The sequence below is a fragment of the Rhizobium sp. 01T444 genome (assembly GCF_056398305.1).
The window spans coordinates 1-87,081 of the sequence record NZ_JBFTPD010000031.1 but is presented as its reverse complement, the minus strand read 5'-3'; the positions used below and the strand labels follow the sequence as shown (position 1 = coordinate 87,081).

Here is an 87,081-nt window from a genome sequence, read left to right as displayed (position 1 = left end):
GGATTGGCCTCACCTTGCCGATCTTTCCGCGGCTGCTTCAGGATGTCGGCGATACCGATAATCTCGGCTGGCGATTCGGGGCCTTCCTGGCACTCTATGCGTTGATGCAGTTCATCTTCTCGCCGGTGCTCGGTTCGTTGTCGGACCGCTTCGGCCGCMAGCCGGTGCTGATGCTGTCGCTTGCCGGTGCGGCGATCGACTATGTTTTCATGGCTCTTGCGCCGTCGCTCTGGCTGCTCTTCATCGGTCGGGCGATCGCTGGTATCACCGGCGCCAGCAATGCAGTGGCCGCCGCCTGTGTGACCGACATTACCGAAGATGCCGAGCGCACGCGCCGCTTCGGCCAGCTCAGCGCCTGCTTCGGCATCGGCTTCATTGCCGGGCCGGCGATCGGCGGCGTGCTCGGCGAATTTTCCGTCCGGCTGCCCTTCATCGCCGCTGCCGTCCTCAATGCGGCTAACCTGCTGATGGCGCTGTTCCTGCTGCCTGAGACGCGCAAGATCGGCGCGGAGGCCGAGAGCCAAGAGTTTTCACCACTCGCGCATTTCCGCTGGCTACTAGGCTACCGTCTGCTTTTGCCGCTTGCGGGCGCCTATTTCGTCCTGGCACTCGTCGGCGAAGTCGGCGGCACGATCTGGGTTCTCTATGGGCAGGACAAGTTTTCCTGGTCGCCGATGATGGTCGGAATCTCGCTTGCGGCCTTCGGCTTCTTCCATGCCGTCGTGCAGGCCTTCATTGCCGGGCCGATCAGCGAGCGATGGGGCGAGCATCGGACGCTCCTGATCGGCATCATCGCCGACAGCGCGGCCTATATCATCATCGCGCTTTTGACGGAGGGGTGGATGGCCTTCCTGCTGATGCCACTTTTCTGCCTCGGCGGAATCGGTGCGCCCGCCCTGCAGTCTCTGGTGACGGGGCGCGTCGATAACGCTCATCAGGGGCGTGCACAGGGGATGCTCGCGAGCATGACGAGCCTTGCCTCGGTCATCGGGCCGCTGGCGATCAGCACCATCTACTTCGCCTCGCGCGATGTCTTTCCGGGGCTTGTCTGGGTGCTTGGCGCGGCTTTCTATGCGCTCTGCCTGCCGATCGCCTTCACGCGCCGGCCGAAGGATGCAACGGCCTGAAAGTGAAGGGCGGCGAGATGATCATCCCGCCGCCTGTTCCGATTACTTGACGCTGTTATTGGGCGACGCCGATCGAAGCCAGGTATTCGGCCGAAGCGATGATCTTCGACTTGTCCTTGATTTCGATGATTAGGCGCGGATTGCTTTCGACCTTAGCAAGTGCTGCGAAAACCGCACGCCAGTTGACGGTGCCTTCGCCAAGCGCCCAGTGGCGGTCGGCATAACCATCGGCATCCTGCAGATGGATGTGGCCGAGGCGGTTGCCGGCGGCATGGACGTAATAATCGACCGGCGGAGCGCCGGTATAGCCATGGGCATAGTGCGCATGTCCGGTATCGATGGAGACGGAGACAGCCGGCGAGTTGAAGCTTTCAGCCAAGGCTACGCGGATATGCGGATCCTTGTCTTCGATATTCTCGATGACGAGGGTGCAGCCGATTTCCTCGGCGCGCTTCACCGCTTCGCGCATCGTCTGATGGCAGTATTCAACGATCTTTTCGCGTTCGCCCTCGTTGTTGTCGAGGTTGTTGTAGCTCCAGGTCGTGTAGGGGCTATGGATGACCATATGCGTGCCGCCGATCGCAGCGCAGACATCGAGGCCCTGCAGCATACGGCGGGAGACGACGGCGCGGATATCCGGATCCTGCGAGGCGATGATGAAGCCCCAGAACGGGCCATGGATGCCGACGCGGCCCTTGTAGCCGTCGAGCAGCTTCCTGGCGCGATCGGCACGCGGCGTCCAGTCACCGTTCAGCACCTCGGCGTTGACGAAGCTCTGCAGCTCGAGATCGCGGGACTTTTCGAAGAGCCAGTCACGATGGGTTTCGAGTTCGTCGATCGTCATGGCTGCGCCGACGACGGGAAGTGAAGACATGGGGTTGCTCCGCTGATGGTATGCCTGATTGGCGGGGAAGGATCGGCGCGTTCTATGCGCCTCTTCTGTGTCGCCGATATTACAGCCGGTATCATGGAAACAGCGGCTGCCAACCTGTCGCACTTGCGAAGCGGAGAAGCCATACCAATATGATCGTCGTCGGTTTCAGGGCCCGAGAGCGCGCAAAAGCCATCTCCGCTCACCCTCCCCTGATTTTGTGGCGGTTGCCAAAACGGCCGCAAAGGTCTATCGGACCGCCCCGCAAGAGCAAGAAAGAGACATCATGTCCAACTCATTTGTGAAAACAGATGCCCGGACGGAGGCAAAAAGCTTCTTCGTGCTGGGCGACAAGGTCGAGCGACGGGCTCGCCTCACAGGCAACTGGCTCAACATCTTCGACGTGACCGTTGAGCCCGGCGGCAAGACGCCGCGCCACGCCCATGCAAGCCCGGAAGTCTTCCGGATCATCGAGGGCACGCTGACGATCTGGCGACTTACCGATACCGGGCCGGAAGAGATCGAGGCGAGCGAAGGCGACATCGTCACCATCGCGCCTTTCATGGTGCACGGCTATTCCAACAATGGAACCGTCCCCGCGGTCTTTTCTGCCATCGTCGATCGCGACATGGCCGAATTCATCGAGACCGAGGGTGTTACCGAACAGCCGCAAGGCAGCCCGTCACAGGAAACGGTGGCGCGTATGCGGGCAGCGGCAAATGCCCATGGAATCACGATCCTGGCGGCGTAAGCGCCGTCAGTTTCTTCTGATGCCACGCAACGGCTAGCGAAGAGATCGTCATTGCCCAGTGACTGAACGACGACGCCAACAAATGTTTCATCGAGTTCTTCTACATCGACGGCAATAAGTGGAAGCCCATCAGCAAGACTGCGATCGGCGACACTGAAGTCTGTTAAAAACTGATATAGGAAAACCTTTGTTGAACCCGCTGAATCATGTCGAGGACCGGATATTTTCAAGCGTTGGCGCTGCGATCCTGGCTGCCTGAACCGGTCGGCCCGTATCGACAAAGTTCGCATCTGCTGCGTCGAGGACGTGGCCTGACTTCAGGAGAAAGACGATGGCATGGTCAGCCAGCCAGTATGTGAAATTCGAGGATGAACGCACCCGCCCGGCGCGCGACCTGCTGGCGCAGGTGCCCCTGACGGAGCTGCGCCACGCGGTCGATCTCGGCTGCGGTCCGGGCAATTCGACCGAACTGATCATCGAGCGCTATGGTGCGCAAAATGTATCGGGTCTCGACAGCGACCCGAACATGCTGGAGGCGGCCCGCAAGCGCCTGCCGGGCACGGCTTTCGTAGAGGCCAACCTTTCGACCTGGCAACCCTCGGAGCCGGCGGACCTGCTTTTTGCCAATGCCGTGTTCCAATGGCTGCCCAACCATCTCGACATCTTCGACAGGCTGATGGACGGGCTGGCGCCGGGCGGAGTGCTCGCCGTGCAGATGCCCGACAATCTCGGCGAGCCGAGCCATCTGATGATGGAGGAAACGGCGCATGCCGGCCCGTGGAAGACGGCTTTCGAGAAGAAGAGCGTGCGCCGCAATGTGCTTCCGCCGCCTTTGACCTATTACAGCCGGCTGATCGCCAAATCCTCCCGCGTCGACATCTGGCATACGATCTACAATCATCCGATGGACAATGCAGCCGCGATCGTCGAGTGGGTCAAGGGAACTGGCCTTCGCCCCTATCTCGACCATGCCGGCGAAGAGCATCGCGAGGCGTTTCTGGCCGACTATCTCGAACGTATCGACAGGGTCTATCCGAAGGCCGCCGACGGCAAGGTGCTGCTCAAGTTCCCGCGCTTGTTCATGGTGGCGGTGAAGGCCTGACCGGAAATTCTGAGTTCTATGACGCCGGCAGCAGTCCGCTTGATCGCTGCCGGCGAAACTTTGTCAGCCATCCGCAAGCCACACGCAAAGTTTGAAGTGTAGCGGTTCGCCCTGGGATTTCTCAATCCAGACGTGCTTTAGCGACGCCGCCAGCGTCGATCGCTATCCTTTAAACGCCTTTGCGCCACCAGTGCGAGGCCCGACAAAGAGATTTTCAGATGGTTTCTTCCGTTTCCACCATGAGGCTTATGACGGCGCAGATAGCGTTGCAGACGATCAAGGGCGGCTCCTCGGAGAGCAGCTCCAGCAGCACGACCGATCACGACTATTCCAGCCTTCCCTCGCAGACGCGCTCGGCGCTATCGGTCATGCTCGACAAGATCAATGCCGGCAAGGCAGGATCGACTGATACCTCCGGCAACACCACCGCCAGCACCGATATCACCACCGCCTCCTTCATGGCGCTGCTGCGCCAGAACATGACGGCTGCGGCAGACGCCAAGGGCGCCGGCAGCCAGGAAGCTGCCATGCTTGCCGCTTTCAAGAAAGGCCAGCTGACGGTTACCGATCCGACCAAGGGCGTTTCGATCAAGGCCTGGGACGTGACCGACCCCAAGGAAGCCGATGTCGACCAAAAGAAGGGCACGGCGATCAAGACGGACGACTGGAACGACTTCCTGCGCGACCATCTGCAGCGCGATTCGCACGGGCGCCTGGTCAGAAGCGAAAACGGCAGCTTCATCGAAAAGGGCACCGGCAACGAAGTCTATTTCGGCCAGGTCGGCACGCAGAATTACTACATCACCTGGCCGGTGAAGACCGACACGAAGCCGGCCACCGATACGACAACGGACAAGTCCGCCTCCAAGGCGTAAGTTATCCATCATCTTAAAACGGCCATTGCGGAAAGACCTTCAGCAATGGCCATATCGTTTCAGGCGCCGACAAGCTCGACCAGCGACAGTACCRCAGTCGCGAGAATGACGAGGCCAAGCAGATGTTGAGCGCTCGCTCGCTCGATGGCTCCAGCTTCACCTTGCCCAAAACAACGCCCAGCCACAGCCAGAAAATATCGACCACGATCATGACGAGGACGCAGAGCGCCCATTTGGCCTGCATGTCCAGCGCGCCATCCTGCGAAAGCCGGTAAGCGGCAAAGAGCGAGGCGAACGCGATATAGGCCTTGGGATTGGTGAGGCCTAGAACGACACCGCCGGCGATGGTTGGCGAGGCTTGCCGCCGTGCGGCGGAGAGATCTGCACCGACAGGCGCCGATGCGATCTTCCAGGACAGCCAGACGAGGTAGACGGTGGCAGCGACTGTCATCACCATCATCGCCAGCGGGATTGCCTCGATCAACGACAGAAGGCCGGCTGCCGCCGCGGCGGCTGCAATTGCCAAGCCGATCTGCAGCCCGACATGAAAACGCAGGCCGGTCGCCATACCATGGAGGCGGCCGATTGCCAGGAGCGCAGCGATGGCGGGACCGGGCGAACCGAGAAGGGCAAGAGCCGCCATGAGGAAGAAGCTGGCGCTGACAAGATCGATCATGGATCACCCAATGACATAACGATATCTTTATGTCTTTATGTATTTCTAGCACTGTGTCAAACGCTTGTTATTCTTGGGCTGCAAGGTGCTTGCGGCAGAACCGGAGCGCTTTATATTCGGCCGGGAGAATTAAGCTGGAGATGACACGCATGGACGCTCACCCCACCCCGCCCGTCACTCTCGTCATCTTCGGCGCCACCGGCGATCTGACACGGCGATTGCTGGTTCCGGCCATCATCAATCTCACCCGCAGCCATCTCGTCGGCGGGGACCTGAACATCCTCGGCGTCGGCATCGAGCCTGGTGACGATGAATTCCTGCGCCAGCGGCTGGACGCTTTCCTCACCCATCTCGATGGCGAGGAAGCAACTGGCAAGGACAAAGCCTGGGAGAGCCTGCGATCGCGCATCTCCTATCTGCAGGGCGATTTCACCAAGGATGATATCTTCCTCGAAATCGGCAAGCGCCTCGGCACGACCTGCAATGCAGCCTTCTATCTCGCAGTGCCGCCAAGCTTCTTCGGGCCGATCGTCGAGAAACTTGCGGATCTCGGACTGATGGACGAAAGCGGCGGTTGCTTCCGTCGTATTGCGATCGAGAAGCCCTTCGGCACCGATCTCGCCTCAGCCCGCGCTTTGAATGCGCGCATCCTCGCCCGCGTGGAGGAAAGCCAAGTCTACCGGCTCGACCATTTCCTCGGCAAGGAAACGGTGCAGAACCTGATGACGGCGCGTTTCGCCAACATGATGATCGAGTCGCTGTGGAACAATCGCTATATCGACCACGTGCAGATCACCGCCTCGGAGATCGTCGATGTCGGTACGCGCGGGAAGTTCTACGACGCGACCGGCGCGTTGCGCGACATGATCCCCAACCATCTCTTCCAGCTTCTGGCAATGATCGCCATGGAGCCGCCGAACAGTTTCGACGCCGAGGCGATCCGTAACGAGAAGAGCAAGGTGCTGAAGGCTCTGCGCATCTACACGCCGGAGGAAGCAAAGGCGAATGGCGTACGCGGGGCTTATACCGCCGGTCCGCTCAACGGTACCGACTTGCCCGCTTATCGCGATACGAAGGATATTTCGCCCGCCAGCAAGACAGAGACCTATGTGGCGCTGAAGCTCTATGCCGATACCTGGCGCTGGGCTGGCGTGCCCTTCTATCTGCGCACCGGCAAGGCGATGACGGCACGCGACACGGAAATCGTCATCACCTTCCAGCCCGTTCCTTTCGCGCAGTTTCGCGAAACGGAGGTCAACCGCCGTCTGCCGCCGAACAGGCTCGTCATCCAGGTGCAGCCCGATGAGGGCATGAGCATGGAGATTTCCATCAAGTCGCCGGGACAATCCGTCGACACCGTGCCGGTTTCGCTGGATTTCCGCTATGCCGACAAATTCGATATCGGCAAGACGACAGGTTATGAATCGCTACTCTACGACCTCTTCATCGGCGACCAGACGCTATTTCAGCGCGCCGACGGCATCGAGGCCGGCTGGGCGGCGGTACAGCCCTTCCTGGATGAGTGGGCGAAAGATCAGAGCGTGCCGGACCCTTACGCACCCGGCAGCATGGGACCGGCCTGCGCCGACGAGCTTATCCAGCGAGACGGGCGTGAGTGGCATGAGCTTGGCGTGATCCTGCACAAGAACGGCAAATAGCCGTTCCTGCACTGGAATTTAACTTACCGTCGGCGGCAGGCGGTAGCCAGCGTGCCGTCACGCTCGGCCGTGCGATAGGCGCTCGTACCAAGCCGCGGACAAGCCGTCCGGTCGGACGGAATGACGACGGTGATATTGTCGCTCTCGACGGGATCGAGCGGAATCGAAAAAGCATTACTTGATTCCGCGTCCGGCACCGTGCCGGGCGGCATGCCGCCGAAGCGTCCGGAATAGTCCATATCACCGAGGGCCTGGGAGAAGGCCGGAGCGGCGAACCCGAGGAGAATGATCGAGGCTGCTGCAATGACCGTACGCATGACCATATTCCTTCTTATCTGGCCGATATGAAACGGGATTTGGGTATCCATCGTTCCAGCCGATCCGGCCGTCGGTGAAAAATCCGGCACCTCTTAATCTAGGAAAGGTCAGTGCGAATTTCCATCCGACGGATGGATTGATCAGGCCCTTAAAGCGTGTCGCGATCTTTCAGATTCGCTTGCCACGCTTTAGGCTCTTGTTTTCGCATGGCGTTGCAGCAAAACCGCTGCACACTTTTGCGCGACATGCTTTTAAAAGGCGATCGATGCGTTGACGAAGAATGTGCGCGGCTGGCCCACGAACTTGCCGCCATTATTGTCCGTCGAGCGGGTGAAATACTCCTTGTCGAACAGGTTCTTCACGCCGAAGGCAAATTGCGGGGCATTCTTCTTGTCTTCCGGCTGATAGGCGACGCGCAGGTTGACGGTGCCGTAGCCTGGAATATCGCCGAGGCGGCCTGTCGCATCCTCTTCCGTCACATAGGTCGCGCCGGCATCGGCAGATCCCGGCGAATGCTGCTTTGACTGGGCCTGCAGGTCGGCATTGAAGATCCAGTCGTTGTAGCGGTAGCGCGCCCCGAGCGAGGCGACCTGACGCGAATAGAACGGCAGGTCGCGGCCTTCGAAGGCGCCGGCTTCATAGGTCGCCTCGGTGTAGGTGTAGCTTGCCGACAGCGACAGGCCGTCGAGTGCGGGCACGACATCGCCGATATCGTAGTTGATGGCGGATTCGATGCCGCGGTGGCGCGTGGCGCCGAGATCGGTCCAGATGCCCTCGCCGACGATGGTGCGGCCGAGATAGAGTTCCTTGTCGAAGTCGATATTGAAGGCAGTCAGCTCAGCGTTCCAGTTATCGCCCTCATAATGCAGGCCGATTTCGTAGGTCGTCGCCTTCTCGGGATGCAGGCCATCCGTGGTGGATGCGAGTTGGCTGTATTGCTGCGGGCCGAAGGAGACGCCGACATTGCCGAAGACGGTCAACTCATTGGTGAGCCGGTAGGAAGCCGACAATGTCGGCAGGGCTTCGTTCGCCTCGACCGAGGGAGAGAGCGAGCTGGTGACCGCACCACTGGTGCCGAAATTCACGACATCGTTGTGCGTGCTGATCATCTCGTAGCGAATGCCCGGTGTGATGGTCCAGTCGCCGATCTCGATCTTGTCGTCGATGTAGAAAGCATGGGCAATCGTGCCGCCATCGCTCGTCTGGTAGGTGGGCGAGCTACGCGTGGTCGGATCGATGCCCGAGGCTCTGCTGTAGAAAGCCGTGCGGGACGCGACTTCCGAGCTTTCTTCCCAGAGATACCGATAGCCGACGGTCACCTCCTGGGTAATGCCGCCGAGCTCGATCAGGCGGGAATAGCGCGGCTCGATGCCGAAATAGCTGTAGCTGCGCGGAGCAGACGTCAGGCGATAGAGGCCGGCGCTGGCGCCTGTGCCCTGCTGCTCCACATGGCTGCCGCGGAAGGAATCCACGTAGTAGGTCAGCACTTCGAAATTGTTGTCGCCATCGTCATGCTGGTAGCGCAGCGAGATATCATTGCGGCGACCGCTGAAATCGTCGTAGCGGCGTGTCGACTGGTAGGGATCGGCTTCATATTCGGCGCTCGTCAGGCCGCCGGGCATCTTGCCCTCGCCCTCATAGTGATGGAACTGGATGCCGAGCTTGTCCGTATCCGAAAACTCGTAAGCGCCCTTGGCAATGATATCGTCGATATCGGTGCGGTCGTTGGCGTCACGATAGCCTTCGCCGTGGATTCCGGAATAGAGGATGGCCGCACCAAGGCCGTCAACATTGGTACCGCCGATCAGGAAATTCGGCGTCGCCTTGACGTGGCCGTTGTTGCCGGCGATCTCCGCGCCCGAGGAGAAGCGAGCGGTGAAATCCTCCGGGATCGGACGGGTGACGAAGTTGATAATGCCGCCGACATTCTGCGGTCCGTAGCGTACGGAGCCGGCGCCGCGCACGACGTCGATCGTTTCGACATTTCCGAGCGTCAGCGGAAAGAGCGAAAGCTGCGGCTGGCCATAGGGCGCATAAGCCAGCGGGATGCCGTCCATCAATACGGTGGAGCGTGGCGACAGGCGCGAGGTCAGACCGCGCACGCCGAGATTCAGCGACACATCGCTGCCGCCGGTACCATTGGCTTCCTGCACCTGGACGCCGGGGATCTGGTTCAACGCATCGCGGATATCCTGCGCGCCGCGCTCTTCGAACTGTTCGCGATCGAGGATCGTGCGGGCGCCCGGATGTTTCAGCACCTTCTCCTCGTTCGGCTCTTCCAGCCAGTTGCCGGTGATCTTGATCGTTTCGAGCTGAGTGACGGTGCCGTTGGCTGCTTCCTGTGCGAGTGCCGATGTGGCGGATGCCAGAAGGGCGACGGTGAGAGCGAGCTGCTTTCCTTGGAGTTTGGGGGCAATCATGGGAGTTTTCCGTGGGCGTTCGAGAAATTCGGGCAACAGGGGACCTTGCCGAAAATGCCTAGGCATTCCGGTGCAAGAGACTGTTTTTGTTGAATGATTATGTGGTGGTGTCAGCCGTTACGCCGGTATCGGCGTCTGGACACAGTCTTATGGGAGAAGGGACGGACTTCAGCCGTCTTGCTGCGATGAAACAGGCGCGTCATGCAATAACCCCGACAGTCAACGCCGCTGCTGCACGGCGTCATGTCGTGTTGACTACAATATTGTAGTTCGCATTTCAATAAACATAACTTAATTTCTCATGTTTATTTTCATGCGGATGAAATTGCAAAGATATTGCCGTGGAGGTCAGTCGTTGCGCAGCGCCTGGTCGCGCAGGTCGGCGAGACGCTTCTTGGCATCCGTCGCCTGCTGCTGGTTACGGACCGCTACACCATAGGCGAGGAGATCGGCCACAACGATGGCGCCGATGCTCCAGCTTGCCAGCTTCGAGGGCGAACCGATGCAGGTCAAAATGGCCGAGACCTTATCGACATAATTGGCGCGCAGCTGCACACCGCAAACCAGAATGACCTTGCAACCGATATCCCGGAGCTGGCGAACAATGAGCTTGAATTCCGCCGTTTCGCGCACAGCATGGAACATGACGATGACATCGGCGGGACGCAGATCGATCAGCTCATTGGCAAGCGTAAAACCCGAGGCGCCGGAACAGCGGGTGCGCACGCCGGCGCGACTAAGCGCAATCGAACAATGGCGCGCCTCGACCTCGGCTGTGCCCATGCCGATGCACCAGACGGTATCGGCCTCTTCGACGAGCGAGATGGCGGCGGCGAGCATTGCGCCATCCATCTGCTCCTCGGTGGAGGTCAGCACCTCACGGGCGGTCGCAAACATCTGCGTCGCAACCTTTTCCAGATCATCGCCGGTGGCGCGGAAACGCTGTTCCAGACGCTCGCTGGTGGAAATGGTGCGCGCCATGACGCGGCCCGATACCCGCTTCAGCTCCGGCAGGCCGGAAAAGCCGAGGCGCTTGGCCGTCCGGATAACGGTCGCATCGCTGGTGCCGGTTTCGGCGGCGATCTCCTCGGCGCTGCGGAAAATCAGCACATCGATCGGCATCTTCACCAGATGCTCTGCTACTGCCAGTTCCGACCGGCTGAGCTTGGTTCTGTGCTCTTCGAAATGCTCTCTGAGCACCGATGACGATCGATCGCTTCCGTTCATCCGCCCTTCCCTAGATGATATTCAGAAGGCCGAATAACCGACTTTGGTGCATAGCGAAACAAGAAACCGATCAGGCGTTTTTCAACCTGCAATACTCAGGCTCAGGCTCCCGCCCATGAACGGCCGGTCGCCATCGCCTTTCTGGCCATGACCCACACTCCAGCGGGCGGGCCAGACAAGGCGTTGAAGCCCTGTCGAGGCGATCGCTTCGAAGGAGGACCATGCCCTGCTACCCTCCGTGCGCCAGAGCACGCCGCCTGGGCCCATGCAGGCATGGAGAAGGATGTGGATATCGAATTCCTTGCCCGGCGGCAGGTCCGGACCGAAGAAATAATAGGGGCTGCGACCAGGATCGCGACCGAGGATGAGCGTCAACTGCTGCTGCTTGCCGCGCAGGCCAAGCCACAGAAGCGCCAACCCTTCATCGCTGAAAGCCGAGAAGATGGTCTGCTGGGACGCGCAGGCGTCCGAAGCCATCCGACCGCTCAGACGGAGTTCGACGATCCGGTCCGTGTCCATCGGACCCGACCAGAGAGCGTCACTCACGCCATGGGCGGCAAGGTCGTGCCATTGATCCTCGCGTGCAAGAACGGGCGGCCATTGCAGGCGCTCGCGCTCAATGCCTTCGGTATCGAGGACCTGATAGCGCAGGCCGTCCTCATCGAGGGCTGCCTGGATGCAATGGAGATATTCGACACCCTCGGGCATTCTGTGCGCGGTTCCCGCCCCCGCCGTGCATATCTGCAGCACGCCGCGATGGGCCTGCACATCGAAAGCCAGGATATGGCTGCAGCAATAGGCGAAGACATCGGCCTCCACGAGAATATCCCAGAAGCGCTCGGCATATTCGCGGCCTATCTCACGCTGATAGGCGCCCGCATAGCCATTGACCGGGTGATGGCCGAGCACCAGCTTGTAGCGGGCATCGGCATGGGCCTTCAGGGTCGCCTCCAGCCACTCGGTCTCGACATGGCCTTCGCCGCCGAGACCTGTCCAGAGCGTATGGACAAAGACCATGAGCAGATCGCCCCGGCGCACCCAATAGGCCAGCCCTTCCTGCCCCGCCGGCCCGTTTGCCGGAAGGCCAAGCGTGTCGCGGAACACCGCCTCGCTCATCTCGTCATAGGTCGTGTGATTGCCGGTCGTGTGCCACATTGGAATGTTCGTTCGGTCGAGCCAGGCCATCTCGACATCGAACCAGTGCCGCCACTGGGCGCGCAGCGATGCTTCATCCGCCGTCAGGCCGATGATCTCGTCACCCGGAAAGAGGACGAACTGCGGCTGGGGCTCAAGCCGGCGCAGGACAGCGTTCACGGATGCGAAGGTACGCTCGTGCAGGGCGCCGGCAACGCCCGAGCAGGAATCGCCGTAGAGCACGAATTGATGGCCGCCTGACTTGGGCAGCAATGCTTTGATCGGGGACTTATCGGGCATGGAACACACACAAAGAAAAGAGAAAATGCTTAAAAAACAAAGCCCCCGGACAGTGCCGGGGGCTTGTGGAAATGATGGGTCGCCTTAGACGAACTGGCTGAGGCCGGGTACAGAGGCGACGACCTGATCGACCACCTCTTCGCCGGCATGTTCCTTGGCGATGGCGATGGTTTCCTTGGCGAGCGAGGTGATTTCGCTCATGCCGAGGCCTTCGCTCATCAGCTGCTGGCCGAGGCCCATGATGCCACCACCACCGAGTGCACTCATGAGGCCGCCGAGCAGACCGCCGCCGCTGCTGGATCCTTCGCCGTTGAACTGGGCGACGAGTTCGGTGGCGCCGGGGATCTTTTCGATCATCTCGGCGACCGGGCCGTCGGCTGCTTCGCGCTGCAGGAAGCCGAGCATCATGCCGAGCGCCTTTTCAGCCAAATCAGGCGCAATGCCCACACGATTGGCGATTTCAGTCACAATCTCATTCATCGTCTGCCTCCTGTTTTTGACGTTGACGTCAACGTAATCGAATCGAGGCGGCAACTCAAGCGGCGCTTTGTGAGGCGCCTCTTTCCTGCTTTCCCTTTTAACGCAGACAGTTGTCCGTCTCCCGTCGGCTGCTTATAACAGAGAAACGATATTTGCATGACTGTGCGGAAAGAGCATCCCGCATATTCGAGAATTGAGCGGCGGCATCGACCGAGGGAGACATTCTACATGCTCGAGGACGGCAAGATTTTCATCGGCGCAAGCCGCAATCCTGACGACAGCATCAACAAGGGCGAATATCTCGACCTCAAATTCGGCAACCGCCATGGACTCGTGACCGGCGCGACCGGTACCGGCAAGACGGTGACCCTGCAGGTGCTGGCCGAGGGCTTTGCGAGAGCCGGCGTGCCAGTTTTCGCCGCCGACATCAAGGGCGACCTCTCGGGCATCGCCGCCAAGGGCGAAGCAAAAGACTTCCTCACCAAGCGCGCCGAACAGATCGGCTTTACCGATTACGAATTCGAGCAGTTCCCGGTCATCTTCTGGGATCTCTTCGGTGAGAAGGGCCACCGGGTGCGCACGACCATCGCCGAGATGGGACCGCTGCTGCTGGCACGGCTGATGGATGCTTCCGAGCCGCAGGAAGGCGTCATCAACATCGCCTTCAAGATCGCCGACAAGGCCGGCCTGCCACTGCTCGACCTCAAGGATTTTACCTCGCTGCTCAACTATATGGGCGAAAACGCCACCGAGCTTTCCAGCCAGTTCGGCCTCATCTCCAAGGCCTCGGTCGGCTCCATCCAGCGCGCGCTACTGGTGCTGGAACAGCAGGGCGCGGAACATTTCTTCGGCGAGCCGGCACTGAAGATTACCGACATCATGCGCACGTCGAACAATGGCTACGGGCAGATTTCCGTGCTTGCCGCCGACAAACTGATGATGAACCCGCGCCTTTACGCCACCTTCCTGCTGTGGCTGCTCTCCGAGCTCTTCGAGGAGCTGCCCGAAGTCGGCGATCCCGACAAGCCGAAGCTCGTCTTCTTCTTCGATGAGGCTCATCTGCTCTTCAACGACGCGCCGAAGGTGTTGACCGAGCGCGTCGAGCAAGTGGTGCGCCTCATCCGCTCCAAGGGCGTCGGCGTCTATTTCGTGACGCAGAACCCGCTCGACGTGCCGGAAACGGTACTCGCCCAGCTCGGTAACCGGTTGCAGCATGCATTGCGCGCCTATTCGCCACGCGAGCAGAAGGCGGTGAAGACGGCGGCCGATACCTTCCGTCCCAACCCCGCCTTCGATTGCGCCACCGTCATCACCACTCTCGGCACCGGCGAGGCGCTGGTTTCGACGCTGGAAGCCAAGGGCGCGCCATCGATCGTCGAGCGAACGCTGATCCGCCCGCCATCCGGCCGCGTCGGACCGGTGAGCGATGTCGAGCGCCAGCAAATCATGGACCGCAGCCCGGTTCTCGGCGTCTATGACGAGGACGTGGACCGCGAATCTGCTTTCGAGATGCTGGCGGCGCGCGCCAAGAAGGCTGCCGATTCCGACGCTGCCAAGCGGGCGCAGGAAGAGGCGCCGGCGCCACAGGAGGGCAGCACCACGTCAGGCTGGACCCTACCTGGCTTTGGCGGCGGCGATGACGACAAGGCGCAGCCTCGCGGCCGCTCCGGTTATCAGCGCGAAACGGTGGTGGAAGCGGCGATGAAGAGCGTGGCGCGCACGGTGGCGACGCAGGTCGGCCGGGCGCTGGTACGCGGCATATTGGGAAGCTTGAAGCGGTAAGTCTAAGCGGAGCGCGATCTTTCAGATTCGCGCCACGCTGACCTTTGTCTTTGCGCATGTCGTTATCGCAAAACCGCTCCGCACTCTTGCGAGACATGCTTTAGTCACCGCTTACGGACAAATTCCGTGCGCAGGACGAGACCTTTGATCGTATCGTGACGGCAGTCGATTTCTTCGGGATTGTCCGTCAGACGGATCGAGCGGATGACCGTGCCCTGTTTCAGGGTCTGGTTGGCGCCCTTTACCTTCAGGTCCTTGATAAGCGTGACGGAATCGCCGTCCTTCAACACGTTTCCGGAGGCGTCGCGAACCTCGGACGCAGCCTGTGCGGCTGCAGCCATCTCGGAGGCAGGGCGCCATTCGCCTGTCGCCTCGTCATAAACATATTCGTCGTCACCGCCTGCCATCACTTCGCCCTCGATCAGGAATTTCCTCAGTCCATCGACGGCCGCTTATAACGATCGCACGGTGCTGTGCAACTAGAGTGGCAAACAGGCAGGCAGGCGAAATGTGTCCGGCCACGATCAGGGCGTTCCAGCCTTTGCGATAACCGCTGACCTGCGCGCCATCCTCCCTGTGGTCAGGCCGCAGATCGACCAGGTTCGGCGCGTCGGCGGCGCATCAGGAAGAGTGCCAGGGCCGAAAGGCAGATCGAGATTTCCAGCAGGAATGTCCAGTGAAGCAGGAAGCTCATGATCCAGCTGGCATGGGTTGCGGGAACTCGAACCAGCTCGAATTCATGAAAGGAAAAAGGTGCCAACCAAAAGAGCGGTGCCGCGATCGTGTCCATGACCATATGCAGCATGGCGGCGGCGAAGAAGACGCAACCTGCAGCGAGCCAGGCCGAACGAAACCATTTGAGGAGCGGCAGGATCAGGATCGCCGAGACCAGCCAGAAGAGCGGCCAATGCGTTACATAGGCATGGTGATGAACCCGGCCGCCGGAGGCGTAGAAATAGATCATGTCAAAATCCGGCATGACGCTGCCGATCAGCGCTGCCGCCATGACCGCAATGGACGAAGCCCTGCGTCGCGCGGCAGTTCCGAGAATATAGCCTGCCGGCAGATGAGCGATGAGCATGCCGTGCCTCCCTGTGACATCCGACATCGCTAAGAAGCGATTGTGTCGGGATCAAAGCGGCCGCGACATGAAGACTTCGGTGTGGCTGATTTCAGCCGGCACGCTGTGAAAAGGCGGGCAATGGGTAAAGCCGAAGGCTTCGTAGAGGGAAAGCGCGCTCTTCAGATAGGCGGCGGTATTGACGAGCATGGTGGGGCGGCCGCTCTTTTTTGCTTCCTCGAACACCCGCCGCATCAGCACATTGGCGATGCCCCGACCGCGAAAGGCGGGATCCACATAGAGTTTATGGATCTCCATCGCAGCAGTCTCAAATGGTGCGAGCGCGATGCAGCCTGCCGGTGCTCCCTCCCATCTGGCCAGGAACATCATCGCTTCGTCGGAGCTATATTTCCGGGCGAGGCTTTCATGATTTTCGCTGTGGAAGAGCGTCATGACGATCTCGGCGGGGATACCATGATCACGCCCGAGTTCCACATCCAGGGCGCCGAGTGCTTCGCAGAAGCCGGCGGCGATGACGAAATCCTCTGTGCTGCCTGCCCTTGCGATGGAAATCATCCCGCGTCCCCCGATCCCGGATGATGAAGGCCTTTCATACCATCTGAGCGTGTTTACTGCCATCATGATCCCTTGTTTCCAACCGCGAGCAATGGTATTTCCCTCTTGCAACCGAGAAAGAAGGAGGGCTGCGCGTGAATATGTATTTCCGGCATCATCGCCAGCGTGGCCCAGTCAACGCCCTGCAGATGCGTTTGCAGGGCTGACCAGAGACCGTTTCTCGCAAATCTCTTCCTGGTCTGCCCCTAGTGGCACTGCTGCACCTGAATGCCCGTCGTTCAAGCTGCAAGCATTTCATAATCCGCCAAGCATAACGCGCTTTCCGTTGATGGCTGGACGCCCCGGATATGCGCGATCGCTTGGCAAGACCAGGATACGATCATGACCCTCATCAATATCCGCAATCTCGGCATCGTGCTGTCCGCGCCGCTGTTTTCGAAGCTCAATCTCGTCGTCAACGCCGGCGACCGGATCGGCCTCGTGGCGGCGAACGGACGCGGCAAATCCACCCTGCTCAACCTCATGACGGGCAAGCTGGAACCGACCGAAGGCGAAATCACCAGGGCGCGCGGGCTCACCATCGGCCATATGGAGCAGAATGTGCCGCCGGCACTTCTCGATGCCAGTTTCCGTGATGCCGTGCTTCTCGCCCTTCCTCCTGACCAGGCAGACGGCGAAAGCTGGCGTGCGGATGTCGTGCTGGAATCGCTCGAAGTGCCCGAGGAGTTGCGCGAGCGGCCGCTCCGACAGCTCAGCGGCGGCTGGCAGCGGCTGGCACTGATTGCCCGCACCTCAGTGAATGAACCCGACGTGCTGCTGCTCGACGAACCGACCAACCATCTCGACCTCGAAAAGATCGCGCAGGTGGAAAGCTGGCTGAACGCACTGCCGCGCGATACGCCTGTGATCATCTCAAGCCACGACCGCGCCTTCCTCGATGCGACGACCAACCGGACGCTCTTCCTGCGGCCGGAGCAATCGCCGGTCATCTCCCTGCCCTATAGCCGGGCGAGAGCGGTACTCGACGAGGCGGATGCCTCCGATGCGCGGCGCTACGAGAAGGATATGAAGACGGTCGAACAGTTGCGCAAGCAGGCGGCAAAACTCAACAATATCGGCATCAATTCCGGCAGCGACCTGCTGGTCGTCAAAACGAAGCAGTTGAAGCAACGCGCCGAAAAGCTGGAGGAAACCGCAAAGCCTGCCCATCTGGAGCGTTCGGCAGGCGCGATCCGCCTCGCCAATCGCGGCACGCATGCCAAGGTTCTGGTGACGCTCGAGGATGCCGAGGTCACGACGCCTGACGGCACGCTGCTCTTCCGCACGGGAAAGCAGTTCATCTGCCAGGGCGACCGCATCGTGCTACTCGGCCTCAATGGCGCCGGCAAGTCGCGGCTCGTCTCCATGCTGCGCGCGGCGGTCGCCGAGCCGGAAACAGCAAAGGCCGGCATCAAGGCCACGCCCTCGCTCGTGCTCGGCTATGGCGACCAGCTGCTTGCCGATCTCAGCGATGCCGACACACCGCTGCAGACGATCATCCGCCGCTTCGATGTCGGCGACCAGCGGGCGCGCTCGCTGCTTGCCGGCGCCGGCATGACGATCGAGATGCAGGGCAAGCCGGTGAAGCTGCTCTCCGGCGGCCAGAAGGCGCGGCTCGGGATGCTGGTGCTGCGGCTGACGCAGCCGAATTTCTACCTGCTGGACGAACCCACCAACCATCTCGACATCGAGGGGCAGGAGGCGCTGGAAAGCGAGCTGATGGCACATGAGGCGAGCTGCCTGCTCGTCTCCCACGACCGCAGCTTCGTGCGGGCCGTCGGCAACCGCTTCTGGCTGATCGAGCGGAAGAAACTGGTGGAAGTGGAAAGCCCGGAAGGGTTCTTTGCGAGTGTGGGGTAGAAAAACAAAGGGGCGCAAACGACGGTGTTTGCGACCCTTGTCATCGGTGCTACCGCACACCCGCCGAGAGGCAGAAGAACGCTCCCTGCGGGTCTATCGCCTGACAGATCCAGGCCCCTGGGACTTCCACGGGTCCGTGGACCACCTTGCCGCCGCCGGCGTTGATGCGGTCAATGGCGGCATTGAGCGCCGGCACTGTGAAATAGTAGGACCAGAAGGACATGCCGACCTCAGGCGGGCGGGTCATCATGCCGCCGGTCTGTTTTCCGTGCTCGGCGAAGATGTGGTAGACGCCCATCGGACCCATGTCGAAGTCCTGATCCTTCGTCCAGCCGAAGAGCTTGGAATAGAAGTCGAAGGCCTTGGCGCCATCATTGGCGTAGAGTTCGCGCCAGCCGACATGGCCGGGCGTGTCGAAGGGCAGTTCCGGTGGCGGATTTTCCATCGGCAGTGGCGTCATGATGCAGAGCACCGCTCCGTCAGGATCGGCTACCACGGCAAAGCGGCCTATGCCTGGAATATCCGCCGGCTGGCGACGGATAGTGCCACCGTTCGCAGCAAAGTCGCGTGCCGACTGATCGACATTGTCGACGGCGACATAACCGGTCCAGTTCGGCGGAATGCCCCGCCCTTCCAGCTCTGCGGGAAAGGGCATCATGCCGGCGACCCTGACGCCGTTTGCCTCGAAGATGGTGTATTCCGGCTGGTCCGCCGCCGGCATTTTGCTCGACGTCCAGCCGACGACCGAGCCATAGAATCTCGCCGCCGCTTCGGGGTCCGGCGTCATCAGTTCGCACCATATGAACTTGCCATGCGTATTGGACATCGTGTTCTCCTCGGTCCACGCTTGAGTTCTATCTCTTTGTTTTCATGCAATTCCGGACGCAAAACTGCTCTCGCACTTTTGTTGGAATTGCTCTTGATGTGCCCCGGCGAYTTCAGCCCTTGCGGGTATATTTGACTTCCATGAACTGCTTCCAGGTGCCGTCAGCTTCCTTGACRCTCGATGTGAAGGTTCTGACGCTGTCATCGAGAAAGGCGATCTGCTCGCGATAGTCGGCAAGGCCACCGCCTTCGAAAGCCGGCCCCCTGGTGTAGAGCGACAGCACATTACCCGAGGGTTCGATCTCACCCTCATAGATCCACATGTAGTCCATCATCGAGCCGATCCAGCTGCCGACATATTTGCCTTTGCTTGGGTCGTAGCCGAGGGTCAGGATCGTCGTCGCCTGCTTGCCGTCGCTCATTTCACCGGCGCCTTCGGCAACGAACCAGATGCCTTGCAGGGAGCGCACGGTCTCATCCCAAGGCTTGTCGCCGGTCATGTCCGAAGCGGCGACGGTCCAGTGACCGACCATTCTCTCCAGGAAAGCATGCTCCTTCAGCACTTCTGCAGTCTTCATCGTCCTTCTCCTCCGGATGATGGATGGCTGGGTCTAGTGGCAGCTGGATGAGGCTTGGGGGGCTTCCTCATATTCATCGTGACGCTTCACGAAATCCATGGTCGAATCTTCGTTGCGGCCCTTGGGCGCGTGATCCAGGATCATCAGCGTACCGAGGATTTCCTCCGCGCCTCGGGCATAGCTTGAATAGGTATGGAACACTTCGCCCTTCTCATTCCGGTAAAAGGCCGAAAGTCCAGGCAGTTCGTCATTGGCGTCAGAGGGCGCTATCGGAGAGAAATTATAAAAGACCTTGTCTTTGGCAAGGTCCTCAGGCGTGAAAGATACGTGATAATCGAAGTTGAAATCGCTGCCGAAGGACGAGACCCACGRGAATTTCCAGCCCATGCGCTGCTTGTAGGCGTCGATCTTGGCAAGCGGTGTGCGGGCGACGGCGACAAGTGTGACGTCGTGGTGATTCAAGTGCGGCAGCGTGCCGTCGAGATGATCGGCGAGGAACGAGCAGCCGGGGCAACCGGCCTCCCATTCGGGGCCGAACATGAAGTGATAGACCATAAGCTGGCTGCGGCCATCGAAAAGGTCGGCGAGCGATTTCGGCCCCTGAGGCGTTTCGAACGTGTAGTTCTTGTCTACTTTCACCCAAGGCAAAGCCATGCGCTCGGCATTCACCTTGTCTCTGAGATGGGTCGCCTCTTTCTCTCTCAAGAGCAAAGCTCGGCGGGCTTCAAGCCATTCCTCGCGGGAAACGGCGGGATTTTGGGTAACCTTGTTCAGCATGATCTACGCCCTCCTCCGGCGCGGCCGGCATTTTCCGGCAGATAGTCTCCTCTTCTTGACTAAATACATTGATATCAATAGAAATAGATCATGTCAAACTCGATCGCGATTCCTTTTTCTACGACGCTTCTGGTGCGGGACACGTGCCTGTGCCTGCATGTGCAGCGCGCCGCCCGTGCGCTCGCAAGGCTGTTCGACGATGCCCTGCGGCCCGTCGGCCTCACCAACGGCCAGTTCTCCCTGCTGATGTCCCTGAACAGGCCGGAGCCGCCGCCTATGGGACCGGTCGCACGCCTGCTCGCCATGGACCAGACGACGCTAACGGCGGCGCTGAAGCCGCTACAGCGCAAGGGTTTGGTCGATGTTGTGCCGGACCCGAGAGACCGGCGCGCCCGCCTGCTCCGCTTAACGGATGACGGGCGGGCAGTCCTGCAACAGGCGCTGCCGATCTGGGAAAGCACGCATGCGGCACTCGAGACGAAATTGCCTGAGGGCAACGGCGATCACCTGAGACGCGACCTGCAATACCTAACGTGACCCTGCAGAGTCCGCATGGGTGGTCGCGAAATTAGCCACAAAAAGCCTATTGACTTAGAGTGCACTCGAAGCCGTAGCTTCCTTGGCGTCGTGACGAAAACAGGTGTTTCATGAAGATCAGTGACCTCGCGAAACGGTCCGGTTTGTCGGCTCATACGCTGCGTTATTACGAGCGTATCGGCCTGCTTCCCTATGCCGATCGCGACCGATCCGGACAACGCGACTACGACGCTTCCATCCTTTCCTGGATCGAGTTTGTCGGCCGTCTGAAGACGACCGGCATGCCGATCCGCGACATGCTCCATTATGCGAAGCTTGCCGATAACGGGAAAGCCACTTTCAGTGAGCGTCGAGAGATGCTTAGGGAGCATCGTGAGCGTGTCCGGGCCCATGTGGCCGATCTCGAAACCTGCCTTCGCGTCCTCGACGGCAAAATCGCCTCCTATGAAGAGGCGGAAGAAAGGATGAGAGATGATAGACTCAACAATGCGGACACGCCGGCTCGGGCAAGGACTTGAGGTCGGATCGATCGGCCTCGGCTGCATGGGCATGAGCTGGGCCTATGGCGCGACCGCCGCCGACAGGGGCGAGGCGATCGCCACGATCCACCATGCGCTTGATCGTGGCGTAACCCTGCTCGATACGGCCGATAGCTATGGCCCGCACACCAACGAAGAACTCGTGGCGGAGGCGATCAAGGGCCGGCGTGATCAAGTCGTACTGGCAACCAAGTTCGGCATCGTGCGCGCAGCTGGGGCGATACCAGGCGTCAGCGCCCAGACAGCAAACGGGCGGCCCGAATATGCAAAGGCATCCTGCGAAGGGTCTCTACGGCGGCTCGGCGTCGACCATATCGATCTCTACTATCTCCACCGTGTCGATCCCGATACGCCGATTGAAGAGACCGTGGGCGCGATGAAGGAACTCGTCGAAGCCGGCAAGGTCAGACATATCGGTCTGTCGGAAGCCCGCGCTGACACAATCCGCCGGGCACATGCCGTGCATCCCATTACCGCCGTTCAAAGCGAATATTCGCCCTGGTCACGCGATCCGGAAGGCGGCGTGTTGCAGACGCTTCGTGAACTCGGGATTGGGCTCGTGGCCTATTCGCCGCTCGGACGCGGCTTCCTGTCCGGCGCGATCAAGTCCGTCGATGAACTCACGCCCGATGACTACAGGCGGACCTCGCCGTGGTTCATGGGTGAAAATTTCAAGCGCAATCTCGAGCTCGTCGCCCTGTTCGAAGAGATTGCGCGCCGCAAGGGCGCAACACCGGCGCAACTGGCTCTCGCCTGGGTGATGGTTCAGGGCGAAAATATCGTGCCCATTCCCGGCACCCGCCGCCGCGCGCGACTGGACGAGAATCTTGGAGCGGCTGGCGTTGATCTTACACCACAGGATCTCGAGGAAATCGCCAGGGCCCTGCCCCGCGCCGTCGGAGATCGCTACGGCGAAATCGGCATGCGGGCGCTCAACGGATAAACATCCGGAAGTCGAAGTCTTCTCCCCAACCTGTGGGGAGAAGACATAGCGTTGTCGCGACGATCAGCGCGACAGATCAAGCGCTGCCGTCAGGTTGCCCATCGGCGCCTCGCTGTTCAGCGCCAACGCCTTATCGCGGGCGAGCAGGCCCGGCAGCACCGGCAGGTCGTAACGGGCGGTGATCAGGCGCAGGATCGAAGTCGTATCATACTGGGTGTGATCGACCATGCCGCCCTTGGCGTAGGGCGAGATGATGAAGGCCGGTATGCGGTTGCCCGGGCCCCAGCGGTCGGCCTTCGGCGGAGCGACGTGATCCCAGAAACCGCCGTTTTCGTCATAGGTGACGATGACCAGCATGTGCTCCCATTGCGGGCTCTTTTCGAGATGCGAGACCAGATCGGCGAGGTGCTGGTCGCCGCTCGAAACATCGGCGTAACCGCCATGTTCGTTGAGGTTGCCCTGCGGCTTGTAGAAGGAAACGGCCGGCAGCTTGCCGTCGTCGATATCCTTGATAAAGGCTTCGCCGCCTAGGCCGCCGTCCTTCAGGTGCTCGGCGCGGGCGGCCGTGCCCGGCGCATAGTTGGCGAAGTAGTTGAAGGGCTGGTGGTGGAACTGGAAGTTGGGCACCGGCGTGGCATTCTTGCCATCGAGTGCTGCCTGCCAAGCGCCGCTATACCATGCCCAGGTGACGCCCTTCAGCGACAGCAGGTCGCCGATGGTAATCTCGTGCTGCGGTGGCAGGGTGTTCGGCTGCGAGGGATCGGCATAGGCTGCATCGCCGTCCTTGGCCGGGGCGTTGGCGCTCGGCTGATAAGGCGGCTGCATGGTGTTGACCGCGTAGAAATCCGGTGTGAGGTTGCCGTCGGAGACGAATTTCGGAGCACCTTCGAGGGCGGATTTCGGTCCGTTGTCGGCAACGGTCAGCGAAATGCCGTCGGCATCGACCTTGGCGATCGTCGGCTTGGCCGGGCTCTTGTCGGCATCCGTATAATAGGGCGCGCAGGCGCAGATCAGCTGGAAGTGGTTGAAGAAAGAGCCGCCGAAACCGCCCTGGAAGAAATTGTCGGCAAGGACGTATTTCTTGGCGACCTGCCACATGGGCAGGATCGAGCCGTCATAATGGCCCATGACGAGGCCACCGGAATCGGCCCAGGCGACGAACTTATCGTTCTTGCCGCCGTCGATCTGCATCTGCTCCTGATAAAAACGATGCCAGAGGTCGCGGGTGATGACGTTTGTCGTCTGGGCAAAACCCTTGGGATCGTCGATCGAGAAGACGGCGTTGGCGAGGTGAGCGGACTGGGCCTCGGTGATGGCGGGCGTGACACCCTTGGCGGTCAGGCCGCCCCAGGAAGGCGGCAGTTCGGCGAGCGGCGCGCCGTCGCGATCAAGCTGCAGTGCCTGGCTTTCGCTTGCATTGGCAAGGCCGTTGGCGCCCGGAAAGCTGCCATAGAGGTTATCGAAACTGCGGTTTTCAGCGTAGATGACGACGATATTCTGGATCTTGTCCATACCGGCGGGTGCTGCATAGGCGGCCGCGGCTGATACCAGCGGCAGCATGGCCGAGCCGGCCAGCGAAAGATTGCGGAGGAGATTCAGTCTGGTCATGGCGGGATACCTCATGGCTAAGGGGGCGTGGCTAGAGGGGCGCCGGGCGGACGTGGAATGGCCAAGCGCAGGCGAGACGCTATTCCCGCCATCTATCAACTTTGTGACATCGGACGGGTTGCGGCTGCGGCCGGTACGCGCGCGTCATCAATCTGTTGCAGTCAGGTTCGATCATGAGGGTCCACAATGTTAACCCATTGGAATCCCTGACATGGCGACGAAGATTATCTGGCTCCTCCGGTCTGGCTTGGCGCTCGGTTTGGCAGCGACAGCGCTCGATTTTGCCATTCTGCCCCTGCGGCAAAGCAGCGCGGCCGTTGCCGGCGGTGTGCATCCCGGCCCCATGTCACGGGCGCAAGCCTATGTCCGCGCCGAAGCGCTGACGGAACTCGGCCGCAAGATGTTCTCCGACACGTCGCTTTCCGCCTCCGGCGTGCAGGCCTGCGCCTCCTGCCACGATCCGCATCACGGCTTCGCCCCGTCTTCCGCGACGCCGATCGAAATGGGCGGGCCGGATATGGACCAGCCGGGACTGCGCGCCGTGCCAACCTTGCGCTACCTGCAGGCGATACCCTCGTTCACAGAGCATTTCTACGATTCCGAAGACGAAGGCGACGAGAGCGTCGACAACGGGCCAACAGGTGGCCTGACCTGGGACGGGCGCGTGGACCACGGTTACGATCAGGCGAAGATCCCCCTGCTTTCGCCTTTCGAAATGGGCAACAAGGATGAGGCCCAGGTCGTCGCCTCGCTCGGCAAGGCGGTCTATGCGGAGGATTTCCGGGAGATTTTCGGCCAGGACATATTCGGTAATGCCAAGGATGCTTTCCAGGGTGCGGTCGAGGCTCTCAGCACCTTCGAGCAGAGCGGCGCGGATTTCTACCCCTACACCAGCCGCTATGACGCCTTCCTTGCCGGCAAGGGGACACTGACTGCGCAGGAGATGCATGGGCGTGAACTCTTCGAGGATCCGGCCAAGGGAAACTGTTCGAGCTGTCATTTGAGCGAGCCCGCCAACGACGGCGAGCCGCCGCAATTTTCCGACTTCGGCTTCCTCGGGCTGGCGGTGCCGCGCAACATGGCGATCCCCGCCAACAGCGACCCTGATTATCACGATCTCGGCCTCTGCGGCCCTCAGCGTGCCGACTTCAGGAACCGGCCGGACTATTGCGGCTTGTTCCGCACGCCGACGTTGCGCAATGTGGCGCTGAAGAAGAGCTTCTTCCACAATGGCTACTTCCATTCGCTGCGTCACGTCGTCTCCTTCTACGCTACGCGCGACAGCGATCCCGGCCGCTGGTATCCGAAGAATGCCGATGGCACGATCCGCAAATATGACGATGTTCCGCAGGTCTATTGGGACAATCTCAATCAGGACCCGCCCTTCGGCCGCAAGCCCGGCGACCCGCCGGCGCTGACGGAATCGGAAATCGACGACATCGTCGCCTTCTTGGGCACGCTGACAGATGCGGACCAACTGCCCGGCCCGACGCAGCAGGCGGCGCATTAATTCAAAAGAAAAGGCCGGAGCAATGCCCCGGCCTTTATTCATTGGTGCTGCAAGTAATCAGGCAACCGTGACCGGAACTTCGGTCGAGGTACGCATGGCGTGGCTGTAAGGGCAGACGATGTGGGCCGCCGCAGCGAGCTTTTCAGCGGTTTCGCGGTCGACGCCCGGGATGTTGACGGTCAGGGCTACTTCGATACCGAAGCCGCCGCCATCCTCACGCGGGCCGATGCCGACGGTTGCGGAGACAGTGGTTTCCTCGGGAATCTTGACCTTTTCCTTGCCGGCCACAAATTTCAAAGCACCGAGGAAGCAGGCCGAATAACCGGCCGCAAAGAGCTGTTCGGGATTGGTGCCCGTTGCGCCGTCGCCGCCGAGTTCCTTCGGCACGGTTAGCGTGACGTCGAGAACACCGTTTTCGGAAACGGCTCGGCCTGCGCGGCCACCGGTGGCGGAAGCTTTGGTCGTATAGAGAATAGGCATAACAATCTCCTTTGGTTGGCCCCGTTCGTTCGGGTTGAGTTTTTAATAACGCCCAATTAAATTGTACGCAAGTGAATTTTGCAAATTGCATTCGGAATTTGAAAAGAGGACAATGAAGACCTCTAGGGATGGCAGAGATGAAAGCGAGACCTGCGAAAGTGATGGAAATACCGGAAGAGGAAAAGCGGCTGGAGAAGCAGCTCTGTTTCGCAGTCTACGCGACAGCGCATGCCTTTACCCGCGCCTATAAGCCCATCCTCGACAAGGTGGGCCTCACCTATCCGCAATATCTCGTCATGCTAGTGCTATGGGAAAAGGCCGAACTGCCAGTCAAGACGATCGGCGAGCAGCTCGATCTCGATTCCGGCACGCTCTCCCCTCTCCTCAAACGGCTGGAACAGAACGGCCTCATCAAGCGCACCCGCGATTCCCGCGACGAGCGGCAGGTTATCGTGTCGCTGACGCCGAAGGGTCAGGCGATGAGGGGCGAGGTCAATACGATCATGTCTTCGATCGGCGAGGCGATCGGCTGCACGCTGGAGGAAATGGCGGTCATGCGCGACATGCTGACCCGGCTCAGGGGAAATCTCAACGCAAGCATATAAGCCGGGACTTGATCATCAGCTGAAAGACGATGCCCGCGCCACCCCGGCGCGGGCAATTTGCATTATTCTGCTGCCTGATAGGCTTGAGGGCGAAGCGTGGAGGTCTTCGGGCCGACAGCGGCAAGCAGGGTGATCAGGATCGCCAGCAGCGCCACGAAGACGATACCGCCGACATAGGGATCCCAGCCGAAGTGCGGGGCTGCGGCGAAGATCGCGGAGGCCGCCGCAAGCACAATGCCGCCGCCGATCTGGAAGGAGGCAAAGAGCAGGCCGGAGGCAAGGCCGGACTTGTCCTCTTCGACATCAGACAATGCGGCAACCTGGATCGCCGGATAGGTCATGGCATAACCGACGCCGAGCGGGATCTGGTTCAAGGCAACCAGGATAATCGGATCGATATGGCCGACCAGCGCTACCCAGAGGATGTAGCTTGTCGCTTGCAGGGCGACGCCGACAGCCATCAGGCCAGTCGTGCCGCGGTTCTGCGCCACAGTGGCAAAACGCGGCGCCAGGAACATGACGCAGACGCCGCCGAAGGCGAAGCAGAAGCCGGTGGCAAAGGCCGACCAGCCGATGACATCCTGATAGTAAAGCGTCGCGATGAACTGGAAGCCGACATAGGCGCCCTGGAACAAAGCGGCGATGGCATTGGCATGGCTGAGTTTTGCCCTGCGGAAGATATGCAGCGGCACCATGGGATCGGCATGGCGCGATTCGACGATCAGGAAGAGTGCGATCAGCACCACGGAGGCAACGAGCGAACCCCAGGTGAAGAAGTCATTCCAGCCGGCTGCGGCAGCATTGGTGATGCCGAAGACGAAGAGCAGCAGGCCGGGGGTGATCGTCAAGGCGCCCGCCCAGTCGAAATGCTTGCGTCCCTCGCCGCGCCGCGCATCCGGAGGCAGGACAAAGGGAGCGATCGCCAGCGTGAGGATTGCGACCGGAGCGCCCATGACGAGCGTTGCCCGCCAGCTCACGAGGGTGGCGGCACCGCCGAGCACCATGCCGAGCACGAAGCCGGTGGCGCCCGTGGAGGCGAAGACGCCGAGCGCCTTGGCCCGCTTCTCGCCCTCGCCGAAGACGGAGAGCAGCAGGGCAAGTGCTGCCGGGGCGGTAAAGGCTGCGGCGATGCCCTTCACAAGGCGGGCAGCGATCAGCGTCGGCCCGCTATCCACGAAGCCGCCGGCAATGCTGGCGGCCGCGAAGATGCCGAGCGACCAGAGGAAAACGCGGCGGTGGCCGAAGAGGTCGGCGACACGGCCACCGAGCAGCAGGAATCCGCCATAACCCAGCACATAGGCGCTGACGGCCCATTGAAGCGAGGTTGCCGGCATACCAAGTTCGGTCTGGATGGCAGGCAGGGCGACCCCGATGGTGGACACATCCATGGCGTCAAGGAAATTCGCAGCGCAGAGCAGCAGCAACGCCAGGCCGGCTCCGCGTGGAGATGGGGAATTGGTCATCGATCTCAGTTCCTTCTTTGCTGCCGCTCTTGCCGGGAGGCTGGCCGGCGGCAGGGAACGAGAAAATGTACAGCTTCCAACCCTATTGCAAATTGATAGTACCCATGTCAGGTATTACTGATAATGATGAATGACGCTATCCTTCGCAAAATCGACCTGAACCTCCTGCTCGCCTTCTCGGTGTTGATGCAGGAGCGCAACGTCAGCCGCGCTGCCGAAAGGCTGCTGCTCGGCCAGCCCGGACTTTCGGCCGCTCTCAAGCGGCTGCGCGAGGCGCTTGATGATGAGCTGTTCGTGCGCGTCGGCCGCGGCCTGCAGCCGACGGCGCGGGCGCTCGCCATCGCTCCAGCAATCGAGGATGCGCTCTCCGGCATCGAACGGGCCATCCGCCCGCCCACAGGCTTCGATCCATCAACCTGGCAGGGCGAATTTCGCGTCGGCATGTGCGACAACCTGGAAACCGCCTTCTTCGGCCCTCTGGTCGCGCGGCTGCGCCAGCTTGCGCCGGGCGCACGGCTCGTCGGGGTTGCTGCCGACAAGCGCGATGCGGCGCAGATGCTCGATGACGGCGCGTATGAATTCAGCATCTCCGTTCATGGCGAACCGGCCTCCTGGCATATCCGCATGCCGTTGTTCGAGCAGTGCTCGATCGCCATCTACGATCCGCAGCAGTTGAAGCTGAAGCCGCCGATCAGCGTCGAGGATTTCATCGCCGCGCCGCATATCGCCATCTCCTTTTTCGGCAGCGCGACGACGGCGGTCGATGCCGCGCTCGACAAGGTGGGCCTGAGCCGCAACGTGGTGGCGACCGTTCCCCGCTATTCGGCCGTGCCGCCGGCGCTGAGAGCCATGCCGTCGATCGCCGTCGTGCCGGAATCGCTGGGGCGCTGCATGGCGCAGCTTCATAATCTCGAGGTGTCGATGCCGCCGATCGAGCTGCCGGCCGATCCGGTGTCGATGCTGTATCGGCGGGTGGACAGGGCGGACGAGCGGGCGTCGTGGTTTCGGCGATTGTTTGTCGAGGTGGCGGATAAGGCACTGCTTGCTTCGGGGTGCAGAGCTGGGATTTGCGCTGAGGCGGCGTAACTATCAAGTCAAAAGAAAACCGCCCGTGTTGGGCGGTTTTTTGTTTTGGGCGAGGCACCCTCCGGCCCTGCGCTTGCGCTTTGGGCGTTCGTCACTGCAATCGATTCACTGGATCGATTGCTCGGGCTTCGCCCGACCGTTCCTCACTGCCAAACAACGATCGGGGTTTTGTTGGGAACGCGATCGTAGAGGTCAATGATGTCCTGGTTGAGCAGGCGCACGCAGCCCGACGAGACCGCCTTGCCGATGGAGCGCCATTCCGGGTTGCCGTGCAGGCGGTAGAGCGTATCTTCGTTATTCGAGAAGATGTAGAGCGCACGCGCACCGAGCGGGTTCAGGAGGCCGGGCTCCATGCCGCCGCGGTCGATCGAGTATTTCGCAAGCTCCGGCTGGCGGGCAACCATCTCATTCGGCGGCTTCCAACGCGGCCATTTCTGCTTCCACTGGATCACGCCATTACCCGACCAGGCGAAGCCTTCGCGGCCGATGCCGACACCGTAGCGCATAGCCATGCCGCCGGGCTGGACGAGATAGAGGAAGCGCGAGGGCGTATCGACGACGATGGTGCCGGGCGGCTGGCCCGTCGGATCCACGACCTGCTGGCGATAGTAGCGCGGATCGATCTGCTGATAGGGAACGGCGGGGATGAGGAAACCGCCGTCTTCGATTGGGCCGTACATGACGGCAAGTTCTGCTTCGCCGGGCACGCTCGTCGTCTGGAACGCGCGGAAGGGCGAACGGTAGCTGATCGACATGCCGCCATTATCGACCGTATTCGAAGTGGAGGCGCAGCCTGCCAGCGCGGAAGCCGCTGTCAAAGCCGAAAAGGAAAGAAAGCTACGACGGGAGAGGGGTTTATCGAGGCTCATGACGCGGGACTGATTTCCTTCGTGATACGGGGCTTGCCATAAACGCAGCTCGCCCCTGATTCGTCCAATGCCGAAATCGACAAGGAAAAAATCTATCGGCTTATACTAAATAAACCATAGCATCACGCAGACGTGTCCAGCTCCAGGCAGACGATCTCGCCTGCCCTGTTGCAGCCCTACATCACAACGATCTCGGACTTGGCCGGTACGCGGTCGTAGAGATCGACCACATCCTGATTGAGCATGCGCACGCAGCCGGAGGAAACCGCCTTGCCGATCGACTGCCAGTCGGGCGTGCCGTGAATGCGATAAAGCGTGTCCTGGCCGTTCTTGAAAATATACATGGCGCGGGCGCCGAGGGGATTTGCGAGACCCGGATTCATGCCGCCATTTTCCGCAGAGAAGGGACGAACTTCCGGCTGGCGGGAGACCATTTCGACCGGCGGCGTCCAGCGCGGCCACTTCTGCTTCCACTGAATGACGCCACGGCCCTTCCAGGCGAAGCCCTCGCGGCCGAGGCCAACACCGTAGCGCATGGCCCTGCCATTGCCTTCGACGAAATAGAGGAAACGGTCCTTGGTATCGACGACGATCGTGCCGGGGCGCTCGTTGGTCTGGTAATCGACCTCCTGGCGCAGATATTCCGGATGGATGCGAGTGGCGGGGATGGCAGGCAGCGTGAAATCGCCGTCCTTCAACTGGCCATACATGCCCATGTCGAGGTTCAGCGGGTTGCTGACTGGCAGACCGTAAGTCTGGTGGAACTGCGTCTTGTAGAGTTCGCGCGTCTGCGGCACCGGCTGATCGGGGATCGGCTTGACGCGGCGCGGATCGACGCCTGGGGGCTCGTAGAAGACCGGCGAGATTTCCTGCACGAAGCGCGCAGGGGAATCGGCTGCGACATCGGGAACGAGAATGTTGCAGCCGCTGAGCGTCATTGCGGCAGCCGCGAGCCCGGCAAAGGGGAAAGCCCGGCGCAGAAAATTCATGAAACCACCCTCATCAGCGATAACAGAGATAGCATTATCTGCTCGCAAGATGGCATTCGCGGCTGACGCGAGGCTGGTGGCCGAAGCTAAAATCAGCTGAAAAAGACTGATGATGCAGGTCCTTGCCGGACCCGCATCGGGCGGTTATCAGGCCGCCACACCGTGGAAGAATTGGATGCTCTGTTCGATCTCGGCCGGCAGCGCCGAGGTATGGTTGCCGGCGACCGTATCGGCTTCAATATGCGTGCCTGCCGCACGGGCGCGCGAGACAAGCAGATCGGCGCGATCGTTGAAGTGAGACTCTTCCGTGCCGTGCAGCACGCGCACCGGGCATTTGAAGCTGTGCGCGTAGCAAAGTGCCGTGCGTACCTCGAATTCATGCGTGTTGGAATCGTCGAAACGGATGTCTTCAGGATAACGGTTGAAGAAACGGAAGGCATCCGCGTTACCTGAAATCGGCACGGCCGCCCGAAAATGATGCGTACTCATCGCCGTCAGCATGGTCAGCGTGCCGCCGACGCTATGGCCGGCGATGAAGAGGCGCTCGGGATCGACGCCCGGCAGATGGCGCAGGCGCTCGGTCGCGGCGAGCACGTCGTCCACCTCGTCATAGAAGCCTGAGAAATTGCCCATCTGGCCGTTTTCGCCGCGCATGGACGGCATCATCACCACATAACCGGCATCGATGTAGGGCTTCATGAGCTGCCAGTGGCCCATGCCCATGGCATTGCCGCCATGAAGGAAGAGGATGCCCGGCTTTGGCTTGCTCTCGCGCTTGTATTTGGACACCCAGGCCGTCAGCTCCAGCTCGCCGCCATAGCCGGAGCGGTAAAAGATCCGGTCGGCATCGGCGGGCGCCGTCAGCGGCTCGTAATTGTCCGGCGCCGGCCCCTTCTGCAGCAGCTTGGTGCGGAAGTGATGGCGGACACTGGCATAGTCATGCTTGGCGAGCCTCGGAACATCGGGAACATCGAAGGCATTCGCAAGGCGAGGCAGCAAAAGAGAGCCGGCTATGCCTGCAAGCAGGCCGCGGCGTTGACGGAAAAAGGCATTTCGTTCTTGCGAGCTCATACGCGGCACCCATCATTTCCCCGGCTCAAAAAATCTGCACCGGAAGAGCGTTGCCGCCAATACACATGCTGTTGAAAACGGGGGGCCTGCGTCATTTTTGCGCAGGCAGATATCGTCAACCCGCCTTGGCGTCGATCATAGCAATGAGCGTGCGCAGGCGATCGGCCTCGTAGGAGGGCTTGTCGGGGCGCAATCTCGCAATGCGAGGGAAGCGCATGGCGACGCCCGACTTGTGGCGAGTGGAGCGATTGATTCCCTCGAAGGCGACCTCCACCACGAAGCCGAACTCCTTGTCCGCCCGCACTGCCCTGACCGGCCCGAAGCGCTCGGTCGTGTTGTTACGCACGAACTTGTCCAGCACTTCGAGCTCAGCATCGGTGAAGCCGAAATAGGCCTTGCCGACGGGGACGAGCTGTTCGCCATCCTCGTCATCCGCCCAGACTCCGAAGGTGAAATCCGAATAATAGCTGGAGCGCTTGCCGTGGCCGCGCTGGGCGTACATCAGCACCGCATCGACATTGTAGGGATTGCGCTTCCACTTGAACCAGGGCCCCTTCATGCGGCCGGCCTGATAGATGCTGTCGCGGCGCTTGATCATCACGCCTTCGATAACGGGATCGGGCGGGGCGGCGCGCAGATCGTCCAACTGCTCCCAGGTGGAGAAAGGCACCAGAGGCGAGAGGTCGAAACGGTCATGCGGAGCGCGGTCAATGATTTCCGAGAGCCGATCGCGACGCTCGACATAGTTCTTGCCGCGCACGTCCTGCTCGCCGTCGAAAAGCATGTCGTAAGCGCGGATGAAAGCCGGATATTCCTCCAGCATCCTTGCCGTCACCGTCTTGCGGTTCAGGCGCTGCTGCAGGTCGGAGAAGGTGCGGGTCGGATTATTCGAACGCGCCGTGCCGCCGACCAGAAGCTCGCCATCGATGACGCCGGAAAAGCTGATCGCTTCAAGAATATCAGGAAAGGCGCCGGAGATATCATCGCCGGACCGGGAATAGATCCTGCGCGTCTCGCCGGAGCGGGACAGTTGCACGCGGATGCCGTCCCATTTCCATTCGGCGGCATAATCGGCGGGGTCGAGACTATCAAGATCACCCTCCTCCACCGGATTGGCAAGCATGACGGAATGGAAGATGGCAGGCGTTGCAAGCACCGGCTTTTCCTCGCCGCCCTCCAGCCATTTGAAGAGCGATTCATAAGGCGGATGCAGGCCGTGCCACAGGGTCTCGATCTCGGTGACGTCCTTGCCGCCGAGATCGGCGAGCGCCTGCTTGGCAAGGCGCGCAGACACGCCGATACGCAGCGCCCCGGTCGCGAGCTTTATGAAGGCGAAACGGCCGGAAGAATCCAAGCGGTCGAGCAGGTCGCGCACGAAGCTGCGCACCTCGGTGCGGCCGAGCGAATTCATCCTGACGACGACTTCGCCGAGACGCGGCTGGGCGAGTGCGGAGCGGTTGATATCGCGCTCATTGTCCCAGACCAGCGAGATGGTTTCGGCGAGGTCGCCGACATAGTCGTAGGAATAGCGGAACAGCACCTCGTCCATGCGCTCCAGCACCAGCTCGCGCAGCATGGCGGGCTTGACGTTGCGCACCTCCAGCGTGCCGGCAATGGCGGCAAGGCCGTAGCCGCGGTCGGGATCCGGTGTGTCGCGGAAATAGTCGGTCAGGAGCTTCAGTTTGCCGTTGCGGCTGGGGGTGAGAACCAGGCGGTCCAGGAGGTCGGCGAAGGCTTTCATGCTTCAATCCCCCTCATCCTCATAGCCCACCAGATGGAGCGGCTTGGCCTTGATGCCCTGCAGCTCGCACCAGCGCACCAGCGCCTCCTCGCGGCCGTGGGTAACCCAGACCTCCTGCGGGGCGAGCTCGGTGATCGTCTCGGTCAGTTCCGGCCAGTCGCAATGATCGGAAATGACGAGCGGCAGTTCGACGCCAAGCTGCTTGGCGCGCTGGCGCACCATCATCCAGCCGGAGGCGAAGGACGGCAGCGGATCGTTGAAGCGGCGGGCCCAGCGGTCGGCAAAAGCGGAGGACGGGCCGATGACGACGGCGCCCTTGAAGATGGACTTGTCGCGGCTTTCGATGGTGGCCGGTAACAGTTCGCCAAGATCGATGCCCTGGCTGATATAATAATCGCAGAGCCGTTCCATGGCACCGTGGATATAGATCGGCTCGCCGTAGCCGGTATCGCGCAGCAGGCGGATGACGCGCTGCGCCTTGCCGAGCGCATAGGCGCCGACCAGGTGCGTGCGCTCGGGGAACTGGCGCAGCGAGGCGAGAAGCTTGCCGGTCTCGTCGATCGGATCGGGATGGTGGAAGACCGGCAGGCCGAAGGTCGCCTCGGTGATGAAGACATCGCAGGTCACCGGCACATAGGCTTCGCAGGTCGGGTCGGGGCGGCGCTTATAATCGCCCGATACGACGATGCGCGTGCCATTCTTCTCGATGGCGATCTGAGCCGAACCGAGCACATGGCCGGCGGGATGGAAGCTCACCTTCACCCCGTTGACGACGAGTTCCTCCCCGAAAGCGACCGGCTGTTCGCTGGCTGAGAAGCCGTCGCCGTAGCGGATGCGCATGATGTCGAGCGTCTGGCGGGTGGCGAGCACATTCACATGGCCTGGACGCGCATGATCTGAATGGCCGTGGGTGATGAGTGCCCGCTCCACCGGCCGCACCGGATCGACATAGAAGCCGCCTTCCGGGCAATAGAGCCCTTCGGGGGCGGGATAGAGCAGCGCGTCTGGTCTCATGACAGCAAAGATAGTGGGAAATGTGTTTTGCGCCAGAGGGATACACAGCGCCAAATTTAGTAGTGAAGGCGGGCTATGCGGGCCTCCGTCCATTGCATCCACCCACAAGCCTCGTTAGCTTCGCCCGCGCTGCAGCAGGGAAGCAAATGAGAGGCGTATGAGGACTATTTTCGGATATGCATTGGCAGCGCTGGGGCTGATGCTGCCTGCCGCGGCCTCGGCGACCGGCTGGCAGCCGAGCGAGGAAGTGAAGGCTTACGCAATTACCGGCCGCACCGGTATGGAACTTTACCGATCCATCGGCGAACGCGGGCCGCAGGCTGGGCCGGGTCGGGTTATCGCACATACGACTTTCAAGCTGACCTGGACGCGCAAATATGAACAGCAGGGCAGTGCCTGCACGCTGACTTTCGCAAAACCGAAGCTCACCATCATCTACACGCTGCCGAAAGCGCCAATCGACCTTCCGGCGGCGACCAAGGCAAGCTGGGACAGCTTCATCGCCGGCGTGCGCACCCATGAGCGCTGGCATGGCGAGACGATCATCGAGATGGTCAAGGAGATCGAGACGCTGAGCAATGGCTTCTCAGTGCCCGATGACCCCGGCTGCAAAAAGATCAGGCCTGAACTGACGGTACGGCTCGGGGAGCTCTCCAACAAGCAGCGCCAGCGCGGCCGGGATTTCGACCGCGTGGAAATGAGCGAGGGCGGCAACATCCAGCAGCTCATCCTGAAGCTGGTGAACGGTCCCTGACAGGTTCAGAGCGCGGCGAGGAAAGCGTCGACGCGGCTCCAGGTGGCCTCCGCCGCCTTTGCATCGTAGTCAGGCAGCGACTGATCGGTATAGAGATGACCGACGCCGGGATAGAGGAAGACCTCCGGGCTGATATTGGCTCTCGCAGCATGCGCACGCCACGCCGACATCTCGTCCGCCGGCGCGAACTCGTCGGGCTCTGCCAGATGGACCTGAAGGGGAATGCCTTCGCGCGCATTGGCCGGAATTTCTGCGATACCGTGCAGCAAGAGAATGCCGGCTGCTTGCGGTCGGCCCGGCCAGAGGCTTGCGGCAATGCCTGCGCCCATGGAGAAGCCGCCGAGAACGGCCGATGCCGGTAAGTCGGCGACCGCCTTTTCGGCGCGCCTGCAAAGTTCGGCCCAGCCAATCCCATTGCGGATGGCGAACCCTTCCTCAAGCGTCTGCCCTACCCTGCCTCCGTAGAGATCGGGCGTTACGACCTGATGGCCCGCTGCGCGCAGACGCTCCGCGGCACTCCGTTCAAGAGACCGAAATCCATAGACCGAATGAAAAAGTGCAATCGCCGCCATCGCTGCCTCCGTGTTTTGCGGGGTCAACATAGGGTTTCTGCAACGTGAAGGCGAGCCTTAACCCACAAAAGCCCCAAATGAGCCAAAGAACCACCGGAATCGCTTTCTAGCCATTTGCCGAGGCACGACCGGAGGGGATGATGGGACGGAAGCTCACATATGCAGGCGTGGCGGTTCTCGCCTTTGCCGCCGCAATTTATCTCAACAATACCAGCTTTTTAGCCGAACATCGGAAGGGCAAACCTCTGCTTCTGGCGCATCGCGGCATCGCCCAGCGTTTCGACGAGACGGATCTGAAGAACGATACCTGCACGGCCACGCGCATGCTGCCGCCGAAGCATGATTTTCTGGAGAACACGATTCGCTCCATGCGGGCGGGATTCGATGCCGGTGCCGACGTGGTGGAGGTCGACGTGCATCCGACAACCGACGGGCAGTTCGCCGTCTTCCACGACTGGACGCTCGATTGCCGCACGGATGGACATGGCGTCACGCGCCAACACTCGATGGCCGAGATGAAGACACTCGACATCGGTTATGGCTATACCGCCGACGGTGGCAAGAGTTTCCCTTTCCGCGGCAAAGGCATCGGCCTGATGCCGACCCTTGACGAAGTTCTCTCCACCTTCCCGGACAAACATCTGCTCATCAATGTCAAAAGCCGTGACCCCTCCGAGGGCGAGAAGCTCGCGGTCGTGCTGAATGGCCTGCCGGTTGAGAGGCGCGCGAAGATCATCGTCTATGGCGGCGACGAGCCGGTCGACCGGATCCGGCAGCTGGCGCCGGATATCCGCACGGCTTCACGCGCCAGCCTGATGGGCTGCCTCACCGGCTATATCGGCTACGGTTGGACGGGCCTTCTGCCTGATGATTGCAAGAATGTGATGATGCTGGTTCCGATCAATTATGCGCCGTGGCTGTGGGGCTGGCCGGACAGGTTCCTCAAGCGCATGCAGGACGCAAATACGCAGGTCTTCGTCATCGGCCCCTATCACGGCGGCGGCTTCTCGACCGGTATCGACAATGCCGAACGCTTCGCACAACTGCCCGCCAATTATTCAGGCGGCATATGGACGAACGAGATCGAGACGATCGCCGATCTGGTGAAGTGATCAGGCGCCTCGCGCCAGCAGCATGACGACGATCTCTTCCGGCGCGACAGGCCTCGAGAAGCGATAGCCCTGCGCCTCCTCGCATCTGGCATGGCGCAGGAATTCCAGCTGCGCATCGGTTTCCACCCCTTCGGCAAGCACCGAGAGCTTCAAAGTCTGGGCGAGCGAAATGACGGCGGACGCAATGGCGACGGCGGTCTTATCCGCAGGCAATGCCTCGACCAATGAGCGGTCCATCTTCAACCGGTCGAAGGGAAAGGTTTTCAGCGCTGCAAGCGAGGAATAGCCGGAGCCGAAATCATCGATGGACAGGCGGACGCCGAGCGCACGCAGCGACAGCATGATGGCGAGCGCACGGGCGGCATCATGCATGATGACGCTTTCGGTCACCTCCAGCTCCAGCCAGCGCGCATCGAGCCTATGGCTATCGATCGCTTCGGCGACGTGGGAGGCGAAATCCGGATCGGCAAACTGCTTGGGCGAGACATTGACGGCAATGGTCAGTGGCGTCAGCCCCATGTCCTGCCAGGCACGGGCCTGGCGACAGGCCTCATTCAGCACCCAGAGGCCGAGTGGCACGATGAGACCGGTTTCTTCCGCAAGCGGAATGAAATTGACAGGCGGTATCACGCCCTTCGTCGGGTGGTTCCAGCGCACCAGGGCCTCCAGGCCGGTGATGCGACCGGTAGCGACATCCACCTGCGGCTGGTAGAGCAGGAAAAGCTGATTGGCGATGATCGCCTGGCGCAGTTCCTCCTGTTCGCTGAGCGGCAGGTCGACGGAACTGCTGACGACGCCGTCGTGATATTGCAGCGTGTTCCGGCCGAGCTGCTTGGCACCGTACATGGCTCGGTCGGCATTGGCGAGCAACTCTTCAGGCGTCGCACCATCCCACGGGAAGGCTGCAATGCCGATGCTCGAGGTGACGGCGATCTCAGTGACCCCGGAGCGCACTGGCTTGGAAATCGCCTTCTGCAGGTCGCGCAGGCGCCGCATGATGCCGGCATCGTGGCCGGACTGGTGGACGAGCACGACCAGGAATTCGTCGCCGCCGAGCCGCACGACCATATCAGAGGCGCGCACGCAGTTCGCCATGCGGGCAGCGGTCTCCTTGAGCACCTCGTCACCGGCGGCGTGGCCGCTCGTATCGTTGATCTCCTTGAAATTATCGAGATCGATATAGGCGACCGTGACCTTGCGGTTGTTGCGCCGGGCCTGATCGAGAATCTTCGCCATGCGCTCCTTCAGGAAGGCGCGGTTCGGCAGGCCCGTAAGATCGTCGTGATGGGCCATGAAATGGATGCGGTCATCGACGCGTTTACGCTCGATGGCGATGCCGGCGATATGGGTGGCGAGCGCCACCAGCTTCATCTCGTGTTCAGTCGGGCGTCGCGTCTCCTTAGAATAAAGCGCGAAGGTGCCGAGCACATTCTTCTGCGAGGTGCAGATCGGCGTAGACCAGCAGGAGCGGAAGCCGAACTGGCTGACCATCGCCCGGAAATCCTCCCAGAGCGGATCGGCCATGACGTCCTCGACGATGATGGTTTCGCTACGCCAGGCTGCCGTGCCGCAGGAGCCCACCTTCGGGCCGATGGCAACACCGTCGATCATGCGGCTGTAGGCGCCGGGCAAATTGGGAGCCGCGCCGTGGTAAAGCCGCGTGCCCTCGCTGTCGAGCAGCAGCACGGAGCCGGAAATGCCGGTCATCTGGCGCTCGATCATCAGCACCAGCGCCTCCAGGATCATCGGCAGAGGTTCATTGCGGGCGATCATTTCCAGCAGGTTCGCCTGGCCGCGATAGAGCTCCTCCTGCCGCTTGCGCTCGGTAATATCGCGGGACACACCGATGAGGCCGACGACCTCGCCGCGATCGTTGCGCAGCGGTATCTTAGAGGTCAGGCGGCACATGATGCCGCCATCCGGCTGCGGCACGAGTTCTTCCATGTCGATGCGGGGCTCTCCACCCGACATAATCTCCTGCTCGACATCGAAATACCGGCGGGCCGTCTCAAAATCGAACAGGTCGAAGTCACGCTTGCCGGCGATCTCGGCAGCGTTCTCCAGCCCGTGGCTGCGTGCCATGACAGCATTGGCGAAGACGAAGCGGCCGTCGCGGTCCTTGACGTAAAGAAAATCGGGAAGCTCGTGGACGATCGCCTTGAGGCGGAGGTTCTCAATGCCTTCGGAAAGATGATGGGCAGTCGCCGCCATCATTGCCTCCGTGGCAGCTACGATGCGTTGTGTCTCGGCACTGAAGTTATCACCAGATTCCCAACGTCGGACCCCCATTCCATTCATGACGCTGTTCTCTCCCGGTAACCGCAGGCCTGTCCACAATAGTCATAATTGAAACCGCTTTCTAAAATAGCGAGCATTTCCTTCGGGGTGTTTAAATGGAAAGGTGAACGAGACGACAATATTCGAGAGGTTACGTTTGCTACTCGACCGATGGTTCTTCTTTTTCTGCGGATATGTGTCGAAAAGAGGCATTTCTGCTGGCATGAATCCTGCGTGGGCACCGCTATGAAGAAGGATTTCAGCAAAGTCTCCCGGCGGGATATACTTGGCGTGCTGGCGGCCTCCGCAGCGGCCATGACGGCGCCGCGCGCGTTTGCAGCTCCGCTCAGTGCGGAGCAGCCCGACATGCGCGGCTCGATCGATGCGGTGCAGTACCGCGCCATTCCCGAAAGCGGCGACAAGAAAAACCGCAACCTGCAGCAGATGATCGAGAAAGCGGCGCGTGAGAACGTGCCGGTCTTCCTGCCGCCTGGCACCTATCGCATCTCCAACCTGACGTTGCCGGACAATACGTGCATATCAGGCGTGCCCGGTGCGACGCGGATCGTCTATACCGGTGAAGGCCACCTCTTTGCAGCTGACAATGTCGGCCGTATCGAGCTTTCCAACCTCGTGATCGACGGATCGAACCGTTGGCTTGCGGACTATGCGGGTGCCCTCGTCCAGTTCACCGGTGTCGGTGAAGTGCTGATTGACAATTGTGAGATCGTCGGCAGCCGCAAGCACGCGCTGCAGCTCGAGCGCTGCGGCGGGCGGATCGAGCGCAGTAAGATCTCCGGCGCAGGGCAGTCCGGTATTTATGCGGTGGAATCTGCGGGGCTTTCGATATCAGGCAATACGGTTTCGGACTGCGGCAATGGCGGTATTCTGGTGCATCGCTGGAAGAAGGCCGAGGATGGCACGGTCGTTTCAGGGAACCGTGTTTTCAATATCCGTGCCAATGACGGCGGCACCGGTGAAAACGGCAACGGCATCAATATCTTCCGCGCCGATGGCGTGACGGTGACCGATAACCAGATCGCTGACTGCGCCTTTACCGCAGTTCGCGCCAATTCCGGTTCCAACATCCTGATCAGCAACAACCAGTGCCGCCGCTCCGGCGAGACAGCAATCTATGTGGAGTTTGAATTCGTCGGCGCGGTCGTGTCAGGTAACGTGATCGACGGGGCGGCAAACGGCATATCGATTGCCAATTTCGACCAGGGCGGCCGACTGGCAAGTGTGACGGGCAATGTCATCCGCAACCTGACGCTCAAAGGGCCTTACAAACACGAGGTCGGCTTCGGTATCGGCATTGCGGCGGAGGCCGATACGCTGGTGTCAGGCAATGTCATCGAGGATGCGCCGCGCTGGGGGCTGCAGATCGGCTGGGGTCCTTATCTGCGCAATGTCGTCGTCAACGGCAATGTCGTGCGCAAGTCGCCGGTCGGCTGCGCGGTCTCGGTGGCCGAGGGTGCGGGGTCGGCCGTCATCACCGACAACATCTTCCAGGAGATCGGCAAGGGCGCAGTGCTGGGCTTCGAGTGGGAGAAACAGGTCTCGGATGAACTTGCCGACGATAGCTCCCGCTACGGACAACTGACCGTCGGCCGGAACCGGATTTCCTGAGCGCTATCAAAAGCTTTCATCGACATATCATCCACAGGTGCTTTCTTCACGCCTGAGCTCGCTTTAGGGTCGGCGCGAAACGGAAGGGGACATGCCATGCTGACAATCTACGGGGTTTATCGCTCGCGTGCCGCACGCGTTTACTGGATGGCCGAGGAGCTGGGGATCGAATTCCAGTCGGTGCCGGTGCTGCAGGCCAAGCGGCTTGACAACCCGCTCTCGCCGGATGCGCCTGTTAACACGCTCTCGCCGGAATTCCTTGCACTCAATCCGATGGCGCTGATCCCGGCCATAAAGGATGGCGATCTCGTGCTGAACGAGTCTCTGGCGATCAACCTCTACCTTGCGCGCAAGTATGGCGGCGACCTTGGCGGCAAAACCGTCGAAGAAGACGGTTTTATGACGATGTGGACGATCTGGGCGGTTTCCGAGCTCGATGGCAACACCGGCAAGATCGTTTCGACCTACGATGACGGTAAGGAAAACACCGAGGCGGGGCGCGCGGTGATCGATGTCGCCTGCCGTACCATGAAGCGTCCGCTTTCGGTTCTCGAAAAGCATCTTGACGGCAAGGACTGGATCGTCGGCGGGCGCTTCACGGTCGTCGACCTCAACATCGCGGAAGTGCTGCGTTACGCCCAGAGCGAAGCCTCGCTCTTCGAGGCACATCCGAATATTGATGCCTGGATCAAGCGTTGCCAGGCGCGGCCGGCATATCTGGAGATGCAGCGCAAGCGCTCGCTGGAGCCGATCGAGATTTGAGGATCAGCCGAATATCGCGGCCGTTTCAGCCATTTCCTCGCGGATCCAGGCCTTGAAGTCGCGTACCTTCTTCGGCTCGCGGCCGCCTTCGGCACTCACGAAATAATAGCCGTCGCCTGTATTGGCGCGGATGCCGAAGGGTGCGACCAGCCGGCCTTCCTGCAACGAAAAGCCCGCAAGCGTCTGCCAGGCAAGCATCACGCCCTGACCGGCAATCGCCGCATCGAGGCAAAGCGAGGCATCGTTGAAGCTGTGGCGTATGGCAGGCGGAGCGCCTGAAAGCCCCGCTGCCTGCATCCAGACATCCCATGTGAACATGGCATGGGCATCGATGACAGCCGGGAGTTTCAGGATATCGGCCGGCTTCTTCAGTTTCGCGGCCATCTCGGGAGAGCAGACGGGAAACACCAGCTGATCCAGGAGATGCTCGACCTTCACGCCCGGCCAATGGCCTTTGCCGACGCGGATGGCGACATCGATATCGGAGGCGGCCAGATTGACGAGCTTGGTGGTCGCGTCGAGCCGCAAGTTGATTTCCGGGTGGCGCTCCATGAAACGGTCCAGCCGGCAGACCAGCCAGCGGGCGGCGAGAACCGGGGCCACCGAAATGGTCAGGATACATTCGTCCTTGCGCTGCGCCATCGAGACGGCTTCCGCAAGACGGAGGAAACCTTCGTTCAGGGCGGCAAGAACGGGAGCGCCTGCTTCCGTTACGAGCATGCCCTTCGGCGTGCGCTCGAAGAGCAGCCGACCAAGCTGGGCTTCGGCCTTGATAACCTGCTGACTGACGGCGCCGACGGAAACGCCAAGCTCATCCGCCGCCGCCTGAAGCGAGCCAAGCCGGCCGACGGCTTCCAGCGCGCGAAGGCCGTTGAGATGCACGGAGTTGAGATTTCTCATATAGTTTTCCTACAGTAGGAAACCGGTAATCTCAATTGAAAAGCAAGCGCTCGCCGCCGATATTGGCATCATAAGACAATAATCTTCACAGCGCAGCAAGATGCAAAGCGCCGGCGCAATCGAAATCCCTTGTGCCGAAAGCAGAGCCGAGCCTCAGAAAGCGAGAGCAAGATGTCATTGCTGAAGTTTTTCTTAAGCCAATCGGACCCTGCGGCCAAGGTTTCGCAAAGCGAATATGATGGAGATGAAGATCTTCTCGATCATCCCGACATCGCCTCCATGTCGCAGCGGGAGCTTGCGGACCTGCCTCTGCCGATACCCGCGCCGAAACGCCCTCTGCAACGGCAACTAGAGAAATGCACTTGAATATATGATAGGTTTCCGCCGGGAACATTCAGGGCGGATAAGATGACAGAGAGCGTGAACAGCATTCTGGCGCGGTTGAAGCGGCTGGCAAAGGAGGCTGGCCTCCTCGGCATTGAGGAAAGTACATCCTATGGCAACCTGGCGCTGAAGGTCGGGGGCAAAAGTTTCGTCGCGGTCAAGAACGACGAAACGGTGGTCATCTCGATCCCGATCGACCACAAGGAGCACCTGTTGACGATGGCGCCCGACATCTACTTTCAGACGAACCATTATGTCGGCTGGCCGCATCTGCCGGTCCGTATCGCAGCTATCGGCGACGATGAACTCAAGCAGCGGCTGATCGACGCCTGGACCTACCGGGCGTCGAAGAAGCTGATTTCAGCCTATCGCGCTTAGTCTTTTTCGCGCGCCAGCGCACGCTGAACGGCAGGACGCTCCAGCATGCGGGCGTGATGCTCGCTGATATTGGGGAAGCGCGCGGGATCGACGCCATCGGATGGCAGCCAGCCGGTCATGACGAAGAGATAGGGATCAGCGACCGTATAGCTGTCACCCATCACCCATGGCCCCTTGAACATGGTTGCCTCGATCAGCTCGAAGCTCTCACCCATGGTCTGCGGCACCTTGGCCTTCATGGATTCCAGCGCGGCTTCATCATCGGCCCAGCGGGAGCCGCGCGGGCGGTGGGCGTGGTTCACATGCACGGTGGAAGAGATATATCCGTTGAAAGCCTGCAGCCGGGCAAACTCGAACGGGTCGTCCAGCGGGGCGAGCTTGGCGGCGGGCGCCATCTGGGCGATATAGGCGAGGATCGCCGTCGACTCTGTCAGCACGCCGCGATCGGTGGCGAGCGCGGGAACGCGGCCCTTCGGATTGATCTTCAGATAGGCTTCCGAGCGCTGCTCGTTCTCCCGCGTATTGATCTTCCTCGTATCAAAGGAAAGGCCGGATTCCTCCAGGGTAATCAGGCTTGCAAGCGCGCAGGTTCCCGGTGTGAAATAGAGTGTGAGCATGGTGAGACTCCCCTTTCGGGGAGCCTTATAGCGCGAGTTTCAGGGCCAGCGAAAGACACTGCGGCGTGTTCCCTTCTCCGCGCCGGAAAGAACGGGCAGCGCCTCAAGCGCAACCCGGAACGTCCTCCAGCCGGTACCAGACGGGAATGCCACGCTCGGTGGCGATGCGCACGTCATTATCGGCACCCTTGGAGTCGCCCGGCAGGCGCAGCACGCCTTCGCAAAGCTGCAGCAGGCGGCCGGCGACGGGATGAAAGATCTCCTCGTAGAGATTGTCACCTACCGACTTGCCGCCGGCTGCATGCCAGACCGGCAATGCCACCCACTCGCCGATGACAGGCACATGGCCAGCGTTGAAGAGCGCGTGCGATGGCGCCTCGAGGCGCTTGAGATTGGCAGCCATCTTTGTCGGGTCATCGCCCGTTCCGGACCTGTAGGGCCCGGCAATCAAAATCAACATGATCTACTCCATCAACTCCCGGCCTCATGCACGGGATTTCGCGAAAATGCACGATATTTCTTGAATGTCGAGTCAATTCGTGCATATTCACGATGTTTCGTAAATTATCGTGCAGGAGCATTCATGCTGACCAGCCAACGCAAGGCCCTTATCCTCGACATACTGCGCCGCGACGGGCAGGTCATCGCCAAGCGCGTGGCGGAGGATTTCGAGCTCTCAGAGGATACGATCCGCCGCGATCTGCGGGAGATGGCTGCGGAAGGGCTGCTGAAGCGCGTGCATGGCGGGGCCTTGCCCATTGCCCCTGAGCTGCCCGACTTCACAGCCCGCCGCGACGTCGCTTCCGACATCAAGGCGCGGCTCGGCGCGAAGGCGGCGCAGATGGTGAAGGCCGGCCAGATGGTATTTCTCGACGGCGGCACGACCACGGCGGAAATTGCCAGTCACCTGCCGCGCGACATCGCCTTCACAATCGCCACCCACAGCCCGACGATCGCCGCCGAGTTGGAGCATCACCCGACGGCAGAGGTAATCCTCTGCGGCGGCAGGCTCTACAAGCACTCCATGGTGGCGACAGGCGCGGTCGCGATGGCGGCGATCTCCGCTCTGCGGCCGGATATCTTCTTCCTCGGGGTGACAGCCGCTCATCCCGTGCACGGATTTTCGACCGGTGATTTCGAGGAGGCGGCGATCAAACGGCATATCGCCCGGTGTTCAGCGGAAACGCACGTGCTGCTGACGGCGGAGAAATTCGATCTCGTTTCGCCCTGCACGGTGCTTGCCGCAGGCGAAGTGGCGGGGCTGATCGTGCCCGCAGAAATGCCGGCGGAACGGCTTCAGCCCTATGCGGATCTCAATGTCGCAATTGCCGCAGCTTGACCCGCTTGCGGCGGAGCGGAGGAACAACTCCCGGCGGCAGCAGACTGAGGAGCAGCGCGGCGATGAAAACCACAAGCACGAAAATGCCGGGCAGGATATTGCCTAGCCCAAGCGTCAGCGCCTCCTGCAGGCGTGGCTGGACATTCGCAATGATGGCCGCGAGCGCCGGCATGCCTAGAAGCTTAGCCACCATCGATGAGAGCCAGTTCATTTCAGAGACAGCGGCGAGAGCGCCATAGAGGGCAGCAGCATAGACAATTCCGCGAAGGATAGCGGAGGCGCCGAAGGGCCTGGTGTCATCGTCCTCGAAGGGAACGGCAAGATAAGCAAGCAGGGAGGCGAGAAACAGGAAAGCAAGCGGAAGCGCTTCAGATATCGCGGCCCATTGCAGGCGTTCGCCGGTTGCGATGAACAGCAGGAAGGGCGTGGAGGCTATAAACCACAGGGCTGCCGGCAGCCCCCAAAGCCGCAGAAGCGAGAGGTAGCTCAGCCGCAGCACCGCAGCGCCAAACAGAATGCCGATCGCGGTCCACACGCCTGCAGTTTTCAGCGTACCTGCCATGAATTGTACCACCGGCATGCAGGAGCCCGCCATCTCCACACAATTGGAGAGCTGCACCGCAAGCCAGGTGAAGTAATCGAAGCAGATCGTAAGGAACATCAGGAGGGTGATGCCTGTCAGCATCCACCACAAATAGCGGCCTGCGAACATCTCCTGCCCTCGCAGCTTCGGAGGAACCGTATTCACGCGCTCCGTCACGGCGAGAGACATATCCGACCGCCGGACGCGCCTCCCTTTATATTAGGCAATTCTTATTTTTTATAACTTATATATCTAACAATGCAGCGATCGGGGCAGCGATCAGGCAAAGGCATCTGTCACGGTGATATCGCCGACATGGATGCCGTTCCAGTTGCGCATCGATTTATTTGCCAGAGCGGTCAGCGCGGCATGTTCCTTGCCGCCCTTCTCGAAGTAGCGGGCAAGTGTCGCCGCAACCATGGCTTCGGCAGCGCGGGTGGTGCCGTCATCACACTTCAATGCGATCGCAATGCCCTGTTCCGGGATGGCAGCGCAGAAGACGCCTTCCGCGCCCGTCTTGCAAAAGATCCGGCCGGGGGCGATCTGCATCAGCGTGGTGCAGGCGCGGCCGGTGCCAGCCACATAGAAGGGCTCGGCCATGCAGGCTTCGATCAGGCGGCGGGATGCCTTGGCGCGCAGAGGCTCCAGGCCGTTGCCGGTCGCCATCTTCGCAAAGCCATGAGCGAGCGCCTTGAGCGGCACGGCGTAAGTCGGAATGGAGCAGCCGTCGGTGCCGCAGACATCATGACCGAGTGCGGCGCCCGTGAGGTTTTCCATGGCGTCACGGATCTGCTGCTGCAGCGGATGGTCGTAGCCGACATAACCCTTGCTATCGATGCCCTGATGGCAGCAGACGCAAACGAACCCGGAATGTTTGCCGGAACAATTGTTATGAAGCGCGGTGGGCTTCTGCAGCGTGCGCGCTTGGTGGATCAACGTCGTCTGGTCCGAGGACCAGTGCGCGCCACATTCCAGCGCCTCCACGTCACGGCCGGCACGCGAGAGCATGGAGGCGGCAAGCGCCACATGCTCATCCTCGCCGCTGTGCGAGGAACAGGCGAGCGCCAACTCCTTGTTGCCGAAGCCGTAGGCATCCGCTGCGCCGCTTTCGATCAGCGGCAGCGCCTGCATGGCCTTGCAGGCCGAGCGCGGGAAGACATTTGCCGCGATATCGCCGAGCGAAAAGGCGACACGGCCATCACCATCCACGACCGCAACCGAACCGCTGTGGCGGCTTTCGACAAGGGAGCCCCTGGTGACTTCGACGAGGACGGGATTGGACATGGGCAATAATCCGGATTGTGGGCAAGGAGACTGCAGGCATAGCCTCTCGCTCTCTGAAAGCCAATGGAATTTGCGCTACGTGTCTGCCTATCACAGCATCTAAACAGCCATCACACGAAGTGACTGTTGGTGCGGCAAACTATCGTTTTCCGTGCAGGCGCGATCGGGCTAAAGGTTGTGTGTCAGGACTCATACTCATGCCATCCTCATTTTCTTCCATCATCCGCGACAGCCGCATCCGCATTCCAACCGTCACGCTGGTGGCGCTCGCCTTCACCTACGCCTCCACGGTTCCCTACCAGTCGATTATCGGCATCAGCGAACTTGGAATGAGTGACGGCGCCTATTCGGCGCTGGTCTTCTTTGCTGCCGTCGTCAATGTCGCGATCAGTTTAACGCTCGGCATATGGTCGGACAGGCTGACGGAAAGACGGCCACTGGTGCTCGCGCTTTCCATTGCAGGCATCATCGGCTTCGGATCGATCGCGCTCATCCACAGTCCCACGATCTTCATCTTCTCGGTGCTGTTCCTCGTGCCGATGAGCAATTCCACCTATTCGTTGCTCTTTGCCAGCGTGCGGGCCCGCACCAACCAGCTGGCCCGTAGTGAAGCGGTCGCCATCACCTCGACGGTGCGCGCGCTCTATTCCGGTTCCTGGGCGGTGGCGCCGGGGCTGGTCGGGCTTGCTCTGGTCACTTCGCCATCGATGACGCCGGCTTATGGGGTGGCGGCGGTGGCAAGCCTCATCTGCTTCTGCCTCTATTTCTTCTTCGCGCCCGGCAACGGCCCGGTGCGCGAGATTCCCAACCAGCCGGGCTTCTTCGCCTCACTGAAGCGAGTCTTTGCGCCCGATGTTTTCATCCGCGTCTTCGTCATGTCCCTGCTGCTCGGCCTGCAGCGGCTGAACGGCATGGTTTCGCCACTCATCGTCGTGCACTCGATCGGCGGCAGCGTCGTTGACGTCGGCTTTCTCTCAGGCCTGACGGCCTTCCTCGAAATGCCCTTCATGATGATGTGGGGCCTGGTACAGCGGCGCTTCCATACCGTGCATGTATTGGCATCAGGCACGGTGCTCTACTGCCTCTATCTGGTGCTGCTCGGCTTTGCCACCGCGCCCTGGCAGCTCTATGCGCTGCTCGGTCTCAACGCCTGCGGGGCGGCTGCCATCCTCAGCCTGCCGATCACCTATCTGCAAGACCTTATCGCCGATCGTCCGGGTCTTGGCAGCTCGCTGATCTCGCTCAACACTTTCATCGGCATCGGCGTGGCCGCAGGTGTTTTTGCGCTTGGAACGGCGGTGACGGACTATTCTGGCACGGCTTTCGTCGGCGCCGCTGTCGGCATCGTCGCCATTCTGATCCTGCTTTATCTGGAAAGCGGCAGCCGCATGCGCCAGCCGGCCCAAATTACCTTGGAGTAATGCGATAGGCGCAGCGGCGCGCACCGAGCAGGATATGCTCGCTACGCTCGACATTGGCCGAGAGCACGCTGCGGAAAGTCTCGAGCTCGGAACGGCAGAAGCCGGCGCAGACCGTCGCCGCAGCGCAAATCGGACAATGGTTTTCGACCAGCATCAATGATCCATCGTCCTCCTGCCAGCTATCGGCCATGTAGCCCTCACGGCTGCGGATGGCGGCCAGCCCCTCGACGCGGGCGGCCAGAACCGACCTGTCTGAGAGTTCGGCGCGATAGCGCTGCAGCGTTTCGTTTTCGCGGGCTGCGATGACGGTATCCAGCGCGGCGGGGCCGAGTTGCGCGACAACAGTCGTCAGCAGGGTCGCCGTCAGTTCTGCATGGCCATCCGGGAAATGGCTGTTACCCTCAGCCGTCAGGTGCCAGAGCTGCCTCGGACGTCCCCTGCCCCTGGAGGCGACCGTCACTGGTTCCACAAGTCCCTCTTCCGCCATTTTGGCAAGCTGCTGACGGGCGGCCTCACCTGATATGCTGAGCGCATCGCCGACCGCAGCGGCAAGCTGCGGCCCTTCGGTCTTCAACAGGATCAGGATGCGGTTGACGGGAGACTGGCGCATATTTTTCCAAGCTACCTCTTGTTTTAATCCGATACTCATGCAATTTTCCAATTCATAACTTGGAAAATAATACCGGGTCAGGAAAAACGCAAGGATTCATCATGTCCGAGACCGCCTTGGAGCCATCAGGCTCTTCAACTTCTGTCTTCCAGTTGTTTTCCCCTGCGCTGCTGCCGGCGACATTGATGCTTGGCGGCGGCATGACGATCTCTGCCGTCGAAAGCTACATCACGGCGACGATCGCGCCGAGCATCGTGCGCGATATCGGCGGGCTGGAACTTTTCTCACTGGTGACAACGCTTTATATCGCCGCGACCATACTGGGTTCGATCTTCATGGCGATGCGGCCGAGGAATATCGGGCTGCGCAGAGTCTACGTGATCGCGGCAGTGATCTTCGGCGTCGGCAGCCTGCTTTGCGCCGCAGCACCCTCGATGCCTGTCGTGCTGATCGGTCGAACGGTGCAGGGTTTCGGCACCGGTGCGCTCGCCGCCCTCTGTTACGCCTTCATTCGCTTCGTCTATCCCGAACCGCTCTGGCCCAAGGCGTCGACGCTCTATGCGGCAATCTGGGGGGTGTCGACCGTCATTGGCCCGACGCTTGGCGGCTTCTTCGCGCATGACGGCGCCTGGCGCTACGCCTTTGCCGTGCTCGTCCCGCTCAGCGTGTTGATGGCAGTGCTGGCGCCGCGGCTTTTGCCGCAGGCCGAGGACGACCGCGAACAGGCAAAGATGCCTGTCGCGCAGATCTGCCTGCTGCTGGTCAGCACCGCAGGGACAACCGAGATGACGACAGCCAAGATCGGGCTGATCGCCGTTTCGGTCGTCGCCGTCGGCGTCATGCTCGTTTTGGAACGCAAGGGCAACAACCGGCTGCTGCCGTTAGGCGCGGTGACGCTGAGCCAGCCGATATCACGGGTCTATCTGACAATGATCGGCCTCAACTTCGTTCTCGTCAGTGATATCTTCATTCCCTATTTCCTGCAGGTTCTGCACGGGATAACGCCGCTGATTTCAGGCTATCTGGTGGCTCTCGTCGCCCTCGGCTGGACGGTGGCCGCCTTCTTCAGCGGCTCCTTCTCCGGCAGGAAAGCCAACGCCGCGATCGTTGCGGGCTGTGCAACCGAAGCCGCAGCGACAGCCGTGCTTGCCGTCTTCCTTGCCCGCGAGAACCCTGAAGCGCAGCTTATCATCCTTGGACCGGCAGCAGTCGCCATGTTCATGATGGGTTTTGGTGTCGGCCTCGGCTGGGCGCATCTCGTCGCCAAGGTGCTGAAGCTGGTGGCCAACAGCGAGCAGGACAAGGCTTCGGCAGCCATTCCGACGATGAGCTCGCTCGGTAGCGCCTTCGGAGCGGCCTTTGCCGGCGTCATCGCCAACGGCGCGGGACTGGTCGACCCGGGCGGCATTGCGGGCGCGCTTTCGGCGGCGAGCTGGCTCTATGTGATCATGGCCTTGCCGGGACTGATCGCCGTCGGCGCGGCGCTGTCGCTTACAGCATCGGCCCGAAAATCGGAATCGATTTTCGGAAAGCCTGATACGTAAATTCAAAGAGTTAGAGCGTGTTTTGTGCGTCCGAACGGACGTACGCGCTTAGCCGAGTTTCAGCATGATCTTGCCGATGTGGTTGCTGCTTTCCATCAGCCGATGGGCAGCTACCACGTCTTCAAAGGCAAAGGTCTCATAGATGACGGGCGCGACCGTTCCGGCTTCCAGAAGCGGCCAGACCTCGGACAAGAGATCGTCACGGATCGCCCGTTTCTCCTCCGCCGTGCGTGGGCGCATGGTGGAGCCGGTCACCGTCAGGCGCTTGACCATGATCGGTGACAGATTGACCTTTTCGGCAACCGCGCCCTGCAGAAAGGCGATGATGGAGAGGCAGCCATCTTTCGCCAGCGAGGCGATGTTCTTCTCGAAATAGGCCGCGCCGATCATGTCGAGGACGATATCGACGCCGTGGCCGGTCTCTTCCTTGATAACGGCTGCGAAATCCTCTTGCCTATAGTTGATGGCGCGCTTGGCGCCTAGCCTCTCGCAGGCCTCGCATTTTTCCTTCGAGCCGGCGGTCGCATAGACCTCGGCGCCGAAAGCCTTGGCGAGCTGGATAGCGGTCGTGCCGATGCCGCTGGAGCCGCCATGGATCAGCACTTTCTCGCCTTCCGTCAGGCCGGCCATCTGGAAGAGGTTTGCCCAGACGGTGAAAAAGGTCTCCGGAAGAGCTGCGGCCTTCACTGCATCATAACCCCTTGGGAAAGGCAGCGCCTGACCGGCCGGCAAAAGGCAATATTCGGCATAGGCGCCGCCATTGGCGAGGCCACAGACCTTGTCGCCCAGCGAATAGCCGGTCACGCCGGGGCCGATCGCGACGACCTCGCCCGCGAGTTCCAGGCCGAGAATGGGGCTCGCATCCTTTGGCGGCGGATAGCTGCCCTGGCGCTGGGAAATATCGGGCCGGTTGATGCCAACCGCTTCGGTACGGACGAGGATCTGGCCTTCGCCGGGCACCGGCACCGGTCCGCTTGCAATGACCATCGCCTCCGGCCCGCCGAAAGACGGCAGATCGACAAAACGCATATGCGACGGCAACGACATGGCCCGGCTCTCCCTATTCCGAAGCATTGGAGATAATTCAGGGTCCGGGACTTGGGAAGGCCGGAAGTGCCAGAGGCGTCAATTCGCCTCGCCTAACGTATGGAATACGAGGCCTTCGTCGCTCTCCTTGGCGCTCGACTTCACCTGGGCGATTTCGGCGCTGACGCGATTGATATCGTCGATAACGAGACCTTCCGGCAGTTCGAGAACGCCGATCGAGCAGCGCATCAGCGGGAAAAAGGCTTCCGCGCCGGCGCGATCGTGACCGTGGATACGGCCGGCGGCACGGTCCTCATCCGAATAGAGATCGAGCACGTCATCGTGGAAATCGCTGATGAGACGATCGAGGATTTCCGTCAGTTCCTCCTTCGTCCAGCCGACGACACCGACGAAGAAATCGTCGCCGCCGACATGGCCGAGGAAGTGACGCTCGGCAAAGAAGTAACGGCGCATCAGCGCGGCGAAGAGCGAGATCGCATGGTCGCCGAGATGAAAGCCGTAGGCATCGTTGAAGGGCTTGAAATTATCGAAGTCGCAATAGCAGAAGTGGCGCACTTCATCGCCGTCGCGTCCGGAATGGCGCATGAAATCCCGGATGGCACGGTTGCCTGGCAAGCCAGTCAGCGGATTCTGGTCCTGTGCCGTCTTCAGCTGCTTCTCATTGATGACCTTGATCAGCGAGGCGGCGGAGACGACGCCGGCGTAGCGCATGTTGTCGGTGAGGATCAGGCAGTTGCTGCCTTCCATATTGGCGAAGATCACCATGAGCTGATCAGCATCGCTGTCGAGGCCGACGATCGGCGCGCGCTCGACGAAATGCGAGATGGTGCGCTCATAGTCCTTGTTCTTCAGAAGGTCGCGGCCAAAGGGCTGATAGATATATTCCTTGAGGTGATGCTCGTGAATGATGCCGCGCGGCTCGCCATTGGCATTGAGAACCGGGAAATAGGCCTGGCGCGGATTGCGGCGGAACAGTTCAAAGACCGTATCAATACCATCGCTCTCATAGACGGTCGGCAGCATTTCGATCTGCTTGCGGATGAGGATTTCGTCGAGCGACTGGCTGTTACCCTTGTTCTTGCCGAGTTCCTGCAGGTGCGGGAAGGCAGGCACGAGTTCGGAGAGATGCGTCGACGGGCGCGAGATGAACCAACCCTGCACGAGGTCCACGCCATAATCGCGGCAGACGATGAATTCGGCTTCCGTCTCGATGCCCTCGGCGATCACACGGGTGCCGAGCACGTGGGCCATGTTGACGATGCTCTTCAGCAGGTGGCGCTTGCGCGGGCTGCGGTCGATATCGGCAACGAAATGGCGGTCGATCTTCAGGTAATCGACGGAATAGTCGCAGAGCAGCTTCATTTCGCCATGACCGACGCCGAAATCGTCGATCGCCAGCTTGAAGCCGGCCTTGCGCAGGCGCGACACGAGATCGGCGAATTCGGGTACGCTGGTATTGTCGAAGCGCTCGGAAAACTCGAAACAGACGGAGGACGGCGGGATATTCGCCGTTTTCAGCTGCAACAGCAGGCTCTCGACAAGACGATTGCCATGCGGGATGAGGCGAACGTCGAGATTGAGGAAAAGCGTGGCCGTCGCGAAGTTCGAGAGCGTCGAGAATTTGGCGAGCGCGCGGTTCGCGACCATCTGCTCAAGCTGCAGGAGCTGGCCGGTCTCATGGGCTTCGTCGAGGATTTCGATCGGCGTTTCGAAGCCGATACGCTCCTGCCCGCGCATGAGGGATTCATAACCGAAGACCGTGCCGGTACCGGCTTCGACAATCGGCTGAAACGCGTTTTCAACGACAAGTTTGGCGAGGGTAACGATCTGATCGCTGGCATAACGACGCACGACACCCGGTTCGACGCTGGCAGCCAAAGACATGCCAATCTCCACTGTGACCTTTTCTTTTTCGGCCGGACAATGGAGCAGAAGGGTCAACGAACCCTTTCCTCAGTATGAAACTTTCATGAACGCGCAACCGCTCATGCACGCCAAGCGCTTATTAGATTTTCGAGTTTACAATCAACGGCTTATTCAGGCCGAACGGCGATGCTCGGCTTCATGATCGGCGAACATATCGGCGACGCATCTGCCGCCGCTGGGTGCGCTTTCATCGGCCAGGACTTCGCTGCGATATTCGCCCAATTTACGGGCGGCATCCCACAGGCGCAGTGCCTCGCGCACGACTTCGCTGCTCGATGCATATCCGCCTTGATCGACAGCATCGCGGATGCCGGCTGCCTGGAGCGGTGAGATGGAAACGGTGACCATCGGCATGGAATTCTCCTCCCATTCTATTCGGCAGAGACTGCCTCGGGGGTCTATTTTCGGCTTCTGTGGCGACAAGCGCCAATGCCGAAGTGCCTTAGCACAGGAGGCGGCTCTTCTGCGGAGCCGGCCTTCAATCGCAGAATTTTAGTACCCCGTCATGTTCTTGTCAAAAAAGAAACGGCCGAAACGGACCATCCGGCGGCCTCTCTCCACAGTTTCAAGAACGGATACCTAGGCCGAAGGCGAGCATTGTCCAGCCCTGAACGACAAGATCGATCGCCAGGAAGAGGCCGAGGATCCAGAGGCTGTTGACCGGCCAACCGAGTGCAATCACGAAGCCTGCGAGAGCTGTGATGAGGCCGCTCGCAACAATCCATCCCCAGCCCTTGAGCGGCCGCATGCGCATGCCGACGAAAAGGCGGAAGACACCGGCAATGAGCAGCGCTATGGCCAGAAACAGGGTCAAGGCGGCGGACGTAAGGATGGGGTTGATGAAGGCGCAGACGCCAGCGAGCACATAAAGGACGCCACTCAACGCCCAGAAGAGCACATGATCCCAGCCGCGCACCTGGAAGGCGTGGATGAGATAGATAACACCGCCTGCCAGCATCAGCATGCCGACATAAAAGACCGAAGCGACGGTCGCCATCAGCAGGTTGCTGAGAGCGATGAGGCCGCAAATGAGAAGCAGCACGCCGAGACCGACGAACCACACCCATTTCGACCGCAACGGGGATTCGGGCATTCCGTCGTAAATATTGGCCATTGGCACACCTCCTGATTGCTGGAGATATGCTGCAGCAATTTCTCGCGAAAAGAGGTGATCCGGATCAATCCGGCGAAAGATTTTTGTTGATTGATCAGTCAATCAAAAATACGCTTACATGCATTCTCGGGAGAAATGAGCTTGCCGAAGGTCGGAATGGAACCGGTGCGCCGCAAGGCGCTTGTGGATGCAGCGCTGCGGGTGATCGGCGATCACGGCTCGCTGACCGTCACCATGTCCGATATCGCCCGGCGGGCGGGGGTGTCGCCTGCCCTTGCCCACCACTATTTCGGCAGCAAGGAACAGCTGCTGATCGAGACAATCCGTTCCCTCCTACGCCAGCTGCGCGACGACGCGGTGACGGCACTGGGACAGGCGGCAACGCCACGGGAGCGGATCTCGGCCATTATCCGCGTCAGCTTTAACGCCGACCAGTTCGCGCCGCAGACGATTGCCGCCTGGCTTGCCTTCTATGCCGAGGCGCAGCGATCCGAAGAGACACGGCGTTTCCTCGTCATCTATGCGCGGCGCCTGCGCTCCAACCTGCTTGCGGCCCTCAAGGCGCTTTGCCCAGACGATGCCGCAGAACGCATCGCGGAGGGCGCGGCCGCGATGATCGACGGGCTCTATATCCGGCAAAGTCTGAAATCGGCGCCGATCAGCATTACAGCCTCGATCGCGCTGACGGAGGATTATGTAACGATGCAGCTCGGCCGCATCGGCAAATGAACAACCTCATGCCAACCAGCCAGGGAACAGCGACATGAAAGCCCAGCCGAAAGCATCGCACTTCATCGACGGGGAATATGTCGAGGATGACAGCGGCACCCTTATCGAGAGCATTTATCCGGCAACCGGTGAAGTGATCGCCCGGCTTTATGCCGCAACGCCCGCGATTGTCGAGAAGGCGATCGCGGCTGCCAAACGCGCGCAGCCGGAATGGGCGGCCTTGAGCCCGATGGCGCGCGGGCGCATCCTGAAGCGCGCGGCCGAGATCATGCGCGAGCGCAATCGCGAGCTTTCGGAGCTGGAAACGCTCGATACCGGCAAGCCGATCCAGGAAACTGTTGTCGCCGACCCGACCTCGGGTGCCGACGCCTTCGAATTCTTTGGCGGCGTAGCACCAGCGGGACTGAACGGTTCGCATATCCCGCTTGGTCAGGACTTTGCCTATACGAAGCGCGTGCCGCTCGGTGTGTGCGTCGGCATCGGCGCCTGGAATTATCCACAGCAGATCGCCTGCTGGAAGGGCGCGCCGGCACTGGTTGCCGGCAATGCCATGGTCTTCAAGCCCTCGGAAACCACGCCGCTCGGCGCGTTAAAGATTGCCGAGATCCTGCACGAGGCCGGCCTGCCGAAGGGGCTCTACAATGTCATCCAGGGCGATCGGGATACCGGGCCGCTGCTGGTCAACCACCCCGATGTCGCCAAGGTTTCGCTGACCGGTTCGGTCCCGACCGGGCGCAAGGTGGCTGCTGCGGCTGCAGGCCAGCTCAAGCACGTGACGATGGAGCTTGGCGGCAAGTCGCCGCTGATCGTCTTCGACGACGCCGATCTCGACAGCGCTGTCGGCGGCGCGATGCTTGGCAATTTCTATTCTACGGGCCAGGTCTGCTCCAACGGCACGCGCGTCTTCATACAAAAGAAGATCAAGGGTGAATTCCTGAAACGGCTGAAGACGCGAACCGAAGCGATCCTCATCGGCGACCCGATGGATGAAGCCACGCAACTTGGCCCGATGGTCTCCTGGGCGCAGCGCGAGAAGGTGCTCGCCTATATCGAGAAGGGCACGGCCGAAGGCGCAACGCTGGTGACTGGCGGCGGTATCCCGAACCATGTGACGGGCGAAGGCTATTATGTGCAGCCGACCGTCTTTGCCGATGTGACTGACGGGATGACGATCGCACGCGAAGAGATCTTCGGCCCGGTCATGTGTGTGCTCGATTTCGACGATGAAGCCGAGGTGATCAAGCGCGCCAATACGACGGAGTTCGGCCTCTCCGGCGGCGTCTTCACCGCCGATCTGACACGCGCTCACCGCGTCGTCGACCAGCTGGAGGCCGGCACGCTCTGGATCAATACCTACAATCTCTGCCCGGTGGAAATCCCCTTCGGGGGATCGAAGCAATCGGGCTTCGGACGGGAGAATTCGCTGGCAGCGCTTGAGCACTATAGCGAGCTGAAGACGGTTTATGTCGGCATGGGGCCGGTCGCCTCGCCGTACTGAGCCCATCCAAAATCGACGCATCCGTTGCACACGACAATCCAAAGGGAACAGCATGCAACAGGCAGATTTCGTCATCGTCGGCTCCGGCTCGGCAGGCTCGGCGCTGGCCTACCGGCTTTCGGAAGACGGGAAGAACACGGTCATTGTCATCGAGGCGGGCGGCTCGGATTTCGGGCCGTTCATCCAGATGCCGGCCGCCCTTGCCTGGCCAATGAGCATGAAGCGCTATAACTGGGGCTATCTTTCCGAGCCCGAGGCCAACCTCAACAACCGGCGCATCACCGCGCCGCGCGGCAAGGTGATCGGCGGTTCCTCCTCCATTAACGGCATGGTCTATGTGCGCGGCCATGCGGAAGACTACAATCGATGGGAAGAGCTCGGCGCAAATGGCTGGGCCTATGCGGACGTGCTGCCCTATTTCAAGCGCATGGAGAATTCGCACGGCGGCGAGGAAGGCTGGCGCGGCACGGACGGCCCGCTGCATGTGCAGCGCGGCGTGGTGAAGAACCCGCTGTTTCACGCCTTCATCGATGCCGGAAAACAAGCGGGCTTCGAGACGACCGAGGATTATAACGGCTCGAAGCAGGAAGGCTTCGGGCTGATGGAACAGACCATCCATCGCGGCCGGCGCTGGTCGGCGGCAAGCGCCTATCTGAAGCCGGCGCTGAAGCGGCCGAACGTTGAGCTCGTCAAAGGCTTTGCGCGCAAGATCATCATCGAGAACGGCCGCGCGACAGGCGTGGAAATCGAGCGCGCCGGCGCGACCGAGATCGTCAAGGCTAATCGCGAGGTGATCGTCTCGGCCTCCTCCTTCAACTCTCCGAAACTCTTGATGCTCTCCGGCATCGGCCCCGGCGGGCACCTGCAGGACATGGGCATTGAGGTAAAGGTCGATCGGCCGGGCGTCGGCGCCAATCTGCAGGACCATATGGAATTCTATTTCCAGCAGATCTCGACCAAGCCGGTGTCGCTCTATTCCTGGCTGCCATGGTTCTGGCAGGGTGTCGCTGGTGCACAATGGCTGCTTTCCAAGGGCGGCCTCGGCGCTTCCAACCAGTTCGAAGCCTGCGCCTTCCTGCGTTCCGCGCCGGGGCTGAAGCAGCCTGATATCCAATATCATTTCCTGCCGGTCGCCATCAGCTATGACGGCAAGGCGGCGGCCAATACGCACGGCTTCCAGGTGCATGTCGGCTACAATCTATCGAAATCACGGGGCAACGTTACGCTGCGCTCCGCCGATCCGAAGGCTGATCCGGTGTTGCGTTTCAATTATATGAGCCATGCCGAAGACTGGGAGAAGTTCCGTCATTGCGTGCGCCTCACCCGCGAGATTTTCGGCCAAAAGGCCTTCGACCACTATCGCGGCCCGGAAATCCAGCCAGGCGAGAAGGTTCAGACGGACGAACAGATCGATGCGTTCCTGCGCGAACATCTGGAAAGCGCTTACCACCCCTGCGGCACATGCCGGATGGGCGCGAAGGACGATCCGATGGCGGTGGTCGATCCCGACACACGGGTGATCGGCGTGGACGGCCTGCGGGTCGCAGACAGCTCGATCTTCCCGCATGTCACCTATGGCAATCTGAATGGTCCGTCGATCATGACAGGCGAGAAGGCCGCAGATCACATTCTCGGCAAACAGCTGATGGCACGATCCAATCAGGAGCCGTGGATCAATCCGCGCGCGGCGGTGAGCGACCGGTAGTCAGTGGTAGTCTTCTTCGCGCTGGTGACGGATGGCGAGGACAATGACGGTCGCCTCATCGATTATCTTGAAAAGGATGACATATCCGGCCGAGCCGAATGGTACGACGAGTTCGCGCAGCAAGGGATCATCCGCAGACGCGCGTCTGGCCATCAGCGGGAAATCCTGCAGTATCATCAGAGCTTTTTGGATGGCGCCGATGGCACGTTCCGCCAAATCTGGATCACGGTCGATCAGAAAGTCAGCGAGCCGGTCCAGGTCTTCATAGAAGGTTTGGGTGTACTTCAGCTCGAAGGTCATTTCTGTTGCGCGGCTTTGCGCGCTTTCGCCTTTTCAAGCTTCTTGCGTATCAACTCCATGACGTCGTCCGTCGTGGGATAGACACCCGTCCGTTCCGCTTCCGCCAAGCCGGCCAGCCCCCGTGCTATGAACTCCGCCTGGGTCTTTCTGTAATCGATCTGACGACGCAGAGAATCCTCGATCAGCGCCGACAAGCTCTCGCCTTCCTTCAGAACGCTTTCGGCCGCAGCGCGCAGTTCCGGATCCACGCGAAGAGAGGGAAGCGATGCGGTTTTCATGATCCACCTCATGCATTGCAATTGCGATGCAATATGGCGGATCACGGTGTCACATTCAACGCCCTCTCCCAGGCACCCCCGCCAGAAGGCAAAAAAACTGGACAGCGTGTCGCAAATGACCACCTCATCTCGTCCAGCCTTCTCGAACGGACGAGGTGAAGGAGATGGCGGTGGTGAAGCTGGAAAAAAGAGAGGCTGAGTGATGACGGCGGCAGGGGGAGCAGATGCCATTGCCGCCTTCAATCCGCTGCGCCCGCGGTTGACACGGGTTGCCTATCGCATGCTGGGCTCAGTAGCAGAGGCCGAAGATATCGTGCAGGAGGCTTTCCTGCGCTGGCTCGATGCCAATCGCGATGAGGTTCGCGAGCCCGCCGCCTTCTTGCACCGGATCGTGACGCGACTTTGCCTCGATCAATTGAAATCGGCGCGGCGCCGGCGCGAGACCTATATAGGACCGTGGCTGCCGGAGCCGATCGTGGTCGCGCCGGAAGATGAAGTCGACGATGTCGCGCTGCCGCTGATGCTGGCGCTGGAACGGCTTTCGCCGCTCGAACGAGCGGTGTTCGTGCTGCATGACGTCTTCGGCGTCGGCTTCGAAGAGATCGCCGCCACCATCGGACGCAAACCTGCGGCCTGCCGTCAGCTTGCCAGCCGGGCACGGGCCAATGTCCGGAGCGCGCGGCCGCGCTATGCCTTGCCGCCGGAACACGGCCTGCAGATCGCCTCCGCCTTCTTCATGGCGTCGCGCAGCGGCGATATCGAGGCATTGCGGGCGCTGCTGGCTGAGGATGCAACCGTCTATACGGACGGTGGCGCCAAGGCGGTGGCGCCAAGGCGGCCGATCATCGGTCGCGACAAGGTGACAAAGCTCTTTGCGGCACTGGCGCCGATCTTCACCGCGCATATGTCGCGACTGCTGCACTACGGCTTGATCAACGGATTGCCGGGCTTTGTCAGCATCGAGGAAGACAGCTGGCTACAGACCACGGCTCTTCAGATCGAAGATGACAGGATCACCGCGGTCTATGTGACGCGCAATCCCGAAAAGCTCGCGCATCTGGAACAGAACGCCCTGCACTAGGGCGCATCACACTCACAACCCGCCCGTTTCACTATCCGCAGCCCCACTGCGGAGGCGGGCATCTGTATTTCAAATCAGAGGAGATCGACCCATGACAGAGATACGTATCGCCATCGTCTACCACAGCGGCTACGGCCATACGGCGCGGCAGGCAGAAGCAGTGAAAGCCGGTATTGACGGGGTCGCCGCCGTCAGCTGTCTGCTGCTGACGGCGGAGGAAGCGCCGAACCGTTGGGACGATCTCGCCGCGGCGGAGGCGATCATCTTCGGCGCGCCGACCTATGTCGCCGGACCGTCTGCCGCCTTCAAGGTCTTTCAGGAGGCGAGCTCACATGCGGTCATGGCGAGAGGTTATCGCTGGAAGGACAAGATCGCTGCCGGCTTCACCAATTCGGGCTCCCAGGCGGGCGATAAGCTCGCCACCCTGATGCAGATCGCCCTCTTTGCCGCCCAGCACGGCATGCACTGGATCAATCTCGACCTGCCGCCGGCCAACAATTCCTCCTTAGGCTCGAAGGAAGAGCTCAACCGGCTGGGTTTCTGGCTCGGTGCGGCCGCGCAATCGAATGTCGACGAGGGCCCTGACCTCGCGCCGCCTGAAGCAGACCTCGCGACTGCCCGCCACCTCGGCCAGCGAGTCGCCGAAGCAACGCTGCAATTCGTGCGCGGGCGCGGCTGAGCGACATCTGGCGGAGGATCACGTCAGAGAAAACCGATCCACCTGCCGGCCACGACGGCTGCGATCCATATCATCGCAGAAAGAGCTGCGGAGAACCGCATGGCGGGACGGACGATGCCGATCGTGATTGCGGTTCGCCATCCCTGCCCTGCATGAACCAGGAGCACATTGAGGATGCCGAAAGCGATCAGTCCGAGCTTGGCGAGGAAGGCGGGATTGGCCGCATATTCGCCGGGGCGGACGCTGAAGAGGCAGAAGCCGGTGAGCAAAGCCAAGGCGAGGCCGACGCCGGCCGAACGGGACAGGAATGGCGCGACGACCTCCACCGGCACCTTACCAAAAAAACCGGCGAGCCTGAGATCAAGCGGCAGGATGGCGCCGACCAGAAGGCCAATCGCCAGGATATGGGCGGCATTGACGAACATGTAGAGCGTCGCGGAGCGTCGCAGCTCGACCGCAAGCGTCGTGGCAGCCAGCCATTCGAGAAGCTCCATCACGAGGCGTCAGTTCGTCTGGATGCGTTCCGGATAAATATCGTAGCGCTTTTCACCAATCGTGATGCGCACCGCCTTCAGCCGCTTCTCTGTGCGGTCCTGCGACCGGTTTCCGAGTGCTATGACCTGATCGCCAGGCTTTGCGACACCTTCCACGAAACCCGCGCGTTCCGTCTGGCGCGGATTGCCGAGTTCGACGCGCCAGACACCGTCATCGACGGTTGCGACATCGAGCGTCGGATGCGGCCCGCCCATCGATATTTGCTGGATGATGCCGCGAAGCTCTATCTGGTCGGCTTCCGCCCATGACCAGCCGTGATGGGCCGCAGCACCGGTTGCAACTGTAGCCGACAGCAGGACAGCCGCCAGCGCTCTCTTTCCCGAAAGTGCAAACATGGTGTTTCTCCCTACCCGAATGCACGGGCAGGTGGAGCATGTCAGGCAGATGGAAAGGTCACTCACCGAATCTTGAAGGCCGGTGAGAATGGATCAGGCAAGCAGCCGGGTGACTTCCGCACCGCGTTTGGTGCCGACGGCATCGGCGATCGTCGTGGAGAACAGCACTTTGCGGGTGGCATCCGCTACCTTGGCGAAGACGTGGCGAATTTGGCAAGTCTGCTCGCCGTCGCAATCATCGCACTTGCGGTAGGCGGTGATCGACAGGCAGGGCAGCGGCGCGATCGGGCCATCGATGATGCGCAGGATCTCGCCGAAGGTGATGCTGTGGGCCGGCTTCAGCAGCAGGTAGCCGCCCTGCTTGCCGCGGCGGCTGACGACGATGCCGTGATGTTTGAGGTCGAGCAGGATCTGTTCCAGAAACTTCTTCGGGATCTTTTGCTGCACGGCAATGTCGGAAATCATGACGGGTTCGTCGGCCGCAGCTTCCGCCAGAACCGTCAGCGCCCGCAGCGCATATTTTGCCTTTTGCGTAATCATCTCGGACCGTCGACACACACAGAGCGGTGTCGAATCCCGACATCGCCAAAAAAGCTAATTGCCTCTATTGCACGGCCAGCATGAACGGAATTTGAACAAGCCGGAAAAGCCTTGAGAGACAAGTATTTTGGCCCTGTTTTTCACCCTCGGCCAACAGCTGATAATCTATGTCAAAAGAGGACAATTTTCATCATCGCCGCCATCAATTCAGATTTCCAATTGACAGGCGCCGTGTAACACTACTATTTCTATAGACATTAAGTTCGAGGCGCCATTTCTGCGCCTGCGGCTGCTTTTCTGCATTGCGGCAGGATGGGAGAGATATTTGCTCCGCTAAGCAGTCCTTTCGAAATCCCTTTTTCTGTCCGATCCGTCCTTCAGCTGTAATACTCCGGCCAATATCAAGGACAGGATCCCCCATGACTGTTATCAATCCGATCGAAGAAGCCGAGGCTTTGGCTGACAAGCTTTCGGGTCTCGACCTCGCCGGCCGGCTTTCGTTCGTCGCCGGCCTTGGCGGGCGTGTGGTCTTCACCACCTCGCTCGGCATCGAGGACCAGGTCATCACCGCCGAGATCGGCACGCATCGCCTGCCGATCGACGTTGTCACGCTGCAGACAGGGCGGCTTTTCCCCGAAACGCTCGCGCTGATCGACGAGACCGAGAGCCAGTACGACATTCACATCACCCGCTATGAACCGGAGCAGGCCGATATCGACGCCTACGCGGCGAAATACGGCATAAACGGTTTCTATGAGAGCGTCGAAGCCAGACATGCCTGTTGTGGCGTGCGCAAGCTGAAGCCGCTTGCGCGGGCGCTGGCAGGCGCAACAATCTGGATCACCGGCCTGCGCCGCGGCCAGTCGGCCAACCGCGCCGAAACGCCCTTTGCCGAATATGACGCCGAACGCCACCTTCTGAAGGTCAACCCGCTCGCAGACTGGGATATCGAGAAGACCAAGGCCTTTGTCGCCGACAATTGCGTGCCGGTGAACCCGATGCATGCACGTGGCTATCCCTCGATCGGCTGCGAGCCCTGCACGCGCGCCATCAAGCCCGGCGAGCCGGAACGCGCCGGCCGTTGGTGGTGGGAACAGGATGAGAAGCGCGAATGCGGTCTGCATGTCGCCGAAGAGGCGACCGCGATCGCCGTGCAGCAATAAGAAGTCTGGAGTACGAAATGCCCGATACCCGTCAGGATACGGAACTGAACAATCCGCAGAGTGCCAAGCCGCCACTCGACCCGCATCTGAAAGCCCTGGAAAACGAAGCGATCCACATCTTCCGCGAAGTTGCCGCCGAATTCGAGCGTCCGGTGATGCTCTATTCGATCGGCAAGGATTCCTCCGTCCTGCTGCATCTTGCCCGCAAGGCCTTCTATCCCGGCCGCGTGCCCTTCCCGCTGCTGCATGTGAATACCGGCTGGAAGTTCGCGGAGATGATCACCTTCCGCGACGAGATCGTGAAGAAGTACGATCTCGATCTGATCGAGCACATCAATCCGCGCGGTGCAGCTGAAAACATCACGCCCTTCACCTATGGATCGGCCCGCTATACCGATATCATGAAGACGGAAGCGCTGCGCAATGCGCTGGATGCCGGCCAGTACGACGCCGCCTTCGGCGGCGCACGGCGCGACGAGGAAGCCTCCCGTGCCAAGGAACGCATCTATTCCTTCCGCACGCCCGACCATCGCTGGGACCCGCGCAACCAGCGCCCGGAGCTCTGGAACGTCTATAACGGCCAGATCCGCAAGGGTGAAAGCGTTCGCGTTTTCCCGCTCTCGAACTGGACCGAGGTCGACATCTGGCGCTATATCCAAGCCGAGGATATTCCGATCGTGCCGCTCTATTTCGCGGCCAAGCGCCCCTATGTCGAGCGTGACGGCATGATGATTGCGGCCTCCGATCCGCGCCTGGAACTGCTGCCCGGCGAAACGAAGCAGGAAGACTTCATCCGCTTCCGCACGCTCGGCTGCTTCCCGCTGACGGGCGCGATCCGCTCTACCGCCACCACCCTTGAAGAGATTATCGCGGAACTGGAGATCGCCACGGTTTCCGAGCGCCAGGGCCGCGCCATCGACCGTGACCAGTCCGGTTCCATGGAAAAGAAGAAGCGTGAAGGATATTTCTGAGATGACTGCAGCAGTTCCCGCAAACGCCGTCGCCGTGCCCGCCGCCGAGCCACTCAAGGCCGTGCGCGACTCGCGCCCGTTGCGCCTCATCACCTGCGGCAGCGTCGATGACGGCAAGTCAACCCTGATCGGCCGCCTGCTCTGGGACACCAAGGCAGTGAAGGAAGACCAGGCGGCAACGCTTCGCCGCGATTCTACCGGCAAGCAGAACGATCTCGGCCTGCCCGATTTCGCGCTGCTGCTCGATGGGCTGCAGGCCGAGCGTGAACAGGGCATCACGATCGATGTCGCCTATCGCTATTTCTCGACAGACAAGCGCTCCTTCATCGTTGCCGACACGCCCGGCCACGAGCAGTATACCCGCAACATGGCGACTGGCGCATCCACGGCCGATCTCGCCGTGCTGCTGGTCGATGCCCGCGCCGGCATTCTCGAGCAGACGCGCCGCCACGCGACGATCGCATCGCTGCTCGGCATCAAACAGTTCGTGCTTGCCGTCAACAAGATCGACCTGACGAATTACGACCGCGCCGGCTTCGACAAGATCACCCACGAGTTCAAGGAATTCGCACTTTCGCTCGGCGTCAAGCAGATCACCGCGATCCCGATGTCGGCGCTGAAGGGCGAAAACGTCGTCTATTCCGGCCAGGCAGCAATGCCCTGGTATAGCGGCCCGACGCTGGTCGAAACGCTGGAACATGCAACCGTGCGCTCCGGCCAGACGACCGGTTTCCGCCTTTCGGTTCAGCGTGTTTCGCGTCCGGGCGAAAGCTTCCGCGGCTATCAGGGCACGGTTGCCGGCGGCAATGTGAAGCCAGGCGACAGCGTCATGATCCTGCCCTCGGGCATGGTTGCAAATGTCACAAAGATCGTCACCTTCGATCTGGTGCGTAATGCGGCAGTTGCCGGTGATGCGATCACGCTCGTTCTCGACCGTCAGGTGGACGTCGCACGCGGCGACATGATCGTTTCGATCGACTCGCAGCCGCAGACCGGCCTTTCCTTCGATGCACAGGTCGTTGCGCTGCAGCCTGAGGGTATCGAGGCCGGCAAGCGCTACTGGCTGAAGAGCGGCTCGCGCCGCCAGCGTGTTCAGGTCGAGCCCGTCAGCCAGCTGGAGCTCAAGACCGGCACATGGAATTCCGCCCAGCGGCTTTACATGAACGCCATCGGCAAGGTGCGTCTCGTTTTCGACGAAGCGGCAATCTTCGATCCCTACGAGCAGAACCGCGCCACCGGCTCCTTCATCCTGATTGACCCCGAGACCAACAACACCATCGCCGGCGGCATGGTGACCGGCAAGCGCGCCGATGTCAGCGGCTTGCATGGCAATGATGCCCGCGTGATCCTGTCGCTTCCGGCCGACCTTGCCGAGCAGATCATGGCAAGCGAGTTGTTCGCCAAGCGTAGCCACGAAGCGGAGGTGCGCCGCATGACGGCCTCGGAAGCGGCCGAGCTCTGGTCGAGCGCGGCCAGCGATATCTGAGAAAAAAGGGGCCAGTCGGCCCCTTTTTATTGCTTCAGCATCGAGCGCGTCGACCCGCGCTCGATGATCGAAAAGCCGAGATCGACCCTGTGCTCCTCCGCCGGCTCTTCGCGGATGGCGCGTAGCAGCATATCGGCAACCCGGCGGCCAAGATCATAACGCGGAACATGCACCGTCGTCAGAGATGGCGAGGTGAACTGCGCGAATTCCAGATCGTTGAAGCCGCAGATACCGAAATCATCGGGCACGCTGATACCGCGTTCATTGCATTCGATCAGCGCGCCGAGGGCGAGATCATCATTTTGCGCAAGGATCGCATCGAGATCCGGCACCCGCTCCAGCAGCTCGCTGAACAGGCGCCGTCCGAGACCAATGCTGGTGGAACCGTCTTCGCCGTGTGTCAGCGAAGGATTGTCGAGACCGGCCTGGCGCATGGCCTCCTCATATCCCGCACGACTGCGGCGCGAGCGGATATCGCTGAGCCCGCCAATGAAACCAATCCGCTTGTACCCTTTCGACAGAAGGAACCGGGTGGCGGCGGCGGCGGCGACATGATGCGACATGCCGACAAGCAGCGTTTCCGGCGGCTGGCTGAGATCGGCAACGTGGGCGACCGGAAAGGCGGCCGCATCCATCAGCGTCGCAAGGCCGTCGTAATATTCCGCGTTGACGAGGATGATCCCGGCCGGCTTCTGCGCCAGGAAGGATTTGAACTGGTTGATCTCCTGATCGACGTCGTTGAGCGTGTTGGCATATTGCACGCGCAGATCCGTAGCGCGCAACCGCTCCTCGATGCCCATCATCACACCCGTGAAGCAGGGATGATGAAGCGACGGCGTGATGACGCCGACGATGCCGCTGTGGCGGCCGGCAAGAGCGCGGGCGGCAAGATTGGGGATGTAGCCCATCTCGTCGACTGTGCGCAGGATGACCTCTCGCAACTCTTCAGAGACGATTTCGGGATTGCGAAGCGCACGCGAGATTGTGATCGGACTGACCCCTACCCTCTTTGCAACATCACTCAGCTTTACATGGGAACCGCGCTTCTTTTCCCGCCCCGGCTTCACTGAATCCCTCATCGCTTCCCGCATGCCGCCGCGAGCCCGGCCCTTCGCCGATTCGCAGTTTTCTCTTTCTGAAGAAAAAATAATTTAGAGTCTACTAACATTTTAACGTTCCGCCTCAACCAAACCGCGAAAAAACATGAACAACCGTTGCGAATGGTTCGATTTAATACGCGCTGGCACGCCGGCGGATCACGGGAAAGTGGGATATATTTTACTATTCTGGCGCCCCACGGTGCGGGCAACAGCAGACGCCGGGAGAATTGCGTCAATGCTTGGTCAGACAAGATTAAATTATAGTAATGTCTTACGATACCGTAATACAAACATGATCAATGTTTAATTTGTAAATCCCGCGGAACGGGTCATATAGGTATCAAGCGCCAGTTCTTCCTGAACATAGTATTCGCCACATCATACAGGCGAAATCCAGGTAATATACGGCAAAAACTGACGCCAATACTTATCGACGCCAAGGTCCATGGCACGGAACCAAGACGCCATTCAATGCCAACGCTCTCGCAAGGGACTTCCACCATGTCAAACATTCTTCGCAAGCATCGGGCCGCAGCACTTGTCGGAGCGGCCATCGTTCTCGGCGCGGCCTCCCTGCCCTTCGCCATCTCCTCTTCCTCGGCGGCTCTTGCTGCACCGGCCGAGACCGGCGGCATTCTTGCCTCCAACGGCTCGTTTGCTTCCATCGTCGATGCCGACAAGCCGGCCGTGGTAACCATCACCACCACGATGAAGGCGACCGACGCCAGCGCCGACAGTTCACCGATGGACGAGCAGTTCCGCCAGTTCTTCGAACAGCAGGGTATTCCTCTACCGCACCAGGCACCACAGCAGCAGCAACCGCAGCAGCATGCCATGGCGCTCGGCTCCGGCTTCGTCATCAGCCCCGACGGCGTGATCGTCACCAACAACCACGTCATCGACAATGCCATCGACATCAAGGTCACACTCGATGACGGCACCGAACTGCCGGCCAAGCTGCTTGGCGCCGATGCCAAGTCCGACCTCGCGGTTCTGAAGGTTCAGGCTCCGCATCCGCTTGCAACGGTCGCCTGGGGCGATTCCGACAAGCTGAAGCTCGGCGACCAGATCCTTGCCATCGGCAACCCGTTCGGCATCGGCACGACGGTGACGGCCGGCATCGTCTCGGCCCGCGGCCGTGACCTGCACAGCGGCCCCTATGACGACTTCATCCAGATCGATGCACCGATCAACCACGGCAATTCCGGCGGCCCGCTGGTCGATCGTGACGGTAATGTCGTCGGCATCAATACCGCCATCTACTCGCCGAACGGCGGCAGTGTCGGCGTCGGCTTCGCCATTCCTTCGTCTGAAGCAAAGACGATCGTTGCCAAGCTGCAGAAGGACGGTTCGATCGATCACGGCTATCTCGGCGTGCAGATCCAGCCGGTCACGCAGGATGTCGCCGATGCTGTCGGCCTCTCCAAGGCTGAAGGCGCACTGGTTGCCGCCGTTACCAACGGAACGCCTGCTGCACATGCCGGCATCAAGACGGGTGACATCGTAACCGCCGTCGGCAGCGAAAATGTCAAGACGCCGAAGGACCTGTCGCGCCTGGTTGCCGACCTGTCGCCGGGTGCGAAGGAAACGCTCGCCGTTTGGCGTGACGGCAAGACGGTGGATCTCAACGTCACCGTCGGCGGCAATGAAGACACCCAGAAGCAGGCTGCCGTCGAAAGCAGCGACGACCAGGGCCAGGCTGCCGGCCAACCGAGCCTCGGCATCGGCCTTGCCGACCTGACGCCCGATGTCCGCCAGCAGCTTAATCTGCCTCACAGCGTTGCCGGCGCAGTCGTTGCCAACGTCAACCCGGACAAGTCGGCCGCAGCGGCCGGCATCCAGCCCGGCGACGTGATCGTCTCGGTCAACGACAAGCCGGTGCATGATGCCCGCGACGTCAAGACCGCCGTCGCCGATGCCGGCAAGTCCGGCCGCAAGTCGGTGCTGCTCCTGATCGAACGCGGCGGCAACAAGACCTTCGTGGCCGTGCCCTTCGCCGCCGCTTGAAGGGCATCCACGTGAGCGCTGCGCCCGGACCAGATCCGGGCGCAGTTGTTTCTAACCAAGCATCAACTTCAGATCGGCTGCCAGTCTTTGAACGGCAGCCGCTTCCGCTTGCGAGATACCAAAGAGGATGCCGGGGGCAGATTTGCCGATAAAGAAACCCGACATCGGCATCAGACCATAGCCTGATGCATTCACCTTCCCGACGACCGCCCGGTCATCCACCGTCTCATCGCGAAACCAGGCAGCAAGCTGCAGTCCGCCATTGCCGCCCGAAATGACAAGCCTTCCGCCAAAATGGCTCTCCAGCATCCTGATCGTCCGGGCCATGCGCTCGGCATATCGTTGGTTCATGCGCCTCAGATAGGCGCGCAGACGGCCCTCATTGATGAAATCGGCAAGTGCCGCCTGAATATGGGTGGAGACGGCAACGCCCCTGCGATGCAGCGCCTCCGAAGCCTCTGATACCAGCCAGCGCGGCACGACCGCATAGGCGACACGCAGGCCAGGCGCCAGCACCTTCGAGAAGGTGCCGACGTAAGCCACGACCTCCGCCCTGTCGATGCCCTGCAAGGCGGCTATCGGCCGCGAGCCATATTGAAAATCGCTGTCGTAATCATCCTCGACGATAAGGCTTTCGTGACGGCGCGCTGCCTCCAGCAGCGCCAGCCGGCGCGGCAGGCTGAGCGTGGCACCGGTCGGATATTGATGGGATGGCGTCACATAGATCAGCGCCGGCTGCGGGCCTTCCGCCCGGGAAACGTCGATGCCGTGCTCGTCGCAGGGAATCGGCACGATGTCGGCGCCGGCATCGACAAGCAGCAAGCGCGCAGCATTATAGCCGGGATCTTCCATCCATGCGGTCTTGCGCCCGCTCCTGCTCAGCATTGACCTCGCTAGCATGTCGATCGCCGCGCGCGTGGAGGGCATGATCATGACCTGCTCCGGCTCGGCGACCACGCCGCGCGTCGCCGAGATATGCTCGAGGATGGCTTTGCGTAGTTCGCGGATACCGGTCGGGTTCTCATAGCCGAGATGATGGCTGCGCAGCGAACGGCTGCAGGAAGCGAGGTGGCGGCTCCAGGCGGCATGCGGGAAATCCGATACATCAGTCACACCGGGCCGGAACAGGCCACGATAGGAAGGCTGGTCCGATCTCTTTTCCTCAACGTGAGCGCGATCCTCCCGCTGCCGTTCCGGCCGCATGCGTTCGAGTGCGGCAACCCGCGTCGCAGCACCCGCAGAGGCCTCGATATAACCTTCGGATCTCAGGCGGTCATAGGCCTCTACCGCCGTGGAGCGTGCAACACCGAGCGAAGCCGCAAAGGCACGGGTCGATGGCAGCTTATGGCCGGCCGGAAGCTGGCCGAGCAGGATACGATCGCGCAGGCTTCGATAGATCTGTCCGGTCAGGTCACCGCCGTTTCGATCGAGGCTCAGCCATGTGGGTGCCGATGTCATGCGTCAACTGGTCTGCCAGAAAGTTCAAAACTGGACTTTTACTCCAGTCCATTTGCAAGGCAAGAGCAGTCGGAGTTCAATGCATAAGCTCAATGGAATGACGGATATGACAAAAGATCTTGCCGACTGGAAGGGTGTTGCCCGCCCCGCCCGCGCCCCGATTGAAGGCCGCTACACCCGTCTGGAACCGCTGGACGCCGCAAAGCACGGCGCCGATCTGCTCCGCTCGGCGCAGCAACCGGGCGCGGAGGACCGCTTCCGCTATCTCTTCGAAGCAGCACCGGCTGATATGGCAGCCTTCACGCCCTGGCTGGAAAGGTCCGTCGCAAGCGAAGACCCTTTGTTCTTTGCCGTCATCGACAAGGCAACGGGACGCGCCGAGGGCCGGCAGGGACTGATGCGCATCGATACCGCCAATGGTGTCATCGAGATCGGCAATATCCTCTGGGGACCTGATATCGCCCGCAAGCGCGTGGCGACCGAAGCGCTCTATCTCTGCGCCGATTATGTCTTCGACACGCTCGGCTACCGACGCTTCGAATGGAAGTGCAACAATCTCAACGAGCCGTCCAAGCGCGCGGCACAACGCTTCGGCTTCGCCTTCGAAGGCATCTTCCGCCAGCACATGGTGCAGAAGGGCCGTAATCGCGATACCGCCTGGTTTGCCATGACGGACGGCGATTGGCCGAAGCTGAAGGCCGGCTATGAGGCATGGCTGGCGCCCGAAAACTTCGATGCCGAGGGACAGCAGAAGAGCAAGCTCAGCTTTTAAAAACGCTCTGGTGGCGGCAATTAAAAAGCCGCCGCCCCGATGACAATAACTTCATTGCTACCAATATGTTCATGGGTCCCAATTGAGGTTAAGGGTTGGGCCTTTCACGCAAAGCACGAAGTTATTCTGTCAGGAGCTCATATGACCAGTTCGTCCGAGTACACGCCCCCCAAGATCTGGACCTGGGACAAGGAAAGCGGCGGCCAATTCGCCAGCATCAACCGCCCGATTGCCGGGCCGACCCGTGAAAAAGAGTTGCCGATCGGCCGTCACCCGCTGCAGCTTTATTCACTTGGAACACCAAATGGCGTGAAAGTGACGATCATGCTGGAGGAGTTGCTGGCGCTGGGCCATAGCGGCGCGGAATATGATGCCTGGCTGATCAGGATCGGCGATGGCGACCAGTTCGGCAGCGGGTTCGTCGAGGTCAACCCAAACTCCAAGATCCCGGCGCTAATGGACCGCAGCGGCGAAAAGCCGGTGCGCATCTTCGAATCCGGCGCGATCCTCACCTATCTCGCGGAAAAATTCGGCGCCTTCCTGCCGACCGACCCGGCCAAGCGCGCCGAATGCTTCTCCTGGCTGTTCTGGCAGGTCGGCAGCGCGCCCTATCTCGGCGGCGGCTTCGGCCATTTCTACGCCTATGCGCCGACCAAGATCGAATATGCGATCAACCGTTTCGCCATGGAAACCAAGCGCCAGCTCGACGTGCTCGACCGGCAACTTGCAGAGCGCGAATATATTGCTGGCGACGAGTTCACTATCGCCGACATGGCGATCTGGCCCTGGTATGGCGGCCTCGTGAAGGGCTGGATGTATGGTGATTCCGCCGAATTCCTGCAGGTGCAGGAATACAAGAACATGAAGCGCTGGGCTGACCTGATCGGCGAACGCCCGGCCGTCAAGCGTGGCCGCATGGTCAACCGCGTCAGCGGCGAGCTCTCCAGCCAGCTCCACGAACGCCATGACGCCAGCGACTTCGACACGAAGACGCAGGACAAGCTGCTGGCAGTCGGCTGACGACATCAGAAAGGCAGGCGCGCCGTTACGACGGCGTGCCTGCCCTTGCCAAAAAACGGCGCCAGGCCGAAATCGCAAATTTTCCCACTAAAAATTATGGGTTTTTAAGCGAACTGTACCGAATCCGGCAAAAGTGCCCTCGCCTCATTCTTCCAGTCTTGCTGAAATGCCCAAGCTCTCCTGCCACCTTTCGGAGAGCTTTCCCCATCTACCCCGCCGAAAGCCACCGGCGGGGCTTTTTATTTCGAGCATCTGGGAAATCTCTTGGCCGTGTCAGAGCGGGCTGACGCCAACAATCACATTCATAGCTCAGGTGAAAAAGCTTTCGCTCTAACGCCACTTCGGCTGAGGCGTGGAAGCGTTCGCCTGGATCTCGTGGAGTGGCGCCCGATGGCCCAGGAGCTTCTTCAGCTTCTTCTCCTCGGCCGGGCCTATCCCGAATTTTCGGCAATGCTCCGTGATATCCTGATCTTTCGGGCCGGGGATTCGAACTTGTCGATTGTTCATCTTCTTCATTGACGCTTCCTCCTCCGAAGGAAACCAGCTTAGCGCCAATTTGTTCGTTAGCAACATCTAAAATTTAACGTTTTGGCTATTTCAAATCGGTGGGCGGAGGAGGAAACAGAGCCTGTCGGGCTACGGTGAATACCGGCGCCAGTGAGGTCGGCCTTGCTGATCCTGATGCCGGTGACCCTTAGGTTGGGCGATTTTGGACAATGGCGTAAAGCCGGCCGCGGACAGCTGGGGCTACCGCGGATCGGTGGTGACCGACATGAACAGCCGTGTCGTTAGCTGGGCCACCAGCAATCTGAACTTGGCCGTTCAGACCGTCGGCTATTGGGATCGCCGCGGGAAGGACGATTGAGGCGGCGGGCTTCGACCCGCTCTATCAATCAGCTTTGCAAAGTGCTCCCGCCATATAGACCATATTCCTCGTGGCAAACTTCGGAGCGATTCTCAGGAGTTTTTGGCGAATTTGGTACTTTAGCCATCCCTTTGCCCGTCCAGCCAAGTACTGTTCGTATTGAATGTCGTGGGCAAAAACCATTAGACGCTCGACCTTAAGGCCACACGTCTTCAGCAAGTTCTCGAAGGAGCCTGGCGTATAAAAGTTGATATGGCCGTAGGGGCCGGATTCTCGGATAGACTTCGAAAGATCGTTGGTAAGTTCAAGCGGCACCTCGACATAGAGGTTTCGACTGACACGTTTGGCCTCCCGCAGAAACATCCGTTCATGCTCGACATGTTCGAGAACGTGGATTGCCAGACCCAAGTCGAATGTCTTGTCTGGATGTGGGATTGAATAGCCGTCGAATTGGTTGACCGCTGCCAGAGCTTCGATCTGGCGTGCCCGTATGGCCTCTATACCTGATCGAGATAGCTCCACTGCCGCGAAACGATTGGCAAAGCCATTGTCGGCAAGTTCCGAAAGAACCGCGCCCTCGCCTGCGCCGATATCGATGATTGATTGGAAGCTCTGATCTGCTGCAACTTGCTTGATGTGTCCAACGGACTGCTTCGCGGCGATTGCGCGTTTCTCAGCGACTTCGCCGTCAGTATAATAGTCCGAATACATTTCGATTATTTCAGCGCTGCTGATCATCCCCGTTCCTCCCCAAGGGGATTATGCGCACCCAACACGCATTAGCAAGTTAGAATTTTCTAAATACACACCAAAGTTGCGTCGACTATCGCACAAGCGATCGTCATTTCTTGATACGCGGGGCAGATCCGTGCCGGCAAAAGGGTGGCGTTCGGGTTGCCTATTCCCACCCGCGAAATGGAGCGGTCAAGTGTTCGTGATGGCTCTCGCATCCGTCTAAGGGAGCGACATTTTGCGTTCAGGCGCTTTGCCACGGGAAGGTGACCATGATGAGCAGATTTCGGACACTGATAATAGGCGTTACGTTGATCTGGCTGACCACTCTAGCCTCAGCGTGCACGACGCACAAAACTTCAAATCGTGCCGATTTCCAGTATCAGCCCAGGACTTCCGTGAATCCCGCATGTAGCCAGGGCTTCAGGCCGACCAACGCGCTGTCCTGCAGCTATTGAAGATGGAGCGGTCAAGCCGGGTGGCGAAGTCGAACGCCGGGGCCGTTGCCGTTCAAGTCGATGAAGACAATGCCGGCAGCTTCGAGGGCGGACTGGGCGATGATGCGAAAGGCATTGTCAGGCAAACGCTGCGACACGCGGCGGCCATCTGGCTAATGCAAGCCGCGGCCGATAAGTGGGAAGCTTCCGGCTACTTAGGCATGACCCTTAGACGCTCGAGAAAACCTACGGCCATCACCATCCCGATCATCAAGCAAATATCGGTGCAGCATTCACCACCGGCCGCGCAGGAAGAAGAAGTGACCATTCATTGCCGCACTCGTTGCCGCGAATTTTCATGCAGCAAAGCCGGAAAAGAAAAAAGCCCGCAGAAGCGGGCTTTTCGGCTGGTCGGAGTGGAGTGATTCGAACACTCGACCCCCACGTCCCGAACGTGGTGCGCTACCAGACTGCGCTACACTCCGTGACCAGCGGCGCCTCTATAGACCGGCCTATCATGTTGCGCAAGCGCCAAAATTCAAAAAGTCGTCTGAATTTTTGACAGGCTAATGACAGCGCCTTCCGGCCGGCCATGCAGCAAAAAGCCACACCTCCGGCAAATTGTTCACAAGCGCCGAACAGGCAATTTTCTTTTGCCGGGTTACGCGCTAAAGCGCTTGGCGGGACAGGCGAAACCGCCGTGAAGGCGGCTTCGCAGCCACTGGCTAGATATCAGGGACGACACGATGAAATTCCGCACCATGACCGGGGCCGCCGCGCTTGCGATTGCGCTTGCCGGATGCACCACCATACCCACTCCCGGCGATCCGATCGAAGCACGCTGGGTCGGCCAGTCGGCCGGCAAATTCTTTGCCGCCTACGGCCCGCCGCTTAGCGACCGCGACGAAGGCTCGTCGACGATCTACAGCTGGAAGGGCGGCTACAAGACGGTGCGCGTTCCCGCGAAATATGCCGAAGGCGCCGATGGCAAGCGCGGCAAGCAGGTTGCGAGCGCCCGCACGCTCTACCTGCGCTGCCAGGCCGAAATCACCACCAATTCCGACTACACGATCCGCGACATCCGTACCGTGAACGATATTCCGGGCGTGAACGGCCCTTCCTATTGCGCAGAATTCCTGGCGCCGGAACAGAAGTAACGCGGTCTGTCAGAGATACGGATACAGGCGGCCATAAGCCGCCTGTTTCATTTTCAGAGATCATCGCTGGGCCGTTCAACCGGCGAAGACTGGCTTTATGTCGCCTGCTCCGGCTGCGCCGCAGTTTCGGCCATTTTGCGCGCCGTCACAAAATCCACCTTGCCCGATCCGAGCACCGGCACCGCGCCGATGTTGACCTCGGCCGGCACCATCATATCCATGGCACCCTTCGATTTGGCGAAAGCGAGGAACTCGGCGCGGGTGGCAGTCGGCGCATCGGTCAAAAGAACCAGCCGCTCGCCCTTCTTTGCGTCCGGGATCGAGGAGACGACCGAAAGTGCGCCCGGCCATAATTCCGCAGCAAGGGTCTCGACGGCAGCAAGCGATATCATCTCGCCGCCGATCTTTGCAAAGCGCTTGGCGCGGCCACGGATCTTGACGAAACCGTCCTCATCAATGGTGACGATGTCGCCAGTATCGTGCCAGCCATCGACGAGCGGTTCGAGCACACCGGGATTTTCGGCGCGCAGATAACCAGCCATGACATTGGCGCCGCGAACGACGAGCCGGCCGCCCTCATCGATGCCAGGGACCGGTTCGAGCTTCCATTCCATGCCCGGCAGGATTTTGCCGACCGTGCCCGACTTGTTGTACATCGGCGTGTTGATCGAAATGACCGGCGCGGTCTCGGTGACGCCGTAACCTTCGAGAATGCGCAGGCCGAATTTCTCCATATAGGTGGCGCGGGTCGAGGCCTTCACCGGCTCGGCGCCGGAGAAAATATAGCGGATAGAGCGGAAATCATAAGGGTGCGCTGTCCGGCTGTAGCCGTTGAGGAAGGTGTCGGTGCCGAAGATGATCGTGGCGTTCGAGACATAGATCAGTTCCGGCACGATGCGATAATGCAGCGGCGAAGGATAGAAATAGACCGGCACGCCCGAGATCAGCGGCAGAACAGTGCCGGCCGTCAGGCCGAAGGAATGGAAGACGGGCAGGATGTTGAACACCTTGTCGCCGCTATGAAAATCGATGCGAGCGGCGGCCTGGGCGGCGTTCGACAGGATGTTGCGATGGGTCAGCACCACGCCCTTGGGCGTGCCCTCCGAACCAGAGGTGAAAAGGATGACGGCCGGATCATCCGGCTGGCGTTTCACCAGCGGCCTTGCCTTGTGCAGATAGCCTCTGATCTTGCTGACCAGACCAATTTCGGCACGCAGATCATCAAGCCATACGATCTTCACCTGCTTTTCCATCTCCTCGATGACAGGGCCGAGCTTGGCCTGCGTTACGAAGGCGCGGGATGTGAGGACATGCTTCACTTCCGCCGCCTTACACGCGGACAGGATATTGGCCGCACCGGCGGTGAAATTCAGCATGGCCGGCACCTTGCCTGCCGTCATTACACCGAGAAGGGTGGCCGCGGCACCATTGGCGTTCGGCAACATGACGCCGAGATTGCGTTCCGGGAATAGGGTGCGGAACTTCGCGCCGAGCACGGCAGCACCCGTCAGCAGCTTGCCGTAGGTGAGCTTGCCGGTGACCGGATCCTCGACGGCGAGCTTGCTCATGCCGAATTCGTGGCTTGCCTCGATGATGCGATCAAGGACGGTCGAGGACGTATCGGCGGTCCTGAACATCAGGTTCGACATGACCTGATAAAGGGCAGCGCCCGCCGCCGTGCGGCGCTTGCGACCCTTGAGCTCAGGCGGGACTTCCAGCTTCACCGGTTCGAGAATGGTGACCTTGACCTTGGGAAACAGCCGGCGGCGGATCTTGCCGTTATCAAGATAGGAGAGATAGCTCTTCTCCAGGCCGTCGATCCGCACAGGCACGACCATCGATCCCGTCTTGTCCGCGACCATGGCGGCACCGTCATAGACCTTCATCAGCGTGCCGGTCACCGTCAGGCGTCCCTCGGGAAAGATGCCGATCGGGCTGCCGTCCTGCACCACCTTGATCAGCGAACGCGTCGCCATCGGCTTTGTGGGATCGAGCGGCAGGAATTTGCACATCTTCAGGAAGGGTCTGACCCACCACGCCTGGGCGATCTTGTAGTCGACCGCAAAGACCGGTTCCTCCTCGGTGATGGCGAGTGCCAGCGCGCCATCGAGCAGGCTGACGTGATTGAGCGCGATGATCGGTGCGCGACCTGCCTTCTTGATATTTTCGAGCCCTTCGACCTCCAGCCGCATGAAGGCGCGGAACAGGATCGAGACGAAATCGCGGAAGGGATTGGTCGGCAGCGTCTTCAGCATCAGCCAGGCAACGGCGAAATTGATGATGCCGAGGCCGATCAGGATCTCAGGAATGGAGGCGCCCAGGGCCTGGACGGCGGCAACGACACCGAGGCCGACCGTGATGAAGAGAGCCGACAGGACATTGGCAGCGCCGATAACGCGGGCGCGGTGGTCTTCATGCGCCCAGGTCTGCAATGCAGCGAATGTCGGTACGGCAATGAAGGCGCCCGAGATCGCCATCCCGGCGAGATCGATTGCGACGCGAATGGTGTTCTGGCCCGCGAAGAAGGTGAGGATGGTCGTCGCATGGCTGGTCGATTGCAGACCCCAAAGGTTCCAGGCGAGATCGAGGCTGAAGATGGCAAGTAGGGCCGTGCCGATCGGCGCCGGCAACAACACGATGCGACCCGACGACATCCAGGCAGCGATTGCCGAACCGATCGCGACGGCGACGGCAAAGACCGTCAGATAGGCCGGCACGACGATTTCCGAACCACCAAGCAACTCGGTGACCATGGTCGGCAGGATGGACAGGACGAAGGCGCCAACCAGCCAGAACCAGCAATTCATCAGCGCCGAACGCCAGAGGCGCTTGTCGCTGCGGATTTCCATGACGAGATTGTAGCTGGAGCGGATGACGTTGGTGTCGATCTTGAGATCGGGAGCCTTGGAGCCGGTTGCCGGGATCATCCGGCTGACAAGCCAGCAGATCACCGAAAGCCCTATCATCATCGTGCCGAAGACGAGGACATTGTCGCCGCCGGAAAAGGCGAACGCGGCAACGATCGTGCCAGCAAGGATAGCAATGAAGGTGCCGCCTTCGATCCAGGCATTGGCCTTCGGCAGGTCGCGGCGCTCCAGATGGTCGGGCAGGATGCCATATTTGATCGGTCCGAAAAGCGCAGAGACGACGCCAAAGCCAAACAGCGCCGCCATCAGTATCCAGATGGACGAGAATGCAAGACCGACGACGGCAAGAGCGGCGACCGCGATCTCGCATCGTTTCAGAAGTTCGGCGATCCGTGCCTTGTCGTGCTTGTCGGCGAGTTCGCCGCCGATGGCCGAAAGCAGCAGAAACGGTATGATGAGGATGACGCCCGCGAGCGTGACGAGTGCCGCGCCTTCATTGGCCGACATCTGGAACAGGATCAGGAACACAAGGGTGTTCTTGAGAAAGTTGTCATTGAAGGCGGTCAGGAATTGCGTCCAGAACAACGGCGCGAATTTCCTCGAAGTCATCAGGCTGCGTTGCATGGGCTGGCTCCTTGTGCGATCCACAGACAACGCCATAGAGTTGTTACGCAAAAGTTGAGCGCGATAACAACTCTATGGTGTCGTTAACGAAGATCAATCTTCACCGTTACGATTGAACTTGACGAGCAGCTTCTCCGTGCGGGCGTCTTCGACCTTGCGGATCAGCTTTTCGGATTCGGCATTGTCGCGCAGTGTCTTGGTGATATTCACCGTCGTCTGCACCAGCATCAGAATGCCCATCGCCAGATAGCCTTTGCCCCAGAGATCGAGCGGCATCATATAGAGGCCGAGAGCCAGCATGAAGGCTGCTGCACCGAAAGAGATGTAGGAGAAGCTGACCCAGCTGGCGGAATGTTTCTGGAAACTATCGTTCATTGTCGTGATTCCCTCAGGTTTGATAATGTGAAGTTTAAGCGGCGGGGTTGATGCGGCTGCGCAGGCGAGCGAGCACGTCATCGGCGGAGGAGCGCAGCGGCGCGCCGCATCCGGCATTGGCAAGCTTCTCGATGATGCCGGCGGGAGCAGTTGATGTCTCCATCGCCTTCAGGGCCGAGGCCGTCATCTCATTCTGGTTCTGGCGGATGCGAAGGCGCGCAAGGGTCTCCTCCGCATCGTCAAGCGTCGCAAGACCTGGACCGGCCACGGTGACATCGAGCTTCTGCGCCTCTTCGGTGGCGCGGGCCAGGCGCTCGCCACGCTGGAGTTCCTGCAGCCGCGTTTCTGAGACGCGGACAATTCCCTTCAGTTTGTCGATTGCAGTGGTGAACTGGGCCTGGGCCTTTTCGGATTGATCGCGCTCGGCTTCAAGATAGGCGATCGCTTCGGCGGCCTCCCGGGCCAGTCCTTCATTGCCCTTGGCAAGTGCAGCGGAGGCGCGGGTTTCGAGATCGTCGATCCGGGAGATGATCGTTGCGTGCTGGATCCGCTCCTGCTCGTTTTGGGCAATGGCGATCGCCACACTGCGACGGGCCGACTGGATCGATTGTGCGGCATCGCGAATCTGCTGGGCGAGCAGAGGCACGGCATTGCGATCCGCGAAGGCCTGTTCGGCATCGTGAGCCCTGCCCCGCAGCAAAGTCGAAATCAGTTTGAACATTTCCTTCCTCCGGTTTATGAACGTTGTTCACGAGTTGAGTTATGGCAGAATGGTGAACGGTGTTCAAGAATAATTTTGAACACCGTTCACAAAATCGAAGCGAGATAGTTAATGGCCGGCAAAAGAGAAGAAAAACGCGAGGATCTGAAGGCACGGCTGATCGATGCGGCGCGAAATCGGATTGCCCAGGAAGGGCTCACCAATCTCAGGGCGCGCGACATCACACAGGATGCCGGGTGTGCGCTCGGTGGGCTCTATACGGTCTTCGCCGATCTCTCCGAACTCGTCATCCACGTGAACTCCACAACGCTAAAGGCGCTGGAGGCAAGGCTGACACTACCCGAAACCAGGGACAGGACGCCGACAGACCGGCTGCGTAAGCTGGCGCAGGGATATTTAAGTTTTGCGGTCGAAAACCGAAATCTCTGGAAGGCGCTGTTCGACCACTTTCCGCCCGAAACCAGCCCGACGCCGCAATGGCATCTCGACGAGCATCTCTTCCTGATGGACGTGATCGCCGACCCGCTTGCCGAACTGCAACCCTATATGCCGGCCGAAGACAGAGCCATCCGCGCCCGCACCCTGTTCGGCGCCGTTCACGGCGTCGTCAGCATCAGTCTCGAAGGCCGCTTCGTCGGCCTGCCCCCCGAGCGTCTTGCGCGCGAGGTAGATGAGCTTGTGCTGACTATTGCCGCAGGGGCAGCGAACAGGTGAACGGGTTGTCCGAGAGATGTGGCTGGGGCGCCTGGATTCGAACCAGGGGATGGCGGTACCAAAAACCGCTGCCTTACCGCTTGGCTACGCCCCACCAGAGCTGAAGCGAATGCCGCTTCGCCAAAACGTGGCCTGATTAGCAAAGGACTGTCTGCGCCACAATCACTAAGTTCACTGCGACGTCATATTTGTATGCGCTGTCACGTCGGCATGGTAGGACTTCAAGCATCGACATAGCCAATGGAGACACCGTTGAGCCAATATCGCGCCCGTCCGCCGGCGCTTGCGACGCTGATCCTCGATGATGCCGTCGTGCGCATCACGCAGTGGGATTTCGAGCCGGGTGCCGATACCGGCGTTCATACACATGGGTTCGGCTACGTGGTCGTGCCGATGACCGACTGCCAGTTCCTGATCGAGGATGCCGAGGGAAGCCGGCGGGTGGATATCGCCAAGGGCGCTGCCTATCGCCGCGAGGCCGGCACCGAGCACAATGTCGTCAATGCGGGCGACCAGCCCATGTCCTTCATCGAGATCGAATATAAATAGACATGTCCGGCGCGAACTTCGATCTTTTCTTCGATCCTGCTTACGGCCGGGCGGTTCTGGTCACAGCCGGCATCCAGCGCCTGACGGCGAACAATCCGAGCCCTTTCACCTTCCGCGGCACGAACAGCTATATCGTCGGCGGCACATCGGTTGCCGTTATCGATCCGGGGCCGGAGGATGAGGTGCATTTCGAAGCGTTGATGGCGGCGCTCTCCTGCCGGCAGGTGACGCATATTTTCGTCAGCCACACCCATCGGGACCACTCGCCGCTTGCCAAACGGCTGAAGGAAAAAACGGGAGCGCTGACGGTCGGCGCAGGACCCCACCGTCCGTCGCGGCCGCTGCGCGAGGGCGAGATCAACCCCTTTGCGGAAAGTTCCGATATGGATTTCGTGCCCGACATCGCGATCGGCGACGGGCAGACGATTTCCGGTGACGGCTGGGCGCTGACGGGGGTGCTGACGCCCGGCCACACCGCCAATCATGCGGCCTTCGCGCTTGAGGGCAGCGGCGTCCTGTTTTCGGCCGACCATGTGATGGCCTGGGCAACGACGATCGTGGCTCCGCCGGACGGCTCCATGGCCGACTATATGGCCTCGCTCGACAAGCTGATCGCCCGTGAGGACAGCCTGTTGCTGCCCGGCCACGGAGGGCCGGTGACGTCGCCTGCGCCTTTCCTGCGCGCGCTGAAGACGCATCGGCGCCTGCGGGAGCGCTCTATCATCGAGCGCATCCGGGCGGGGGACAGCACCATCCCTAGGATGGTCGAGGTGATATACCGCGATACCGATAAGCGGCTGCATGGTGCGGCAGCCCTTTCGGTGCTGGCACATATCGAGGACCTGATGGAGCGCGGCGAGGTAACAGCCGACAGGCCGCCTTCCCTCGTTGCGCATTATCGATTGGCAGGAGGCTGAGGATGGCCGCGCATTCGGATTACAGCTATCGCGGCGACCCTTCCGTACCCGCTTTCGCGGACGACAAGCCGCTGATCCTCTTCGATGGCGAATGTGTCTTCTGCTCCGGCTGGGTGCAGTTCCTGCTGAAGCGGGATAGGGAGAAACGCTACCGCTTCATCGTCGCCCAGACGCCGCTCGGCGAGGCGCTCTATCGGCATTACGGGCTGGAGACGCGGGACTACGAGACCAACCTGCTGCTCGAGAGGGGTCGCGCCTATTACAAATCCGATGCCACGATCCGTATGCTGGAGGGGCTCGGCATGCCTTGGGCTCTGGCAGGAATGTTGCGGATCGTGCCGCGGCGAATTGCGGATGTCGCCTATGGCTTAGTTGCGCGGAACAGGCTGAGGATAGCGGGGCGGCGGGAGAGTTGCATGGTGCCGACGGCTGAGGTGCGGGAGCGGTTTCTGGGGTAGATTTGGCGGTTACGGCTCTTCGTATTTTATCGGATAGTTTTGCGATAAGGGCGTTTTACTGTGCCTCACCGTATCCCGGCCCTCCGCATGGCTCCGGGCGTTCGGTCTTGCAATCGATTCACTGGATCGATTGCTGCTGCTCCGCAGCACCAGACCTCACCCACCCGCAATACCCAGAAGTTCTGAATCGAGGGCACCAAGATATTGCTCGGCCTCTTCGGCGCTGAAGCCGAGGTCGTGCTGGCCATAGCGGGAGGCAACGCGCACGTCGACGAAGGTGGTTTCGGCCTCTTCGCGCAGACGGATGATGAAGTCGAAGCGCAGACCGAGGATGAAGGTACGCGTCGTGCCCTGCAGGATCACGCCATTGGCGCCGCGGATCAGCTTCGCCACATCGTCCTCATAGGGGCGCGGCGTCGGCACGGGGATGATATCGGGCGAATCGGCGACACCGCTTTCGGGCTGCGCCGGAACGGGCCTATTTTCCAGTTCGCGGCCGGGCGTCGTGTCGCCTTCGCTTTTGGTGATGGTGATGCCGTTTTGCTTGGCGACCTTCTTGACGGCTTCGAGAACACGGTCGAGCGCGCCGTCGTAGCGGCGGCCCGTGAGTTCCGGATAGGCGACAAGCTGCCTTTCGCGGTCGGCGGATGTGAGGACGGGATCACGCGGCAGCCAGATCTGGTCTGCCTGCGGCGTCGACAGCCAGTCGGGTGCGGTGGCCGTATCCGTGGTCACGTCATAGATTGCCGGCAGAGTGAAATAGCGCTCCGCTGCAAAGGCACCGATACCGAGCGGAAAGGCAGCGTAAATGAGTGCCGCCAGCGCATTCAACCCGCCTTCGGCACCGGTCATCCAAAGGCTGCGAAGGCCGATAGCAGCCAACAGGGTCGCGAGAATCGCGCAGCCGACGGAAACGAGCAGCACCAGAATGAGATAGGGTGTCGCCAGCCCACCGAAGCGATGGGCGATCAGCACCGCGACCGAAAGCACAAGCGCAAACGCCCCGAAGTGCCGCGAAAAGCGGGCAGCGCTGGAAACGGGACGATCGAAACGGATGGCCATCAAACTTACCAGTTGGTCGGCAGCGATGCATCGAATGCATCCGCTGCCAACGACTTTTCTAGTGCAAGATTCGTTTAAATTGAAACTCTTGTCTGAGCATTGCCGAAGCAATCCACTTCAAAGGCCAAATCAAAGCGCATAGGATCTCCATAAGCTATTGCTGATATGCCGTAAAAAGGCCATTCTACCGGAGTCTCATGCACTTCCCACGAAACAGGAGAGACAGATGATCTCATCCGAGACGATGGAAAGGCCGCGAGCTTCCTCGCTTGGCGGCATCGACCGCGCCGAGCCGCTGTTGCCACTGGAACTGCTCGAACTCGAACTTTCGCTGGAAGGCTATGCCGATGGCGAAGCCGGCTTCTGCGAGGTGGTGCGCAAGGCGGCTACCGAAAGCCGTGGCGAATTTCTCTTCGACCTGCCGGCAGCGGGGCTCGTTGAGGATTGCCGGCGAATCGCGGTTCTGCGCATCCCAACATCGGACAAGAAGATGCGGGTGGTTCTGGCTCTGCTCGACCAGAACGGCACGGAAATCCGCATGCAGGCGCCCGATGAGGATACCGAACATCTGGTGCGTTTCGCCGATGCCTTCATCGAGGTTCTCGAGCGAATCTGAATTCTAAAGCGTGTCGCGGTCGCTAGGATTCGCTCGCCACGCCTTATTGCGCATGTCGTTATCGCAAAACCGCTGCACACTTTTGCGCGACATGCTTTAATCGCGGCCTGCTGCAGCTTCCGCCAACGAGCGGAAAGGAAATTTGCGGCCGCATTCGCATTTCAGCATGAATGTTTCCTGATGGACCGACGAGCGCTGCACGAAGAAGCCGCGTGGCAGCTGATCCACCTTGAAGTCGGGATTCTTGCGCTTGGCGTCGTCGATCTCGGAGGCTTCGGCAAAACCGCTATTGCCACATTGCGGACAGGTGAGTTTCTTCGAGAATCGATCGCGGATCGCCATGGTGCTCTTTCCAGTGCTGCTGTCTTTGCTCTTACATAGGAACGCATGGCAACGAAAGTGGAACCAAGCATGCATCCTGCCGTTCCTTCCTCAGTGAAGGAGGCGAATCATGCCGAAAAGAGATCCGATTCAGACGCCCGGCGCAAAGGCGCCGCTGGGCCCGCAACCGACCCCTGATATTCCTGACCGCATTCAGGAAAAACCGCCGCTGGCGCCGGCACAGGACCCGAGCGACACGAAGAAGCCGGAAGGCCGGCCGCTTGACCCGGCGCTGCTGCCGATTGGCGACCCGGCGGGCGCGGCTTGATATCACAGTCAGGTTGACGGCGCCTGGCAGATGGATTTTCTTGGTCGGACATTCATGCTCAAGGAATAGACCGATGCGCCCATATGTTCTGCCGCTTCTTGCCGTTCTGGCCGCCGGGCTTGCCGCCTGCCAGACCCTGACGCCCGAGGAGCGCCGGGCACGTGACGAACAGACCTGCCTCGGCTACGGCTTCAAGCGCGGAACGGACGGCTTTGCCAACTGCCTGCAGCGCATCGATCTCGACCGCCGCGCCCAGGCCCGCTACGACAGCGACTGGGTTATGGCCGACATGGCCTATAATCTGAACGGTCCCTACGTTTATCCGCGCTACTATCGCTACCGTCACTGAGCGCCTGAAATCACCGCCTGCGCGGCTGCAAGCCGCGCAATCGGCACGCGAAAGGGCGAGCAGGAGACGTAGTCGAGGCCGATCGTTTCACAAAAATGGATAGAGGCGGGATCGCCGCCATGTTCACCGCAAATGCCGAGCTTCATGTCGTTTCGCGTGCGCCGGCCGCGCTCGGCAGCGATACGGATCAGCTCCCCTACTCCATCGAAATCCAAGGATATGAAGGGATCATGCTCGATGATGCCTTTGCGCTGGTAGGTCGGAATGAAGGCCGAGGCATCGTCGCGCGAAATGCCGAAGGTGGTCTGCGTCAGGTCGTTAGTGCCGAAGGAAAAGAATTCGGCTGCCTCGGCAATGACATGGGCGCGCAAAGCGGCACGCGGCAGCTCGATCATCGTGCCAACCAGATAGTCGATGCGCATCCTGGCTTCCGACATGACATCCAGTGCCACGGCATCGATCTTCGCCTTCACGTAATCGAGCTCCGAGCGCAGACCGACGAGCGGCACCATGATTTCGGGAACGACGGCCGCCCCCGTTTCCTGCGCTGCGGCAATCGCAGCCTCGAAGATGGCACGCGCCTGCATCTCGACGATTTCAGGATAGGAGATGGCAAGGCGGCAGCCACGATGGCCGAGCATGGGATTGAACTCGTGCAGTGCGTCGACGCGCTGGCGCAGGGCCGAAGGCTCCATGCCCATGGCATAGGCGACCTCGGCGATCTCCTCATCACTCTTCGGCAGGAATTCGTGCAGCGGCGGATCGAGCAGACGGATCGTTACCGGCAGGCCGTGCATGACGGTGAACAGGCCGGTGAAATCACCCCGCTGCATAGGCAGGAGCTTGTCGAGCGCGCTGCGTCTCCCCTTCTCGTCTTCCGCCAGGATCATCTCGCGCATGACATGGATGCGCTCGCCCTCGAAGAACATATGCTCGGTGCGGCAAAGCCCGATGCCTTCGGCACCGAAGGAGCGGGCCGCACGGGCATCGGCCGGCGTGTCGGCATTGGTGCGCACGGTCATGCGGCGGGCGCGGTCTGCCCAGCCCATGATGCGGCCGAAATCGCCCGACAGTTCCGGCTGGATCATCGGCACTTCGCCCTTCAGCACCTGACCGGCGGAACCGTCGATAGTGATGATATCGCCCCTCTTCAGCGTCACACCAATGC

91 protein-coding genes and 2 tRNA genes are annotated in these 87,081 nt (G+C 60.7%); 43 read left to right on the top strand and 50 right to left on the bottom strand.

Annotated features, from left to right (window positions below):
• Positions 1–2: 2 nt before the first annotated feature.
• On the top strand, positions 3–1,127 hold the full coding sequence (gene tet, locus AC1DTN_RS30375) for a Tet(A)/Tet(B)/Tet(C) family tetracycline efflux MFS transporter (RefSeq protein WP_477923925.1): 1,125 nt from the start codon (positions 3–5) through the stop codon (positions 1,125–1,127).
• Between the two features lie 55 nt (positions 1,128–1,182).
• On the opposite strand, the gene AC1DTN_RS30370 is transcribed toward tet, so the two are convergent.
• Entirely contained in the window at positions 1,183–2,001 is an 819-nt protein-coding gene (locus AC1DTN_RS30370; protein WP_477923923.1) for a sugar phosphate isomerase/epimerase family protein, read from the bottom strand.
• Between the two features lie 283 nt (positions 2,002–2,284).
• On the opposite strand from AC1DTN_RS30370, the gene AC1DTN_RS30365 reads away from it, so the two are divergent.
• The 3 genes from AC1DTN_RS30365 (at position 2,285) to AC1DTN_RS30355 (ending at position 4,726) form a co-directional block, all read left to right on the top strand.
• Positions 2,285–2,749 carry a cupin domain-containing protein gene (locus AC1DTN_RS30365; RefSeq protein WP_439014345.1) on the top strand — a complete coding sequence of 155 codons (465 nt, stop codon included), beginning with the start codon at positions 2,285–2,287 and terminating at the stop codon, positions 2,747–2,749.
• A 331-nt stretch (positions 2,750–3,080) separates the two neighbouring features.
• On the top strand, positions 3,081–3,851 hold the full coding sequence (gene tam / locus AC1DTN_RS30360) for a trans-aconitate 2-methyltransferase (RefSeq protein ID WP_439014344.1): 771 nt from the start codon (positions 3,081–3,083) through the stop codon (positions 3,849–3,851).
• A 218-nt stretch (positions 3,852–4,069) separates the two neighbouring features.
• On the top strand, positions 4,070–4,726 hold the full coding sequence (locus AC1DTN_RS30355) for a hypothetical protein (protein WP_439014343.1): 657 nt from the start codon (positions 4,070–4,072) through the stop codon (positions 4,724–4,726).
• Positions 4,727–4,739: 13 nt separating this feature from the next.
• Here the strand turns inward: AC1DTN_RS30355 and AC1DTN_RS30350 are convergent, their stop codons facing one another.
• Positions 4,740–5,402: a LysE family translocator gene (locus AC1DTN_RS30350; protein ID WP_477923922.1), complete on the bottom strand. Its 663-nt coding sequence runs from the start codon at positions 5,400–5,402 to the stop codon at positions 4,740–4,742.
• Between the two features lie 149 nt (positions 5,403–5,551).
• On the opposite strand from AC1DTN_RS30350, the gene zwf reads away from it, so the two are divergent.
• Positions 5,552–7,060 (top strand): glucose-6-phosphate dehydrogenase, encoded by a 1,509-nt coding sequence (gene zwf / locus AC1DTN_RS30345; RefSeq protein ID WP_439014341.1) that lies wholly within the window; start codon positions 5,552–5,554, stop codon positions 7,058–7,060.
• Positions 7,061–7,083: 23 nt separating this feature from the next.
• On the opposite strand, the gene AC1DTN_RS30340 is transcribed toward zwf, so the two are convergent.
• From AC1DTN_RS30340 to AC1DTN_RS30320, 5 genes are all read right to left on the bottom strand, one after another.
• Positions 7,084–7,377 carry a hypothetical protein gene (locus AC1DTN_RS30340; RefSeq protein WP_439014340.1) on the bottom strand — a complete coding sequence of 98 codons (294 nt, stop codon included), beginning with the start codon at positions 7,375–7,377 and terminating at the stop codon, positions 7,084–7,086.
• A gap of 252 nt (positions 7,378–7,629) precedes the next feature.
• Complete coding sequence (locus AC1DTN_RS30335; RefSeq protein WP_439014339.1) at positions 7,630–9,798, bottom strand: TonB-dependent receptor family protein; 2,169 nt, start codon at positions 9,796–9,798, stop codon at positions 7,630–7,632.
• 348 nt (positions 9,799–10,146) lie between these two features.
• Complete coding sequence (locus AC1DTN_RS30330) at positions 10,147–11,025, bottom strand: MurR/RpiR family transcriptional regulator (RefSeq protein WP_113323184.1); 879 nt, start codon at positions 11,023–11,025, stop codon at positions 10,147–10,149.
• A gap of 81 nt (positions 11,026–11,106) precedes the next feature.
• A complete protein-coding gene (locus AC1DTN_RS30325; RefSeq protein ID WP_477923919.1) occupies positions 11,107–12,459 on the bottom strand; it encodes a metallophosphoesterase family protein in 1,353 nt (450 codons plus the stop codon).
• Positions 12,460–12,543: 84 nt separating this feature from the next.
• A complete protein-coding gene (locus AC1DTN_RS30320; protein ID WP_439014337.1) occupies positions 12,544–12,939 on the bottom strand; it encodes a hypothetical protein in 396 nt (131 codons plus the stop codon).
• Positions 12,940–13,167: 228 nt separating this feature from the next.
• On the opposite strand from AC1DTN_RS30320, the gene AC1DTN_RS30315 reads away from it, so the two are divergent.
• On the top strand, positions 13,168–14,721 hold the full coding sequence (locus AC1DTN_RS30315) for a helicase HerA-like C-terminal domain-containing protein (protein ID WP_439014336.1): 1,554 nt from the start codon (positions 13,168–13,170) through the stop codon (positions 14,719–14,721).
• Positions 14,722–14,825: 104 nt separating this feature from the next.
• Here the strand turns inward: AC1DTN_RS30315 and AC1DTN_RS30310 are convergent, their stop codons facing one another.
• The 3 genes from AC1DTN_RS30310 to AC1DTN_RS30300 form a co-directional block, all read right to left on the bottom strand.
• Complete coding sequence (locus AC1DTN_RS30310) at positions 14,826–15,128, bottom strand: alkylphosphonate utilization protein (RefSeq protein ID WP_183735631.1); 303 nt, start codon at positions 15,126–15,128, stop codon at positions 14,826–14,828.
• 173 nt (positions 15,129–15,301) lie between these two features.
• Complete coding sequence (locus AC1DTN_RS30305) at positions 15,302–15,802, bottom strand: metal-dependent hydrolase (protein WP_439014335.1); 501 nt, start codon at positions 15,800–15,802, stop codon at positions 15,302–15,304.
• 51 nt (positions 15,803–15,853) lie between these two features.
• Positions 15,854–16,357, bottom strand: coding sequence for a GNAT family N-acetyltransferase (locus AC1DTN_RS30300; RefSeq protein WP_113323178.1), 504 nt, complete (start codon positions 16,355–16,357; stop codon positions 15,854–15,856).
• A 381-nt stretch (positions 16,358–16,738) separates the two neighbouring features.
• Between AC1DTN_RS30300 and AC1DTN_RS30295 the strand changes: the two genes are divergently transcribed.
• Positions 16,739–18,256 carry an ABC-F family ATP-binding cassette domain-containing protein gene (locus AC1DTN_RS30295; RefSeq protein ID WP_439014333.1) on the top strand — a complete coding sequence of 506 codons (1,518 nt, stop codon included), beginning with the start codon at positions 16,739–16,741 and terminating at the stop codon, positions 18,254–18,256.
• Positions 18,257–18,305: 49 nt separating this feature from the next.
• On the opposite strand, the gene AC1DTN_RS30290 is transcribed toward AC1DTN_RS30295, so the two are convergent.
• From AC1DTN_RS30290 to AC1DTN_RS30280, 3 genes are all read right to left on the bottom strand, one after another.
• Positions 18,306–19,082: a VOC family protein gene (locus AC1DTN_RS30290; protein ID WP_477923917.1), complete on the bottom strand. Its 777-nt coding sequence runs from the start codon at positions 19,080–19,082 to the stop codon at positions 18,306–18,308.
• Between the two features lie 112 nt (positions 19,083–19,194).
• Positions 19,195–19,659 (bottom strand): DUF1579 domain-containing protein, encoded by a 465-nt coding sequence (locus tag AC1DTN_RS30285; protein WP_439014331.1) that lies wholly within the window; start codon positions 19,657–19,659, stop codon positions 19,195–19,197.
• Positions 19,660–19,692: 33 nt separating this feature from the next.
• Positions 19,693–20,436, bottom strand: a complete 744-nt coding sequence (locus tag AC1DTN_RS30280) for a DUF899 domain-containing protein (protein WP_477923915.1) — start codon at positions 20,434–20,436, stop codon at positions 19,693–19,695.
• A 90-nt stretch (positions 20,437–20,526) separates the two neighbouring features.
• On the opposite strand from AC1DTN_RS30280, the gene AC1DTN_RS30275 reads away from it, so the two are divergent.
• From AC1DTN_RS30275 to AC1DTN_RS30265, 3 genes are all read left to right on the top strand, one after another.
• A complete protein-coding gene (locus AC1DTN_RS30275; protein ID WP_439014329.1) occupies positions 20,527–20,973 on the top strand; it encodes a MarR family winged helix-turn-helix transcriptional regulator in 447 nt (148 codons plus the stop codon).
• 110 nt (positions 20,974–21,083) lie between these two features.
• Positions 21,084–21,491 (top strand): MerR family transcriptional regulator, encoded by a 408-nt coding sequence (locus tag AC1DTN_RS30270; RefSeq protein WP_007818807.1) that lies wholly within the window; start codon positions 21,084–21,086, stop codon positions 21,489–21,491.
• Positions 21,460–22,455 (top strand): aldo/keto reductase, encoded by a 996-nt coding sequence (locus AC1DTN_RS30265; protein ID WP_439017179.1) that lies wholly within the window; start codon positions 21,460–21,462, stop codon positions 22,453–22,455. The genes AC1DTN_RS30270 and AC1DTN_RS30265 overlap by 32 nt, the downstream gene beginning before the upstream one ends.
• 63 nt (positions 22,456–22,518) lie before the next feature.
• Here the strand turns inward: AC1DTN_RS30265 and AC1DTN_RS30260 are convergent, their stop codons facing one another.
• Positions 22,519–24,063 (bottom strand): acid phosphatase, encoded by a 1,545-nt coding sequence (locus AC1DTN_RS30260; protein WP_477923913.1) that lies wholly within the window; start codon positions 24,061–24,063, stop codon positions 22,519–22,521.
• A 211-nt stretch (positions 24,064–24,274) separates the two neighbouring features.
• Here AC1DTN_RS30260 and AC1DTN_RS30255 point away from each other — a divergent pair, with 211 nt between their 5' ends.
• Positions 24,275–25,573, top strand: a complete 1,299-nt coding sequence (locus AC1DTN_RS30255; protein WP_477923911.1) for a cytochrome-c peroxidase — start codon at positions 24,275–24,277, stop codon at positions 25,571–25,573.
• A 57-nt stretch (positions 25,574–25,630) separates the two neighbouring features.
• On the opposite strand, the gene AC1DTN_RS30250 is transcribed toward AC1DTN_RS30255, so the two are convergent.
• Positions 25,631–26,053, bottom strand: coding sequence for an organic hydroperoxide resistance protein (locus AC1DTN_RS30250; protein WP_007818814.1), 423 nt, complete (start codon positions 26,051–26,053; stop codon positions 25,631–25,633).
• Positions 26,054–26,181: 128 nt separating this feature from the next.
• Here AC1DTN_RS30250 and AC1DTN_RS30245 point away from each other — a divergent pair, with 128 nt between their 5' ends.
• Positions 26,182–26,658 (top strand): MarR family winged helix-turn-helix transcriptional regulator, encoded by a 477-nt coding sequence (locus AC1DTN_RS30245; RefSeq protein ID WP_310378109.1) that lies wholly within the window; start codon positions 26,182–26,184, stop codon positions 26,656–26,658.
• 62 nt (positions 26,659–26,720) lie between these two features.
• Here the strand turns inward: AC1DTN_RS30245 and AC1DTN_RS30240 are convergent, their stop codons facing one another.
• Positions 26,721–28,121: an MFS transporter gene (locus AC1DTN_RS30240; protein ID WP_477923910.1), complete on the bottom strand. Its 1,401-nt coding sequence runs from the start codon at positions 28,119–28,121 to the stop codon at positions 26,721–26,723.
• 123 nt (positions 28,122–28,244) lie between these two features.
• Here AC1DTN_RS30240 and AC1DTN_RS30235 point away from each other — a divergent pair, with 123 nt between their 5' ends.
• Positions 28,245–29,207, top strand: a complete 963-nt coding sequence (locus tag AC1DTN_RS30235; RefSeq protein WP_113181947.1) for a LysR family transcriptional regulator — start codon at positions 28,245–28,247, stop codon at positions 29,205–29,207.
• A 143-nt stretch (positions 29,208–29,350) separates the two neighbouring features.
• Here AC1DTN_RS30235 and AC1DTN_RS30230 read toward each other — a convergent pair whose 3' ends face one another.
• The 5 genes from AC1DTN_RS30230 to AC1DTN_RS30210 form a co-directional block, all read right to left on the bottom strand.
• On the bottom strand, positions 29,351–30,076 hold the full coding sequence (locus tag AC1DTN_RS30230) for a L,D-transpeptidase (protein ID WP_477923908.1): 726 nt from the start codon (positions 30,074–30,076) through the stop codon (positions 29,351–29,353).
• Positions 30,077–30,252: 176 nt separating this feature from the next.
• A complete protein-coding gene (locus AC1DTN_RS30225; RefSeq protein WP_113323164.1) occupies positions 30,253–31,065 on the bottom strand; it encodes a L,D-transpeptidase in 813 nt (270 codons plus the stop codon).
• 147 nt (positions 31,066–31,212) lie between these two features.
• Positions 31,213–32,136, bottom strand: a complete 924-nt coding sequence (locus AC1DTN_RS30220) for an alpha/beta fold hydrolase (RefSeq protein ID WP_113323163.1) — start codon at positions 32,134–32,136, stop codon at positions 31,213–31,215.
• A gap of 115 nt (positions 32,137–32,251) precedes the next feature.
• On the bottom strand, positions 32,252–33,877 hold the full coding sequence (locus AC1DTN_RS30215; protein ID WP_477923906.1) for a cisplatin damage response ATP-dependent DNA ligase: 1,626 nt from the start codon (positions 33,875–33,877) through the stop codon (positions 32,252–32,254).
• Between the two features lie 3 nt (positions 33,878–33,880).
• A complete protein-coding gene (locus tag AC1DTN_RS30210) occupies positions 33,881–34,891 on the bottom strand; it encodes a ligase-associated DNA damage response exonuclease (RefSeq protein WP_113323161.1) in 1,011 nt (336 codons plus the stop codon).
• A 157-nt stretch (positions 34,892–35,048) separates the two neighbouring features.
• Between AC1DTN_RS30210 and AC1DTN_RS30205 the strand changes: the two genes are divergently transcribed.
• Positions 35,049–35,645 carry a DUF922 domain-containing Zn-dependent protease gene (locus AC1DTN_RS30205; protein WP_477923904.1) on the top strand — a complete coding sequence of 199 codons (597 nt, stop codon included), beginning with the start codon at positions 35,049–35,051 and terminating at the stop codon, positions 35,643–35,645.
• 5 nt (positions 35,646–35,650) lie between these two features.
• On the opposite strand, the gene AC1DTN_RS30200 is transcribed toward AC1DTN_RS30205, so the two are convergent.
• The gene (locus AC1DTN_RS30200) at positions 35,651–36,247 is read right to left on the bottom strand and encodes a dienelactone hydrolase family protein (protein ID WP_477923902.1); all 597 of its coding nucleotides are present in this window, start codon (positions 36,245–36,247) and stop codon (positions 35,651–35,653) included.
• A gap of 110 nt (positions 36,248–36,357) precedes the next feature.
• Here AC1DTN_RS30200 and AC1DTN_RS30195 point away from each other — a divergent pair, with 110 nt between their 5' ends.
• Positions 36,358–37,329 (top strand): glycerophosphodiester phosphodiesterase family protein, encoded by a 972-nt coding sequence (locus tag AC1DTN_RS30195; RefSeq protein ID WP_477923900.1) that lies wholly within the window; start codon positions 36,358–36,360, stop codon positions 37,327–37,329.
• Here the strand turns inward: AC1DTN_RS30195 and AC1DTN_RS30190 are convergent, their stop codons facing one another.
• Positions 37,330–39,627 carry a putative bifunctional diguanylate cyclase/phosphodiesterase gene (locus tag AC1DTN_RS30190; protein ID WP_477923899.1) on the bottom strand — a complete coding sequence of 766 codons (2,298 nt, stop codon included), beginning with the start codon at positions 39,625–39,627 and terminating at the stop codon, positions 37,330–37,332.
• 225 nt (positions 39,628–39,852) lie between these two features.
• Between AC1DTN_RS30190 and AC1DTN_RS30185 the strand changes: the two genes are divergently transcribed.
• Both AC1DTN_RS30185 and AC1DTN_RS30180 read left to right on the top strand, forming a co-directional pair.
• On the top strand, positions 39,853–41,235 hold the full coding sequence (locus AC1DTN_RS30185) for a TIGR03808 family TAT-translocated repetitive protein (protein WP_477923927.1): 1,383 nt from the start codon (positions 39,853–39,855) through the stop codon (positions 41,233–41,235).
• A 96-nt stretch (positions 41,236–41,331) separates the two neighbouring features.
• Positions 41,332–41,997 (top strand): glutathione S-transferase family protein, encoded by a 666-nt coding sequence (locus AC1DTN_RS30180; protein WP_477923898.1) that lies wholly within the window; start codon positions 41,332–41,334, stop codon positions 41,995–41,997.
• 3 nt (positions 41,998–42,000) lie between these two features.
• On the opposite strand, the gene AC1DTN_RS30175 is transcribed toward AC1DTN_RS30180, so the two are convergent.
• Complete coding sequence (locus AC1DTN_RS30175) at positions 42,001–42,897, bottom strand: LysR substrate-binding domain-containing protein (protein ID WP_113323155.1); 897 nt, start codon at positions 42,895–42,897, stop codon at positions 42,001–42,003.
• A gap of 171 nt (positions 42,898–43,068) precedes the next feature.
• Between AC1DTN_RS30175 and AC1DTN_RS30170 the strand changes: the two genes are divergently transcribed.
• Together AC1DTN_RS30170 and AC1DTN_RS30165 are read left to right on the top strand one after the other, a co-directional pair.
• Complete coding sequence (locus AC1DTN_RS30170; RefSeq protein ID WP_477923896.1) at positions 43,069–43,263, top strand: hypothetical protein; 195 nt, start codon at positions 43,069–43,071, stop codon at positions 43,261–43,263.
• Between the two features lie 42 nt (positions 43,264–43,305).
• Positions 43,306–43,659 carry an MmcQ/YjbR family DNA-binding protein gene (locus tag AC1DTN_RS30165; protein WP_477923894.1) on the top strand — a complete coding sequence of 118 codons (354 nt, stop codon included), beginning with the start codon at positions 43,306–43,308 and terminating at the stop codon, positions 43,657–43,659.
• On the opposite strand, the gene AC1DTN_RS30160 is transcribed toward AC1DTN_RS30165, so the two are convergent.
• Complete coding sequence (locus AC1DTN_RS30160; protein ID WP_477923892.1) at positions 43,656–44,276, bottom strand: glutathione S-transferase family protein; 621 nt, start codon at positions 44,274–44,276, stop codon at positions 43,656–43,658. The two genes, AC1DTN_RS30165 and AC1DTN_RS30160, sit on opposite strands and share 4 nt — an antisense overlap.
• Before the next feature lie 103 nt (positions 44,277–44,379).
• Positions 44,380–44,736, bottom strand: coding sequence for a DUF4406 domain-containing protein (locus tag AC1DTN_RS30155; protein ID WP_477923890.1), 357 nt, complete (start codon positions 44,734–44,736; stop codon positions 44,380–44,382).
• 123 nt (positions 44,737–44,859) lie between these two features.
• Here AC1DTN_RS30155 and AC1DTN_RS30150 point away from each other — a divergent pair, with 123 nt between their 5' ends.
• On the top strand, positions 44,860–45,615 hold the full coding sequence (locus AC1DTN_RS30150) for a DeoR/GlpR family DNA-binding transcription regulator (RefSeq protein ID WP_477923888.1): 756 nt from the start codon (positions 44,860–44,862) through the stop codon (positions 45,613–45,615).
• Here AC1DTN_RS30150 and AC1DTN_RS30145 read toward each other — a convergent pair.
• Positions 45,590–46,387: a hypothetical protein gene (locus tag AC1DTN_RS30145; protein ID WP_477923886.1), complete on the bottom strand. Its 798-nt coding sequence runs from the start codon at positions 46,385–46,387 to the stop codon at positions 45,590–45,592. The two genes, AC1DTN_RS30150 and AC1DTN_RS30145, sit on opposite strands and share 26 nt — an antisense overlap.
• Positions 46,388–46,477: 90 nt before the next feature.
• On the bottom strand, positions 46,478–47,482 hold the full coding sequence (locus AC1DTN_RS30140; protein ID WP_477923884.1) for an asparaginase: 1,005 nt from the start codon (positions 47,480–47,482) through the stop codon (positions 46,478–46,480).
• A 197-nt stretch (positions 47,483–47,679) separates the two neighbouring features.
• Between AC1DTN_RS30140 and AC1DTN_RS30135 the strand changes: the two genes are divergently transcribed.
• Positions 47,680–48,903, top strand: a complete 1,224-nt coding sequence (locus AC1DTN_RS30135) for an MFS transporter (RefSeq protein WP_477923882.1) — start codon at positions 47,680–47,682, stop codon at positions 48,901–48,903.
• Here AC1DTN_RS30135 and AC1DTN_RS30130 read toward each other — a convergent pair.
• On the bottom strand, positions 48,890–49,513 hold the full coding sequence (locus tag AC1DTN_RS30130; protein ID WP_477923926.1) for a helix-turn-helix transcriptional regulator: 624 nt from the start codon (positions 49,511–49,513) through the stop codon (positions 48,890–48,892). The two genes, AC1DTN_RS30135 and AC1DTN_RS30130, sit on opposite strands and share 14 nt — an antisense overlap.
• 101 nt (positions 49,514–49,614) lie before the next feature.
• Between AC1DTN_RS30130 and AC1DTN_RS30125 the strand changes: the two genes are divergently transcribed.
• Positions 49,615–51,057, top strand: coding sequence for an MFS transporter (locus AC1DTN_RS30125; RefSeq protein ID WP_477923880.1), 1,443 nt, complete (start codon positions 49,615–49,617; stop codon positions 51,055–51,057).
• 48 nt (positions 51,058–51,105) lie between these two features.
• Here AC1DTN_RS30125 and AC1DTN_RS30120 read toward each other — a convergent pair whose 3' ends face one another.
• The 4 genes from AC1DTN_RS30120 to AC1DTN_RS30105 form a co-directional block, all read right to left on the bottom strand.
• Positions 51,106–52,104, bottom strand: a complete 999-nt coding sequence (locus AC1DTN_RS30120; RefSeq protein ID WP_477923878.1) for an NAD(P)H-quinone oxidoreductase — start codon at positions 52,102–52,104, stop codon at positions 51,106–51,108.
• A gap of 78 nt (positions 52,105–52,182) precedes the next feature.
• Positions 52,183–53,988 (bottom strand): GGDEF domain-containing protein, encoded by a 1,806-nt coding sequence (locus AC1DTN_RS30115; RefSeq protein ID WP_477923876.1) that lies wholly within the window; start codon positions 53,986–53,988, stop codon positions 52,183–52,185.
• Positions 53,989–54,141: 153 nt separating this feature from the next.
• On the bottom strand, positions 54,142–54,384 hold the full coding sequence (locus tag AC1DTN_RS30110; protein ID WP_037105511.1) for a ribbon-helix-helix domain-containing protein: 243 nt from the start codon (positions 54,382–54,384) through the stop codon (positions 54,142–54,144).
• A gap of 211 nt (positions 54,385–54,595) precedes the next feature.
• Positions 54,596–55,144 carry an HdeD family acid-resistance protein gene (locus AC1DTN_RS30105; RefSeq protein ID WP_113323144.1) on the bottom strand — a complete coding sequence of 183 codons (549 nt, stop codon included), beginning with the start codon at positions 55,142–55,144 and terminating at the stop codon, positions 54,596–54,598.
• A 141-nt stretch (positions 55,145–55,285) separates the two neighbouring features.
• Here AC1DTN_RS30105 and betI point away from each other — a divergent pair, with 141 nt between their 5' ends.
• The 3 genes from betI to betA are packed head-to-tail and all read left to right on the top strand — an operon-like array spanning position 55,286 to position 59,076.
• On the top strand, positions 55,286–55,873 hold the full coding sequence (gene betI / locus AC1DTN_RS30100; protein ID WP_477923874.1) for a transcriptional regulator BetI: 588 nt from the start codon (positions 55,286–55,288) through the stop codon (positions 55,871–55,873).
• Between the two features lie 34 nt (positions 55,874–55,907).
• Positions 55,908–57,371 (top strand): betaine-aldehyde dehydrogenase, encoded by a 1,464-nt coding sequence (gene betB / locus AC1DTN_RS30095; protein ID WP_477923872.1) that lies wholly within the window; start codon positions 55,908–55,910, stop codon positions 57,369–57,371.
• A gap of 52 nt (positions 57,372–57,423) precedes the next feature.
• The gene (gene betA / locus AC1DTN_RS30090; RefSeq protein WP_477923870.1) at positions 57,424–59,076 is read left to right on the top strand and encodes a choline dehydrogenase; all 1,653 of its coding nucleotides are present in this window, start codon (positions 57,424–57,426) and stop codon (positions 59,074–59,076) included.
• On the opposite strand, the gene AC1DTN_RS30085 is transcribed toward betA, so the two are convergent.
• Together AC1DTN_RS30085 and AC1DTN_RS30080 are read right to left on the bottom strand one after the other, a co-directional pair.
• Positions 59,077–59,376, bottom strand: a complete 300-nt coding sequence (locus tag AC1DTN_RS30085) for a type II toxin-antitoxin system RelE/ParE family toxin (protein WP_439014302.1) — start codon at positions 59,374–59,376, stop codon at positions 59,077–59,079. It abuts the gene before it with no gap.
• Entirely contained in the window at positions 59,373–59,654 is a 282-nt protein-coding gene (locus AC1DTN_RS30080) for a YlcI/YnfO family protein (protein ID WP_439017177.1), read from the bottom strand. Before AC1DTN_RS30080 ends, AC1DTN_RS30085 begins: the two co-directional genes overlap by 4 nt.
• 202 nt (positions 59,655–59,856) lie before the next feature.
• On the opposite strand from AC1DTN_RS30080, the gene AC1DTN_RS30075 reads away from it, so the two are divergent.
• A complete protein-coding gene (locus AC1DTN_RS30075; protein WP_477923868.1) occupies positions 59,857–60,735 on the top strand; it encodes a sigma-70 family RNA polymerase sigma factor in 879 nt (292 codons plus the stop codon).
• A 91-nt stretch (positions 60,736–60,826) separates the two neighbouring features.
• On the top strand, positions 60,827–61,414 hold the full coding sequence (locus tag AC1DTN_RS30070; protein ID WP_477923866.1) for a flavodoxin family protein: 588 nt from the start codon (positions 60,827–60,829) through the stop codon (positions 61,412–61,414).
• Between the two features lie 23 nt (positions 61,415–61,437).
• Here the strand turns inward: AC1DTN_RS30070 and AC1DTN_RS30065 are convergent, their stop codons facing one another.
• From AC1DTN_RS30065 to AC1DTN_RS30055, 3 genes are all read right to left on the bottom strand, one after another.
• Complete coding sequence (locus AC1DTN_RS30065; RefSeq protein ID WP_477923864.1) at positions 61,438–61,911, bottom strand: DUF6644 family protein; 474 nt, start codon at positions 61,909–61,911, stop codon at positions 61,438–61,440.
• Between the two features lie 6 nt (positions 61,912–61,917).
• Positions 61,918–62,304 (bottom strand): DUF6152 family protein, encoded by a 387-nt coding sequence (locus AC1DTN_RS30060; protein ID WP_477923862.1) that lies wholly within the window; start codon positions 62,302–62,304, stop codon positions 61,918–61,920.
• A gap of 93 nt (positions 62,305–62,397) precedes the next feature.
• A complete protein-coding gene (locus AC1DTN_RS30055) occupies positions 62,398–62,844 on the bottom strand; it encodes an RrF2 family transcriptional regulator (protein ID WP_007818882.1) in 447 nt (148 codons plus the stop codon).
• Between the two features lie 419 nt (positions 62,845–63,263).
• Between AC1DTN_RS30055 and AC1DTN_RS30050 the strand changes: the two genes are divergently transcribed.
• Genes AC1DTN_RS30050 through cysN form a run of 3 tightly spaced genes read left to right on the top strand, consistent with a single transcriptional unit; the run spans position 63,264 to position 66,464 of the window.
• On the top strand, positions 63,264–64,007 hold the full coding sequence (locus AC1DTN_RS30050) for a phosphoadenylyl-sulfate reductase (protein ID WP_477923860.1): 744 nt from the start codon (positions 63,264–63,266) through the stop codon (positions 64,005–64,007).
• A gap of 17 nt (positions 64,008–64,024) precedes the next feature.
• The gene (gene cysD, locus AC1DTN_RS30045) at positions 64,025–64,978 is read left to right on the top strand and encodes a sulfate adenylyltransferase subunit CysD (protein WP_113323134.1); all 954 of its coding nucleotides are present in this window, start codon (positions 64,025–64,027) and stop codon (positions 64,976–64,978) included.
• A gap of 1 nt (position 64,979) precedes the next feature.
• Positions 64,980–66,464, top strand: coding sequence for a sulfate adenylyltransferase subunit CysN (gene cysN / locus AC1DTN_RS30040; protein ID WP_439014297.1), 1,485 nt, complete (start codon positions 64,980–64,982; stop codon positions 66,462–66,464).
• 26 nt (positions 66,465–66,490) lie between these two features.
• On the opposite strand, the gene AC1DTN_RS30035 is transcribed toward cysN, so the two are convergent.
• Positions 66,491–67,543 carry a LacI family DNA-binding transcriptional regulator gene (locus AC1DTN_RS30035; RefSeq protein ID WP_477923857.1) on the bottom strand — a complete coding sequence of 351 codons (1,053 nt, stop codon included), beginning with the start codon at positions 67,541–67,543 and terminating at the stop codon, positions 66,491–66,493.
• 522 nt (positions 67,544–68,065) lie between these two features.
• Between AC1DTN_RS30035 and AC1DTN_RS30030 the strand changes: the two genes are divergently transcribed.
• Positions 68,066–69,571, top strand: a complete 1,506-nt coding sequence (locus AC1DTN_RS30030) for a DegQ family serine endoprotease (RefSeq protein ID WP_113323132.1) — start codon at positions 68,066–68,068, stop codon at positions 69,569–69,571.
• Positions 69,572–69,622: 51 nt separating this feature from the next.
• Here the strand turns inward: AC1DTN_RS30030 and pdxR are convergent, their stop codons facing one another.
• Entirely contained in the window at positions 69,623–71,029 is a 1,407-nt protein-coding gene (pdxR, locus tag AC1DTN_RS30025) for a MocR-like pyridoxine biosynthesis transcription factor PdxR (RefSeq protein ID WP_477923854.1), read from the bottom strand.
• A gap of 106 nt (positions 71,030–71,135) precedes the next feature.
• Between pdxR and AC1DTN_RS30020 the strand changes: the two genes are divergently transcribed.
• Together AC1DTN_RS30020 and yghU are read left to right on the top strand one after the other, a co-directional pair.
• Positions 71,136–71,801, top strand: a complete 666-nt coding sequence (locus tag AC1DTN_RS30020; protein ID WP_113323131.1) for a GNAT family N-acetyltransferase — start codon at positions 71,136–71,138, stop codon at positions 71,799–71,801.
• 141 nt (positions 71,802–71,942) lie between these two features.
• The gene (gene yghU / locus AC1DTN_RS30015) at positions 71,943–72,821 is read left to right on the top strand and encodes a glutathione-dependent disulfide-bond oxidoreductase (protein ID WP_439014293.1); all 879 of its coding nucleotides are present in this window, start codon (positions 71,943–71,945) and stop codon (positions 72,819–72,821) included.
• A 330-nt stretch (positions 72,822–73,151) separates the two neighbouring features.
• Here the strand turns inward: yghU and AC1DTN_RS30010 are convergent, their stop codons facing one another.
• Complete coding sequence (locus AC1DTN_RS30010; RefSeq protein ID WP_310378195.1) at positions 73,152–73,337, bottom strand: hypothetical protein; 186 nt, start codon at positions 73,335–73,337, stop codon at positions 73,152–73,154.
• A 193-nt stretch (positions 73,338–73,530) separates the two neighbouring features.
• On the opposite strand from AC1DTN_RS30010, the gene AC1DTN_RS30005 reads away from it, so the two are divergent.
• Positions 73,531–73,686: a hypothetical protein gene (locus AC1DTN_RS30005; RefSeq protein WP_477923852.1), complete on the top strand. Its 156-nt coding sequence runs from the start codon at positions 73,531–73,533 to the stop codon at positions 73,684–73,686.
• Positions 73,687–73,710: 24 nt separating this feature from the next.
• Here the strand turns inward: AC1DTN_RS30005 and AC1DTN_RS30000 are convergent, their stop codons facing one another.
• On the bottom strand, positions 73,711–74,424 hold the full coding sequence (locus AC1DTN_RS30000) for a class I SAM-dependent methyltransferase (protein ID WP_477923850.1): 714 nt from the start codon (positions 74,422–74,424) through the stop codon (positions 73,711–73,713).
• A gap of 472 nt (positions 74,425–74,896) precedes the next feature.
• On the opposite strand from AC1DTN_RS30000, the gene AC1DTN_RS29995 reads away from it, so the two are divergent.
• A complete protein-coding gene (locus tag AC1DTN_RS29995; RefSeq protein ID WP_477923848.1) occupies positions 74,897–75,280 on the top strand; it encodes a hypothetical protein in 384 nt (127 codons plus the stop codon).
• On the opposite strand, the gene AC1DTN_RS29990 is transcribed toward AC1DTN_RS29995, so the two are convergent.
• A tRNA-Pro gene (locus tag AC1DTN_RS29990) sits at positions 75,264–75,340 on the bottom strand. The genes AC1DTN_RS29995 and AC1DTN_RS29990 overlap by 17 nt on opposite strands.
• A gap of 261 nt (positions 75,341–75,601) precedes the next feature.
• Between AC1DTN_RS29990 and AC1DTN_RS29985 the strand changes: the two genes are divergently transcribed.
• Positions 75,602–76,012 carry a hypothetical protein gene (locus tag AC1DTN_RS29985; protein ID WP_113323120.1) on the top strand — a complete coding sequence of 137 codons (411 nt, stop codon included), beginning with the start codon at positions 75,602–75,604 and terminating at the stop codon, positions 76,010–76,012.
• A gap of 95 nt (positions 76,013–76,107) precedes the next feature.
• Here AC1DTN_RS29985 and AC1DTN_RS29980 read toward each other — a convergent pair whose 3' ends face one another.
• From AC1DTN_RS29980 to AC1DTN_RS29970, 3 genes are all read right to left on the bottom strand, one after another.
• Positions 76,108–79,503, bottom strand: a complete 3,396-nt coding sequence (locus AC1DTN_RS29980) for an acyl-[ACP]--phospholipid O-acyltransferase (protein ID WP_477923847.1) — start codon at positions 79,501–79,503, stop codon at positions 76,108–76,110.
• 93 nt (positions 79,504–79,596) lie between these two features.
• Positions 79,597–79,878, bottom strand: coding sequence for a YiaA/YiaB family inner membrane protein (locus AC1DTN_RS29975; RefSeq protein ID WP_008529123.1), 282 nt, complete (start codon positions 79,876–79,878; stop codon positions 79,597–79,599).
• A gap of 34 nt (positions 79,879–79,912) precedes the next feature.
• Positions 79,913–80,599, bottom strand: coding sequence for a PspA/IM30 family protein (locus tag AC1DTN_RS29970; RefSeq protein WP_113323118.1), 687 nt, complete (start codon positions 80,597–80,599; stop codon positions 79,913–79,915).
• Between the two features lie 111 nt (positions 80,600–80,710).
• Between AC1DTN_RS29970 and AC1DTN_RS29965 the strand changes: the two genes are divergently transcribed.
• Positions 80,711–81,313, top strand: a complete 603-nt coding sequence (locus AC1DTN_RS29965) for a TetR/AcrR family transcriptional regulator (protein WP_477923846.1) — start codon at positions 80,711–80,713, stop codon at positions 81,311–81,313.
• 19 nt (positions 81,314–81,332) lie between these two features.
• Here AC1DTN_RS29965 and AC1DTN_RS29960 read toward each other — a convergent pair.
• Positions 81,333–81,407 (bottom strand) — tRNA-Gln (locus tag AC1DTN_RS29960).
• A 158-nt stretch (positions 81,408–81,565) separates the two neighbouring features.
• Here AC1DTN_RS29960 and AC1DTN_RS29955 point away from each other — a divergent pair.
• The 3 genes from AC1DTN_RS29955 to AC1DTN_RS29945 are packed head-to-tail and all read left to right on the top strand — an operon-like array spanning position 81,566 to position 83,237.
• The gene (locus AC1DTN_RS29955) at positions 81,566–81,862 is read left to right on the top strand and encodes a cupin domain-containing protein (protein WP_037105544.1); all 297 of its coding nucleotides are present in this window, start codon (positions 81,566–81,568) and stop codon (positions 81,860–81,862) included.
• Positions 81,863–81,864: 2 nt separating this feature from the next.
• Positions 81,865–82,779 (top strand): MBL fold metallo-hydrolase, encoded by a 915-nt coding sequence (locus AC1DTN_RS29950; protein ID WP_477923844.1) that lies wholly within the window; start codon positions 81,865–81,867, stop codon positions 82,777–82,779.
• Between the two features lie 2 nt (positions 82,780–82,781).
• Positions 82,782–83,237 (top strand): thiol-disulfide oxidoreductase DCC family protein, encoded by a 456-nt coding sequence (locus AC1DTN_RS29945; RefSeq protein WP_477923842.1) that lies wholly within the window; start codon positions 82,782–82,784, stop codon positions 83,235–83,237.
• Positions 83,238–83,393: 156 nt separating this feature from the next.
• Here the strand turns inward: AC1DTN_RS29945 and AC1DTN_RS29940 are convergent, their stop codons facing one another.
• Entirely contained in the window at positions 83,394–84,299 is a 906-nt protein-coding gene (locus tag AC1DTN_RS29940; RefSeq protein WP_439014285.1) for a DUF1499 domain-containing protein, read from the bottom strand.
• A gap of 226 nt (positions 84,300–84,525) precedes the next feature.
• Here AC1DTN_RS29940 and AC1DTN_RS29935 point away from each other — a divergent pair, with 226 nt between their 5' ends.
• Complete coding sequence (locus AC1DTN_RS29935; protein WP_113323114.1) at positions 84,526–84,915, top strand: hypothetical protein; 390 nt, start codon at positions 84,526–84,528, stop codon at positions 84,913–84,915.
• Positions 84,916–85,011: 96 nt separating this feature from the next.
• On the opposite strand, the gene AC1DTN_RS29930 is transcribed toward AC1DTN_RS29935, so the two are convergent.
• Positions 85,012–85,257, bottom strand: a complete 246-nt coding sequence (locus AC1DTN_RS29930) for a hypothetical protein (RefSeq protein WP_025669523.1) — start codon at positions 85,255–85,257, stop codon at positions 85,012–85,014.
• A 109-nt stretch (positions 85,258–85,366) separates the two neighbouring features.
• Here AC1DTN_RS29930 and AC1DTN_RS29925 point away from each other — a divergent pair, with 109 nt between their 5' ends.
• Positions 85,367–85,564 (top strand): hypothetical protein, encoded by a 198-nt coding sequence (locus AC1DTN_RS29925; protein ID WP_439014284.1) that lies wholly within the window; start codon positions 85,367–85,369, stop codon positions 85,562–85,564.
• A 73-nt stretch (positions 85,565–85,637) separates the two neighbouring features.
• On the top strand, positions 85,638–85,913 hold the full coding sequence (locus tag AC1DTN_RS29920) for a hypothetical protein (protein ID WP_037105558.1): 276 nt from the start codon (positions 85,638–85,640) through the stop codon (positions 85,911–85,913).
• On the opposite strand, the gene AC1DTN_RS29915 is transcribed toward AC1DTN_RS29920, so the two are convergent.
• Positions 85,907–87,081 (bottom strand): putative PEP-binding protein (locus tag AC1DTN_RS29915; RefSeq protein WP_477923841.1); only part of this gene is annotated, 1,175 nt, incomplete at its 5' end. The two genes, AC1DTN_RS29920 and AC1DTN_RS29915, sit on opposite strands and share 7 nt — an antisense overlap.

Excerpts from the sequence above, each read along its gene's own strand:
- AC1DTN_RS30370 (WP_477923923.1), bottom strand. The coding sequence starts at position 2,001 with ATGTCTTCACTTCCCGTCGTCGGCGCAGCCATGACGATCGACGAACTC.
- AC1DTN_RS30365 (WP_439014345.1), top strand. The coding sequence starts at position 2,285 with ATGTCCAACTCATTTGTGAAAACAGATGCCCGGACGGAGGCAAAAAGC.
- tam (WP_439014344.1), top strand. The coding sequence starts at position 3,081 with ATGGCATGGTCAGCCAGCCAGTATGTGAAATTCGAGGATGAACGCACC.
- AC1DTN_RS30355 (WP_439014343.1), top strand. The coding sequence starts at position 4,070 with ATGGTTTCTTCCGTTTCCACCATGAGGCTTATGACGGCGCAGATAGCG.
- zwf (WP_439014341.1), top strand. The coding sequence starts at position 5,552 with ATGGACGCTCACCCCACCCCGCCCGTCACTCTCGTCATCTTCGGCGCC.
- AC1DTN_RS30340 (WP_439014340.1), bottom strand. The coding sequence starts at position 7,377 with ATGCGTACGGTCATTGCAGCAGCCTCGATCATTCTCCTCGGGTTCGCC.
- AC1DTN_RS30335 (WP_439014339.1), bottom strand. The coding sequence starts at position 9,798 with ATGATTGCCCCCAAACTCCAAGGAAAGCAGCTCGCTCTCACCGTCGCC.
- AC1DTN_RS30330 (WP_113323184.1), bottom strand. The coding sequence starts at position 11,025 with ATGAACGGAAGCGATCGATCGTCATCGGTGCTCAGAGAGCATTTCGAA.
- AC1DTN_RS30325 (WP_477923919.1), bottom strand. The coding sequence starts at position 12,459 with ATGCCCGATAAGTCCCCGATCAAAGCATTGCTGCCCAAGTCAGGCGGC.
- AC1DTN_RS30320 (WP_439014337.1), bottom strand. The coding sequence starts at position 12,939 with ATGAATGAGATTGTGACTGAAATCGCCAATCGTGTGGGCATTGCGCCT.
- AC1DTN_RS30315 (WP_439014336.1), top strand. The coding sequence starts at position 13,168 with ATGCTCGAGGACGGCAAGATTTTCATCGGCGCAAGCCGCAATCCTGAC.
- AC1DTN_RS30310 (WP_183735631.1), bottom strand. The coding sequence starts at position 15,128 with ATGGCAGGCGGTGACGACGAATATGTTTATGACGAGGCGACAGGCGAA.
- AC1DTN_RS30305 (WP_439014335.1), bottom strand. The coding sequence starts at position 15,802 with ATGCTCATCGCTCATCTGCCGGCAGGCTATATTCTCGGAACTGCCGCG.
- AC1DTN_RS30300 (WP_113323178.1), bottom strand. The coding sequence starts at position 16,357 with ATGATTTCCATCGCAAGGGCAGGCAGCACAGAGGATTTCGTCATCGCC.
- AC1DTN_RS30295 (WP_439014333.1), top strand. The coding sequence starts at position 16,739 with ATGACCCTCATCAATATCCGCAATCTCGGCATCGTGCTGTCCGCGCCG.
- AC1DTN_RS30290 (WP_477923917.1), bottom strand. The coding sequence starts at position 19,082 with ATGTCCAATACGCATGGCAAGTTCATATGGTGCGAACTGATGACGCCG.
- AC1DTN_RS30275 (WP_439014329.1), top strand. The coding sequence starts at position 20,527 with ATGTCAAACTCGATCGCGATTCCTTTTTCTACGACGCTTCTGGTGCGG.
- AC1DTN_RS30270 (WP_007818807.1), top strand. The coding sequence starts at position 21,084 with ATGAAGATCAGTGACCTCGCGAAACGGTCCGGTTTGTCGGCTCATACG.
- AC1DTN_RS30265 (WP_439017179.1), top strand. The coding sequence starts at position 21,460 with ATGCGGACACGCCGGCTCGGGCAAGGACTTGAGGTCGGATCGATCGGC.
- AC1DTN_RS30260 (WP_477923913.1), bottom strand. The coding sequence starts at position 24,063 with ATGACCAGACTGAATCTCCTCCGCAATCTTTCGCTGGCCGGCTCGGCC.
- AC1DTN_RS30255 (WP_477923911.1), top strand. The coding sequence starts at position 24,275 with ATGGCGACGAAGATTATCTGGCTCCTCCGGTCTGGCTTGGCGCTCGGT.
- AC1DTN_RS30250 (WP_007818814.1), bottom strand. The coding sequence starts at position 26,053 with ATGCCTATTCTCTATACGACCAAAGCTTCCGCCACCGGTGGCCGCGCA.
- AC1DTN_RS30245 (WP_310378109.1), top strand. The coding sequence starts at position 26,182 with ATGGCAGAGATGAAAGCGAGACCTGCGAAAGTGATGGAAATACCGGAA.
- AC1DTN_RS30240 (WP_477923910.1), bottom strand. The coding sequence starts at position 28,121 with ATGACCAATTCCCCATCTCCACGCGGAGCCGGCCTGGCGTTGCTGCTG.
- AC1DTN_RS30235 (WP_113181947.1), top strand. The coding sequence starts at position 28,245 with ATGATGAATGACGCTATCCTTCGCAAAATCGACCTGAACCTCCTGCTC.
- AC1DTN_RS30230 (WP_477923908.1), bottom strand. The coding sequence starts at position 30,076 with ATGAGCCTCGATAAACCCCTCTCCCGTCGTAGCTTTCTTTCCTTTTCG.
- AC1DTN_RS30225 (WP_113323164.1), bottom strand. The coding sequence starts at position 31,065 with ATGAATTTTCTGCGCCGGGCTTTCCCCTTTGCCGGGCTCGCGGCTGCC.
- AC1DTN_RS30220 (WP_113323163.1), bottom strand. The coding sequence starts at position 32,136 with ATGAGCTCGCAAGAACGAAATGCCTTTTTCCGTCAACGCCGCGGCCTG.
- AC1DTN_RS30215 (WP_477923906.1), bottom strand. The coding sequence starts at position 33,877 with ATGAAAGCCTTCGCCGACCTCCTGGACCGCCTGGTTCTCACCCCCAGC.
- AC1DTN_RS30210 (WP_113323161.1), bottom strand. The coding sequence starts at position 34,891 with ATGAGACCAGACGCGCTGCTCTATCCCGCCCCCGAAGGGCTCTATTGC.
- AC1DTN_RS30205 (WP_477923904.1), top strand. The coding sequence starts at position 35,049 with ATGAGGACTATTTTCGGATATGCATTGGCAGCGCTGGGGCTGATGCTG.
- AC1DTN_RS30200 (WP_477923902.1), bottom strand. The coding sequence starts at position 36,247 with ATGTTGACCCCGCAAAACACGGAGGCAGCGATGGCGGCGATTGCACTT.
- AC1DTN_RS30195 (WP_477923900.1), top strand. The coding sequence starts at position 36,358 with ATGGGACGGAAGCTCACATATGCAGGCGTGGCGGTTCTCGCCTTTGCC.
- AC1DTN_RS30190 (WP_477923899.1), bottom strand. The coding sequence starts at position 39,627 with ATGAATGGAATGGGGGTCCGACGTTGGGAATCTGGTGATAACTTCAGT.
- AC1DTN_RS30185 (WP_477923927.1), top strand. The coding sequence starts at position 39,853 with ATGAAGAAGGATTTCAGCAAAGTCTCCCGGCGGGATATACTTGGCGTG.
- AC1DTN_RS30180 (WP_477923898.1), top strand. The coding sequence starts at position 41,332 with ATGCTGACAATCTACGGGGTTTATCGCTCGCGTGCCGCACGCGTTTAC.
- AC1DTN_RS30175 (WP_113323155.1), bottom strand. The coding sequence starts at position 42,897 with ATGAGAAATCTCAACTCCGTGCATCTCAACGGCCTTCGCGCGCTGGAA.
- AC1DTN_RS30170 (WP_477923896.1), top strand. The coding sequence starts at position 43,069 with ATGTCATTGCTGAAGTTTTTCTTAAGCCAATCGGACCCTGCGGCCAAG.
- AC1DTN_RS30165 (WP_477923894.1), top strand. The coding sequence starts at position 43,306 with ATGACAGAGAGCGTGAACAGCATTCTGGCGCGGTTGAAGCGGCTGGCA.
- AC1DTN_RS30160 (WP_477923892.1), bottom strand. The coding sequence starts at position 44,276 with ATGCTCACACTCTATTTCACACCGGGAACCTGCGCGCTTGCAAGCCTG.
- AC1DTN_RS30155 (WP_477923890.1), bottom strand. The coding sequence starts at position 44,736 with ATGTTGATTTTGATTGCCGGGCCCTACAGGTCCGGAACGGGCGATGAC.
- AC1DTN_RS30150 (WP_477923888.1), top strand. The coding sequence starts at position 44,860 with ATGCTGACCAGCCAACGCAAGGCCCTTATCCTCGACATACTGCGCCGC.
- AC1DTN_RS30145 (WP_477923886.1), bottom strand. The coding sequence starts at position 46,387 with ATGTCTCTCGCCGTGACGGAGCGCGTGAATACGGTTCCTCCGAAGCTG.
- AC1DTN_RS30140 (WP_477923884.1), bottom strand. The coding sequence starts at position 47,482 with ATGTCCAATCCCGTCCTCGTCGAAGTCACCAGGGGCTCCCTTGTCGAA.
- AC1DTN_RS30135 (WP_477923882.1), top strand. The coding sequence starts at position 47,680 with ATGCCATCCTCATTTTCTTCCATCATCCGCGACAGCCGCATCCGCATT.
- AC1DTN_RS30130 (WP_477923926.1), bottom strand. The coding sequence starts at position 49,513 with ATGCGCCAGTCTCCCGTCAACCGCATCCTGATCCTGTTGAAGACCGAA.
- AC1DTN_RS30125 (WP_477923880.1), top strand. The coding sequence starts at position 49,615 with ATGTCCGAGACCGCCTTGGAGCCATCAGGCTCTTCAACTTCTGTCTTC.
- AC1DTN_RS30120 (WP_477923878.1), bottom strand. The coding sequence starts at position 52,104 with ATGTCGTTGCCGTCGCATATGCGTTTTGTCGATCTGCCGTCTTTCGGC.
- AC1DTN_RS30115 (WP_477923876.1), bottom strand. The coding sequence starts at position 53,988 with ATGTCTTTGGCTGCCAGCGTCGAACCGGGTGTCGTGCGTCGTTATGCC.
- AC1DTN_RS30110 (WP_037105511.1), bottom strand. The coding sequence starts at position 54,384 with ATGCCGATGGTCACCGTTTCCATCTCACCGCTCCAGGCAGCCGGCATC.
- AC1DTN_RS30105 (WP_113323144.1), bottom strand. The coding sequence starts at position 55,144 with ATGGCCAATATTTACGACGGAATGCCCGAATCCCCGTTGCGGTCGAAA.
- betB (WP_477923872.1), top strand. The coding sequence starts at position 55,908 with ATGAAAGCCCAGCCGAAAGCATCGCACTTCATCGACGGGGAATATGTC.
- betA (WP_477923870.1), top strand. The coding sequence starts at position 57,424 with ATGCAACAGGCAGATTTCGTCATCGTCGGCTCCGGCTCGGCAGGCTCG.
- AC1DTN_RS30085 (WP_439014302.1), bottom strand. The coding sequence starts at position 59,376 with ATGACCTTCGAGCTGAAGTACACCCAAACCTTCTATGAAGACCTGGAC.
- AC1DTN_RS30080 (WP_439017177.1), bottom strand. The coding sequence starts at position 59,654 with ATGAAAACCGCATCGCTTCCCTCTCTTCGCGTGGATCCGGAACTGCGC.
- AC1DTN_RS30075 (WP_477923868.1), top strand. The coding sequence starts at position 59,857 with ATGACGGCGGCAGGGGGAGCAGATGCCATTGCCGCCTTCAATCCGCTG.
- AC1DTN_RS30070 (WP_477923866.1), top strand. The coding sequence starts at position 60,827 with ATGACAGAGATACGTATCGCCATCGTCTACCACAGCGGCTACGGCCAT.
- AC1DTN_RS30060 (WP_477923862.1), bottom strand. The coding sequence starts at position 62,304 with ATGTTTGCACTTTCGGGAAAGAGAGCGCTGGCGGCTGTCCTGCTGTCG.
- AC1DTN_RS30055 (WP_007818882.1), bottom strand. The coding sequence starts at position 62,844 with ATGATTACGCAAAAGGCAAAATATGCGCTGCGGGCGCTGACGGTTCTG.
- AC1DTN_RS30050 (WP_477923860.1), top strand. The coding sequence starts at position 63,264 with ATGACTGTTATCAATCCGATCGAAGAAGCCGAGGCTTTGGCTGACAAG.
- cysD (WP_113323134.1), top strand. The coding sequence starts at position 64,025 with ATGCCCGATACCCGTCAGGATACGGAACTGAACAATCCGCAGAGTGCC.
- cysN (WP_439014297.1), top strand. The coding sequence starts at position 64,980 with ATGACTGCAGCAGTTCCCGCAAACGCCGTCGCCGTGCCCGCCGCCGAG.
- AC1DTN_RS30035 (WP_477923857.1), bottom strand. The coding sequence starts at position 67,543 with ATGAGGGATTCAGTGAAGCCGGGGCGGGAAAAGAAGCGCGGTTCCCAT.
- AC1DTN_RS30030 (WP_113323132.1), top strand. The coding sequence starts at position 68,066 with ATGTCAAACATTCTTCGCAAGCATCGGGCCGCAGCACTTGTCGGAGCG.
- pdxR (WP_477923854.1), bottom strand. The coding sequence starts at position 71,029 with ATGACATCGGCACCCACATGGCTGAGCCTCGATCGAAACGGCGGTGAC.
- AC1DTN_RS30020 (WP_113323131.1), top strand. The coding sequence starts at position 71,136 with ATGACAAAAGATCTTGCCGACTGGAAGGGTGTTGCCCGCCCCGCCCGC.
- yghU (WP_439014293.1), top strand. The coding sequence starts at position 71,943 with ATGACCAGTTCGTCCGAGTACACGCCCCCCAAGATCTGGACCTGGGAC.
- AC1DTN_RS30010 (WP_310378195.1), bottom strand. The coding sequence starts at position 73,337 with ATGAAGAAGATGAACAATCGACAAGTTCGAATCCCCGGCCCGAAAGAT.
- AC1DTN_RS30000 (WP_477923850.1), bottom strand. The coding sequence starts at position 74,424 with ATGATCAGCAGCGCTGAAATAATCGAAATGTATTCGGACTATTATACT.
- AC1DTN_RS29985 (WP_113323120.1), top strand. The coding sequence starts at position 75,602 with ATGAAATTCCGCACCATGACCGGGGCCGCCGCGCTTGCGATTGCGCTT.
- AC1DTN_RS29980 (WP_477923847.1), bottom strand. The coding sequence starts at position 79,503 with ATGCAACGCAGCCTGATGACTTCGAGGAAATTCGCGCCGTTGTTCTGG.
- AC1DTN_RS29975 (WP_008529123.1), bottom strand. The coding sequence starts at position 79,878 with ATGAACGATAGTTTCCAGAAACATTCCGCCAGCTGGGTCAGCTTCTCC.
- AC1DTN_RS29970 (WP_113323118.1), bottom strand. The coding sequence starts at position 80,599 with ATGTTCAAACTGATTTCGACTTTGCTGCGGGGCAGGGCTCACGATGCC.
- AC1DTN_RS29965 (WP_477923846.1), top strand. The coding sequence starts at position 80,711 with ATGGCCGGCAAAAGAGAAGAAAAACGCGAGGATCTGAAGGCACGGCTG.
- AC1DTN_RS29950 (WP_477923844.1), top strand. The coding sequence starts at position 81,865 with ATGTCCGGCGCGAACTTCGATCTTTTCTTCGATCCTGCTTACGGCCGG.
- AC1DTN_RS29945 (WP_477923842.1), top strand. The coding sequence starts at position 82,782 with ATGGCCGCGCATTCGGATTACAGCTATCGCGGCGACCCTTCCGTACCC.
- AC1DTN_RS29940 (WP_439014285.1), bottom strand. The coding sequence starts at position 84,299 with ATGGCCATCCGTTTCGATCGTCCCGTTTCCAGCGCTGCCCGCTTTTCG.
- AC1DTN_RS29935 (WP_113323114.1), top strand. The coding sequence starts at position 84,526 with ATGATCTCATCCGAGACGATGGAAAGGCCGCGAGCTTCCTCGCTTGGC.
- AC1DTN_RS29930 (WP_025669523.1), bottom strand. The coding sequence starts at position 85,257 with ATGGCGATCCGCGATCGATTCTCGAAGAAACTCACCTGTCCGCAATGT.
- AC1DTN_RS29925 (WP_439014284.1), top strand. The coding sequence starts at position 85,367 with ATGCCGAAAAGAGATCCGATTCAGACGCCCGGCGCAAAGGCGCCGCTG.
- AC1DTN_RS29920 (WP_037105558.1), top strand. The coding sequence starts at position 85,638 with ATGCGCCCATATGTTCTGCCGCTTCTTGCCGTTCTGGCCGCCGGGCTT.